This window comes from Pseudomonas sp. AC463 (assembly GCF_979253585.1).
Genome location: NZ_CEEDDZ010000009.1, coordinates 1 through 112,151, shown reverse-complemented (window position 1 = coordinate 112,151; position 112,151 = coordinate 1). Strand labels below are relative to the sequence as shown.

At 60.7% G+C, this 112,151-nt stretch carries 106 protein-coding genes, 1 tRNA gene and 1 pseudogene (1 of these 108 running past the window's edge); 58 read left to right on the top strand and 50 right to left on the bottom strand.

What is annotated here, in order from left to right:
• The 5 genes in view from AC0IYH_RS13370 to AC0IYH_RS13350 are tightly spaced (each overlapping or abutting the next) and all read right to left on the bottom strand, a layout consistent with a single transcriptional unit that may run on beyond the window.
• Window positions 1-359 carry the beginning of an AAA family ATPase gene (locus AC0IYH_RS13370; protein ID WP_471834719.1) on the bottom strand. 637 nt of this gene lie to the left of the window's left edge, so the window shows 359 of its 996 coding nt (coding positions 1-359); the start codon lies at window positions 357-359; the stop codon falls past the left edge of the window.
• Complete coding sequence (locus AC0IYH_RS13365) at window positions 356-1,525, bottom strand: DUF4350 domain-containing protein (protein WP_471834717.1); 1,170 nt, start codon at window positions 1,523-1,525, stop codon at window positions 356-358. Before AC0IYH_RS13365 ends, AC0IYH_RS13370 begins: the two co-directional genes overlap by 4 nt.
• Complete coding sequence (locus AC0IYH_RS13360) at window positions 1,522-3,051, bottom strand: DUF4129 domain-containing protein (protein WP_471834715.1); 1,530 nt, start codon at window positions 3,049-3,051, stop codon at window positions 1,522-1,524. The genes AC0IYH_RS13365 and AC0IYH_RS13360 overlap by 4 nt, the downstream gene beginning before the upstream one ends.
• Entirely contained in the window at window positions 3,038-4,012 is a 975-nt protein-coding gene (locus AC0IYH_RS13355) for a stage II sporulation protein M (protein ID WP_116628792.1), read from the bottom strand. The genes AC0IYH_RS13360 and AC0IYH_RS13355 overlap by 14 nt, the downstream gene beginning before the upstream one ends.
• Window positions 4,009-4,701, bottom strand: a complete 693-nt coding sequence (locus AC0IYH_RS13350) for an RDD family protein (protein WP_116628674.1) — start codon at window positions 4,699-4,701, stop codon at window positions 4,009-4,011. The genes AC0IYH_RS13355 and AC0IYH_RS13350 overlap by 4 nt, the downstream gene beginning before the upstream one ends.
• A gap of 167 nt (window positions 4,702-4,868) precedes the next feature.
• On the opposite strand from AC0IYH_RS13350, the gene sbcB reads away from it, so the two are divergent.
• Complete coding sequence (gene sbcB, locus AC0IYH_RS13345) at window positions 4,869-6,296, top strand: exodeoxyribonuclease I (protein WP_471834714.1); 1,428 nt, start codon at window positions 4,869-4,871, stop codon at window positions 6,294-6,296.
• Between the two features lie 89 nt (window positions 6,297-6,385).
• Here the strand turns inward: sbcB and mvaT are convergent, their stop codons facing one another.
• Entirely contained in the window at window positions 6,386-6,760 is a 375-nt protein-coding gene (gene mvaT, locus AC0IYH_RS13340) for a histone-like nucleoid-structuring protein MvaT (RefSeq protein ID WP_005790963.1), read from the bottom strand.
• A 349-nt stretch (window positions 6,761-7,109) separates the two neighbouring features.
• On the opposite strand from mvaT, the gene purU reads away from it, so the two are divergent.
• Both purU and AC0IYH_RS13330 read left to right on the top strand, forming a co-directional pair.
• Window positions 7,110-7,958: a formyltetrahydrofolate deformylase gene (gene purU, locus AC0IYH_RS13335; protein WP_015885632.1), complete on the top strand. Its 849-nt coding sequence runs from the start codon at window positions 7,110-7,112 to the stop codon at window positions 7,956-7,958.
• Between the two features lie 82 nt (window positions 7,959-8,040).
• Window positions 8,041-8,211 (top strand): hypothetical protein, encoded by a 171-nt coding sequence (locus AC0IYH_RS13330; protein WP_163821308.1) that lies wholly within the window; start codon window positions 8,041-8,043, stop codon window positions 8,209-8,211.
• Here AC0IYH_RS13330 and AC0IYH_RS13325 read toward each other — a convergent pair whose 3' ends face one another.
• Both AC0IYH_RS13325 and AC0IYH_RS13320 read right to left on the bottom strand, forming a co-directional pair.
• Entirely contained in the window at window positions 8,212-8,976 is a 765-nt protein-coding gene (locus tag AC0IYH_RS13325) for a methyl-accepting chemotaxis protein (RefSeq protein WP_471834809.1), read from the bottom strand.
• Between the two features lie 93 nt (window positions 8,977-9,069).
• Window positions 9,070-10,101 (bottom strand): annotated as a pseudogene (locus AC0IYH_RS13320) (HAMP domain-containing protein); the annotation flags it as partial.
• 203 nt (window positions 10,102-10,304) lie between these two features.
• Between AC0IYH_RS13320 and AC0IYH_RS13315 the strand changes: the two are divergent.
• Window positions 10,305-11,783 carry a helicase HerA-like domain-containing protein gene (locus AC0IYH_RS13315; protein WP_471834711.1) on the top strand — a complete coding sequence of 493 codons (1,479 nt, stop codon included), beginning with the start codon at window positions 10,305-10,307 and terminating at the stop codon, window positions 11,781-11,783.
• A 4-nt stretch (window positions 11,784-11,787) separates the two neighbouring features.
• Here AC0IYH_RS13315 and AC0IYH_RS13310 read toward each other — a convergent pair whose 3' ends face one another.
• A complete protein-coding gene (locus AC0IYH_RS13310) occupies window positions 11,788-12,243 on the bottom strand; it encodes a DciA family protein (protein ID WP_122772544.1) in 456 nt (151 codons plus the stop codon).
• 305 nt (window positions 12,244-12,548) lie between these two features.
• Here AC0IYH_RS13310 and secA point away from each other — a divergent pair, with 305 nt between their 5' ends.
• From secA to AC0IYH_RS13295, 3 genes are all read left to right on the top strand, one after another.
• Window positions 12,549-15,284 (top strand): preprotein translocase subunit SecA, encoded by a 2,736-nt coding sequence (secA, locus tag AC0IYH_RS13305; protein WP_116628670.1) that lies wholly within the window; start codon window positions 12,549-12,551, stop codon window positions 15,282-15,284.
• A 123-nt stretch (window positions 15,285-15,407) separates the two neighbouring features.
• Window positions 15,408-16,625 carry a bifunctional glutamate N-acetyltransferase/amino-acid acetyltransferase ArgJ gene (gene argJ / locus AC0IYH_RS13300; RefSeq protein WP_116628669.1) on the top strand — a complete coding sequence of 406 codons (1,218 nt, stop codon included), beginning with the start codon at window positions 15,408-15,410 and terminating at the stop codon, window positions 16,623-16,625.
• 19 nt (window positions 16,626-16,644) lie between these two features.
• Entirely contained in the window at window positions 16,645-17,589 is a 945-nt protein-coding gene (locus tag AC0IYH_RS13295) for a Nudix family hydrolase (protein WP_122772616.1), read from the top strand.
• A 117-nt stretch (window positions 17,590-17,706) separates the two neighbouring features.
• Here the strand turns inward: AC0IYH_RS13295 and AC0IYH_RS13290 are convergent, their stop codons facing one another.
• The 3 genes from AC0IYH_RS13290 to AC0IYH_RS13280 are packed head-to-tail and all read right to left on the bottom strand — an operon-like array spanning window position 17,707 to window position 21,288.
• Window positions 17,707-18,285 (bottom strand): cob(I)yrinic acid a,c-diamide adenosyltransferase, encoded by a 579-nt coding sequence (locus tag AC0IYH_RS13290; RefSeq protein WP_116628668.1) that lies wholly within the window; start codon window positions 18,283-18,285, stop codon window positions 17,707-17,709.
• 2 nt (window positions 18,286-18,287) lie between these two features.
• On the bottom strand, window positions 18,288-20,324 hold the full coding sequence (locus AC0IYH_RS13285) for an ATP-binding protein (RefSeq protein ID WP_122772543.1): 2,037 nt from the start codon (window positions 20,322-20,324) through the stop codon (window positions 18,288-18,290).
• 46 nt (window positions 20,325-20,370) lie between these two features.
• The gene (locus tag AC0IYH_RS13280) at window positions 20,371-21,288 is read right to left on the bottom strand and encodes a putative 2-dehydropantoate 2-reductase (RefSeq protein ID WP_471834709.1); all 918 of its coding nucleotides are present in this window, start codon (window positions 21,286-21,288) and stop codon (window positions 20,371-20,373) included.
• 123 nt (window positions 21,289-21,411) lie between these two features.
• Here AC0IYH_RS13280 and AC0IYH_RS13275 point away from each other — a divergent pair, with 123 nt between their 5' ends.
• Window positions 21,412-21,897, top strand: a complete 486-nt coding sequence (locus AC0IYH_RS13275; protein ID WP_116628665.1) for a YajQ family cyclic di-GMP-binding protein — start codon at window positions 21,412-21,414, stop codon at window positions 21,895-21,897.
• A gap of 136 nt (window positions 21,898-22,033) precedes the next feature.
• Window positions 22,034-22,876: a mechanosensitive ion channel family protein gene (locus AC0IYH_RS13270; protein WP_471834707.1), complete on the top strand. Its 843-nt coding sequence runs from the start codon at window positions 22,034-22,036 to the stop codon at window positions 22,874-22,876.
• Between the two features lie 181 nt (window positions 22,877-23,057).
• Here AC0IYH_RS13270 and AC0IYH_RS13265 read toward each other — a convergent pair whose 3' ends face one another.
• Window positions 23,058-24,359 carry an OprD family porin gene (locus AC0IYH_RS13265; RefSeq protein ID WP_471834705.1) on the bottom strand — a complete coding sequence of 434 codons (1,302 nt, stop codon included), beginning with the start codon at window positions 24,357-24,359 and terminating at the stop codon, window positions 23,058-23,060.
• Between the two features lie 745 nt (window positions 24,360-25,104).
• Between AC0IYH_RS13265 and AC0IYH_RS13260 the strand changes: the two genes are divergently transcribed.
• Together AC0IYH_RS13260 and AC0IYH_RS13255 are read left to right on the top strand one after the other, a co-directional pair.
• On the top strand, window positions 25,105-25,530 hold the full coding sequence (locus tag AC0IYH_RS13260; RefSeq protein ID WP_471834703.1) for an HIT domain-containing protein: 426 nt from the start codon (window positions 25,105-25,107) through the stop codon (window positions 25,528-25,530).
• A 3-nt stretch (window positions 25,531-25,533) separates the two neighbouring features.
• The gene (locus tag AC0IYH_RS13255) at window positions 25,534-25,740 is read left to right on the top strand and encodes a SlyX family protein (protein WP_027605535.1); all 207 of its coding nucleotides are present in this window, start codon (window positions 25,534-25,536) and stop codon (window positions 25,738-25,740) included.
• Between the two features lie 76 nt (window positions 25,741-25,816).
• Here AC0IYH_RS13255 and AC0IYH_RS13250 read toward each other — a convergent pair whose 3' ends face one another.
• Window positions 25,817-26,419, bottom strand: coding sequence for a cold-shock protein (locus AC0IYH_RS13250; protein ID WP_116628661.1), 603 nt, complete (start codon window positions 26,417-26,419; stop codon window positions 25,817-25,819).
• A 420-nt stretch (window positions 26,420-26,839) separates the two neighbouring features.
• Here AC0IYH_RS13250 and AC0IYH_RS13245 point away from each other — a divergent pair, with 420 nt between their 5' ends.
• The 21 genes from AC0IYH_RS13245 (at window position 26,840) to nadA (ending at window position 45,175) form a co-directional block, all read left to right on the top strand.
• Complete coding sequence (locus tag AC0IYH_RS13245; RefSeq protein ID WP_003193874.1) at window positions 26,840-27,313, top strand: Dps family protein; 474 nt, start codon at window positions 26,840-26,842, stop codon at window positions 27,311-27,313.
• 180 nt (window positions 27,314-27,493) lie between these two features.
• Window positions 27,494-27,835, top strand: a complete 342-nt coding sequence (locus tag AC0IYH_RS13240) for a ribbon-helix-helix domain-containing protein (RefSeq protein ID WP_122772540.1) — start codon at window positions 27,494-27,496, stop codon at window positions 27,833-27,835.
• Between the two features lie 145 nt (window positions 27,836-27,980).
• Window positions 27,981-28,202: an FmdB family zinc ribbon protein gene (locus AC0IYH_RS13235; protein ID WP_090400567.1), complete on the top strand. Its 222-nt coding sequence runs from the start codon at window positions 27,981-27,983 to the stop codon at window positions 28,200-28,202.
• A 107-nt stretch (window positions 28,203-28,309) separates the two neighbouring features.
• Complete coding sequence (aspS, locus tag AC0IYH_RS13230) at window positions 28,310-30,085, top strand: aspartate--tRNA ligase (protein WP_116628659.1); 1,776 nt, start codon at window positions 28,310-28,312, stop codon at window positions 30,083-30,085.
• A 136-nt stretch (window positions 30,086-30,221) separates the two neighbouring features.
• Window positions 30,222-30,968, top strand: coding sequence for a YebC/PmpR family DNA-binding transcriptional regulator (locus AC0IYH_RS13225; protein WP_122772539.1), 747 nt, complete (start codon window positions 30,222-30,224; stop codon window positions 30,966-30,968).
• Window positions 30,969-31,125: 157 nt separating this feature from the next.
• On the top strand, window positions 31,126-31,650 hold the full coding sequence (gene ruvC / locus AC0IYH_RS13220; RefSeq protein WP_005790910.1) for a crossover junction endodeoxyribonuclease RuvC: 525 nt from the start codon (window positions 31,126-31,128) through the stop codon (window positions 31,648-31,650).
• Window positions 31,651-31,717: 67 nt separating this feature from the next.
• Window positions 31,718-32,329, top strand: coding sequence for a Holliday junction branch migration protein RuvA (gene ruvA, locus AC0IYH_RS13215; protein ID WP_003175802.1), 612 nt, complete (start codon window positions 31,718-31,720; stop codon window positions 32,327-32,329).
• On the top strand, window positions 32,330-33,388 hold the full coding sequence (ruvB, locus tag AC0IYH_RS13210) for a Holliday junction branch migration DNA helicase RuvB (RefSeq protein ID WP_053257756.1): 1,059 nt from the start codon (window positions 32,330-32,332) through the stop codon (window positions 33,386-33,388). It begins immediately after the preceding gene.
• Window positions 33,389-33,527: 139 nt separating this feature from the next.
• Window positions 33,528-33,983 (top strand): tol-pal system-associated acyl-CoA thioesterase, encoded by a 456-nt coding sequence (ybgC, locus tag AC0IYH_RS13205; protein ID WP_471834699.1) that lies wholly within the window; start codon window positions 33,528-33,530, stop codon window positions 33,981-33,983.
• A gap of 1 nt (window position 33,984) precedes the next feature.
• Window positions 33,985-34,680 carry a protein TolQ gene (gene tolQ, locus AC0IYH_RS13200; RefSeq protein WP_015885609.1) on the top strand — a complete coding sequence of 232 codons (696 nt, stop codon included), beginning with the start codon at window positions 33,985-33,987 and terminating at the stop codon, window positions 34,678-34,680.
• 23 nt (window positions 34,681-34,703) lie between these two features.
• Window positions 34,704-35,156, top strand: coding sequence for a protein TolR (gene tolR, locus AC0IYH_RS13195; protein WP_161630238.1), 453 nt, complete (start codon window positions 34,704-34,706; stop codon window positions 35,154-35,156).
• Window positions 35,156-36,229: a cell envelope integrity protein TolA gene (gene tolA, locus AC0IYH_RS13190; RefSeq protein ID WP_116628656.1), complete on the top strand. Its 1,074-nt coding sequence runs from the start codon at window positions 35,156-35,158 to the stop codon at window positions 36,227-36,229. The genes tolR and tolA overlap by 1 nt, the downstream gene beginning before the upstream one ends.
• Window positions 36,230-36,246: 17 nt before the next feature.
• On the top strand, window positions 36,247-37,527 hold the full coding sequence (tolB, locus tag AC0IYH_RS13185) for a Tol-Pal system beta propeller repeat protein TolB (protein ID WP_043205819.1): 1,281 nt from the start codon (window positions 36,247-36,249) through the stop codon (window positions 37,525-37,527).
• A gap of 55 nt (window positions 37,528-37,582) precedes the next feature.
• Window positions 37,583-38,083, top strand: coding sequence for a peptidoglycan-associated lipoprotein Pal (gene pal / locus AC0IYH_RS13180; protein WP_003209827.1), 501 nt, complete (start codon window positions 37,583-37,585; stop codon window positions 38,081-38,083).
• A 6-nt stretch (window positions 38,084-38,089) separates the two neighbouring features.
• The gene (gene ybgF / locus AC0IYH_RS13175; protein WP_471834696.1) at window positions 38,090-38,917 is read left to right on the top strand and encodes a tol-pal system protein YbgF; all 828 of its coding nucleotides are present in this window, start codon (window positions 38,090-38,092) and stop codon (window positions 38,915-38,917) included.
• Between the two features lie 164 nt (window positions 38,918-39,081).
• Complete coding sequence (gene queE, locus AC0IYH_RS13170) at window positions 39,082-39,729, top strand: 7-carboxy-7-deazaguanine synthase QueE (protein WP_116628654.1); 648 nt, start codon at window positions 39,082-39,084, stop codon at window positions 39,727-39,729.
• Window positions 39,730-39,745: 16 nt separating this feature from the next.
• Window positions 39,746-40,420 (top strand): 7-cyano-7-deazaguanine synthase QueC, encoded by a 675-nt coding sequence (queC, locus tag AC0IYH_RS13165; RefSeq protein WP_163821346.1) that lies wholly within the window; start codon window positions 39,746-39,748, stop codon window positions 40,418-40,420.
• Between the two features lie 63 nt (window positions 40,421-40,483).
• Window positions 40,484-40,559: transfer RNA gene (locus tag AC0IYH_RS13160), tRNA-Lys, on the top strand.
• Window positions 40,560-40,912: 353 nt separating this feature from the next.
• Entirely contained in the window at window positions 40,913-42,199 is a 1,287-nt protein-coding gene (locus AC0IYH_RS13155; RefSeq protein WP_116628652.1) for an outer membrane protein transport protein, read from the top strand.
• A 117-nt stretch (window positions 42,200-42,316) separates the two neighbouring features.
• Entirely contained in the window at window positions 42,317-43,891 is a 1,575-nt protein-coding gene (locus AC0IYH_RS13150; protein ID WP_471834694.1) for a lactate dehydrogenase, read from the top strand.
• A gap of 225 nt (window positions 43,892-44,116) precedes the next feature.
• Complete coding sequence (gene nadA, locus AC0IYH_RS13145) at window positions 44,117-45,175, top strand: quinolinate synthase NadA (protein WP_122772536.1); 1,059 nt, start codon at window positions 44,117-44,119, stop codon at window positions 45,173-45,175.
• A gap of 76 nt (window positions 45,176-45,251) precedes the next feature.
• On the opposite strand, the gene AC0IYH_RS13140 is transcribed toward nadA, so the two are convergent.
• From AC0IYH_RS13140 to arcD (AC0IYH_RS13085), 12 genes are all read right to left on the bottom strand, one after another.
• A complete protein-coding gene (locus AC0IYH_RS13140; protein WP_471834692.1) occupies window positions 45,252-45,740 on the bottom strand; it encodes an RDD family protein in 489 nt (162 codons plus the stop codon).
• 93 nt (window positions 45,741-45,833) lie between these two features.
• Complete coding sequence (locus AC0IYH_RS13135) at window positions 45,834-46,046, bottom strand: cold-shock protein (protein ID WP_002552288.1); 213 nt, start codon at window positions 46,044-46,046, stop codon at window positions 45,834-45,836.
• Between the two features lie 388 nt (window positions 46,047-46,434).
• Window positions 46,435-47,559: a glycine cleavage system aminomethyltransferase GcvT gene (gene gcvT, locus AC0IYH_RS13130; RefSeq protein WP_471834690.1), complete on the bottom strand. Its 1,125-nt coding sequence runs from the start codon at window positions 47,557-47,559 to the stop codon at window positions 46,435-46,437.
• Between the two features lie 39 nt (window positions 47,560-47,598).
• The gene (locus tag AC0IYH_RS13125; protein ID WP_122772533.1) at window positions 47,599-48,975 is read right to left on the bottom strand and encodes an L-serine ammonia-lyase; all 1,377 of its coding nucleotides are present in this window, start codon (window positions 48,973-48,975) and stop codon (window positions 47,599-47,601) included.
• Between the two features lie 98 nt (window positions 48,976-49,073).
• Window positions 49,074-51,911, bottom strand: coding sequence for an aminomethyl-transferring glycine dehydrogenase (gene gcvP / locus AC0IYH_RS13120; protein WP_471834688.1), 2,838 nt, complete (start codon window positions 51,909-51,911; stop codon window positions 49,074-49,076).
• 10 nt (window positions 51,912-51,921) lie between these two features.
• Window positions 51,922-52,305 (bottom strand): glycine cleavage system protein GcvH, encoded by a 384-nt coding sequence (gcvH, locus tag AC0IYH_RS13115; RefSeq protein WP_005790845.1) that lies wholly within the window; start codon window positions 52,303-52,305, stop codon window positions 51,922-51,924.
• Window positions 52,306-52,745: 440 nt separating this feature from the next.
• Window positions 52,746-54,254 (bottom strand): sigma-54-dependent transcriptional regulator, encoded by a 1,509-nt coding sequence (locus AC0IYH_RS13110; protein WP_116628646.1) that lies wholly within the window; start codon window positions 54,252-54,254, stop codon window positions 52,746-52,748.
• Window positions 54,255-54,381: 127 nt separating this feature from the next.
• Window positions 54,382-54,744, bottom strand: coding sequence for a DUF5064 family protein (locus AC0IYH_RS13105; RefSeq protein WP_065873587.1), 363 nt, complete (start codon window positions 54,742-54,744; stop codon window positions 54,382-54,384).
• A gap of 18 nt (window positions 54,745-54,762) precedes the next feature.
• Window positions 54,763-55,692, bottom strand: a complete 930-nt coding sequence (gene arcC / locus AC0IYH_RS13100; protein WP_471834685.1) for a carbamate kinase — start codon at window positions 55,690-55,692, stop codon at window positions 54,763-54,765.
• Between the two features lie 92 nt (window positions 55,693-55,784).
• Window positions 55,785-56,795 carry an ornithine carbamoyltransferase gene (locus AC0IYH_RS13095; RefSeq protein ID WP_116628644.1) on the bottom strand — a complete coding sequence of 337 codons (1,011 nt, stop codon included), beginning with the start codon at window positions 56,793-56,795 and terminating at the stop codon, window positions 55,785-55,787.
• Window positions 56,796-56,807: 12 nt separating this feature from the next.
• Window positions 56,808-58,064, bottom strand: a complete 1,257-nt coding sequence (gene arcA, locus AC0IYH_RS13090; RefSeq protein ID WP_116628643.1) for an arginine deiminase — start codon at window positions 58,062-58,064, stop codon at window positions 56,808-56,810.
• A 24-nt stretch (window positions 58,065-58,088) separates the two neighbouring features.
• A complete protein-coding gene (arcD, locus tag AC0IYH_RS13085; RefSeq protein WP_471834683.1) occupies window positions 58,089-59,516 on the bottom strand; it encodes an arginine-ornithine antiporter in 1,428 nt (475 codons plus the stop codon).
• 446 nt (window positions 59,517-59,962) lie between these two features.
• On the opposite strand from arcD (AC0IYH_RS13085), the gene arcD (AC0IYH_RS13080) reads away from it, so the two are divergent.
• Window positions 59,963-61,390, top strand: coding sequence for an arginine-ornithine antiporter (gene arcD, locus AC0IYH_RS13080; protein ID WP_116628641.1), 1,428 nt, complete (start codon window positions 59,963-59,965; stop codon window positions 61,388-61,390).
• 114 nt (window positions 61,391-61,504) lie between these two features.
• On the opposite strand, the gene AC0IYH_RS13075 is transcribed toward arcD (AC0IYH_RS13080), so the two are convergent.
• From AC0IYH_RS13075 to AC0IYH_RS13045, 7 genes are all read right to left on the bottom strand, one after another.
• Window positions 61,505-62,854 carry a CoA transferase gene (locus AC0IYH_RS13075; protein ID WP_471834681.1) on the bottom strand — a complete coding sequence of 450 codons (1,350 nt, stop codon included), beginning with the start codon at window positions 62,852-62,854 and terminating at the stop codon, window positions 61,505-61,507.
• Between the two features lie 40 nt (window positions 62,855-62,894).
• Entirely contained in the window at window positions 62,895-64,238 is a 1,344-nt protein-coding gene (locus tag AC0IYH_RS13070; protein ID WP_116628639.1) for a sensor histidine kinase, read from the bottom strand.
• 68 nt (window positions 64,239-64,306) lie between these two features.
• The gene (locus AC0IYH_RS13065; RefSeq protein WP_471834679.1) at window positions 64,307-64,771 is read right to left on the bottom strand and encodes an LTXXQ domain protein; all 465 of its coding nucleotides are present in this window, start codon (window positions 64,769-64,771) and stop codon (window positions 64,307-64,309) included.
• Between the two features lie 147 nt (window positions 64,772-64,918).
• Complete coding sequence (locus tag AC0IYH_RS13060; protein WP_028617724.1) at window positions 64,919-65,596, bottom strand: response regulator transcription factor; 678 nt, start codon at window positions 65,594-65,596, stop codon at window positions 64,919-64,921.
• Between the two features lie 7 nt (window positions 65,597-65,603).
• On the bottom strand, window positions 65,604-66,011 hold the full coding sequence (locus AC0IYH_RS13055) for an SH3 domain-containing protein (protein ID WP_471834676.1): 408 nt from the start codon (window positions 66,009-66,011) through the stop codon (window positions 65,604-65,606).
• A gap of 108 nt (window positions 66,012-66,119) precedes the next feature.
• Complete coding sequence (locus AC0IYH_RS13050; RefSeq protein ID WP_116628636.1) at window positions 66,120-66,419, bottom strand: YciI family protein; 300 nt, start codon at window positions 66,417-66,419, stop codon at window positions 66,120-66,122.
• Window position 66,420: 1 nt separating this feature from the next.
• Window positions 66,421-67,017 carry a septation protein A gene (locus tag AC0IYH_RS13045; RefSeq protein ID WP_116628635.1) on the bottom strand — a complete coding sequence of 199 codons (597 nt, stop codon included), beginning with the start codon at window positions 67,015-67,017 and terminating at the stop codon, window positions 66,421-66,423.
• An 87-nt stretch (window positions 67,018-67,104) separates the two neighbouring features.
• Here AC0IYH_RS13045 and AC0IYH_RS13040 point away from each other — a divergent pair, with 87 nt between their 5' ends.
• The 6 genes from AC0IYH_RS13040 (at window position 67,105) to rluB (ending at window position 72,006) form a co-directional block, all read left to right on the top strand.
• Window positions 67,105-67,968: a PHP domain-containing protein gene (locus AC0IYH_RS13040; RefSeq protein WP_116628634.1), complete on the top strand. Its 864-nt coding sequence runs from the start codon at window positions 67,105-67,107 to the stop codon at window positions 67,966-67,968.
• A 13-nt stretch (window positions 67,969-67,981) separates the two neighbouring features.
• The gene (locus tag AC0IYH_RS13035) at window positions 67,982-68,611 is read left to right on the top strand and encodes an L-threonylcarbamoyladenylate synthase (protein ID WP_101272708.1); all 630 of its coding nucleotides are present in this window, start codon (window positions 67,982-67,984) and stop codon (window positions 68,609-68,611) included.
• Between the two features lie 120 nt (window positions 68,612-68,731).
• The gene (locus AC0IYH_RS13030; RefSeq protein WP_177411970.1) at window positions 68,732-69,430 is read left to right on the top strand and encodes a segregation and condensation protein A; all 699 of its coding nucleotides are present in this window, start codon (window positions 68,732-68,734) and stop codon (window positions 69,428-69,430) included.
• 12 nt (window positions 69,431-69,442) lie between these two features.
• Window positions 69,443-70,381: an SMC-Scp complex subunit ScpB gene (scpB, locus tag AC0IYH_RS13025; RefSeq protein WP_471834673.1), complete on the top strand. Its 939-nt coding sequence runs from the start codon at window positions 69,443-69,445 to the stop codon at window positions 70,379-70,381.
• A gap of 80 nt (window positions 70,382-70,461) precedes the next feature.
• On the top strand, window positions 70,462-70,653 hold the full coding sequence (locus AC0IYH_RS13020) for a DUF1289 domain-containing protein (RefSeq protein WP_044267786.1): 192 nt from the start codon (window positions 70,462-70,464) through the stop codon (window positions 70,651-70,653).
• Window positions 70,654-70,797: 144 nt separating this feature from the next.
• The gene (gene rluB, locus AC0IYH_RS13015) at window positions 70,798-72,006 is read left to right on the top strand and encodes a 23S rRNA pseudouridine(2605) synthase RluB (protein ID WP_122772528.1); all 1,209 of its coding nucleotides are present in this window, start codon (window positions 70,798-70,800) and stop codon (window positions 72,004-72,006) included.
• 133 nt (window positions 72,007-72,139) lie between these two features.
• Here rluB and AC0IYH_RS13010 read toward each other — a convergent pair whose 3' ends face one another.
• Window positions 72,140-73,099 carry a CgnE/CgnB domain-containing protein gene (locus AC0IYH_RS13010; protein ID WP_116628630.1) on the bottom strand — a complete coding sequence of 320 codons (960 nt, stop codon included), beginning with the start codon at window positions 73,097-73,099 and terminating at the stop codon, window positions 72,140-72,142.
• A gap of 73 nt (window positions 73,100-73,172) precedes the next feature.
• Window positions 73,173-73,310: a hypothetical protein gene (locus tag AC0IYH_RS13005; protein WP_003175756.1), complete on the bottom strand. Its 138-nt coding sequence runs from the start codon at window positions 73,308-73,310 to the stop codon at window positions 73,173-73,175.
• Window positions 73,311-73,948: 638 nt separating this feature from the next.
• Here AC0IYH_RS13005 and AC0IYH_RS13000 point away from each other — a divergent pair.
• Both AC0IYH_RS13000 and arfB read left to right on the top strand, forming a co-directional pair.
• Complete coding sequence (locus AC0IYH_RS13000) at window positions 73,949-75,367, top strand: amino acid permease (RefSeq protein ID WP_122772527.1); 1,419 nt, start codon at window positions 73,949-73,951, stop codon at window positions 75,365-75,367.
• Window positions 75,368-75,477: 110 nt separating this feature from the next.
• Window positions 75,478-75,891 (top strand): alternative ribosome rescue aminoacyl-tRNA hydrolase ArfB, encoded by a 414-nt coding sequence (arfB, locus tag AC0IYH_RS12995; RefSeq protein ID WP_065908949.1) that lies wholly within the window; start codon window positions 75,478-75,480, stop codon window positions 75,889-75,891.
• Here arfB and AC0IYH_RS12990 read toward each other — a convergent pair.
• The 3 genes from AC0IYH_RS12990 to AC0IYH_RS12980 all read right to left on the bottom strand — a co-directional run bounded on the left by AC0IYH_RS12990 (window position 75,888) and on the right by AC0IYH_RS12980 (window position 78,033).
• Window positions 75,888-77,084 carry an MFS transporter gene (locus AC0IYH_RS12990; protein WP_471834669.1) on the bottom strand — a complete coding sequence of 399 codons (1,197 nt, stop codon included), beginning with the start codon at window positions 77,082-77,084 and terminating at the stop codon, window positions 75,888-75,890. The two genes, arfB and AC0IYH_RS12990, sit on opposite strands and share 4 nt — an antisense overlap.
• Before the next feature lie 92 nt (window positions 77,085-77,176).
• Window positions 77,177-77,359, bottom strand: coding sequence for a hypothetical protein (locus AC0IYH_RS12985; protein WP_116628627.1), 183 nt, complete (start codon window positions 77,357-77,359; stop codon window positions 77,177-77,179).
• 362 nt (window positions 77,360-77,721) lie between these two features.
• Window positions 77,722-78,033: a DUF962 domain-containing protein gene (locus AC0IYH_RS12980; protein ID WP_116628626.1), complete on the bottom strand. Its 312-nt coding sequence runs from the start codon at window positions 78,031-78,033 to the stop codon at window positions 77,722-77,724.
• A gap of 160 nt (window positions 78,034-78,193) precedes the next feature.
• Here AC0IYH_RS12980 and AC0IYH_RS12975 point away from each other — a divergent pair, with 160 nt between their 5' ends.
• The gene (locus AC0IYH_RS12975; protein ID WP_116628625.1) at window positions 78,194-79,252 is read left to right on the top strand and encodes an AraC family transcriptional regulator; all 1,059 of its coding nucleotides are present in this window, start codon (window positions 78,194-78,196) and stop codon (window positions 79,250-79,252) included.
• Here the strand turns inward: AC0IYH_RS12975 and AC0IYH_RS12970 are convergent.
• On the bottom strand, window positions 79,209-80,663 hold the full coding sequence (locus AC0IYH_RS12970) for a TrkH family potassium uptake protein (RefSeq protein ID WP_122772525.1): 1,455 nt from the start codon (window positions 80,661-80,663) through the stop codon (window positions 79,209-79,211). The two genes, AC0IYH_RS12975 and AC0IYH_RS12970, sit on opposite strands and share 44 nt — an antisense overlap.
• Window positions 80,664-80,834: 171 nt before the next feature.
• Between AC0IYH_RS12970 and AC0IYH_RS12965 the strand changes: the two genes are divergently transcribed.
• Window positions 80,835-84,965, top strand: a complete 4,131-nt coding sequence (locus AC0IYH_RS12965; protein ID WP_471834666.1) for a dermonecrotic toxin domain-containing protein — start codon at window positions 80,835-80,837, stop codon at window positions 84,963-84,965.
• 68 nt (window positions 84,966-85,033) lie between these two features.
• On the opposite strand, the gene AC0IYH_RS12960 is transcribed toward AC0IYH_RS12965, so the two are convergent.
• The 6 genes from AC0IYH_RS12960 to AC0IYH_RS12935 all read right to left on the bottom strand — a co-directional run bounded on the left by AC0IYH_RS12960 (window position 85,034) and on the right by AC0IYH_RS12935 (window position 90,900).
• A complete protein-coding gene (locus tag AC0IYH_RS12960; RefSeq protein WP_471834665.1) occupies window positions 85,034-86,377 on the bottom strand; it encodes an imelysin family protein in 1,344 nt (447 codons plus the stop codon).
• A gap of 127 nt (window positions 86,378-86,504) precedes the next feature.
• The gene (locus tag AC0IYH_RS12955; protein ID WP_122772522.1) at window positions 86,505-88,556 is read right to left on the bottom strand and encodes a bifunctional diguanylate cyclase/phosphodiesterase; all 2,052 of its coding nucleotides are present in this window, start codon (window positions 88,554-88,556) and stop codon (window positions 86,505-86,507) included.
• A gap of 201 nt (window positions 88,557-88,757) precedes the next feature.
• The gene (locus tag AC0IYH_RS12950; RefSeq protein WP_163821306.1) at window positions 88,758-88,967 is read right to left on the bottom strand and encodes a hypothetical protein; all 210 of its coding nucleotides are present in this window, start codon (window positions 88,965-88,967) and stop codon (window positions 88,758-88,760) included.
• A gap of 149 nt (window positions 88,968-89,116) precedes the next feature.
• Window positions 89,117-89,713, bottom strand: a complete 597-nt coding sequence (locus AC0IYH_RS12945; RefSeq protein WP_116628620.1) for a Fe-Mn family superoxide dismutase — start codon at window positions 89,711-89,713, stop codon at window positions 89,117-89,119.
• 177 nt (window positions 89,714-89,890) lie between these two features.
• Window positions 89,891-90,493, bottom strand: a complete 603-nt coding sequence (locus AC0IYH_RS12940) for a LysE/ArgO family amino acid transporter (RefSeq protein ID WP_122772521.1) — start codon at window positions 90,491-90,493, stop codon at window positions 89,891-89,893.
• A gap of 5 nt (window positions 90,494-90,498) precedes the next feature.
• A complete protein-coding gene (locus AC0IYH_RS12935; RefSeq protein WP_122772520.1) occupies window positions 90,499-90,900 on the bottom strand; it encodes an ACT domain-containing protein in 402 nt (133 codons plus the stop codon).
• Window positions 90,901-90,998: 98 nt separating this feature from the next.
• Between AC0IYH_RS12935 and AC0IYH_RS12930 the strand changes: the two genes are divergently transcribed.
• The 10 genes from AC0IYH_RS12930 (at window position 90,999) to AC0IYH_RS12885 (ending at window position 102,125) form a co-directional block, all read left to right on the top strand.
• Complete coding sequence (locus AC0IYH_RS12930; RefSeq protein ID WP_116628617.1) at window positions 90,999-91,892, top strand: LysR family transcriptional regulator ArgP; 894 nt, start codon at window positions 90,999-91,001, stop codon at window positions 91,890-91,892.
• 52 nt (window positions 91,893-91,944) lie between these two features.
• Window positions 91,945-92,943: an NAD-dependent epimerase/dehydratase family protein gene (locus tag AC0IYH_RS12925; RefSeq protein ID WP_471834662.1), complete on the top strand. Its 999-nt coding sequence runs from the start codon at window positions 91,945-91,947 to the stop codon at window positions 92,941-92,943.
• Window positions 92,944-93,071: 128 nt separating this feature from the next.
• A complete protein-coding gene (locus tag AC0IYH_RS12920) occupies window positions 93,072-93,917 on the top strand; it encodes a coiled-coil domain-containing protein (protein ID WP_116628615.1) in 846 nt (281 codons plus the stop codon).
• A 188-nt stretch (window positions 93,918-94,105) separates the two neighbouring features.
• The gene (locus tag AC0IYH_RS12915) at window positions 94,106-95,365 is read left to right on the top strand and encodes a D-mannose isomerase (protein WP_116628614.1); all 1,260 of its coding nucleotides are present in this window, start codon (window positions 94,106-94,108) and stop codon (window positions 95,363-95,365) included.
• Window positions 95,366-95,469: 104 nt separating this feature from the next.
• Window positions 95,470-96,756 carry an ABC transporter substrate-binding protein gene (locus tag AC0IYH_RS12910; protein WP_116628613.1) on the top strand — a complete coding sequence of 429 codons (1,287 nt, stop codon included), beginning with the start codon at window positions 95,470-95,472 and terminating at the stop codon, window positions 96,754-96,756.
• A gap of 79 nt (window positions 96,757-96,835) precedes the next feature.
• Window positions 96,836-97,744: a carbohydrate ABC transporter permease gene (locus AC0IYH_RS12905; protein ID WP_017139183.1), complete on the top strand. Its 909-nt coding sequence runs from the start codon at window positions 96,836-96,838 to the stop codon at window positions 97,742-97,744.
• The gene (locus AC0IYH_RS12900; protein WP_122772517.1) at window positions 97,737-98,582 is read left to right on the top strand and encodes a carbohydrate ABC transporter permease; all 846 of its coding nucleotides are present in this window, start codon (window positions 97,737-97,739) and stop codon (window positions 98,580-98,582) included. The genes AC0IYH_RS12905 and AC0IYH_RS12900 overlap by 8 nt, the downstream gene beginning before the upstream one ends.
• Window positions 98,583-98,584: 2 nt before the next feature.
• Entirely contained in the window at window positions 98,585-99,745 is a 1,161-nt protein-coding gene (locus tag AC0IYH_RS12895; RefSeq protein WP_101272686.1) for an ABC transporter ATP-binding protein, read from the top strand.
• 85 nt (window positions 99,746-99,830) lie between these two features.
• Window positions 99,831-101,177, top strand: coding sequence for a carbohydrate porin (locus tag AC0IYH_RS12890; protein ID WP_471834659.1), 1,347 nt, complete (start codon window positions 99,831-99,833; stop codon window positions 101,175-101,177).
• A gap of 102 nt (window positions 101,178-101,279) precedes the next feature.
• Complete coding sequence (locus AC0IYH_RS12885) at window positions 101,280-102,125, top strand: D-hexose-6-phosphate mutarotase (RefSeq protein WP_471834657.1); 846 nt, start codon at window positions 101,280-101,282, stop codon at window positions 102,123-102,125.
• Between the two features lie 114 nt (window positions 102,126-102,239).
• On the opposite strand, the gene AC0IYH_RS12880 is transcribed toward AC0IYH_RS12885, so the two are convergent.
• Window positions 102,240-103,100: a MurR/RpiR family transcriptional regulator gene (locus AC0IYH_RS12880; RefSeq protein WP_170039859.1), complete on the bottom strand. Its 861-nt coding sequence runs from the start codon at window positions 103,098-103,100 to the stop codon at window positions 102,240-102,242.
• A 219-nt stretch (window positions 103,101-103,319) separates the two neighbouring features.
• Between AC0IYH_RS12880 and zwf the strand changes: the two genes are divergently transcribed.
• Genes zwf through AC0IYH_RS12865 form a run of 3 tightly spaced genes read left to right on the top strand, consistent with a single transcriptional unit; the run spans window position 103,320 to window position 106,169 of the window.
• A complete protein-coding gene (gene zwf, locus AC0IYH_RS12875) occupies window positions 103,320-104,786 on the top strand; it encodes a glucose-6-phosphate dehydrogenase (RefSeq protein WP_116628609.1) in 1,467 nt (488 codons plus the stop codon).
• The gene (gene pgl / locus AC0IYH_RS12870) at window positions 104,773-105,486 is read left to right on the top strand and encodes a 6-phosphogluconolactonase (RefSeq protein ID WP_116628608.1); all 714 of its coding nucleotides are present in this window, start codon (window positions 104,773-104,775) and stop codon (window positions 105,484-105,486) included. Before zwf ends, pgl begins: the two co-directional genes overlap by 14 nt.
• A 17-nt stretch (window positions 105,487-105,503) precedes the next feature.
• Window positions 105,504-106,169, top strand: a complete 666-nt coding sequence (locus AC0IYH_RS12865) for a bifunctional 4-hydroxy-2-oxoglutarate aldolase/2-dehydro-3-deoxy-phosphogluconate aldolase (RefSeq protein WP_026013852.1) — start codon at window positions 105,504-105,506, stop codon at window positions 106,167-106,169.
• Window positions 106,170-106,373: 204 nt separating this feature from the next.
• On the opposite strand, the gene AC0IYH_RS12860 is transcribed toward AC0IYH_RS12865, so the two are convergent.
• Both AC0IYH_RS12860 and AC0IYH_RS12855 read right to left on the bottom strand, forming a co-directional pair.
• Entirely contained in the window at window positions 106,374-107,549 is a 1,176-nt protein-coding gene (locus AC0IYH_RS12860; RefSeq protein WP_471834655.1) for an aminotransferase class V-fold PLP-dependent enzyme, read from the bottom strand.
• Window positions 107,550-107,560: 11 nt separating this feature from the next.
• Window positions 107,561-107,797 carry a DUF3820 family protein gene (locus AC0IYH_RS12855; protein WP_017735664.1) on the bottom strand — a complete coding sequence of 79 codons (237 nt, stop codon included), beginning with the start codon at window positions 107,795-107,797 and terminating at the stop codon, window positions 107,561-107,563.
• Between the two features lie 206 nt (window positions 107,798-108,003).
• Between AC0IYH_RS12855 and AC0IYH_RS12850 the strand changes: the two genes are divergently transcribed.
• Window positions 108,004-108,471, top strand: a complete 468-nt coding sequence (locus tag AC0IYH_RS12850) for a ferritin-like domain-containing protein (RefSeq protein WP_116628606.1) — start codon at window positions 108,004-108,006, stop codon at window positions 108,469-108,471.
• Between the two features lie 137 nt (window positions 108,472-108,608).
• Here the strand turns inward: AC0IYH_RS12850 and AC0IYH_RS12845 are convergent, their stop codons facing one another.
• Both AC0IYH_RS12845 and AC0IYH_RS12840 read right to left on the bottom strand, forming a co-directional pair.
• Window positions 108,609-109,079: a MaoC family dehydratase gene (locus AC0IYH_RS12845; RefSeq protein ID WP_010208208.1), complete on the bottom strand. Its 471-nt coding sequence runs from the start codon at window positions 109,077-109,079 to the stop codon at window positions 108,609-108,611.
• Window positions 109,080-109,137: 58 nt separating this feature from the next.
• Window positions 109,138-110,082, bottom strand: coding sequence for an alpha/beta hydrolase (locus tag AC0IYH_RS12840; RefSeq protein WP_116628605.1), 945 nt, complete (start codon window positions 110,080-110,082; stop codon window positions 109,138-109,140).
• Window positions 110,083-110,293: 211 nt separating this feature from the next.
• On the opposite strand from AC0IYH_RS12840, the gene fadD2 reads away from it, so the two are divergent.
• Entirely contained in the window at window positions 110,294-111,982 is a 1,689-nt protein-coding gene (fadD2, locus tag AC0IYH_RS12835; RefSeq protein ID WP_471834653.1) for a long-chain-fatty-acid--CoA ligase FadD2, read from the top strand.
• Window positions 111,983-112,151 lie beyond the last annotated feature (169 nt).

The window sequence follows — 112,151 nt, the reverse complement described above, 5'->3', positions numbered from 1 at the left end:
TCGGCGAGCAACAAATGGGTGAACACCGGCCCTTTGCGCAACTTGAACTGTTCGGTGTGCAGGTCGTACACGGCGTGCCCGGTGACGTCACTGGGCATCAGGTCGGGGGTGAACTGGATGCGCGCAAAGTCGCCGTCGAAACAACGCGCCAAGGCCCGTACCAGCAAGGTTTTGCCAAGGCCCGGTACGCCTTCGAGCAACACATGGCCGCCAGCGATCAGTGCGGTAAGGACATCGTCGATCACCTGGTCCTGGCCTATCACCGCCTTGCGCAGCTCGACGCGCAGGGCCTGTGCTTGCTGGCTGGCACGCTTCAGGGTTTCGCTGGTCAGGGCGGTGGCGGTTGGGATTTCGCTCATAAGGCATTCCTGAGTGTTTGCAGACATGCCACCTGACGGCTGAAATCGGCGCTGGAAAGCCGTTTTGCCGCAGGTGGGCCGAGGGCCTGGCTGATGACGTGGGAGGGTTGGCGCGTCAGGTGTTCAAGCACCTGCCACTGTTCTGCGTTGTCGAGGTGTTCAAAACCTGGATGGCGATGCCGGGCGGCGCGCAGGATATCGCGCTGCAAGGCGTGCAACAGCGTGCCCTGGCCACTGCGGCGTAGCAGGAAGTCGGCGCTGGCTTTCAGGTGTTCCTGCAACTGGCGGCGCGCCTTGGGCGCGGGCGCCTGGATCGGGCCCTGGCGCATGCCGGCGTGCCAAAGTGTCAGTGCGACCAAGGTCAGGAGTGCCACCAGGGCCTGGGGGAAATATCGCAGCAGCAGGGTAAACAGGTCGTCGAAGTCGCTGTTGAACAGCAAGGTCACGGCAGTGCCCTGGTTCAGGTACCACAGCAGCCAGGCATTGTCGTGTTTGCCGATGTCGGGGGTTTTCCACAGGTCACTGTCGGTGATCACCGTGACGCTGCCTTCGCCGAGGTCGAGCTGCATCAGGTGGCTCGACCTGGCGCTGTTGGCGGAAAACTGCGCCAGGTGCGTGGGGTCGGTGAGGTTGAAGTCGGTGTCGAAGCTGAAATAGGCCGGAGCGGTTTCATTGTCGACATACAGCTTGGTCAGGTCTGGCGCTTTGTTTTTTCGGGGCTTTTCAGGTGCGGTCTCGAGGTCTTCTGGATCGTCACTCAGGGCCTGGTGGATAGACAGGCGATCAAGTAACAGGTCGCCGCTTTTACCGGACTCTTCATCCCATAGCGCCTGCGCCACCACCAACAGATGGCCGCCGGATTTGGCCCAGCCCAGCAGTTGCTCTACCTGGCGTGGCGACATGTTGCTGCGTTCGCCGAGTATCAAGAGGCTGTTGCCCTTTGGTGACAGGGTAGCCAGCCGCTCCAGGCTATTGGCATGCGCCACGGCGAGGCCTTGTTGGCGCAGAAAGTGCTCGGCCGCCAGGTAAGGGTTGGCCAGGGCCTCCGGGGCAGGGCCACGATCCACCACTACCTCGTAGGGAATCGCTTTGCTCCAGGCGTAAAGGCCGCCGGCGCCAAGCAGGCACGCCAGTAGCAGCCCTGCCCACAATAATGCCCGGTTCATCGCACGCCTCCGGAATTGAACAGGGCGCGCCAATCGCTGCACAGCTTTTGCTGGGTTGAGAGCGCAGGGAGGTGATGACCGTAGGCGAGGTTTTGCCAATGGCGGGTCAACTCATCGCTGAAGGCCAGCAAATGCGGTTGCTGTAACTGGTGAATGTGTTCCAGCACCTGACCTTCGGTGTCGGCGCTTTTCAATGGCAGGTTGAAGTCATGCAGTAACCGGCTGAGCAGCCCGCGATACAGCAGGCCCAGAGCCTCCCGTGGTTGGGTGGCCCATAGCTGTTCGGCGGTGCTGGCGATGTCCTCGGGCAAGGTTTCGGCGCCCAGCTCCAGGCCGAACAATTGTGTGGGGGCAGGTGTGGCGGCTTTGGCCTTGCGTGGCTCGCGTCGGCCTGCAAAGGTGCGCGACCAGTCGCGATAACGCCACACCAACAAGGCCAGGCCACCGATCAGGAGGCTCCATAACAGCACTTCCAGTCCCTGGGCGATGTGCTTGAAGGTATTGCTGTTCAAGTTGTCCAGCAAGGCCTGCAGCCAGTCCGGGAGTTTGCCGTCGCTGTGTGCCTTGTTTTTAACCGTGGGTTTATCGTCGCCAAAACGGTAGCGGGTGACGGTTTCCGGGTTTTTGAAAGGCGGCTTTTCCAGCAGTGACTTGATGGATTGGCTGGCGCCTTGAGTGCTCAGTGGCTGTGTGGAAGTGGACGTGTCGGCCATGACGGGCGGGCTCAACGGTAGCAGCATCAGCCCGATCAACAGCAATAACACAGGCGCGACATTGCTCAGGCGTTGGCGAAGACGCCGGAATACCAGCTCCAGGTCCCAGGCTTCGAGGGTGGTACGGCGGTTGAGGTACAGGCTGAAACCGCAGGCGACATAAACAGGTTCCCAAAACACCAGGATCAGGGCGTAGAAGGCATTACCCAAGTGCTCCAGCCATAACCCTTGCGTACCCGTTGCCGTTGCCAGGCGCTGCCAGTCCCAATCCATTTCGAGCTGTTGGGGAATCAATAGATAGAACAGCGCCATGCAACCGAACCACAGGCCTATCTCCAGATGCACTCCGATGGTGGTCAACCAGCGCGCGGCACCGGCATTGCGTTGCTGCAACACGCCCAGGCGCTTTTGGCGCGCCTGGCCATCCAGGCCCTCCAGTTGGCTCACCGGCATGACAAAGCTGCGGCTCAGGCTGAACCGACGCCAGGTCAGGCTGGCCAGCAATTGGCCTTTGAGCAGGCGCGGCCATTGGCGCACGGCCTGTTTGAGGCTGGGCGTTTCGCCAAACAAGGCCTTGGACAGAATGTACAGCGGCAGTCGGTCGAATGCCGGCTTGAACCACCAGAACAGGAACATGGCGGTGGACGGGTATTTCCACAGTAACGCGCTGAGCAAGGCAAACACGGGCAGGGTCACCAGCGCCCAACTGCCCATTAATAGCAGGCGATGTTCCCGGGCCATTAGTACGCCAAGGTCCATGGCTTCCCAGGCAGTGCGCGGGCGTATCACCACACTGGCATCACTCAGGCGCATGGCGGTTCCTTCCTGCAAGGCCGAGGTAAGCGGCCACCGCCAGCCATAGGGCTGCGCCTACCGCGTATTTGACCCAGGGGCTTATTCCGGTGGTGGAGGACCAGTAAGCCTCGATAAACGCGGCGATCACCAGGAACACCATGACACCGCACAGCATTTGCACGCTTTTATGGGCGGCCAGCCGCAAGGATTCGCCACGGGTCAGATGCCCGGGGGCGATCAGCGCCCAGCCCAGTTGCAACCCGGCAGCACCGGCCAGGGCGATGGCAGTCAGTTCGAACGCGCCATGGCCGATGACGAAGGACCAGAAGGTTTGCCCATAGCCTATTTCGGTAAGGTGCCCGGAGACTGCGCCGATGACCAGGCCATTGAAGATCAGGAAGAACACACTGCCCAGGCCGAACAGCAAACCGGCGGCAAAGGTCTGGAACGCAATACCGATGTTGTGCATCACGTAGTAGCCGAACATCATCCAGTCTTCGCTGGAGGCGCGTTCTGCCGCGCGGCCCAGGCGACTGGCAGCGGGGTCATACATCCCCTGCATCTCGGCCACCTGCCGGGGGCTGACAATGCTGTAGATCAGGTCGGGGAACAGGTAGACCAGCAGGGCAATGCCAACCAGGCTGCCAAAGAACAGCAGGCTGGCGATCAGCACGAAACGCCACTGTTCCCGCACCAGGCGAGGAAAGCCGGCCAGCACAAACCCCAGGATGTTCGCCGCCAATTGACTGCGGTGACGATACAGCTGCTGGTGGCCGCGCAGGGCCAGTTGTTGCAAGGGGTCCACCAGGTAGCTGCTGTAGCCACGCTCCTGGGCCATCGCCAGGTGCTGGCACAGGCGCCGGTATTGGTGCGGGAAGTCGGCCACGTCCTTGGCCTTGCCTTGTTCCAATTGTTTCAGGTGTTCGGCAAAGGCTTGCCATTGGGGTTGGTGGCGACTTTCGAACTGACTCTGCTTCATGTTGGCCCCAGCAGGCCACGGGCCACGCCATTGAGTTGCTCGACGGCGCGGGCCGGGGAGACCTGCAAGGGCGAGGCCAGTATCGACGCCAATTCGTGAACGCGTTCGGTGGAGAGATCCGCCTGGCGCTCGGCGAAACCCAGGATGGCGCGCTGCTCGTTCAGGTCCAGGGCAAAGGGCAGGCGCAGTGCCGGCGCTTCAGGGACCTTGGGGCGTGCAAGCGGGAGTTCGCGGTAGATCACCAGTGTACCGGCGGCCACATCGCCCAGGCGTTTGAAGTGTGGATGCTGCAGGCAACTGATCGCGCCGAGGAAGTAGCCAAAAGGCAGCATGTCGACAAACCGCAGCAGGTTGCGGATCAGTGATGCAGACCAGCCGATCGGGGTGCCGTCATCCTGTACGACGCGCAGGCCCATCACCTGTTTGCCCGGTGAGCAGCCCTGGTTGAGTACTTCAAAGAGCACCATGTACCACCAACTGATCAGGAACAGCAGCAGCGAGCCAATGCCGATGCCTATATTGCCCAACAAGGCCAACGGCACCAGCAGCACGCCCATGACCACCCCGCGTACGCCCAGGTCGAAGGCAAAGGCCAGTACGCGCGGCACCAGGCCGGCGGGGCGCAGGGGCAGGTCGATGCCTTCCGGCGTCTCGATCTGGTAGCGGGTGTCCAATGGGGCTGATGGCATCGCGATCCTTGGCAGTGCAAAGCGGTTGGAAGACACGGATGCTAGCAGTGTCGGCGATGGAAGCAACCATCCAAGGTTTTGCTGGATATTTGTACAGGTTAATCGGTGCTGGCCTCGAAGGTTGTTCAGCGCCTAGACTTCGTCGATCTTCAGTACAGGAATAGCCCGTGACCTCCATTTTCTGGTACGACTATGAAACCACCGGCATCAACCCGCGCAGCGACCGCCCGCTCCAGGTAGCCGGCATTCGTACGGACCTCGAACTCAACGAGATCGGGGCTCCGGTCAACCTCTATTGCCAGCCCGGCGACGATATCCTGCCCCATCCCGCAGCCTGCGCGATTACTGGCATCACCCCTGCAATACTCGCGGAAAAAGGCCTGGCCGAGGCCGACTTCATGACCCGGGTGCATGCCGAACTGGCCGCGCCGGGTACTTGTGGCGCCGGCTATAACACCTTGCGGTTTGACGACGAAATGACGCGCTACAGCCTGTATCGCAATTTTTTCGACCCTTACGCGCGGGAGTGGCAGGGCGGCAATAGTCGCTGGGACCTGATCGACGTCGTGCGCACCGCTTACGCGCTACGCCCGGAGGGCATTGAGTGGCCGCAGCAGGACGGGCGCGTCACGCTCAAGCTGGAGCGCCTGACCGCCGCCAACGGTATCGACCATGGCCAGGCCCACGATGCGTTGTCGGATGTGCGTGCAACGATTGCCCTGGCACGCCTGGTTCGTGAGAAACAGCCCAAGTTGTACGACTGGCTGTTTCAGTTGCGCAGCAAACAAAAGGTGATGGATCAGGTGCGCCTGCTCCAGCCGATGGTGCATATTTCCGGGCGCTTTTCCGCCGAGCGTCATTACCTGGGGGTCGTACTGCCGCTGGCCTGGCACCCGCGTAATCGCAATGCGCTGATCGTCTGCGACCTTGGGCTCGATCCTCAGGGGCTGTTGGACCTCGACGCGGATGCCTTGCGCCAGCGCCTTTACACCCGCCGTGACGAGCTGGCCGAGGGGGAGCTGCCGGTACCTCTCAAGTTGGTGCATATCAACCGCTGCCCGGTGGTCGCGCCGCTGAATGTGCTGCGTGCCGAAGACCGTGAGCGTCTGCACTTGGATATGGATCTTTATCAGGCGCGGGCGCTGCGGCTAACTGACGCACAGGAACTTTGGCGTGATAAGTTGGCGGCCATTTACGCCGAGGAAGATTTTGCCCCGAATGCAGACCCGGAACAGCAGCTTTACGACGGTTTTATTGGGGACCGTGATCGACGTTTATGTGAACAAGTCCGGGCGGCTGAACCTGCACAATTAGCAAGGCAGCAGTGGCCTTTTGATGATGAACGTTTGCCTGAATTATTGTTTCGCTACCGCGCACGCAACTTTCCCGACACGTTGAACAGCGAGGAGCAACAACGCTGGGCATTGTTCTGCCAGCAACGTTTTTCGGACCCGCAATGGGGGGCGCCGAATACCCTTGAGGCATTTAACCGGGCCCGGCAGGAGTTGGCCTTAAGTGCTACGCCGTTTCAGTGTGGGGTACTGGAGCAGTGGCAGGAATATGCCGACTCTTTAGCGGCGCGGGTGAACCTGTAGTCGTTTTTTTACAAAACAACCTGCCAATAAAAAACGCCAGCAAGCTGGCGTTTTTTATTGTGTCGCGTATCCGGCGCAGGCCGTGGAGCTTAGCCCAGCAGGGTAGCCCAGCCTTCAACCACGTCGCCGCCCCACTTGGCTTTCCACTCTTTCAGAGTTTTGTGGTTGCCGCCTTTGGTTTCAATCACTTCGCCGTTGTGCGGGTTTTTGTATTGTTTGACCTTGCGCGCGCGCTTGGTGCCGGTAGTTTTCACAGCGCCACGCGGTGCTTTAACTTTCGACTCTGGATCCAGCAGCGCGATGATGTCACGCAGGGATTTGGAATATTCGCCCATCAGGGTGCGCAATTTGCCTTCGAATTCCAGCTCGGTTTGCAGTTTGTCGTCTTGGGACAGATTCTTCAAACGGGCTTGCAGCTCTTTGATAGCTTCTTCGGTGGCACGGTATTCGTTGATCAGGGACATGTGGACTACCTTATGTAGAGCGCTGATTGACAGAGCGAGTGGGCCAATAATAGTCAGGCGGTTTGCCCAAGTAAACATTTAAGCTCGCATTTATGTGAATTACTTTGAAAGTTTGTAGCCTGGCGATGCGTTCGAGTTAATTACTAGGTTGTAGACCATAAGATAATTCCGCAGACAGTCGAGAACAGCCGCAGTGTCGCGCAGTAGATTCATATTAAGGGGGTAAAACCTTAGGCTATTAAGGGGCATGGCGCGGGTCGTTGATCAGAATAAGCGTTAACGAATACTGCAGTTTTCCTGCGTAATCGCTAGAATGGCGGCCTTTGCGAAGTTCTGGAGTTTTCCCCTAATGCGCACTTTTCGGCTGGTGATTGCTTGCCCGGACCGGGTCGGCATCGTTGCCAAAGTCAGTAACTTTCTGGCTTCTCATAACGGCTGGATCACCGAGGCGAGCCATCACTCGGACAATCTCAGCGGTTGGTTTTTCATGCGTCACGAAATCCGTGCCGATACGCTGCCCTTCGGTCTGGAGGCATTTCGCGAGGCGTTTGCGCCAATCGCCGAAGAGTTTTCGATGACCTGGCACATCACCGACACCGAGCAGAAAAAACGCGTGGTGTTGATGGCCAGCCGCGAATCCCACTGCCTGGCCGACTTGCTGCACCGTTGGCACAGCGATGAGCTGGACTGCGAGATTGCCTGCGTGATTTCCAACCATGACGACCTGCGCAGCATGGTCGAATGGCATGGCATCCCGTACTACCACGTGCCGGTCAACCCGCAGGACAAGGAGCCGGCATTCGCCGAGGTGTCGCGGCTGGTCAAGCAGCACGAAGCTGACGTTGTGGTATTGGCGCGCTACATGCAGATCCTGCCGCCGGAACTGTGCCGCGAGTACGCCGGCAAGGTGATCAACATTCACCACAGTTTCCTGCCGTCGTTTGTCGGCGCCAAGCCGTATCACCAGGCTTCCCTGCGTGGCGTGAAGTTGATTGGCGCGACCTGCCACTATGTCACCGAAGAGCTGGACGCCGGTCCGATCATCGAGCAGGACGTGGTACGCGTCAGCCACAGCGACAGCATTGAAGACATGGTGCGTTTCGGCCGTGACGTCGAGAAGATGGTGCTGGCCCGTGGCTTGCGTTATCACCTGGAAGACCGCGTTCTGGTACACGGCAACAAGACCGTCGTGTTCTGATCAAGGCGATTGAAGAATAAAGGGCCTTGGCGTTAAATCGTCCCAGGCCCTTTTTCTTTGCCTGATGTTTAAGGAGTGAGTGATGAGCGACCCACTGGATAAAGCCACCTCCAAAGCCCCGGCGACACTGGGCGAGGGCTGTTTGAGTCGTTATGACCCGGATGAGCTGGGCAGTGAGGACGGCACCGAATTCCCCGGTGCCGCCGAGTTGTGGGAGCGGGAGCAACGCAAGCCCGAGCCCGAGCAAGAGTGATCAGATCCGGAAACTGCCCACCAATTGTTTCAGGCGCGCGGCCTGTTGTTCCAGGTCGGCGCAGGCGCGCAGGGTCGATTGCAGGTTTTCCACGCCTTCCTGGTTGAGGGTGTTGATCTCGGTAATGTCCATGTTGATCGACTCCACCACCGAGGTCTGTTCCTCGGTGGCGGTGGCCACCGACTGGTTCATGCCATCGATCTCGCCAATGCGCAGGGTCACGCTGTTCAAGCGTTCGCCGGCCAGGTTGGCGATTTCTACGCTGTCATGGCTGTGGCGCTGGCTTTCGCCCATGGTGCTGACCGAATCGCGCGCGCCGACTTGCAGCTCCTCGATCATGGTTTGCACTTGTTGCGCCGATTCCTGGGTGCGGTGAGCCAGGTTGCGCACTTCATCGGCAACCACCGCAAACCCGCGCCCGGCTTCGCCTGCGCGGGCCGCTTCGATGGCCGCGTTCAGGGCCAGCAGGTTGGTCTGCTGGGAAATGCTGGTGATCACCTCAAGAATCTGGCCGATATTCACGGTCTTGCTGTTGAGCGCTTCGATATTGCTGCTGGACGCGCTGATCATCGCCGACAACTGCGTCATGGCCTTGATATTGCGTTCAACCACCTGTTGACCGTCTTCGGCCAAGTGCTTCGCGTCGCTGGCCTGGCTGGAGGCTTGCGCTGCATTGCGGGCGATTTCCTGGGCGGCCGCACCCAGCTCGTTGATGGCGGCCGCGACACTGTTGGTACGGTTGGCTTGCTCGTCGGAGTTGACCATCGACGAGTTGGACGCGCTCACCACGCGCAATGCCACCTCATTGACCTGTTCGGTTGCCGAGGACACTTCGCGGATCGACGTATGAATCCGCTCCACGAACCGGTTGAAAGCGTTACCCAACGTGCCGAATTCATCGAGATTCTGGATGGCCAGGCGGCGGGTCAGGTCGCCCTCGCCCTCGGCGATGTCCTGCATGGCGCGGGTCATCACGTGCAGCGGTTGCAACAGGATGCGAATCAGCATGCCGAGCAGGGCGATGATGATCGCCACGGCAATCAGTGTGGCGATGACGGCTGAGGTGCGGAATTCGCTGAGCATGGCGAAGGATTTGTCTTTATCCACCGCAATCCCCAGGTACCAGTTTACGGAGGGCAGGCCCTTGATCGGAGTAAAGGTCACGATAGTGTCTTTGCCGTTGGCCTCGACCTCGCTGAAGCCACCACTGATTTTTGGCGTGTTCTTCGGGTACATGTCGGCCAGGGTTTTCATCACCAGGTTTTTGTCTGGATGCACCAGCACTTTGCCGTCGGCACTGATCAGGAAGGCATAGCCGCGGCCGCCGAATTTCAACGCGCCAATGTTATCCACCAGGGTTTGCAGGCTCAGGTCGCCGCCGACCACGCCGATGCTCTGGCTGCCTTTGCTGCTTGGGGTGGCAATGGAAATGATCAGCTTGCCGGTGGCGGCATCGATATAGGGTTCGGTGAGCGTTGAGCCGTTGCTGCTTTGGGCCCCTTGGTACCAGGGCCGCACACGCGGGTCGAAACCGTCTGGCATCTTGGTGTCGGGGCGGATGGTGAACGCGCCCTTGCTGTCGCCGACGTAGGTTGCCATGAACGAGGAGGTCAGGGTTTTCTGGTCCAGCAGGCTGGCGACTGCTGACGCCTCAGGGTTGATCGCGATGTTTTGTGCGGCGTTTTCTACCAGGGCAATGCGCCCGCTGAGCCAGGTTTGAATGCTGGTGGCGGTGACATCGCCCATTTCATTCAAGTAGCTGTTGAGATCGTCGCGAATGGCATTGCGTTGCAGGTAGTCGTTGTAGAGGGTAAATAACGCGAAGGCGGCGATGACGATAAGGGAGGCTGCAAGCAGGATTTTGTGGCTGAAACGCAGATTTTTGTTCATGGCTTGTAGGGTCCGCTAAGGTCTTGATATCCGAAGCGCGTCCTCGTGGGATGCGCAAAATGGCAGCGTCAAAAAAGGTGTGATATTTCTTGTGGTAGTTCTAGGGGTCCCTGTAGGAACTACCTGACCTATTTTTAGACTTTGTGGGTCTTACAATTACCTGTATCGACTGGCGACACTAAAGATTAACCATGGGTGACCAAATGCCTGATCCAACGCAACTCCTTATCGGCGCAGACCTTTCTGGCCAGCCCATTGCCCAGGCAATGCGCCTGGCCAACCGCCACGGGCTGATCGCCGGCGCGACCGGGACGGGCAAGACCGTCACGTTGCAGCGCCTGGCCGAAGCCTTCAGCGATGCCGGCGTGGCGGTGTTTGCCGCCGACATCAAGGGCGACCTGTGCGGCTTGGGCGCGGCGGCGAACCCGCAGGGCAAGGTCGCCGAACGTATCGCCGGCATGCCCTTCCTCAATTACACGGCCAAGGCTTATCCGGTCACGCTGTGGGATATCCACGGGCAGTCCGGTCATCCGTTGCGCACTACCATCAGCGAAATGGGCCCGTTGCTGCTCGGCAGCCTGCTGGAACTCACCGACAGCCAGCAGTCGGCGCTCTATGCGGCCTTCAAGGTGGCTGACCGTGAAGGCCTGTTGCTGCTGGACCTCAAGGACCTCAAGGCGCTGCTCAACCATCTGCGCTATCACCCGGAGTTGCTCGGCGAAGATGCAGCGCTGATGACCACCGGTTCCAGCCAGGCCCTGTTGCGACGCCTGGCGGTGCTGGAACAGCAGGGCGCCGAGGCCCTGTTCGGTGAACCGGCCCTGCAGCTTGAGGATATTTTGCAACCTGCCAGCGACGGGCGCGGGCGCATCCATCTGTTGGACGCCAGCCGCCTGGTGCATGAAGCGCCGAAGGTGTACGCAACCTTCCTGCTGTGGTTGTTGGCGGAACTCTTCGAGCAATTGCCGGAGCGCGGTGATGCGGACAAACCGCTGCTGGCGCTGTTCTTCGACGAAGCTCATTTGTTGTTTGCCGATACGCCCAAGGCGCTGCAGGAGCGCCTGGAGCAAGTGGTGCGGCTGATTCGCTCCAAAGGCGTCGGCGTGTATTTCGTCACGCAATCGCCGGGTGACTTGCCTGACACCGTATTGGCGCAACTGGGCCTGCGCATCCAGCATGGCCTGCGCGCATTCACCACTAAAGAGCAGAAGTCCCTGCGGGCCGTGGCGGACGGTTTCCGGCCGAACCCGGCGTTCGAAGCCTTGGCGGTCCTGACCGAGTTGGGCACCGGTGAGGCATTGGTGGGCACTTTGCAGGAAAAGGGCACACCGGAAGTCGTCCAGCGCGTGCTGGTGGCGCCGCCGCAATCGCGGATCGGGCCGTTGAGCGTGGCGGAGCGCGCTGCGCTGGTGGCCAGTTCACCGTTGTTGGGCAGGTATGACAAACCCGTCGACCGGGAGTCCGCCTATGAAGTACTGATGGCGCGCAAAGAGCTGGGGCCAACCGAGGACGCCAAACCGGCTGGCGAAGAACCGAGCTTCACCGACAAGGCCGGGGCGTTCCTGGGCACCACCGCCGGCAAGGCGCTGAAATCCGCCATGCAGCAAGCCGCCAATCAGATGGGGCGGCAACTGGTGCGGGGGTTGCTGGGGTCGTTGCTGGGTGGCAGCAAGCGCAAGTAGCGGCTCAGGCCTTTGGCTTGGCGTGGGCGGCCAGGCGCTCAAGTGCTGCGCGCAAGCCCGGGTCGCTGATGCCGTCGGCCGTCGCCTGGATAGTTTCGGCGGCAATCATTGACAAATCCATGGTGTGCCCCACCGCACCTTGCTGGACGGTGGGCGGTTGCACCTTGAACTGGATGCGCGTCAGGCTGGCGAACTCATCAAATACCATCAATTGACGCTGCAGGCGTTTTTGCTGGTAACGCAAACGGGTCGCCCAATGGCCGTCGGTGACAATTAATAGCAAATTACCTTCACGCCAAGAGGCCACGTGGCAGTGTTCACGTGCGGCGGGTTGCAGCTGGCTTTCGAGCAGGCGTTGCAAATGGCCCAAGCGTTGCGCATGGCCAAAGATGGCTTTCAACGGCTTGGCTTCGCGAAGCAACACGCTGGGCGCGCGGGCTGTAAGAGGGCGAAATGCCATGACTAGACACCTTAAGTAACAGAGCGGGCATCTTAGCAGAAAGCGCCTGTATGCCCCCAGGAGATGCATCCACGGGACTTTGCCCGCGAAATCAATAGGTAACTTCTGCGTTTCATGGGTTGAAGTTCCGGGAAAAGCCCTTATTTTAAACAAGCCCTCTCACAGCACCATGCCAGCATCGGGGAACAACGCCACTTTCCTCACCCACGAATCCGGGTAGAATGCGCGTTCGCATGCGGCCGTGAGGGCTGCTCGGGCCACTCACGGTGCGCCCTCCATCCCTATGTGTGGAAGAACCTGCCGATATGTTTGCGCCTTTGTTAAAGAAACTTTTTGGAAGCAAGAATGAGCGCGAAGTCAAACGCATGCTCAAGACGGTGCAGCTGGTCAATGCCTTCGAAGAGCAGATGGTTGCCCTTTCGGACGAGCAATTGCGCGCCAAGACCCAAGAGTTCAAGGCCCGCATAGCCAAAGGTGAAACCCTCGACAAACTGCTTCCCGAAGCCTTTGCGGTCGCCCGTGAAGCCGGTAAGCGTGTCATGGGCATGCGCCACTTCGACGTCCAGTTGATCGGCGGCATGACCTTGCATGAAGGCATGATTGCCGAAATGCGTACCGGTGAAGGCAAGACCCTCGTGGCAACCCTGGGCGTTTACCTCAACGCACTGTCCGGCAAGGGCGTGCACGTTGTGACGGTGAACGACTACCTGGCTCGCCGGGATGCCAACTGGATGCGCCCGCTGTATGAATTCCTCGGCCTGACCGTCGGCGTGGTAACACCGTTCCAGCCGCCGGAAGAAAAGCGCGCGGCCTACGCGTGTGACATCACCTACGGCACCAACAACGAATTCGGTTTCGACTACCTGCGCGACAACATGGCGTTCAGCATGGATGAAAAATTCCAGCGCGAACTCAACTTTGCCGTGATCGACGAAGTCGACTCCATCCTCATCGACGAAGCCCGTACCCCGCTGATCATCTCCGGCCAGGCCGAAGACAGCTCGCGCCTGTACACCGAGATCAACAAGTTGATCCCGCGTCTGGAGCAGCACATCGAGGAAGTGGAAGGCGTGGTGACCAAAGAAGGTCACTTCTCCATCGACGAGAAGACCCGCCAGGTCGAACTCAACGAAGCCGGTCACCAGTTCGTCGAAGAGATGCTGACCCAGATCGGCGAGCTGGCCGAAGGTGAAAGCCTTTACTCGGCGCACAACCTGGGCCTGTTGACCCACGTGTATGCCGGCCTGCGCGCCCACAAGCTGTTCCATCGCAACGTCGAATACATCGTCCAGGACGGCCAGGTCGTACTGGTTGACGAACACACCGGCCGTACCATGCCGGGTCGTCGTCTGTCCGAAGGCCTGCACCAGGCCATCGAAGCCAAGGAAATGCTCAACATCCAGGCCGAAAGCCAGACGTTGGCATCGACTACCTTCCAGAACTACTTCCGTCTGTACAACAAACTGTCCGGCATGACCGGTACGGCCGACACCGAAGCGTTCGAGTTCCACCAGATCTACAGCCTGGCCGTGATGGTGATTCCACCGAACAAGCCGCTGGCACGTAAAGACTTCAACGACCTGGTGTTCCTGACTGCCGAAGAGAAATACGCGGCAATCATCAACGACATCAAGGACGGCCTGGCCCAGGGTCGCCCGATCCTGGTGGGTACTGCCACCATCGAGACTTCCGAGCACGTGTCCAACCTGCTCAACAAGGAAGGCATCGAACACAAGGTCCTCAACGCCAAGTTTCACGAAAAAGAAGCCGAGATCATCGCCCAGGCCGGTCGCCCAGGCGCACTGACCATCGCCACCAACATGGCCGGTCGTGGTACCGACATCCTGTTGGGCGGCAACTGGGAAGTGGAAGTGGCTTCGCTTGAGAGCCCGACCCCTGAGCAGATCGCCCAGATCAAGGCTGACTGGCAGAAACGCCACCAGGCTGTGCTGGAATCCGGTGGCCTGCAGGTGATCGCGTCCGAACGTCACGAATCGCGCCGTATCGACAACCAGCTGCGTGGCCGTGCCGGTCGCCAGGGTGACGCCGGTTCGAGCCGTTTCTACCTGTCCCTGGAAGACAGCCTGATGCGCATCTTCGCCTCTGATCGGGTGAAGAACTTCATGAAGGCCCTTGGCATGCAGTCCGGTGAAGCGATCGAGCACCGCATGGTGACCAACGCCATCGAGAAGGCGCAGCGCAAGGTAGAAGGCCGCAACTTCGACATTCGTAAGCAACTGCTCGAGTTCGATGACGTCAACAACGAACAGCGTAAAGTGATCTATCACATGCGTAACACGTTGCTGGCCGCCGACAACATTGGCGAGACCATCGCCGATTTCCGTCAGGACGTACTCAACGCCACCGTCAGCGCACACATCCCGCCACAGTCCCTGCCTGAGCAGTGGGATGTTGCCGGCCTGGAAGCCGCGTTGAAGAGCGACTTCGGTGTCGACTTGCCGGTCCAGCAATGGCTCGACGACGACGACCACCTGTACGAAGAGACGCTGCGCGAGAAGCTGATGACCGAGCTTTTGGCCGCGTACAACGAGAAAGAAGAGCAGGCGAGTGCCGAAGCACTGCGCACCTTCGAGAAGCAAATCGTACTGCGCGTGCTGGACGACCTGTGGAAAGACCACCTGTCGACCATGGATCACCTGCGTCACGGTATCCACCTGCGTGGCTACGCCCAGAAGAACCCGAAGCAAGAGTACAAGCGCGAGTCGTTCACGCTGTTCTCCGAGCTGCTGGATTCGATCAAGCGCGATTCGATTCGCGTGCTGTCCCACGTTCAGGTGCGTCGCGAAGACCCGATCGAGGAAGAGGCTCGCCTGCGTCAGGAAGCCGAGGCACTGGCAGCGCGCATGCAGTTCCAGCACGACGAAGCGCCGGGCCTGGAAGCTCCTGAGGTGTTGGGCGAAGAGGTCGATGTGGCCCTGGCTCAAACCCCGGTTCGCAATGATCAGAAGCTGGGCCGCAACGAACTGTGCTGGTGTGGTTCGGGCAAGAAGTTCAAACACTGCCACGGCGAAATCAACTAAGATTTTTGCCTGACGCTGCTACACCCCGCGCCGCGACCGGCCTCTGCCGTCGCGGCGTTTTGCCATTAATTTCACCGTCGATCACGACGGCACAGACATCATCTATTTTTAAGGAGCGCATTCATGGCTGTTGGTCTTGGTCCTTTGCCCACATTGCACCCGGTTGCCGGTTTTGAACTCGGTATCGCTTCGGCCGGCATCAAGCGCCCGGGGCGCAAGGATGTGGTGGTGATGCGCTGTGCCGAAGGCTCGACCGTGGCGGGTGTGTTCACCCTCAACGCCTTTTGCGCCGCACCGGTGATCCTGGCCAAGCAACGCGTGGCCGGCACCATCCGTTACCTGCTGACCAACACCGGCAACGCCAACGCCGGTACCGGCGAGCCTGGCCTGGTAGCGGCTGCACGCACCTGCGCCAAACTGGCGCAGTTGACCGGCGTGGACGCCAGCCAGGTGCTGCCGTACTCCACGGGCGTGATCGGTGAGCCGCTGCCGGTGGAGAAAATCGAAGGCGCGCTGCAAGCTGCGCTGGATGACCTGTCTGTGGATAACTGGGCGGCCGCCGCCACCGGCATCATGACCACCGACACTCTGCCGAAGGGCGCGAGCCGCCAGTTCGTGCACGACGGCGTGACCGTGACCGTGACCGGCATCAGCAAAGGCGCGGGCATGATTCGTCCGAACATGGCCACCATGCTTGGCTACATCGCCACCGACGCCAAAGTTTCCCGCGAGGTGCTGCACCGCCTGATCCTGGACGGCGCCAACAAGTCGTTCAACCGCATCACCATCGATGGTGATACCTCGACCAACGACTGCTGCATGCTGATCGCCACCGGCCAGGCCAACCTGCCGGAAGTCACCGAGGCCAGCGGCCCGCTGTTCGCCGCGCTGAAGCAGGCGGTGTTTGAAGTGTGCATGGACGTGGCCCAGGCCATCGTACGTGACGGTGAAGGCGCGACCAAATTCGTTACCGTTGAAGTCAACGGCGGCGGCAACCACCAGGAATGCCTGGACGTGGGCTACACCGTGGCGCATTCGCCGCTGATCAAGACCGCGCTGTTCGCCTCCGACCCGAACTGGGGCCGTATCCTCGCCGCCGTCGGCCGTGCCGGCGTGCCGGACCTGGATGTGAGCAAGATCGATGTGTTCCTTGGTGACGTGTGCATCGCCAGCCGTGGCGCCCGCGCCGAAACCTACACCGAAGCCCAGGGCTCGGCGGTGATGCAGCAGGAAGAAATCACCATCCGTATCGAGTTGGGTCGCGGCGAATGCAGCGAAACCATCTGGACCACCGACCTGTCCCACGAATACGTGAAGATCAATGCGGAATACCGCACCTGACAGCAAAGAGGAACACGTGGTGAAACGAGTGCACGTAGCAGCAGCGGTGATCCGCGGTGTCGATGGCAGGATCCTGCTGGCGCGCCGTGCCGACACCCAGCATCAGGGCGGCCTCTGGGAGTTTCCCGGCGGCAAGGTGGAGGCCGACGAGTCGGTCGCCGCGGCCTTGTCCCGCGAATTGCAGGAAGAACTGGGTATCCAGGTCACCACGGCGCGGCCGCTGATCAAGGTGCAGCACGACTACCCCGACAAGCAGGTGTTGCTGGATGTCTGGGAAGTGTCGGCCTTTACCGGTGAGCCCCACGGTGTTGAAGGTCAACCGCTGGAGTGGGTGGCCCCTCGGGATTTGATCAACTATGAATTCCCGGCGGCCAACGCGCCGATTGTGGCGGCGGCACGTTTGCCGGCCGAGTACCTGATCACCCCTGGTGAACTGGAAGGCCCGGCGCTGTTGCGTGGGATTCAGAAGGCTATCGCCGGCGGCATCAAACTGGTGCAACTGCGTGCGCCCAATGGCTACGACCCCAAATACCGTGATCTGGCGGTGGACGCTGTGGGCCTGTGCGCCGGTAAAGCCCAACTGATGCTCAAGGGGCCGTTTGAGTGGCTGGGAGATTTCCCGGCGGCCGGCTGGCACATGACCTCGGCGCAATTGCGCAAATATGCCAGCAAGGGTCGGCCACTGCCGAAGGACCGCTGGCTGGCGGCTTCCTGCCACAACGCGGAAGAATTGGCATTGGCCGAGATGATGGACGTGGATTTTGTCACGCTGTCGCCGGTGCAACCGACTCAGACGCATCCGGATGCCCAGCCTTTGGGTTGGGAGCAGGCCGCGGAGTTGATCCGTGGGTTCAGCAAGCCGGTGTTTCTGTTGGGTGGGCTAGGGCCTGCCGAGCGGGAGCGGGCTTGGGAGGCTGGGGCTCAGGGTGTTGCCGGGATTCGGGCATTCTGGCCTGAGGGTTGATGTTGTCCTGACTGGCCCTATCGGGGGCAAGCTCCCTCCCACCTTTGATTTGTGAATACATTCAAGTGTGGGAGGGGGCTTGCCCCCGATAGGGCCCTGAAGGTCACCCAAAAAACCTCAGTGCGGCTTCGCTGCAGCCTGCCACAACACCTCAGCCACGCCCTGGCGCTTGGCAATCACCCTGGCCGCCACAAACAGCAAATCCGACAACCGATTGATATACGCCAACCCCACCCCTTCCAACGGCTCGACCGCATTCAACTGCTGACACCGCCGCTCCGCACTGCGCGCCAGGCTGCGGCACACATGAGCCTGGGCGATCAACGCTGAGCCGCCGGGCAGGATGAAGTTCTCCAGCGGCCCCACCTCTTCATTCCAGCGATCGATCGCCGCTTCCAGTCGATCCACTTCCGCCGCATTCAAGGCCTTGTACACCGGCATCGCCAGCTCACCGCCCAGGTCAAACAGGCGATGTTGGCACGGCGTCAATACCTCGATCACGTCCTGCAAGCCCGGATGCTGCCCACCGAGCGCTTCAAGATAAGCCAGCAGCAATCCCAAATGGCTGTTCAGCGTATCGACCTCGCCAATGGCCTCCACCCGCGGGTGGTCCTTGGGCACACGGCGGCCGTCGCCGAGGCCGGTTTCGCCCTGGTCACCGGTGCGGGTGTAAATCTTCGACAGGCGAAAGCCCATGGTCAGTGCTCCAGTTGGGTAAGTTCGTGAGGGGGCAGTTGGCTCCCGGCCAAGGGCAGGCGCAGGGTGAAGCACGTGCCCTGGCCGAGGGTGGAATGCACTTCCATCTGGCCCTTGTGGTTGTTGGTGATGATGAAGTACGACACCGACAGCCCAAGCCCGGTGCCCTGGCCGATTTCCTTGGTGGTGAAGAACGGCTCGAAGGTGCGTTTGCGCACGTTTTCACTCATGCCGATGCCGTTGTCTTCCACCTGGATTTCCGCCCACGGCGGGTTGAGGCGGGTGCGCAGGATGATGCGCCCCGGCTCGCTGTCGTCTTCACGCAGGTGAATGGCCTGGGCCGCGTTTTTCAGCAGGTTGAGCAGCACCTGTTCCAGCTCGTTGGCGGTGCCGGGCACCGGGCCCAGTTGCGGGTCGAACTGGCGGATGATCGCCTGGCCCTTGAAGTCGAAGCCGATGGCCAGGTCGAAATCATTGCCGGCAATTTCCACGGCCTGGTCGATCAGTGCTGGCAGGTCGCAGGGCGCCATCTGCCGGTTGCTGCGGCGGCTGAAGCTGAGCATGTGGGTGACGATTTTCGCCGCCCGTGCGCCGGCCTGCTGGATGCCGTCGAGCAGTTGCGGCACCTCGCGTCCTTCGAGGTAGCGGTTGACGGTTTCCAGCTCGATGCCCGCCTGTTCGGCGTGTTCCAGGTTCTTGGGCAGGTCGGGAGACAACCGGCGGCGAATGTTCTGCACGTTGTGCAGGATCGCCCCCAGCGGGTTATTGATTTCGTGGGCCATGCCGGCCGCGAGGCCACCGACCGAGAGCATTTTCTCCGACTGCACCATCATTTCTTCCAGGGACAGGCGCTGGGTGATGTCATCGATACGGATCACCACACCGCGCCCGGCGCCGCCGGTCAGCGGGTAGAAGGTCAGGGCGTAATGCTTGGGTTCATCGTCCTTGACCCAGGTGACGCGCTCGATGCGCTCTACCGTGTGTTGCTCGACCGTGGCCTTGATCTGCGGCAGGTACGGCTTGAGCGGCTGGAAGGCGAGGTAGATCGGCTGGTTCAGGGCTTCGTCCAGGCGCGTACCGGAAAGCGCGCTGGCTTCCTGGTTCCACTGGGTGACGTAGAGCTGTTCGTCCAGGGCGATCAGCGCCGAGGGCATCGAGTCGATGATGCTGTTCAGATAATTCTGAAAGCCTGTGAGTTTTTTCTCGATCTTGCTGCGAACCTGCACTTCCAGTTCCAGCTTGCGGTTGGTGTGACGGGTTTCTTCGGCCAGGCCCTGAGCCTGGTCGTAAGCGGCCTGGGAATCGTCCCGCGCGCGCTTGAGCTGCTGCTCGCGGGCTTCGATGCGCGAGAGCATGGTGTTGAACGCTTCGGCCAGGCTGCCGATTTCATCGTGGTTGCCACGGCCGGCGCGTAGGGCGTAGTTCTCTTCGCGGGTGACCTGGCGCGAGAGTTCTTCCAGTTCATGGATGGGTCGGGTGATCAGGCGTTTGATCTGCCGCGCGATGATCAGCCACAGCAGCACGCTGAAAATCAGGATGCCCAGGCTGGCCGTCAGCGTGCCGGTATAGAAGGCCACCGGCAGTTCACTGCTGGCCACCAGCAACAGGTGCCCGGACGGCTGGCCGGCGCGGGGCAGGGTGATGACCTGGTTGCTGCGAAATTCGGTGACGCGCCAGGCCTCGATATGCCGGTAGGTGTCCGGCAGGTGCAGGCGATCACCGTGCTGCATCTGCGCCAGGCGATTGCCTTCGCCGTCGTACAGGGCGGCGGCGCGCAGGGGCGAATAGCTGGTCAATTCGTTGAGTAGTGCGTTGGCCTTGGCCGGGGATTCGAGGGCGTCGGCGGCGAGGGCCGGGTTGGACACCAGGCGGCCGATGGCCTGCAAGGCCTGGGGCGCCATGCTTTCCTGGGAGATCCAGTAGGCGGCGCTGATAAACGTCAGGTTGGCCACCAGCAATACGGTGGTCAACAACACCAGCAGGGCGGCCAGCAGTTTCTGCCCTACCGGTAGATTTTCTAGACGCTGGCGCAGTGGCATCAGAGTTTTCCCAGGTGATAGACAGGTAGGCAGGGTAGCGCGTGCCTCAGTCGCTGGCCAATCCGTGTGCGCGTAAGTGCTCTACCAGACGCGTTCGCAGCTGTTGCAGATGTGGCAGCACCAATTGATGGCGCGCCGCCGCAAGACAGGCATAACCCAGCAGGTAGCTTATTTCGGTACGTCGGGCGTTGGCTACGTCCTGATACATGGAAGAGTAGTTGGCGGCCGTGGCCTGGATCACCCGTTCCACTTCGCTGTGCAGGTCCTCGGCGGCGGCAGGCTGGCCGCAGCGTTCAAGCAACTCAGTCAGCTCGCCGCACAAGGTCGCGACCTCACAGTGATGGGCTTGCAGGCCACCGTTGCGGCAGCTGTACAGCACCGTCAGCGGGTTGATCGCGCAATTGAGCGCCAGCTTGCGCCACAGGCGCGTAAGAATGGTGGTGCTCCATTCGTGGGGGATACCGGCGGCCCGCAGGTCGTCCAGCCACAGCGGCGGGGTAGGGTGGCCCGAATCCCCCAGCCAGGTGTAACCATGGCCGGCAAATACCACGCGCCAGTCGCCATCGCGGAATGCACCTTCGGTGCTGGAGGCAAAGATGCAGCGGGCCTGGGGCAGTTGCGCGGCTACGGCGTCCTGGCTGCCGAGGCCGTTCTGCAGCAGGATCAGTTCGGCGTCCGGTGCCAGTCGGTGCTGCAGTTGTGCGACGGCGCTTTGCGCGTCGTAGGCCTTGCACGCTACCAGCAGGCGCTGAATCGGCTCTGGGCTGTGGGGTGTTTCGCCGATCACCGGGTAGGTGTGTTCGACACCGTGCTCCACCAGGGTCAGGCCGTTGCCGGCTTGATAGCTGGCCAGGCGGGCGTCATCGCGCAGGATCAACCGCACGGGCAGGCCGGCGCGGGCCAGGCGTGTGGCCCACAGAGTGCCCAGGCTACCGGCGCCGAGAATATGCCAGGTGGTCGACATCAGTTTTTACTCCGTTGGGTCGCCCGCAGTGAACAGGACGAAAGAACCGCTATAATGCCCCGGCATTTTAGCTCGGGCGCGCTCCATCTCTACTGAGCCCGCCCCTTATATTGGAGAAATCACATGCCTTCGTTCGACGTGGTATCTGAACTGGACAAACACGAAGTCACCAACGCCGTCGAGAACGCCGTCAAGGAACTGGACCGTCGCTATGACCTGAAGGGCAAGGGCAGCTTCGAATTCAAGGAAAAGGAACTGACCGTCAACCTGACCGCTGAAGCCGATTTCCAGCTGGAAGCGATGATCGAGATCCTCAAGCTGGCCCTGGTCAAGCGCAAGATCGACGCCCAGTGCCTGGAAATCAAGGATGCCTACGCCTCCGGCAAGCTGATGAAGCAGGAAGCCGTACTTAAGGAAGGCATCGACAAGGAGCTGGCGAAGAAGATCGTGGCCCACGTCAAGGATGCCAAGCTCAAAGTCCAGGCCGCCATCCAGGGTGAGCAGGTGCGTATCACCGGCAAGAAACGTGACGACCTGCAAGAGGCCATCGCGGCCCTGCGCGCCAAGACGTTCGACATGCCGCTGCAGTTCAATAACTTCCGCGACTGATGGCCCGCTGGGGAACCTGGTGGCGTTTTTGACGTCCCACGCCCCAGAACCTGCGCCTGCAATTGAGCCCTACGGGGCTCAATTGCATTTATGGGCAACCCAATACGCCGAGCATCCGGTAACCAGGAGAAGATAGATGGATTTGAATGCTGAAGTGGATCACCTGATCAAGACCTCCGAGTCGTGGATCCCGATGATCATGGAGTACGGCAGCCGGTTTTTGCTGGCGGTGCTCACCCTGGCCATCGGCTGGTGGCTGATCAACGTGTTGACCAGCCGGGTAGGGCGTTTGCTGGCCCTGCGTAATGCTGACCTGGCGCTGCAACACTTCATCACCAGCCTGGCGAACATTGCGCTCAAAGTCATGCTGGTGGTCAACGTCGCCTCGATGATCGGCGTGGCAACCACCTCGTTCGTGGCCGCGATTGGTGCCGCCACCCTGGCCATCGGCCTGGCATTGCAGGGCAGCCTGGCGAACTTCGCCGGTGGCGTGCTGATTCTGTTGTTCCGCCCGTTCCGCATTGGTGACTGGATCGAAGCCCAGGGCACTTCCGGTACCGTCGACAGCATCCAGATTTTCCACACCGTGTTGCGCACCGGCGATAACAAGACCGTGATCATCCCCAACGGCAGCCTGTCCAACGGGCTGATCACCAACACCAACCGTCAGCCGACCCGCAAGGTGGTGTTTGATGTGGGTGTGGACTATGAGGCCGACCTGCAGAAAGCCCGTGAGGTGCTGCTGGAGCTGGCAAAAGATCCGCGTGTATTGGCTGATCCGGCTGCGGTGGCCGTGGTGTCGACCTTGGGTGATAGCTCGATCACCGTTTCGCTGCGTTGCTGGACCAAGACCGCGGATTATTGGGATGTGGTGTTTATGTTGAACGAACTTGCACGTGATCGTTTAAAGGCGGCGGGGATTGATATTCCGTTTCCGCAGCGTGTGATTCGAGTGATGCAGGAAACAGCAGCGAAGTAATCGTTTAACTTGGCTGAAAGGTCAGGTTAAACGTGTCAGCTTAAAGTTGTTAGTTAGCTTGCTAGTTATCTGCCTGCTGAAATAAAACTGCAATAAAAAAGCCGCTCCTCTGCAAAACAGGGGAGCGGCTTTTTTAGTTTAAGGCTGAAGCCTTAAGTCATCGTTGTAATTAAACCGACAATTACAGGATGTTCAGCGGGTATTGCGCGATCAGACGCAGTTCGTCGATCGATGGCGAGTTGTAGTACACCTGATCGCTGGAGCGGTAGGTCGCTTGACGCAGACGCAGGCTCAGGTCTTTCGCTGGGCCGCTTTGTACGACGTACTTGGCTTCGATGTCGCGTTCCCACTCTTTACCGTTGTTAGTGGTACCAGTGTTGGCGCCGCTACCGGTTACATAGCGAGTCATGAAGCTCAGGCCAGGAATGCCGAAGGTCGCCATGTTGATATCGTAACGAGCCTGGTAGGACTTCTCGCCTTCGGCGTTGAAGTCGGAACGAGCGATGGAGTTGGCCAGGAATACCGAGCCGCCGCCGTCTACACCGTAGCCGTAGTCGCCGTCGCCGGTAACCTTCTGGGCTGCCAGGGTGAAGGTGTGAGCACCGATGGTGTACGCACCCTGCAAGCTGAACGCGCGGTTGTCGAGCTTGGTAGTACCGTCTTTTTCTGCGCGTTGCAGGCCGGCACCTTCGCTCTTGGTGTCGTAGATGTTGAAGTCCAGTGCGAAAGACTGATCGTCGCTCAGCGCGTGAGTCCAGTTAAGGTTGCTGTAGTACTTGCGGAAGTAATCTTCGGTTTTCGCGTAGTACAGGCTACCGGTGAACTCTGGAGTGAAGGAGTAGACACCGCCGACGAAGTCGGTCTTGGTCAGGCCCAGGCTGTTATGGTCGGTCTGGTTTTGCGCGACGCTGGAAGTGAAGTGACCACCTTCCAGTTTCAGGCCCTTGATCTCGTTACTGGTGATCGAGATACCTTGTGGCAGCTCTGGTAGCAGACGGCTGTCGTCGGAAGCGAATACCGGCGCGGTAGTGTATTGGTCACCGATTTTCAGCACGGTATCGGAGATACGGAACTTAACGGCACCGCCGCCTTTGGAGTAATCGTCTTGCGAACGACCGTCAGAGCCGGTTGGGAACAGACCGGTACCGGCGCGGCCCTTGCCGCTGTCGAGCTTGACGCCCAACAGGCCGATTACGTCAACACCGACACCGATGGTGCCTTGGGTGAAGCCCGAGGAGTAGAGGGCATTGAAGCCCAGGCCGGACTCTTCTACACGGCTTTGTCGCTTGCCGTTGATGATGGTGTAGCCATCACCGCCCGGCTCGTTGCGGAAATCACGGCTGAAGTACAGCGCACGTGTATTGATGCCGAAAGTGCTGTCTTCAACAAAGCCCTTGGAGTCGTCCTGGGCGGACGCCATTGCGAACTGCGTAGTGCCTGCTGAAACAGCCAGGGCGATCATGCTCCACTTCATCACGCGCATCGTGATTTGCTCCTTTGGTTTTTAGAAGAGTACTGCCGTCCCACCTGTATTTTTATCTGGGCGGCTCTTTCTTTTTTGTGTCGGCGCAAAGTTATATCACGCAGACCCTATTGACGATACTTGCCAAACTTTCCTTTCAGCTTCTTTACGAGGCTGTCGTAAATTGCTAGGTCCATGTCGCAAATTCACAGCCCGAGTGCGACCGGGCTGACAACTTCAATACAGTTTTCAAACCCGTGTAAAAGTTTGAATCGATCCAGGGGCCGTATTGAAACGCTACTGTTTTTTATCGCGTAACACCCGCTTCCCAATGAGTGCCGTTGCCGACGATACAGGGGGTAATGCAACAAGCGCGCCCAACTCGGTAACCGAATGTCATTTTTTCGTGAAAAGTGTTTATGGCGTGTGAAAACCGCATAAGCACGGGCTTTTTACGTCGTTTGGTTTGGCCTTGACCCTCAGGTGCTACTCCTGTTCGCAGGTACAAAAAACCTGCTTTCGAGCAAAACGTTACCGGTTCACCCTTATGAGTGGGTAAACGGCGGATCCCTTTGAGGCACGGCTGAGTCATTTTGGTGCATCCCGTTGAGGCCCGACTTAGCGTAGCCCAGATATTCGCTTGCCTCTAAAGAGTGCGTATTTTTTCGTCGGCTCTTGCTGCAATGCCCGGGATTCGCCGTGAAGCCGGGCGCATTCGAAGGTATGCTGGGCGCCTGAACCTGACCTGCCGAACGGAGTGCCCGCGGTGTTCGCCTTAGATCAACGCCTGCAACAAGACACACTGGTCATCGGGGACTTCCCGCTGAGCCGCCTGCTGCTGTCCAACGACTCGAACTACCCCTGGTTCATCCTGGTGCCGCGTATAAACGCTATCAGCGAAGTGTTTCAGCTGGATGTCGCCGATCAGCAGCGGTTGTGGCAAGAGACGACCAGCCTGGCGCAGTTGCTGAACGAAGGCTTGGCGGCCGACAAGATGAACATTGGCGCGCTGGGCAACGTGGTTAGCCAGTTGCACGTGCATGTGATCGTGCGCAAACGCGATGACGCCGCCTGGCCGGCGCCGGTGTGGGGCAAGCAGCCGGCACAGCCGTACACCGAACCACAGGTAGCGGCTATTCGCGCGCGCATGCGTGAGTTGCTGCCTGCCGACTTTATCTTTGCGCAGGACTGAACCATGGATTTGCAAGACCGCGTGACGGACCTCGAAAGCCGCCTGGCCTTCCAGGACGACACCATCGAGACCCTCAATGACATCCTGGTGGCCCAGCAGCGCGCCGTCGAACGCCTGCAATTGCAGATGACCGCGTTGCTCAAGCGCCAGGAAGAAATGGGCGGCCAGTTCGAAACGTCCGAAGAAGAAGCGCCGCCGCCTCACTATTGACGGTTAACGGCAGGCAATAAAAAACCGCGAACCAGCCAGGCTGGATCGCGGTTTTTTTATGCTGCGAAGGCTGGAATCAGCGACGCGGCAGGGCAGCAATCACGTCTTCGGCCTGCAGGCCTTTGTCGCGATTCATCACGGAGAACTCCACGCGCTGGCCTTCCACCAGGACGCGATGGCCTTCGCCGCGAATGGCCCGGAAGTGGACGAAGATATCGTCGCCCGAATCGCGGGAAATAAAGCCGAAGCCTTTGGACGTGTTGAACCACTTGACGGTACCGGTATCCCGGTTGGTCATGTCGTAGTTTTGCGACGCGGCCGAGGGGGACGAACGGTAGAAGCTGATGGCCAGGTGAAGAACGATGGCGACCACAGCAATCACCAGGCTGAGCAGGATGGCCGGGTGGCCGCCCACTTCAGGCATTGGTGCCAGGAGGGTGAGGGTTTGAACGACAACGGTCAGTACCAGCAGCGCGCTGACCAGGTTTTGCAGTTGATGACGCGTGCCTTTGTTCCAGTAAGGGATCACCGGTGCCAGCGTCAGGTTAAGAAGGCCGAACAAGGCCAGGTACAGAGCGTCGTGTTGTTCCAGGTAGGGAGGGCTTCCCTGTTGCAAGCTCGGTATAAAGGACAGCAGCAAAGCTGCAACGCCCGTTAGCAGGTGGACGATTTTCAACATTTTGATTAACTCACGTTAAGACGGATCACGAGGAAGAGCTGACTGGCACGGTTCGCTTCTGAACAATGGGAGGCGTTGGGCACGTGCGCGGGGTATCAGCCTATGCCGCTGGCCGCGAAAATGAACGGCAGTGGCACGCCGCCTATTTAACAGCAAAGGCTGTGCCTACTCAAATCAAGCATTTCCACGTGTTGCAAGGCCTAGGGCATTTCTGCAGCAAACGCTTGTCCTAGACAGGTGCCGGGTTTTCTGTGGCGAGCGGGCTTGCCGCGTTGGACTGCGCAGCACTCCCTCGAACTGGCGCCATAGGGGCAATTTGCCGCACATCATCTGGGTGTGCCGGGCTGCACCTCACCCGCAGGCTTGCTAGAGTGGTCCTGCACCTGGTCAATGAATGCATGTCAATTGAAGGGGATAAACATGGCTATCGATATCGGTATCAGTGAAGAAGATCGCAAATCCATTGTCGACGGGCTTTCGCGGCTGCTTTCCGATACCTATGTGCTGTACCTGAAGACCCACAACTTCCATTGGAACGTCACGGGCCCGATGTTCCGTACGTTGCACTTGATGTTCGAAGAGCAGTACAACGAACTGGCCCTGGCGGTGGACTCCATTGCCGAGCGTATCCGCGCCCTGGGCTTCCCGGCACCGGGTGCGTATTCGATCTACGCCCGGCTTTCTTCCATCAAGGAAGAAGAAGGTGTGCCCAGCGCTGAAGAGATGATCAAGCAACTGGTGGCCGGCCAGGAAGCGGTGACTCGCACCGCGCGCGGCATCTTCCCCTTGCTCGACAAGGTCAGCGATGAGCCGACGGCTGACTTGCTGACCCAGCGTATGCAAGTGCACGAGAAAACCGCGTGGATGCTGCGTTCCCTGCTCGAAAATCAGTAAGCATCGCTCCTGAGTGGCGCCGCCCTGGCGCCACTCGCTTGTTTCCGCGCATTTCCTGGCGTTGTCCTACGCCTTTATACGTCCCGTCTTCTGGCCGCCTGCCTGCGCCTGCTGTTTTATAGGGCTATTGCCCAATGGGAGATCCCATGGGCGGCTGTTTGGCAATGGAGTGTCAGGTGTATGTCATGTGGAGTCGGTAATGGCGTGATGGAAACCGGTGGTTTTCATAAGATAAAAATCGATCCCTTTGCCAAGGGGTTCGATATGGGGCTGGCCAAGCCATTGTCCCGGTCGGTAAGGCTCAACGGGTTTTCCACGTGCCTGCGGCTGGAGCAGATCTATTGGAATATCCTCACGGAAATCGCCAGGATCAATGCCTGTTCGGTCAGTGCGTTGCTGTCCTATGTCGATCGGGAAGTACACTTGCGCCATGGCGGTGTGAAGAACTTCAGTGGGCTGGTCAGGGTGGTGTGTGTGGTTCACCTGTTAAAAGGTCGGGTTAGCGCGCCGAACCCTGGGTAATCGGCTGGCGCCGGGGCCTGCCTGCCGTCGAGGTGGGCAAGGCTGCGGGCAGAATGCCGGCTGCGCTGGCTCGATTTACCAGATATAATCCCGCGCTTTGCTGCGCATGCGCGTGGCGCAGTAACCTGATCGCCGAGACATCTCCATGCCCATGTACGACTATCAATGTGCTTCCTGTGGTCATCAGTTGGAAGCCATTCAGAAGATCAGCGCCGAGCCGCTGGTCGATTGCCCTGCTTGCCAGGCGCCTGAACTGAAGAAGATGTTGTCCATGCCGGGCTTCCGTCTGAGCGGTAGCGGCTGGTACGAGACCGATTTCAAGACCGGCTCCAAGAAGAACCTGGCGGGCGGCGACAAAGCAGACTGAGTTGAAACCCATGCGCAGGCTCCTGCATTATCCGTCCCCTGCTTAACTGTACGGTGACGAGGCGGGCCTCCACCGAATTTCGAATTACGAGAAGTGAAACCACTACCATGATGCGCAGCCACTATTGCGGCCAACTGAACGAGACCCTGGATGGTCAGGAAATCACCCTTTGCGGATGGGTTCACCGTCGCCGCGACCACGGCGGGGTGATCTTCCTCGATATCCGTGATCGTGATGGTCTGGCCCAGGTGGTATTCGACCCGGACCGCGCCGACAGCTTCGCCGCCGCTGACCGCGTGCGCAGCGAGTACGTCGTGAAAATCACCGGCAAGGTTCGCCTGCGTCCGGCCGGTGCCGTGAACGCGAACATGGCGTCCGGTGCCATCGAAGTGCTGGGCTACGAGCTGGAAGTGCTGAACGAGTCGGAAACCCCGCCGTTCCCACTCAACGAATACTCCGACGTGGGCGAAGAAACCCGCCTGCGCTACCGCTTCCTGGATCTGCGTCGTCCGGAAATGGCCGAGAAGCTGCGTCTGCGTTCGCGCATGACCACCAGCATCCGCCGCTTCCTCGACGAGAACGGCTTCCTCGACGTTGAAACGCCGATCCTGACCCGGGCCACCCCGGAAGGCGCGCGTGACTACCTGGTGCCTAGCCGTACCCACGCCGGTTCCTTCTTCGCGCTGCCGCAATCGCCGCAGCTGTTCAAGCAACTGCTGATGGTGGCCGGCTTCGACCGTTACTACCAGATCGCCAAGTGCTTCCGTGACGAAGACCTGCGCGCCGACCGCCAGCCGGAATTCACCCAGATCGACATCGAGACCAGCTTCCTCGATGAAAAAGAGATCATGGGCCTCACCGAACAAATGATCCGCAACCTGTTCAAGGAAGTGCTGGATCTGGAATTCGGCGAATTCCCGCACATGACCTTCGAAGAAGCCATGCGCCGCTACGGTTCCGACAAGCCAGACCTGCGTAACCCGCTGGAACTGGTGGACGTGGCCGACCAGCTCAAGGAAGTCGACTTCAAGGTGTTCAGCGGCCCGGCCAACGACCCGAAATGCCGCATCGCCGCCCTGCGCGTGCCTGGCGGCGCGAGCATGCCGCGCAAGCAGATCGACGATTACACCAAGTTCGTCGGCATCTACGGTGCCAAGGGCCTGGCGTACATCAAGGTCAACGAGCGCGCCAACGGTGTGGACGGCCTGCAATCGCCGATCGTTAAAAACATCCCGTTGGAGAACCTCAACGCGATCCTCGATCGCGTCGGTGCAGTCGATGGCGACATCGTGTTCTTCGGCGCCGACAAGGCCAAGATCGTCAGCGAAGCCCTGGGCGCACTGCGCATCAAGCTTGGCCACGACCTCGACCTGCTGACCTGCAAGTGGGCACCGATGTGGGTGGTCGACTTCCCGATGTTCGAAGAGAACGACGACGGCAGCTTCAGTGCCTTGCACCACCCGTTCACCGCGCCGAAGTGCTCGCCTGCCGAGCTGGAAGCCAACCCGGCTGGCGCGCTGTCCCGCGCGTACGACATGGTGCTCAACGGTACCGAGCTGGGTGGCGGTTCGATCCGTATCCACCGCAAAGAGATGCAACAAGCGGTGTTCCGCCTGTTGGGCATCAACGAAGCGGAACAGGAAGAGAAATTCGGCTTCCTGCTCGACGCCCTGAAATACGGCGCACCGCCGCACGGTGGCCTGGCCTTCGGCCTCGACCGCCTGGTGATGCTGATGACCGGCGCCCAGTCGATCCGTGAAGTGATCGCCTTCCCGAAAACCCAGAGTGCTGCGGACGTCATGACCCAGGCTCCGGGCGTGGTGGATGCCAAGGCGCTGCGCGAGCTGCACATCCGTCTGCGCGAGACGCCAAAGGCTGAGTAAGGCTGCGGCGTGAAAGCGCAATAAAGTTGTACGCAGTCAAAAAGGCGCATCTTCGGATGCGCCTTTGCGTTTAAAAGAGGGAATTCCTGCCTGGGGCAGGATTGATAAGGTTTCTAGAGAATTTCGGAGTTGTGTTATGGCTGGCCATTCCAAGTGGGCGAACATCAAGCACCGCAAAGAGCGTCAGGATGCCAAGAAAGGCAAGATCTTCACCAAGTGGATCCGCGAACTGACCGTCGCTGCCCGTCAGGGCGGCGGTGACCCGGGCTCCAACCCGCGCCTGCGCCTGGCGCTGGACAAGGCCCTCGGCGCGAACATGAGCCGCGACATCATCGACCGCGCCGTGGCCCGTGGTGCCGGCGCTGCCGACACCGACGACATGGTTGAGCTGACCTACGAAGGCTACGGCCCGGGCGGCGTGGCGGTGATGGTCGAGTGCATGACCGACAACCGCAACCGCACCGCGGCGGCCGTGCGCCATGCATTCAGCAAATGTGGCGGCAACCTCGGCACCGACGGTTCGGTGGCCTACCTGTTTGAGCGCAAGGGGCAAATCACCTTCGCACCGGGCGTGGACGAAGACGCGCTGATGGAAGCGGCGATGGAGGCGGATGCCGACGACGTGGTGACCAACGAAGACGGCTCCATCGACGTGTTCACCTCCTTCGCCGGTTTCTATGCCGTGCGTAACGCGCTGGAAGCGGCTGGTTTCAAAGGCACCGACGCGGAAATCGTGATGCTGCCGACCACCAGTGCCGAGCTGGACCTGGACGGCGCACAGAAAGTGCTGAAGATGCTGGATATGCTTGAAGACCTGGATGATGTGCAGAACGTGTACTCCAACGCCGACATCCCCGAATCCGTGGCTGAACAGCTAGGCTAAAGGACGATGTAGATCCAAATGTGGGAGGGGGCTTGCCCCCGATGGCGGTGTGTCAGTTACTTATAAATCGACTGAACCACCGCTATCGGGGGCAAGCCCCCTCCCACATTGAAACGACGGTGTGTCAGAAATTGTTTTTACCCAACCCGCAGGCGTTATGACTTTAATCCTAGGTATCGACCCCGGTTCGCGCATCACCGGTTTTGGCGTGGTGCAACAGACCCCGCGCGGCTGCATCTACGTCGCCTCGGGTTGCATCCGCACCGGCGCGGGCGAGTTGGCCGAGCGCCTGCAGATTGTCTATCGCGGCGTGCGTGAAGTGATCCAGACCTATGGCCCGGTAACCATGGGCATCGAAAAAGTCTTTATGGCCAAAAACGCGGACTCGGCGCTCAAACTCGGCCAGGCGCGGGGCGCCGCCATTGTGGCCGGCGCGGAGGAGGGCATGGAAATCGCCGAATACACCGCCACCCAGGTCAAGCAGGCCGTGGTCGGCACCGGTGCGGCGAATAAAGAGCAGGTGCAGATGATGGTCATGCACATGCTCAAGCTCACCTCCAAGCCGCAGATCGACGCCTCCGACGCCCTGGCTATCGCGATTTGCCACGCGCACACGCGTTCCAGCTTGCTGCCCCATGGTCTTGGCACGGCACGCAGTCGTGGCGGGCGCCTGCGTCTCTGATAGCATCAGCGCAATCGTTATTTCCGGTCGGGCCATGTTCTGACCTCAAGCTTTAAGGATCTGAATCGTGATTGGACGCTTGCGCGGCACCCTGGCTGAGAAACAGCCGCCGCACCTGATTCTGGATGTAAACGGGCTGGGGTATGAGCTGGAAGTGCCCATGACCACCCTGTACCGCCTACCGTCGGTCGGCGAGCCGATAACCTTGCACACACACTTGGTGGTGCGCGAAGACGCGCAATTGCTCTATGGTTTCATCGGCAAGCGTGACCGCGACTTCTTCCGCGAGCTGATTCGCCTCAACGGCGTGGGCCCCAAGCTTGCGCTGGCGTTGATGTCGAGCCTGGAAGTGGATGAGCTGGTACGTGCGGTTTCGGCCCAGGACACCTCGGCGTTGACCAAGGTACCTGGCGTGGGCAAGAAAACCGCCGAGCGCCTGTTGGTCGAACTCAAGGACCGATTCAAGGCCTGGGAAGTCGTACCGAGCATGTTTGCCCTGGTACCGAACCAGCCGGATATGCCGGCGGGCCAGGTCGCCAGCGCCGAAAGCGATGCGGTCAGCGCGCTGATTTCCCTGGGCTACAAGCCGCAGGAAGCCAGCAAGGCGGTATCGGCCATCAAGGACAAGAACCTGAGCAGCGAAGACATGATCCGCCGAGCCCTGAAGGGAATGATTTAAGTGATTGAAGCAGATCGTCTGATCGCGGCCACCGGCCCGCGCGACCGTGAAGAAGTCCAGGACCGCGCCATCCGCCCCCTGAGCCTGGCCGAATACATCGGCCAGCCCACCGTGCGCGAGCAGATGGAGCTGTTTATCCAGGCTGCGCGCGGGCGCAACGAATCGCTGGATCACACGCTGATCTTTGGCCCGCCGGGACTGGGTAAAACCACGCTGGCCAATATCATTGCCCAGGAAATGGGCGTGTCGATCAAGTCCACCTCCGGCCCGGTGCTGGAGCGGCCGGGCGACCTGGCAGCGCTGTTGACCAATCTTGAGCCCCATGACGTACTGTTCATCGACGAGATCCACCGGCTGTCGCCGATCGTCGAGGAAGTGCTGTACCCGGCCATGGAAGACTTCCAGCTCGACATCATGATCGGCGAAGGCCCGGCGGCCCGCTCGATCAAACTCGACCTGCCGCCTTTTACCCTGGTCGGCGCGACAACCCGCGCGGGCATGTTGACCAACCCGCTGCGAGACCGTTTCGGCATTGTTCAACGTCTAGAGTTCTATAGCACCGCTGACCTTGCGACCATCGTCAGCCGTTCGGCGAGCATTCTTGGCTTGCCCTTGGACCCTGAAGGCGCGTTTGAAATCGCCCGTCGGGCGCGTGGCACGCCACGAATCGCCAACCGTCTGCTGCGCCGCGTGCGCGACTTTGCCGAAGTGCGGGCCAAGGGGCATATCACCAAGGCCGTGGCCGACCTGGCGCTGAACCTGCTGGATGTCGACGAGCACGGCTTCGATCACCAGGACCGGCGACTCCTGTTGACCATGATCGAGAAGTTTGACGGCGGCCCGGTGGGCGTCGACAGCCTGGCGGCGGCCATCAGCGAGGAGCGCCATACCATTGAGGATGTACTGGAGCCGTACCTGATCCAGCAGGGCTACATCATGCGTACGCCAAGGGGGCGGGTGGTGACGCGCCATGCCTACTTGCACTTCGGGTTAAACATTCCGTCACGATTGGGGGAGATGCCTGTGGTAGACGAATTCCTCGATGCAGTGGACGATTAAAAGCACCACGCAAGTCGATTTATTCGAGGTTTGTGCTGTCCTAGTGGCTGGCGTCGTCATTCAGTCAGATGAAATGTTTCATTGAATGAAAAAACAGTTGCCCAGCCCGATTGGCAACCTGAGGAGTAAGCACTAGAGTATGCGCGCGCAAAATGGGGATCCGTCGTTCGCACATCGCTGTCGCGTTTATTACGAAGACACCGATGCGGGCGGCATCGTGTATTACGTCAATTACCTCAAGTTCATGGAGCGGGCTCGAACCGAGCGGCTACGGGAGCTGGGCTTTGCCCAATCCGAGTTGGCAGGGGAGGACCTGTTGTTTGTCGTGCATTCCAGCGAGGCGCGGTATCACGCGCCGGCGCGATTGGACGACGAGCTGCTGGTCAGCGCTGAAGTAATCGAATTGAACCGTGTCAGCCTGCGTTTCAAGCAGCAGGTCAGGCGGGCAACGGATGCAACGCTGCTCTGTGAGGGGCAGTTCCTGGTGGCCTGTGTGCGCACCAATAGTTTGAAACCCCGGGCCATTCCCGAAGCTCTACGCGCGGCCTTTGCCGACGTAAGCGGCGCGGGTAAACAATCAAAGCAGGAGATTTAGCGTGGAACCTACCGTCGTCGACCATTCCTCCATGTGGAGCCTGGTCAGCAATGCCAGTGTTGTGGTTCAACTGGTCATGCTGACCCTGGTAGCCGCATCGGTTACCTCTTGGGTCATGATTTTTCAGCGCAGCAACCTGCTGCGTGCCGGTCGACGTGCCCTGGAGAGCTTTGAAGAGCGCTTCTGGTCGGGTATCGACCTGTCCAAGCTGTACCGTCAGGCCGGCAGCAACCCGGACCCGGATTCGGGCGTAGAGCAGATCTTCCGCGCCGGCTTCAAGGAATTCTCCCGCCTGCGCCAGCAGCCGGGCGTTGACCCGGAAGCGGTGATGGAAGGCGTGGCCCGTGCCATGCGCGTCGCCATCTCCCGCGAAGAAGAGAAACTGGAGCAGAGCCTGCCGTTCCTCGCCACCGTAGGTTCGGTCAGCCCGTACATCGGCCTGTTCGGTACCGTGTGGGGGATCATGAACTCCTTCCGTGGCCTGGCTCAGGCGCAGCAAGCGACCCTGGCCACCGTGGCCCCGGGTATCGCCGAAGCCCTGATCGCCACCGCGATCGGCCTGTTTGCCGCTATCCCCGCAGTAATCGCCTACAACCGTTTTGCTGCAACCAGCGAAACGCTGATCGGCCGTTACTACACCTTCGCCGATGAATTCCAGGCGATCCTGCACCGTAAAGTGCACACCAGCGAAGAATAAGCAGGTAATTCCCAATGGCTTTAATCGCTCGAGCTCGCAAAAAGCGCAAGCCGGTCGCCGAGATGAACGTAGTGCCCTACATCGACGTGATGTTGGTGCTGCTGGTCATCTTCATGGTGACCGCGCCGATGCTCAACCAGGGCGTGAAGGTTGATCTGCCCAAGGTTTCCAGTGAAGCCTTGCCGCAAGACAACAATACGCAGGTCCTGACCATTTCGATCAAGGCTGACAAGACCTATTACTGGAACCTTGGCAGCGAAGTCGACACTCAGAAACAGCAAGACAAGGCCATGACCTTGCCGCAGATGACCGACGCCGTGACCAAGATCATCCGGTCCGGCAACGAAGGCGGCAAGCACACCCAGGTGTTCATTCGCGGCGACAAAGTCGTCGACTACGGCTCCGTCATGGGTGCCATGGGCGGGCTGCAGAAGGCCGGCGTCGGTAACGTTGGCTTGATTACCGAGGCGCCCTGATGCAGCAACAGCGAGAGCCGTCCGCCTCGGAAAGCTTCTTCTGGCCTAGCGTCTGGGCAATTGCCCTGCACGTCCTGGTATTTGGCATGCTGTTCGTCAGCTTTGCCATGACCCCGGACCTGCCGCCAGCCAAGCCGATCGTGCAGGCGACCCTGTATCAGCTGAAATCGAAAAGCCAGGCCACCACCCAGACCAATCAGAAGATTGCGGGTGAGGCCCAGAAGTCGGCTGCGCGCCAGACTGAAGTCGAGCAGATGGAACAGAAGAAGGTCGAGCAGGAAGCGGTGAAGGCTGCTGCGGAACAAAAGAAAGAAGAGGCGGCTCAAAAGGCCGAGGAATCGAAAAAGGCTGACGAAGCCAAGAAAGCTGACGAGGCGAAAAAGGCTGATGAAGCCAAGAAAGCCGACAAAGCTGCCGAAGCCAAAAAAGCCGAAGAGAAACAATTGGCTGATATAGCCAAGAAGAAGTCTGAAGAAGAAGCCAAAAAAGCTGCCGAAGAAGAGGCCAAGAAACAGGCCGCTGAAGACGCCAAGAAAAAGATAGTCGAAGACGCGAAGAAGAAAGCCGCCGAAGACGCCAAGAAAAAAGCTGAAGCAGACGAGGCGAAGAAGAAAATCGCCGACGACGCGAAGAAGAAAGCTGCCGCCGACGCCACCAAGAAAAAGGCCCAGGAAGCAGCGCGTAAATCCGCCGAAGAGAAAAAGGCCCAGGCCTTGGCAGATTTGCTTTCCGACACGCCGCAGCGTCAGCAAGCCTTGGCCGATGAGCGTGGTGATGAAGTCGCGGGCAGTTTCGACGACCTGATTCGGGCACGGGCAGCAGAAGGCTGGACACGTCCACCTTCGGCACGCAAAGGCATGACAGTCGTATTGCAGATCGGCATGTTGCCGGACGGCACGGTGACTTCGGTCAGCGTGGCCAAGGGCAGTGGCGATGCTTCGTTTGACAGTTCAGCGGTTGCAGCGGTCAAGAACATTGGCCGGTTGACCGAGATGCAGGGAATGAAACCAAGCGACTTCGCTCCCTATCGTTCATTCAAGATGACATTCACACCTGAGGATCTAGCCTTGTGAGAAACCTTCTTCGAGGAATGCTTGTCGTTATTTGCTGTATGGCAGGGATAGCGGCGGCAGATGAAAAGAACATCCTGGTCACCAGCGGTAGCGATCGGGCCACCCCGATTGCGGTAGTACCGTTCGGCTGGCAGGGCGGTAGCGTGCTGCCGGACGACATGGCCCAGATCGTCAGCGATGACCTGCGCAACTCCGGTTACTACGCGCCGATTCCGAAAGGCAACATGATCAGCCAGCCAAACCAGGCCAGCGAAGTTGTGTTCCGCGACTGGAAAGCCGTTGGCGCCCAGTACCTGATGGTCGGCAATATCACGCCGGCCGGCGGTCGCCTGCAGATCCAGTACACGTTGTTCAACGTGGCCACCGAGCAGCAGGTTCTGACCGGCAGCGTATCGGGCACTGCCGAGCAACTGCGCGACATGGCCCACTACATCTCGGACCAGTCGTTTGAAAAGCTCACCGGTATCAAGGGTGCGTTCTCGACTCGCCTGCTGTACGTAACGGCTGAGCGTTTCTCCGTAGACAACACTCGTTACACTTTGCAGCGCTCGGACTACGACGGTGCTCGCGCCGTGACCCTGCTGCAATCCCGTGAGCCAATCCTGTCGCCGCGCTTCGCGCCGGACGGCAAGCGTATTGCCTACGTGTCTTTCGAGCAGCGTCGTCCGCGCATCTTCGTACAGCACATCGATACTGGCCGTCGTGAGCAGATCACCAACTTCGAAGGCCTCAACGGTGCACCGGCCTGGTCGCCGGATGGTTCGCGCCTGGCGTTCGTGCTGTCCAAGGACGGCAACCCGGATATCTACGTGATGAACATGGCTTCGCGCCAGATCTCTCGCGTAACCAGCGGCCCGGGCATCAACACCGAACCGTTCTGGGGTAAGGATGGTTCGACCATCTACTTCACCTCCGACCGTGGCGGCAAGCCACAGGTCTACAAGGCAAACGTAAACGGCGGCGGCGCGGAACGAGTGACCTTTATCGGTAACTACAACGCAAATCCGAAGCTTTCGGCTGATGAAAAGACGTTGGTGATGATTCACCGTCAGGATGGTTTCACTAATTTCCGGGTTGCGGCCCAGGATTTGCAGCGTGGAACGGTAAAAATCCTCACAGATACCAACCTTGATGAGTCAGCTACTGTTGCGCCCAACGGCACCATGGTAATCTACGCCACCCGCCAGCAGGGCCGGGGAGTCTTGATGCTCGTGTCCATTAATGGACGCGTAAGGCTCCCGCTTCCTACCGCTCAAGGCGAAGTCAGAGAACCGTCCTGGTCCCCTTACCTGAACTGACGCGGCGCTACAAAAAGAAGTACTTAACACACTGGGGTTCATTAGGAGTTTCACGATGGAAATGCTGAAGTTTGGTAAGTTTGCTGCTCTGGCTCTGGCTCTGTCCGTAGCCGTTGGTTGCTCGTCTAAAGGCGGCGACAATGCCGGTGAAGGCGCAGCTGTTGATCCAAACGCTGGTTACGGCGCTAACACTGGTGCAGTTGACGGCTCCCTGAGCGAAGAAGCTGCTCTGCGCGCTATCACCACTTTCTACTTCGAATACGACAGTTCGGACCTGAAGCCAGAAGCCATGCGCGCTCTGGACGTTCACGCGAAGGACCTGAAAGCTAACGGCGCTCGCGTTGTTCTGGAAGGTAACACTGACGAACGTGGTACTCGTGAGTACAACATGGCACTGGGCGAGCGTCGTGCGAAAGCCGTTCAGCGCTACCTGGTACTGCAAGGTGTTGCTCCAGGCCAACTGGAACTGGTTTCCTACGGTAAAGAGCGTCCAGTTGCTACTGGCCACGACGAGCAGTCCTGGGCTCAAAACCGTCGCGTCGAACTGCGTAAGTAATTCGTCATGCGAACGTGCCGTCGTGCTCTAACTGTATTGGCTCTCAGCCTCGCACCGCTTGCGGTGTGGGCTGCGGTTCCTGTGGAAGATAGCAACTCTGGCTATAACAATAGCGGGAGCAGCTATCCGCCACCAGGTTATGGCACGAACGGCGCCTATGCTGGGGGGGCGGCAACTGCCGCCCCTTCGGCACAGGGCGAACTGTTCAACCAGCTGCAACGCATGCAGGATCAATTGGCGCAGCAACAAGGCACCATTGAAGTTCTGCAGAACCAAGTGAACCAGCTGAAGCAAGAAGGCCTGGAGCGATACCAGGATCTTGATCGACGCATTGGAGCCGGTGTTACACCTGCCGCAACTCCTGATAATTCTTCTACTGGTGGCGCGCCTGGTGCGGCCGTCGGTGGTGCAGCAGCAGGGGCCGCAGCGGCCCCTGCCGCCAGCAGTGAGCCGGGTGATCCGGCCAAAGAGAAGCTGTATTACGATGCAGCCTTTGACCTGATCAAAGCCAAGGATTTCGATAAAGCCAGCCAGGCATTTACCGCATTCCTGCGCAAATACCCGAACAGCCAGTACGCGGGCAATGCCCAGTACTGGTTGGGTGAGGTCAACCTGGCCAAGGGTGACTTGCAGGGCGCCGGCCAGGCATTTGCCAAGGTCAGCCAGCTGTACCCCAAGCACGCCAAGGTGCCTGACTCGCTGTACAAACTTGCTGACGTAGAACGCCGCCTGGGTCATACCGACAAGGTAAAAGGCATTCTGCAGCAGGTTGTGGCCCAATATCCGGGGACTTCCGCAGCCCAGTTGGCTCAACGGGATCTGCAGCGCTTGTAAGCGATGCAGCCCGTTTAGAAGAAACCCGCGCCTGGCGCGGGTTTTTTCGTTAGAATCCACGCCCTTTTATGAAACACGCTTCTTGGGGCCTACGCGTTGGCGGGGTTGCTTGAAGTGCCTGACGGAGGCGGACAGCCTGTTTAGCTGTTACGCCCGTGGCGACTATGCAAGACACATTACGCATCACCGAAGTTTTTTACTCGTTGCAGGGTGAAACGCGAACCGCTGGCCTGCCCACAGTCTTTGTGCGCCTGACCGGCTGCCCTTTGCGTTGCCAATACTGTGACAGCGCCTACGCCTTCAGTGGCGGCACGGTGCGCACCCTCGAAGACATTCTGGAACAAGTTGCCGGTTACCGGCCGCGCTACGTCTGTGTGACGGGCGGCGAGCCCCTCGCGCAGCCCAATGCCATCCCTTTGCTTAAACAGTTGTGCGATGCCGGTTACGAGGTGTCCCTGGAAACCAGTGGCGCCCTGGATATCTCCGCGGTAGACCCGCGCGTGAGTCGAGTGGTCGACCTCAAGACTCCAGGCTCCAAGGAAGCGCATCGCAACCGCTACGAGAACATGGACCTGCTGACGGCCAACGACCAGGTCAAGTTCGTCATCTGTTCTCGCGATGATTACGACTGGGCCAATTCCAAGCTGATTCAATATGGCCTGGACCGTCGCGCGGGCGAGGTGCTGTACTCCCCAAGCCACCACGACCTGAACGCCCGCGACCTGGCCGACTGGGTGGTGGCGGATAACCTGCCCGTACGCCTGCAGTTGCAGTTGCATAAATACCTTTGGAATGACGAGCCGGGACGCTGAAATGACCGAACAGACGATTGACCAGAAACGCGCCGTAATCCTGCTGTCCGGTGGCCTGGACTCCGCCACCGTGGTAGCGATGGCGCAGGCTGAAGGCTACACCTGCTACACCATGAGTTTCGACTACGGCCAACGTCATCGCGCCGAGTTGAACGCCGCTGCCCGCGTCGCACGGGACATGGGCGTCGCCGAACACAAGGTGATCGGCCTGAACCTCAACGGTATCGGCGGCTCGGCCCTGACCGACAGCAGCATCGATGTGCCGGAAGCCCCGAGTGAAGGCATCCCGATCACTTATGTGCCGGCGCGCAACACCGTGTTCCTGTCCCTGGCTCTCGGCTGGGCAGAAGTGCTGAATGCCCGCGACATTTTTATCGGCGTCAATGCAGTGGATTATTCCGGCTACCCGGACTGCCGCCCGGAGTTCGTCGAGTCGTTCGAGCGCATGGCCAACCTGGCGACCAAGGCTGGTGTAGAAGGGCAGGGCTTCCGCATCCTGGCACCGCTGCAGAATCTCAGCAAAGCCGACATCGTGAAGGCTGGCGTAGGACTTGGCGTGGATTATTCGCTGACTGTTTCCTGCTATCAGGCAGACGATGACGGCCGTGCTTGTGGGAAATGCGACAGCTGCAGACTGCGTGCAGAAGGCTTCCAAGCGGCCGGAATTACTGACCCAACGCGTTATTTCTGATTTATTTCAAATAAGGTGTTGAATAATCCTTAGAAATCAGTATTATACGCGCCACCACACAGCGGGTCGTTAGCTCAGTTGGTAGAGCAGTTGGCTTTTAACCAATTGGTCGTAGGTTCGAATCCCACACGACCCACCATTTTTGGCGGTTTAGAAAATCCGGAAGGCCCACGCAAGTGAGGATTTCCGGGTTTTTTTTTGCCCAATACAAACACGCAAGGCCCCGGGCTGATTAACAGCTTGGGGCCTTTTTGTTTTGGCAGGGCGCAGCCTCAAGCCTCCTGCCAATCCTCGCCGGTATGAACGCAAAGCCGGGATAAAACCCTTTGGTCACAATCGGGCCAAAAGGTCGGAAAAGGATGTTTGAAAACCATCGAAGTCTTTGAAATACAAAAGATTGTCCGACAATCCCCGGATGAAAAACTCTTCATAAACACCCACCTCGAACGTTGGTAGCTTCCTCACCGCTGCCCAATAATTCGAGTCCTAATAATGAATAACAAAACTCTTAAAGGCGCCTTGGCGCTCGCTGTTTCACTGGCCTCCACACAGCTGTTCGCCGGTGGCTTCGCACTTAATGAACAAAGCATCAGTTCAATGGGTACGGGCTATGCCGGGCGATCGTCCTCTGCCGATGACGCCAGCACGGTGTTCGGCAACCCGGCGGGCATGTCCCGGCTCAAGCAGAATGAGGTGAGCCTCGGGGCGACCTACCTCGATGCCAAAACCAATATCAAAGATGCCAGCTCCACGCAGTTCGGCGCCGAGAACCCGGGGACCGACAAGGGTGACATGGTGCCGGGCATCGCCGTGCCGATGGGTTACCTGGTCACGCCGATTGATGAGCACTGGGCCTTCGGCCTGGGGATATACGCGCCGTTCGGACTGGTGACCGACTACGAGCACAGCTTCCAGGGCAATGGCTTTGGCAACAAAAGCAAGGTTCAGGTCATCACCGTGCAGCCGACGGTCAGCTACGCGTTCAACGACAAAATCTCGGTGGGTTTTGGCCCGACCTTCAACCGCATCAATGGCGAGCTGGATTCCAACGTCCCGCTGGGCGGCGGCAGCGGCGAAAGCGTCAAGGTCAAAGGCGACGACAACGCGACCGGGTTCAACGCCGGTATCCTCGTACAGCCCCTTGAGAGCACGCGCATTGGCGTGACCTACCACTCGCAAGTGGTCTACCACCTCAGCGGCAAGACCCACGCTTCCGGCGTGATTACCGATGCGTTTGACGGCGGTGACCAGCGCTATGACGCCAGCCTGAATGTGACCACACCTTCGTCGGTGGATTTTTCGGTCACCCATCAACTCAATGACGACTGGACCCTCTACCTCGGTAGCACTTACACCCGTTGGAGCCAGTTGAAAAAGATCACCATCAACAACGATGGCGTCTCGGACCTCACCGCCCAGTTCGGTGGCCTGGGTTCGATCACCGAGCAACAGCACTGGCATGACACCTGGTCCCATGCGATTGGCGCCGCGTATCGCGTCAACAAGCAACTGGTGCTGCGTACCGGGTTCTCGGTGGACCAGACACCTACCAACAACACCGACCGGTCTGTACGGATTCCTACCGGGGATCGTACGGTTTTCAGCCTGGGTGCCGGCTGGACCCCAGTGGACAACCTGACCTTCGACGTGGCGTATTCCTACCTGAAGGAGGAGCCGATCAAGGTGCACCAGAACCTGTCCCAAGTAGGCCTTACCTACGACGCCAAGTATGAAAACAGTGCCAACGGCTTTGGTGGTTCAGTGACTTACCGCTTTTAAACTTCGCTGCACGGCAAAGAGCCAGATTAACGTCATGGCTCTTTGCTGGTTTTTCCCTGTTAATCCAAATGTACCTTGGGTAAGTTAGGCGTTGTTCATTTGAAGACAGGGATTGTCATGACCACGCTTTCGCCTATCAGCACTGCCATTACACTTGGCATTCGACCTGCTGAAACGTCGCCCGTTACCCTCGCGCACAACACCGATGTCACGGTTGCCCGACCCTCTTCGGTGGTCAGCCTGGGCAATGTGGTGTCCGATACCCTTTCCGATACCTATTCGCGCCGTGGGCAGTTACCCGGCCAGGACATCGTGCGTGCCTGGGAAAGTGACAGCCAGAACGCACTCAGCCGGGCAATCAACACCAACTTCAATTCGCCGTCCACGGCCAACCGCTTTAATGGCCTGGGCGCCAGCCTGGTGGAGCAGTTCGCCAAGGGCGGCGCGAACATTTCCCAGTCGGTGCTCTACGCCAGCGCCGACCGCGCGCAAAACGCCGGCGAGATCAAGACCGACCAAAGCCTGTTGCACAGCAAGGCCGACAACCTGGTCAGCCTGAATATCAAGACTGCCAGCGGCAAGACCGTGACCTTCAGCCTGTCCAGCCAGAACGACGGCCTGGGTGTACAGGCCACAGTGGACGGCGGCGCGCTGACCGATGACGAACTCAAGGCCGTCGGCCAGTTGGGCAATGCCTTCCAGGCCGCGGTGGATGGGCTGACCGCCGTACCGCCGAAACTCGACCTGGGCAACCTGACTAAATTCGACAGCAAGGTCTTGGCCTCGGTCGACCTCAACGCCAAGCTCAAGACCCTCGAAGGGCCTGACCTTACGCTGGCCTACCATGCCGACAGCCAGAGCCGCACCACCCGCATGAGTGGCCCCAGCGGCGAGCTGAACCTGGCCGTCGACCTGAAAAACGCCGCGATCCTGGGCAATGCCCAGCAACAGGCCAAGGCCCTTAAAACTTACCTGGCGCAGTTTGACCGGGTGCAGGAACGCGGCAACGCCAAGCCCGACCTGATGGCCATGTTCAAGGACGCCTTCAGCGCCATGAACAGCAATTACCCACAGGGCGTCAGCGTGCCTGAGGCGTTGACCCGTAACTCCACGGACCAGGGCTTGTTCACCGGCCTGGCGGACTTCAAGGCATCGATCAAACAGGCGGGCGAGTCGTCCAACCCGATGCGTCCGTCCGAGGTCGACGGCTTTGCCTACAACGTGTCGCAAAAGACCCGCGTCGGTGGCAACAGCACATTGGACCGCAGCGTGACCCAGGACCAGCAGTCGAGCCTGTCGGCGAGTTTTCACAAGAGCCTCAACGGCGCTAAAAACCCGGCCTTGGGCCGTGATGTGGAATCGCAGAACTATCTCTACGTGCAAGTGGACGACAAGGCCAGCAGCTCGGCCAACCTGGCCTACAAGGATGGCCTGCTGACCCACGCCTCGGTCTCCCAGGAAGCCAGCCAGAACACCCGCACGCAGAAGTACGTGATGGGCAAGCGGGTGGACGAGACCTTCGTGCCCAAGGAAGCCTCGGCCAAGCGCGATTACCTGGTACTGCTGGAGTACGCGGCCAAGGAAAGCAAGAAGTCCAAGGACGCGCTGGAGGAATCCACCGTGAAGGACGGCCTGGCCAACATGCACGCCTCGGTGCTGCTGCAGGAAGACCCAGCCGCGCTGTCACGCTGACAGCGGGTGTAAAAAACGGGAAACCCCCGCGCTGGGGTTTCCCGTTTTTTTTGCCCGGCTCTCCAGCCGCCAGATTGGGCTTTTGCATCCAATCGATATTCTGTAGCCTTGCGCAGCTTCACCGTGCTTGATGAACACAATCACTTCGTCCGGCGGCGCCCGAAGGGCTCCAGAGCCGGTGGTACACTCGACTTTCGCGCAACTGCGCCTGCAGGTCTTGCGAACATGACGCAAATTTCCGAACGCCTACTGGTTCAAGCCCACCTCGACGCCAAGCAGCCCAAGGCACTGAGCGCCGATGAAGAGGCGAGCCTGCGTGCCGCCATCGCAGCCGAGCTCAAAGCCCAGGATGCGGTGCTGGTCGCCCACTTCTACTGCGACCCGGTGATTCAGGCCTTGGCCGAAGAAACCGGCGGCTGTGTTTCCGATTCCCTGGAAATGGCCCGCTTCGGCGCCGCCCACCCGGCCAAGACCGTACTGGTTGCCGGCGTGCGTTTCATGGGCGAAACCGCAAAAATCCTCACGCCTGAAAAACGCATCCTCATGCCCACCCTGGAAGCCACGTGCTCCCTGGACCTGGGCTGCCCGGTAGAGGAGTTTTCGGCGTTCTGCGACCAGCATCCCGAGCGCACTGTGGTGGTTTATGCCAACACCTCGGCGGCGGTCAAAGCCCGCGCCGATTGGGTGGTGACCTCCAGCTGCGCGCTGGAAATCGTCGAAAGCCTGATGGACAACGGCGAGACCATTATCTGGGGCCCTGACAAACACCTGGGCACTTACATCCAGCGCCAGACCGGTGCCGACATGCTCCTGTGGGACGGTGCCTGCATTGTCCACGAAGAGTTCAAGTCCAAGCAGCTTGAAGACATGAAGGCGCTGTACCCGGACGCCGCGATCCTGGTGCACCCGGAATCGCCGACGGCGGTGATCGAGCTGGCGGACGCCGTGGGCTCCACCAGCCAGTTGATTGCTGCGGCGCAGCGTTTGCCGAATAAGACCTTTATCGTCGCCACCGACCGCGGCATCTTCTACAAGATGCAGCAGCTGTGCCCGGACAAGGTCTTTGTCGAGGCGCCTACCGCCGGTAACGGCGCGGCCTGTCGCAGTTGCGCGCATTGCCCGTGGATGGCGATGAATACGCTGGAGCGCACGCTGCAGTGCCTGCGTGAGGGCAGCAACGAGATCTTCGTCGAGCCCTCGGTGATTCCGCATGCTGTGCGGCCGCTCAAGCGGATGCTGGATTTCACCCAGGCTGCGCGGCTCAAGTTGGCCGGTAACGCCTGATCCAGCTGTGAATACAGTCCAAATGTGGGAGGGGGCTTGCCCCCTCCCACATTTTTAATCTCCACTAGGCTAGGAATTACTTTTTCTGCTTCGGAATCCGCACCAATTGCGTGTCCGAATAGATGTCATGCCAGCTGCGTTTGCGCTTATCAAACACCGACCAGATAAACCCCAGCCCCACGCACAACCACGACGCAATCGACACCACAAACCGTAAGAGCGCCTGCCACAGGCTGATGCGCGAGCCGTCGGCGTTCTGCACACGTACCCCCCACACCTGCATGCCCAGGGTCTGGCCCGAATGGGTCCAGAACTTGGCGAAAAAACCAAACAGCACAAACAGCAGAATCGTCGACAGCAACGGGTCGCCATCCAGCGCGCCGGATTCGGTGAGGGTGCGCATTTTGGCTTCGCCCACGAACGCGATCCACACCAGTTTGTAGATAAACGCGGTGACGATCAGCAGCGCGGTGCACAGCAGAAAGTCATAGAACATTGCTGCCAGGCGGCGGCCCAGGCCAACGGCGGGAAAATCGCCCTGTGGGCTCAGCAAAGGTTTGGACATGGCAGGGCTCTCTGGAGAAAACACGCAGTTTACGCAGTAGCGCCCATAAAAAAGCCCCTGATGTCATGTCAGGGGCTTTTTGTCGCAGGAAAATCAGGCTTCTGCTTGTACTTCGTCAGCCTGCATGCCTTTCTGGCCTTGCACAGCAACGAACGTCACTTTCTGGCCTTCTTTGAGGCTCTTGAAGCCGTTGCCCTGAATAGCGCGGAAATGCACGAACAGATCCGGACCGCTTTCTGGCGTGATAAAACCAAACCCTTTCTCGTCGTTAAACCATTTGACGGTACCGCTCTGACGATCAGCCATTTTCTTATTTCCTTGACGCTAAAAATTAATGACAGCCCCTTTCACATGAAAGAGTACTGGGCTGGGTTGCAGGAAAGTAAGAGACGTCGAACGGGTTGTAGCACAACTAGCTACTGCCCAGGTCCAGGTTCAAAGCGACCCATGCAAACACAGTGGGCAAACTCTACGCCAACTAATAGAGAAAAAACAAGCCCTGGGAAAGTCCCAGTGTTTGCTCGGCTTTATGGCACTTCGGTCAGGAAAATGCATCCGGCTTATTCGATAGAGTTGGTCACTTGTTATAGGTTAAACGTTTAAACAATGACTATCGTCAATGCACTGTTTTATGGCGGTTGCGTTACAGATTAGTGCACGTTAACGCAACCGCGTTACTTATAGAAACAGTCAATCAGCCACGATAGTAACGCTGTGGAACAAATGGCATTTTGCTTACACGCAGTGGCACTTTTTTCCCACGCACTAACGCAGACACTTCGCTGTCCAGCGCGGTGAATGCGCTGTCCAGGTAACCCATGGCCAACGGAGCGCCCAGGGTTGGGCCAAAACCACCGCTGCACACAGTGCCGATCACGCTGCCATGTTCATCGACTATTTCGGCGCCTTCACGCACCGGCGTGCGTTCCTGGGGCAGCAGGCCCACGCGTTTGCGGCTCACGCCGGTTTGCTGTTGGGTGAAGATGCGGTCGGCACCGGGGAAGCCGCCGGCACGGGCGCCGTCGGCACGCCGGGCCTTGGAGATCGCCCACAACAGGCTGGCTTCAATCGGTGTGGTCTCGGTGTTCATGTCGTGGCCGTACAGGCACAGGCCGGCTTCCAGGCGCAGCGAGTCGCGGGCGCCGAGGCCGATGGGCTGCACTTCGGTTTCGGCCAGCAGGCTGCGCGCCAGAGCCTCGGCGTTGGCAGCGGGTACGGAGATTTCAAAACCGTCTTCACCGGTGTAGCCCGAACGGCTGACATAGCAGTCCACACCCAGCAGGCGCAGGGTGGCGAATTGCATAAAGGTCATCCTGGTCACTTCCGGCGCCAGGCGTGCCAGCACTTTCACTGCCGCCGGGCCTTGCAGGGCCAGCAGAGCGCGTTCTTCGAACAGCGGCTCGATGCTGCACTGGTCGCCGATATGCGCGCGCAGGTGCGCCAGGTCCTGGTCCTTGCAGGCGGCGTTGACCACCAGGAACAGCTCGTCGTTACCCAGGTTGGCCACCATCAGGTCGTCGAGAATACCGCCCTGCTCGTTGGTGAACATGGCGTAGCGCTGCATGCCCACGGGCAGGTCGATGATGTCGACCGGCACCAGGGTTTCCAGGGCCTTGGCGGCATTGGCGCCGGTGAGGCGGATCTGGCCCATGTGGGACACGTCGAACAGCCCGGCCTGATCACGGGTGTGCAGGTGTTCTTTCATCACGCCCAGTGGGTATTGCACCGGCATGTCGTAGCCGGCGAAGGGCACCATGCGCGCGCCGAGCTCGATGTGCAGGGCGTGCAGCGGGGTTTTCAACAGGGTTTCGGTGGACATGTTCAGCTCCTGAAAAACGTGCGGACGCGCTTGTGGGCGTCAGCACTCGATAATGTTGACCGCCAAACCGCCACGGGCGGTTTCCTTGTATTTGCTTTTCATATCGGCGCCGGTCTGGCGCATGGTGCGGATCACCTTGTCGAGGGACACAAAGTGCTGCCCGTCGCCGCGCAAGGCCATGCGCACCGCATTGATTGCCTTCACCGAGCCCATGGCGTTGCGTTCGATGCACGGCACCTGCACCAGCCCGCCAATCGGGTCGCAGGTGAGGCCGAGGTTGTGTTCCATGCCGATTTCGGCGGCGTTTTCCACTTGGGAAACCGTACCGCCCAGCACCTCGCAAAGCGCGCCGGCGGCCATGGAACAGGCCACGCCGACCTCGCCCTGGCAGCCGACTTCGGCGCCGGAGATCGAGGCGTTTTCCTTGTACAGAATGCCGATGGCGGCGGCGGTGAGCAGGAAGCGCACCACGCCGTCCTCGTTCGCGCCCGGGATGAAGCGCATGTAGTAATGCAACACCGCCGGCACAATCCCGGCCGCACCGTTGGTGGGCGCGGTGACCACGCGCCCACCATTGGCGTTTTCTTCGTTGACCGCCAGCGCGTACAGGTTGACCCAATCGAGTACCGACAACGGGTCACGCAGGGCCGACTCGGGGTTCTTGCACAGCTGGCGGTGCAGGGCGGCGGCGCGGCGCTTGACCTTCAAGCCGCCAGGCAAAATCCCTTCATTGCGACAGCCGGCGTCCACGCAGTCCTGCATCACTTGCCAGATCTTCAGCAAGCCGGCACGGGTTTCCGCCTCCGGGCGCCAAGCGCTTTCATTGGTCAGCATCACCTGGCTGATGGACAGCCCGTAGGTGGTGCAATGGCCGAGCAAGTCCTTGGCGTGCTTGAAGGGAAAGGTCAGGGGCGTGGCGTCTTCGACGATCCGGTCGGCGCCGGCGGCGTCTTCGTCGACCACAAAACCACCGCCGACCGAGTAGTACTCGCGGCTGCGGATCTGAATATGGGCGGCGTCGAAGGCGCGAAAAATCATGCCGTTGGGATGGTAGGCCAGCGGTTTGCGAATCATCGCCAGGTGTTCTTTCTCGTTGAACGCAATGCTGTGTTCACCGAGCAGATTCAAGCGGCCGTCCTTGCGCATCTGCGCCAGTCGTGTGGCCACGGTTTCGGTATTCACGGTGTCCGGGTGTTCGCCTTCCAGGCCCAGCAGCACGGCCTTGTCGCTGCCGTGGCCTTTACCGGTGGCGCCCAGCGAGCCATAGAGTTCGACCTTGATGCCGGTGGTGGCGCCGAGCAGGTTGTCACGCTTGAGCCCTTCGACAAACCGGGCGGCGGCGCGCATCGGGCCGACGGTGTGGGAGCTGGAGGGGCCGATGCCAATCTTGAACAGGTCGAACACGCTTAAAGACATGAGTTGTTCTCCGGTTTCTTATTATTGATCGGGTGTACTGGGTTTAAGTGTGGGAGGGGGCTTGCCCCCTCCCACATTTGACCCAGTTGACCCTTAGGTTACGCGTAGCTCTCGATCGACGGGCAGGCGCACACCAGGTTGCGATCGCCAAACACGTTGTCGACCCGGCCTACCGGCGGCCAGTACTTGCCTTCGATCAGCGACGCAACCGGGTACACCGCCTGTTCACGGCTGTACGGGTGGCTCCATTCGCCGACGATTTCAGCGGCGGTGTGCGGCGCGTTTTTCAGTGGGTTGTCGTCCTTGTCCAACGTGCCGTTTTCCACCGCGCGGATCTCAAAGCGGATGGCGATCATGGCGTCGCAGAAGCGGTCCAGTTCTTCTTTGGATTCACTCTCGGTCGGCTCGATCATCAGCGTGCCGGCCACCGGGAACGACATGGTCGGGGCGTGGAAACCGAAGTCGATCAGGCGCTTGGCCACGTCATCCACGCTGATGCCGCTGCTGTCTTTGAGCGGGCGCAGATCGAGGATGCATTCGTGCGCCACCAGGCCGTTGCTGCCGGTGTAGAGCACGGGGTAGTGCTCTTCAAGGCGACGGGAAATGTAGTTGGCATTCAGGATCGCCAACTGCGAAGCGCGTTTGAGGCCCGCGCCGCCCATCATGCTGATGTACATCCAGGTGATCGGCAGGATGCTCGCGCTGCCGAACGGCGCCGCGCACACCGCGCCTTCCTTGCGCTCCATGGCCGCGTGGCCCGGCAGGAATGGCGTGAGGTGCGACTTGACGCCAATCGGGCCAACGCCCGGGCCGCCGCCGCCGTGGGGGATGCAGAAGGTCTTGTGCAGGTTCAGGTGGGACACGTCGCCGCCGAACTTGCCCGGTGCGCACAGGCCGACCATGGCGTTCATGTTGGCGCCGTCGATGTACACCTGGCCGCCGTTGTCGTGAATGATCCCGCAGATTTCGCGGATGCCTTCTTCGAACACGCCGTGGGTGGACGGGTAGGTGATCATCAGCGCGGCGAGGTGCTCGCGGTGCTCGATTGCCTTGGCGCGCAGGTCTTCGATGTCGACGTTGCCACGTGCGTCGCAGGCGGTCACGACCACGCGCATGCCGGCCATGTTGGCGGTGGCCGGGTTGGTGCCGTGGGCCGACGAGGGAATCAGGCAGATGTCGCGGCGTTCTTCGCCACGGCTCTGGTGATAGGCGCGGATGGCCAACAGGCCGGCGTATTCACCCTGGGAACCGGCGTTCGGCTGCAGGGAAATCGCGTCGTAACCGGTGGCGGCGCAGAGCATGGCTTCGAGGTCGGAGGTCAGCTCCAGGTAGCCGGCGCTTTGCGCGGCCGGGGCGAACGGGTGCAGGGCGCCGAACTCGGCCCAGGTCACCGGGATCATTTCGCTGGCGGCGTTGAGCTTCATGGTGCACGAGCCCAGCGGGATCATGGTGCGGTCCAGCGCCAGGTCCTTGTCGGCCAGCTTGCGCAGGTAGCGCATCAGCTCGGTTTCCGAGTGATAACGGTTGAACACCGGGTGGCTGAGGATCGGCGACTGGCGCAGCAGGGCGGCCGGCAGGGTGCTCTCGGTTGCAGCAAAGGCCGGCAGCGCCTTGCCGTCGGCGAAGATCGCCCACAGGGCTTCGATATCGGCCTGGCTGGTGGTTTCGTCAACCGACAGGCCAACGCGCTCGGCATCCACCACACGCAGGTTGATGCGCTGGGCGCGGGCCTTGTCGTGCAGGGCGGCGGTGTTGGCGCCGGTGTTGAGGGTGATCGTGTCGAAGAAGTTCGCTTGTTCGACCTTGAAGCCCAGGGCGCTCAGGCCCTTGGCCAGGATCGCGGTCAGCTGGTGAACGCGGTTGGCGATCTGGGTCAGGCCTTTAGGCCCGTGGTACACGGCGTACATGCTGGCGATGTTGGCCAGCAGCACTTGGGCGGTGCAGATGTTGCTGGTGGCTTTCTCGCGGCGGATATGTTGCTCGCGGGTCTGCATGGCCAGGCGCAAGGCTGGCTTGCCGAAACGGTCCACGGAGACGCCGACCAGACGGCCGGGCATGTCGCGCTTGAACGCGTCCTTGGTGGAGAAGTACGCCGCGTGCGGGCCACCAAAACCCAGCGGCACGCCGAAGCGTTGCGCGCTGCCGATGGCGACGTCGGCGCCGAACTCACCCGGTGGGGTCAGCAGGGTCAGGGCCAGCAGGTCGGCGGCCACGGCCACCAGGGCGTTGGCGGCGTGGAAGCGTTCGGTCAGTTCGCGGTAGTCGAACACATCACCGTTGCTGGCCGGGTATTGCAGCAGGGCGCCGAAGAACGCGCTGACGTCGGTCAGTTCGCGTTCGTCGCCGACCACTACGTCGATCCCCAGCGGCTCGGCACGGGTGCGCAGCACGTCGAGGGTCTGCGGGTGGCTGTGGATCGAGGCGAAGAAGGCGTTGCTGCTTTTGTTCTTGCTCAGGCGCTTGCAGAAGGTCATGGCTTCGGCGGCGGCAGTGGCTTCATCGAGCAGCGAGGCGTTGGCGATCGGCAGGCCGGTGAGGTCGCTGATCAGGGTCTGGAAGTTCAGCAGCGCTTCCAGGCGGCCCTGGGAAATCTCGGGCTGGTACGGGGTGTAGGCGGTGTACCAGGCCGGGTTTTCCAGCAGGTTGCGCAGGATCGGCGACGGCGTGTGGCAGTTGTAGTAGCCCTGGCCGATGTAGGTCTTGAACAGTTGGTTCTTGCCGGCGATGGTCTTGATCTTGGCCAGCGCTTCGGCTTCGCTCAGGCCGTCTTCCAGGCCGAGCACGCTGGTGCCTTTGATGCTTTCCGGGATCACGCTGGCGCTGAGGGCTTCGAGGGAATCAAAACCCAGGCTGGCGAGCATTTGCTGCTCGTCGTCCGCGCGCGGGCCGATGTGGCGGGCGATGAATTCGTTGGCGGTGCTCAAATTAACAGTCATGGCGCGCTCCTCAGGCTTCAGCGTTGGCTTTGATCAGGCGGTCGTACGCATCCTGATCCAGCAGTTTAGCTACCGCGTCGGCATCGGCCGGTTTAAAGCGGAAGAACCAGCCTTCGCCCATCGGGTCTTCGTTGACCAGCTCCGGGCTGCCATCGAGCTTGTCGTTCACTTCCAGCACTTCACCGTCCAACGGCATGTACACGCCGCTGGCGGCTTTTACCGACTCCACGGTGGACGCTTCGGCGCCCTTGTCGTAGGCCTGCAACTCCGGCAGTTGCACGAAAACCACATCACCCAGCGCGTTCTGCGCGAAAGCGGTGATACCCACGGTGACGCTGCCATCGGCTTCGGCGCGCAGCCATTCGTGATCTTCAGTGAAACGCAACTCGCTCATGGAAACTCCTCAGGGCCAGATTCGTCTGGAGGACGGGATTGGAAATATGGGGAGTTGCTTAGCAATATCGCGGCCAATGTTATTAAATCGTTATAAATCAATGGCTTGATAAAAATGGTTATGAGGATATGGCATTCGGGTGTAGCGATTTCGATACAGGTAGACGCGCGAAAAAAAGCCTATGTGGATCAAAGCCTTGCATGGCGCGCGAAAAGCAGGGTTGTAGCGATATCGTTACGCTGTAGCGATTTCAGGACAGCGGATGTCGTTCTCAGACCAAAACCTGGAATGGGTTTCAAATGTGGGAGGGGCGGTGAGACGATTCGACTTGCCCCCGATGGCAGTGGGTCAGTCAGCTTATCTGTAGCTGATACACCGCAATCGGGGGCAAGTCGAATCGTCGCACCGCCCCTCCCACATTGATTGCATTTCAAATTGGGTCAGGGTTTTGTGGGGATGCCGTATTTGCGCAGGCGATGGGCAATGGCGGTGTGCGAAGTTTGCAGGCGGCTGGCCAACTGCCGGGTCGAGGGGTAGCTGGTGTAGAGCTTTTCCAGCAGGCCGCGCTCGAACTCTTCCACGGCCTGCTCCAGGCTGTCCACGTCGCCGTCGCTCTGGCGCGCGACCGAGGTGCCGGCGATGTCGAGGTCGCCGATGTCCACCAGGCTGCTTTCGCAGATGGCGGCGGCGCGGAAGATCACGTTCTGCAACTGGCGCACATTGCCCGGCCAGCGGTTGCCCAGCAGCGCGGGGTAGGTGCCGGGCGCCAGGCGGCACACCGGGCGCTGGATCTGTGCGCAGGCCTGCTGCATGAAGTAGCGCGCGAGCAGCAGGATGTCCTGGCCGCGTTCGCGCAGGGGCGGTACTTCGACGTTGAGCACGTTGAGGCGGTAGAACAGGTCTTCGCGGAAGGTGCCTTCGCTGACCATTTTTTCCAGGTCGCGATGGGTGGCGCTGAGGATGCGCACATTGACCTTCACTTCGCGGTCGCCGCCTACCCGGCGAAAGCTGCCGTCGTTGAGAAACCGCAGCAGCTTGGCCTGCAGATACGGCGACATTTCGCCGATCTCATCGAGGAACACCGTGCCCTGGTTGGCTAACTCCATCAGCCCCGGTTTGCCGCCGCGCGCCGCGCCGGTAAAGGCGCCCGGGGCGTAGCCGAACAACTCGCTTTCGGCGAGGTTCTCCGGCAAGGCCGCGCAGTTCAATGCCAGGAACGGCGCGCTGTGACGCGCGCTGATGGCGTGGCAGGCGCGGGCTACCAGCTCCTTGCCGGTGCCCGTTTCGCCCTGGATCAACAAGGGTGCATCCAGCGCCGCCACCCGCTGCGCGCGCGCCTTGAGGGTGCGGATCACCGGGGACTCGCCCAGCAGCGCATCAAAACCTTCGGCATGGTCGTGGTGCAGCGCCGATAACTGTTCGCCGATGCGGTTGGGCTGGTAGAGGGTCAGCAGGGCGCCGGCGTCGGTGATCGGCGTGGCGTCCAGCAACAGGGTCTGGCCGTTGACGCTGATCTCGCGCAGGGGCAGGCGGAAGCCTTGTTCGAGCAAGGTGGTCAGCAGCGCCGGGTCATTGAACAACTCGGCGATGCTTTCCCCGGCCGGCTCGCGGCCGTAAAGGGCCACCAGGGCCGGGTTGGCCAGCAGGATCTTGCCCGCGCTGTCGAGGGCCAACACCGGGTCGGTCATCGCCGCCAGCAGGGCGTCGAGCTGCAGATGACGGCGCTGGCCGGGGAGGATGTCCACCACCGTCACCGCCTGCACGCCGTGCACGCTGAACAGGGCGTCGCGCAGTTCTTCGAGCACCTCGGCGCTCAGCGTCGGCGCGTCGATATACACGTTGGGCGGCACCATCTCCACCGCATCCAGGTTGAGATTACGCCCACCGAGCAAGGCCAGGACTTCCTGGGTAATGCCGACGCGGTCGATGAAGCTGACGTGGATACGCATGGGTGCTGGCGATTCTGCAAAGCGAGAGGCGGCAAGTATGCCTTGGAGCGGGGCGCAGGTGAAATCTGACAGGTGATGGAGGTCCAAATGTGGGAGTGGGCAAGCCCCCTCCCACATTTGGACCGAGTTATTCCAGATGTTCAGGTTTTACCGGGTCTCCGGATTTCACATCCAGTTGATGGCGCACATCCTCGAACATCAAGTCGTACTGCTTGTGCATCGAGCCATTCAACACGGCAACCTTGGGCATGCCATATTTCTGCGCGATGTTCATCGCATGCCGGGCGAAGTCGAACGCCTGGTCCTTGGGCAGGAAAAACTCTTCCTTGAGGTCCTTGCCTTGCACCGAGCCATGCAGCTTGAACAGCATCCCCTTGCCTTCCTTGGGGTCCTGGCTGACTTCATAGTCGATGCACAGGTTGTAGCTGTAGTCCTGGGCATTCAGCGCGTGACGTTCAACGTGCAAGTGACCGGGTTCAAAGGTGGCCATAGGCGTTTCTCCTCTACTTCACAGGTAGGTGATGCCAGGTTTTGCCGTGCTGATGCGTGTACCGGCGTTGCCCTGGACGATGGCTTCGATGTCCGAGAGTGAACCGATGACCGCGGTTTTTCCAGTCTGGCGGGCGAACTCGCAGGCGGCTTGCACCTTGGGCCCCATGGAGCCGGCGGCGAAGCCGAGTTTTTCCATGTCATCGGGGTGGGCCTGGCCGATGGCTTTCTGGGTCGGCTTGCCGAAGTCGATAAAGGCCGCGTTGACGTCGGTGGCAATCACCAGCAGGTCGGCGTCCAGTTGCGCGGCCAGCAGGGATGAGCAGAGGTCTTTGTCGATAACGGCTTCGATGCCGCGCAGCTTGCCGTCTTCACCATACATCGTCGGGATGCCGCCACCGCCGGCGCAGATCACGATGGCGCTTTTTTCCAGCAGCCACTTGATCGGGCGAATTTCAAAGATGCGTTTGGGCCGTGGGCTGGCGACCACGCGGCGGTATTTGTCGCCATCCGGGGCAATCGCCCAGCCTTTTTCGGCGGCGAGTTTCTCCGCTTCGGCCTTGGAATACACCGGGCCGATGGGCTTGGTGGGGTTTTGGAAGGCCGGGTCCTTGGCGTCGACTTCGACCTGGGTGAGCAGGGTGGCGAACGGCACTTCGAAGTCCAGCAGGTTGCCCAATTCCTGTTCGATGATGTAGCCGATCATGCCTTCGGTCTCGGCGCCCAGCACGTCCAGCGGGTACGGCGAAACGCTGGTGTAGGCCGCCGCCTGCAACGACAACAGGCCGACTTGCGGGCCATTGCCGTGGGCAATCACCAGCTCGTTGCCGGGGTGGATCTTGGCGATCTGTTCGGTGGCGATGCGGATATTGGCGCGTTGGTTGTCCGCGGTCATGGGTTCACCACGGCGGAGCAGGGCGTTGCCGCCCAGGGCTACGACGATGCGCATAATGCAATCCTTCAATAGGTGTGAACACAGAGGTCAGTGTGGGAGGAGGCTTGCCCCCTCCCACATTTTGTCCTGTGTTCCGACAGTGAGAGTTAGATATCTGCGAGCGCCGACACCAGAATCGCCTTGATGGTATGCATGCGGTTTTCCGCTTGCTCAAACGCGATGTTGGCCGGCGACTCGAACACTTCCTCAGTCACTTCCACGCCATTGGCCAGGTTCGGATAACGCGCGGCGATGTCCTTGCCGACCTTGGTTTCGCTGTTGTGGAACGCCGGCAGGCAGTGCATGAACTTCACGCGCGGGTTGCCCGAGGCTTTCATCATCTTGGCGTTGACCTGGTACGGCAGCAGTTGCTCGATACGCTCGTCCCACGCTTCCACCGGCTCGCCCATGGACACCCAGATATCGGTGTGGATGAAGTCCACGCCCTTCACGGCTTCTTTCGGGTCTTCGGTGATGGTGATGCGTGCGCCGCTTTCGTCGGCAAACGCCTGGCACTGCTTGATGAAATCTTCATGGGGCCACAGGGCTTTTGGCGCGCCGATGCGCACGTCCATGCCCAGCTTGGCGCCGATCATCAGCAACGAGTTGCCCATGTTGTAGCGCGCGTCGCCCAGGTAGGCGTAGCTGATGTCATGCAGCGGCTTGTCGCTGTGCTCGCGCATGGTCAGGGTGTCGGCGATCATTTGCGTCGGGTGGAATTCGGCGGTAAGGCCGTTGAACACCGGCACGCCGGCGAACTTGGCCAGCTCTTCGACGATTTCCTGTTCAAAGCCACGGTACTCGATGGCGTCGAACATGCGGCCGAGCACGCGGGCGGTGTCTTTCATGCTTTCTTTGTGGCCGATCTGCGATGACACCGGGTCGATATAAGTGACGTGCGCGCCCTGGTCATGGGCCGCCACTTCGAACGCGCAGCGGGTGCGGGTCGAGGTTTTTTCGAAGATCAGCGCGATGTTCTTGCCTTTCAGGTGCGGACGCTCGGTGCCGGTGTATTTGGCGCGCTTGAGGTCGCGGGACAGGTCCAGCAGGTAGTGCAGCTCGCGGGTGGTGTGGTGCATCAGCGACAGCAGGCTGCGGTTGCGCATGTTGAAAGCCATGATGGAATCTCCTTAATAGTCGATAGGGTCGCGGATGATCGGGCAGGTCATGCAGTGGCCGCCGCCACGCCCCCGGCCAAGTTCACCGGCGCTGATGGTGATGACTTCCACCCCGGCCTTGCGCAGCAGGGTGTTGGTGTAGGTGTTGCGGTCGTAACCGATCACCACGCCAGGCTCCACGGCCACCACGTTGTTGCCGTCGTCCCACTGCTCGCGTTCGGCGGCGAAGCTGTTGCCGCCGGTTTCCACCACGCGCAGGGCCTTGAGCTTGAGGGCGGTGGCCACCACATCGAGGAAGCTCGCGTCTTCACGGCGCACGTCGATGCCACCGGGCTTGGTTTCGTCAGGGCGCAGGCTGAAGGCGACGATCTGGTTCACCACTTCCGGGAAGATCGTCACCAGGTCGCGGTCGCAGAAGCTGAACACCGTGTCCAGGTGCATGGCCGCGCGGGATTTGGGCAGGCCGGCGACGATCACGCGCTCCACGGCCTTGTGCTTGAACAGGTTCAGCGCGAGCTGGCCGATGGCCTGGCGCGAGGAACGCTCGCCCATGCCGATCAACACCACACCGTTGCCGATCGGCATTACGTCGCCGCCTTCGAGGGTGGCGTTGCCGTGTTCCTGGTCGGGGTCGCCGTACCAGACCTGGAAGTCGGCGTTGACGAACTCGGGGTGGAATTTATAGATGGCGCTGGCCAGCAGGGTTTCCTGGCGGCGTGCCGGCCAGTACATCGGGTTGAGCGTCACGCCGCCGTAGATCCAGCAGGTGGTGTCGCGGGTGAACTGGGTGTTGGGCAGCGGCGGCAGAATGAAACTCGAGTGCCCGAGGAAGTCGCGGAACATCTCGATGGTCTTGCCACCGAAGCTGTCGGGCAGGTCATCGGCCGACACGCCGCCGATCAGGAACTCGGCGACCTTGCGCGGCTCCAGGCTGCGCAGCCACGAACCGACTTCATTGACCAGGCCGAGGCCGACCTGGTTGGCAGTGATCTTGCGTTCCAGAATCCAGTCCAGCGCTTCGGGAATGGCGACGATATCGGTCAGCAGGTTGTGCATTTCCAGCACATCAATATCCCGCTCGCGCATTTTGGTGACGAAGTCGAAATGGTCGCGCTTGGCCTGGGCCACCCACAGCACGTCATCGAACAGCAGTTCATCGCAGTTGTTGGGCGTCAGCCGCTGATGGGCCAGGCCTGGAGAGCACACCATGACTTTGCGCAGTTTGCCGGCTTCGGAATGTACGCCGTACTTCACTTTTTCCGTGGTCATTTCAGATCCTCCGTTGCATCAAAATTACAAGGTCAGGAAACCGTCGTAGAGCCCATAGGCCGCCACCAGGGCGCCAATGACCACTGCGGCGAAAATCAGCTTCTCGACGTTGGTGAAAATCGGTTTGCCCAATTCACGCTTGGCCTTGGCGAGCAGGATCGCGCCGGGGGCGTAGAGCAGGGCGGACAACAGCAGGTATTTGGTGCCGCCGGCATACAGCAGCCACACCGCGTAGATCAGCGCGACGGCGCCGATGAACAGGTCTTTCTTGCGTTCTTTGAGGGCGTTTTCGTAAGTCTCACCGCGTACCGCCAGCAACAGTGCGTAGGCCGCCGACCACAGGTAAGGCACCAGGATCATCGAGGTGGCGAGGTAGATCAGCGACAGGTAGGTGCTGGCGGAAAACAGCGTGATCACCAGGAACACCTGAACCATGGCGTTGGTCAGCCACAGGGCGTTGACCGGCACATGGTTGGCGTTTTCCTTGCGCAGGAACTCCGGCATGGTGTGGTCCTTGGCGGCGGCGAACATGATCTCCGCACACAGCAGCACCCACGACAGCAGCGCCCCCAGCAACGAAATGATCAAGCCGACGCTGATCAGCACCGCGCCCCAGTGGCCCACCACATGCTCCAGCACGGCGGCCATCGACGGGTTTTGCAGCTTGGCCAGTTCCGGCTGGGTCATGATCCCCAGGGACAGCACGTTCACCAGCATCAGAAACAGCAGCACGGTGATAAAGCCGATCACGGTGGCCTTGCCGACGTCGGAGCGTTTTTCCGCACGGGACGAGAAGATGCTCGCGCCTTCGATGCCGATAAACACCCACACGGTGACCAGCATCATGTTGCGCACCTGGTTCATCACGCTGCCCAGGTCGGGGTTTTTCACGCCCCAGATGTCAGCGGTGAAAATCTCCAGCTTGAACGCGAACAGCGCGATCAACACAAACAGCACGAGCGGCACCACCTTGGCGACGGTGGTCACCAGGTTGATGAACGCCGCTTCCTTGATCCCGCGCAGCACCAAAAAGTGCACGGCCCACAGCAGCACCGAGGCGCCAATCACCGCCGCCGGGGTATTGCCTTCGCCAAAGACCGGGAAGAAGTAACCCAGGGTGCTGAACAGCAGGACGAAATAGCCGACGTTGCCCAGCCAGGCGCTGATCCAGTAACCCCAGGCCGACGAGAAACCCATGTAGTCGCCGAAACCTGCCTTGGCGTAGGCATACACGCCGCCGTCGAGGTCGGGCTTGCGATTGGCGAGGGTCTGGAACACGAACGCCAGGGTCAACATACCGATGGCGGTAATCACCCAACCGATCAGCACCGCGCCCACATCGGCGCTGGCCGCCATGTTTTGCGGAAGTGAGAAGATCCCGCCGCCAATCATTGAACCCACGACCAGTGCAACCAGTGCGCCTAATCGAAGTTTTCCGGGAGATTCAGACATTGCATGACTCCAATGCAGGAGAAGAGAGACCACAGAATAATTCCGTGCGCTAATCAAACAGCTGACTCAGATCACTTCATTGGCACATTCCATTGTGAATTAATGACTTAGGGGAAAACCCTCGGGCAATACGATTCCTCGGAAAGGCGCTGCCCAGAGCGGTCTCTCCGTTTTGGTTAATCATTTAGTCGGGTATATGGACGTTTGAAACTAGACCGTTTTCCTGAATGTGCAAACTTTTTCAGGCTGGGCCGCCAAGTAGCAGGAGAAGGGTTAAATGCCCACGGTATTTAAATTCTAAATACGCCTAAACTTTATTAATTGTCATGCCGTTGCGTTATGAACGTGGCGTTTTTATCGCCGTCTCTAATAAACGCTACACTCGCTGAGTTAATTAGTTGAGTGCACGGTTGTCAGCTCAAACTGTTATTTGTTCAGGAGTCTTCATGCCCCAACCGACCCAGAAACTTCGCCTCAGCGCCTTGATCGCCTTGGTGGTGGGTTCAATGATCGGCGGCGGGATTTTTTCCCTGCCACAGAACATGGCCGCGCGTGCCGAGGTCGGCGCGGTGTTGATCGGTTGGGCGATCACCGCCGTCGGCATGCTGACCCTGGCTTTTGTATTCCAGACCCTGGCCAACCGCAAACCCGAGCTGGATTCCGGGGTGTACGCCTATGCCAAGGCCGGGTTTGGCGACTACATGGGTTTCTCCTCGGCCTGGGGTTACTGGATCAGCGCGTGGATGGGCAATGTCGGTTACTTCGTGTTGCTGTTCAGCACCCTTGGCTATTTCTTTCCGGCGTTCGGACAGGGCAATACGCCGCTGGCCATCGGCTGCGCGTCGTTGCTGCTGTGGGCCGTGCATTTTCTGGTGCTGCGCGGGATCAAGGAGGCGGCGTTCATCAACCAGGTCACCACCGTGGCCAAGATTGTGCCGCTGCTGATGTTTATCGTGATAGCCGCCGTGGCCTTCAAGGCCGATATCTTCACCCGCGATATCTGGGGCCTGGGCAACCCGCAAATGGGCAGCGTGGTCGAGCAGGTGCGCCACATGATGCTGGTCACGGTGTTTGTGTTTATCGGCATCGAGGGCGCCAGCGTGTATTCGGCGCGGGCCGAAAAACGCTCGGACGTCGGCCGCGCCACGGTGATCGGCTTTCTGGGCGTGCTGGCGTTGCTGGTGCTGGTGAATGTGTTGTCGCTGGGGATCATGAGCCAGCCGGAGCTGGCGCAACTGCAGAACCCGTCGCTGGCCGGCGTGCTGGAGCATATCGTCGGGCCGTGGGGTGCGCTGCTGATCAGCATCGGCCTGGCCGTGTCGCTGCTGGGCGCCTTGCTCTCATGGGCGCTGCTCTGCGCGGAAATCCTCTACGCCACCGCCCAGGACAAAACCATGCCGGCCTTCCTGAAAAAGGAAAACGCCAACCAGGTGCCGGTCAACGCGCTGTGGCTGACCAACGTGATGATCCAGGCGTTTCTGGTGATTACGCTGTTTTCCCAAAGCACCTACACCACGCTGATTTACCTCGCGTCGTCGATGATTCTGGTGCCCTACCTGTGGTCGGCGGCGTATGCCGTGCTGTTGAGCGGGCGCGGCGAAACCTATGCAGGCGCCCAGGGCCAGCGCTGCAAGGATCTGCTGGTGGGGCTGATTGCCCTCGTCTACGCCCTATGGCTGCTGTACGCCGGCGGCTTGAAGTACCTGCTGCTCTCGGCGCTGCTGTATGCGCCCGGTGTGATCCTGTTTGCGCTGGCCAAACGCGAGCAGGGCCAGCCGTTGTTTACCCATTGGGAAAAAGGCATTTTCAGCTGTGTGATCGCCGGCGCGGGGCTGGCGGCGTACGGCTTGTACAGTGGGGTGTTGTCGTTGTGAGACTGGCTGGGCGGGCCTCATCGGGGCCCCTCCCACACTTTGACCTGTGAACACGGTAAAAATGTGGGAGGGGCGGTGCGACGATTCGACTTGCCCCCGATGGCGGCCTGAAGGTCACCATTGAGCCCGATGCGAGCCCAATTCCCCCGCCGGCAAATCCCACTGCAACGGCGTCCCGCTGATGGTCAGTGGCGCCAGCAAACGATGCGCCTGCCCCCACGCCGTCTGTTCTACCACCAACCCTTGATCACTGGGCTCTTCAGCGCGCAACGCCGGCTGCTCCGGCACCTGCCCTGCATCCACCAACAACTTGGCCGTACGCGCCAATGACAACCGCGCCGAGCCGCCACGCCCGGATTTCAACCGTTCGCTCAACGCCTGAATCGCACTGGCGGCCATCAGGTATCCGGTTGCATGGTCCAGCGCCTGCAACGGCAGCGGCAGCGGTTTGTCCGCCTGTTTCCAGGCCATGCCCGCGTCGGCAATCCCGCTGCTCATCTGCACCAGGCTGTCGAACCCGCGGCGGTTGCGCCACGGGCCGCTCCAGCCGTAGGCGTTGAGGCTCACGTCGATCAGGCCAGGGGCAAGCTGTTGCAGTTCATCAGCGGTGTAGCCCAGTTGCTCCAGCGCATCGGCGCGGTAGCCGTGGAACAGAATGTCGGCGCCCTTGAGCAAGCTTTCGAACACCTGGCGGTCTTCCGGCGTTTTCAGGTCCAGGCGCGCGCAGCGTTTGCCCAGGGTCATTTCCGGCACCACGCCTGGCTCGTTCCAGGTGGGTGAGTCGATGCGCAGTACATCGGCGCCCAAACCCGCGAGAAAGCGACTGGCGACCGGGCCGGCCAATACGCGGGTCAGGTCCAGCACCTTGATACCGGCCAGGGGGCGCGCCACCGAGCCGAGCCAGGGTTGGTCGACGGTATTTTCAAAGGTCTGGCGCTGCACCAGTGCCTCGGCATTCACCGCCAGCCCTTGGGGATGCTGTTGCCAGGCCTGCCACGTACGCATCTGCGCGGCACAGCCGCCGGCCTCGACAATCGCCTGTTCCAGTTCAGCGGCGTTCCAGGCGGCGACCTTGGCCGCCATTTCAGTGCGGTCGGCGACTTTGCCCAGCACCCGCTCGGCGGCTGCACGGTGGTGGGGCGCGTTGGTGTGCAAGCGGATCCAGCCGTCGGCGCTGGCGTAGTCGCCGGCCACCGGGTCCCACAGCGGCGGCACTTGCCAGTCCACCGGGCGAATTGAGGACGAGAACCAGAAGGAGGCGAGGCGCCGGTCCACGCTTACGTTGGGCAAGCGCCCGGTCTGTTGCTGGATCAATTGGGCTACGGCCTGGCCGGCAGCGCCGATGCTGGCGGCCGCCAGGTCGGTGACGGCAAAGGTCGAGGGCAGGGCGCCGGCCTCGGTAAAGGTCGGCGGGGTGTGCGGCAGATCGAGTGCGGCTTGGATGGGAGTCAGCAGGTCAGTCATCAAAGGCCCTCCGTAAGAGAAGGGCCACTATAGAAGATCATCAGGCCGGTGTGGCAACCCCGGGTTCCAGCGGCAGGTCGATGCTGGCGATAAAACCGCCCTGGGCATGGTTGGCCAGGAACAGGCTGCCGCCATGGCGTTCGGCTGCGCGCCGCGCAATCGCCAGGCCCAGGCCGTGGCCTTGGGCGGTCTGGCCGGGGGCGCGGTAGAACGGCTCGCCCAATTGGCTGAGGTGCTCGGCGTCGACGCCGGGGCCGTGGTCGCGCACGCTGATGATGATGTGCTCGCCGTGCAGATGGGCTTGCATCTCGATCGGCTGGCCCGGCGGGTTGAAGCGCTGGGCATTGCGCAGCAGGTTATCCACCGCGCGTTCGATCATGGTCGGCCAGCCCTTGAGGCGCAGGCCGGGGTCGGCGGTGAGCTGCACCACTTGCTCCGGCGCGCTGAGCTGGGCGTCTTTTTGCAGGGTCTTGAGCAGCGGCGTGAGGTCGACGTCTTCGGCGCTGGCGTTGTCGGCATCGACGCGGGCCAGCACCAGGATTTCGCTGATCAGCGCTTCGAGGCGGTCGCACTCGCGGGTCAGGCGCGGCCAGAGTTTTTCCCGTTCTTCAGGGCTGGCGCGCTCGGCCAGGGCCAGGGCGATGCGCAGCCGGGCCAGGGGTGAACGCAGTTCGTGGGACACATCGCGCAGCAATTGGCGCTGGCTGGCGATCAGGCTTTGCAGGCGCGCGCCCATGCGGTTGAAGTCGGTGGCGAGTACGCCGAACTCATCACGCCGATTGGCCAGGCGCGCCAGGCTGTTTTGCTGGTAGGTGGCCTGGCCGAGGTCATGCACCGCGCCGCGCAAACGGCTGAGCGGGCGGGTGATGGACAGCGTCACCAGCAGGCTGAACAGGGTCAGTACCACCAGCGCAATTGCCAGCGCACTCAACGGCCACAGCAGGCTATTGCGGTGCCAGGCGTCGAGTTCCGGGTGCGGGATGCGGTAGATCAGCAGGTAGGTGTCGCCGGTTTTTTCACTGGTGTACTCGGCGGTCAGGCGCCGCCAGGGCAGGTGGCCGTCCTGGCTGTCATTCTGCCGGGCTTCAAACGCAGCGGCACGTTTCGGGAAGGTGCCGCGCACCACCGGCTCGCCGCTTTCGTTGAGCACTTGCACGTCGATGTGGTACTGGCGCTTGCGCTGTTGCAGCAAGTCCTGGGCTGCGTCCTCGCCCTGGGCTTCATAGAGTTGGGTCCACTCTTCAGCCAGGTTGTTGAGGCCGGGGTGACGGCTGAGAATCCAGGCATCCTGATTGAGCATGTGCCCAAGCAGGATCGACAACCCGGCAACCAAGGCGATGGCCAGCCAGAAGCTGGCCAGGATGCGCCAGAACAATGAACGCACAGGAAACCCTCAAACAGGAAAAGCCCAGCGGCGGGGGCCACTGGGCTGGGAGCGTTAACGCGGGGGCATTATTGCGCTTTTTGCGGCTGTTGCGCTTTCCAGGCCTGGAATTCCTTCCATTCGGCACGACGCTGCTCTTGCTTCTTGACGATCTCGTCGAACTTCTTCTGCTGGTCAGGCTTGAGCACCGCGCGGATATCCGCCTGGGTTTTCTGCTTGCCGGCGGCGATCTCGTCCTGCATGGCCTTCTGGTCAGCGGCCGGGAGTTTGTCCAGATACTTCTTGGTCAGGTCCTTGCGAGCGTGCCATTGGTCGCCCATCAGCTTGCCGATCTGCTGGCGCTGTTCGTGGCTCAGGTCCAGTTGGCTGAACGGGCCGCCTTTGCCACGCGGACCGTGTTCACCGCCGTGACCCGGGCCACCCATCATGTGACCGGAAGGTTCGCCCATCGGGCCTGGGCCTTCTGGCATTGCGGCCATGGCGACGGTGGGCAGGGCAGCGGCGAGCATCAAAGCGATAAGGGTCTTGCGCATGGTGATTCTCCTGTCTCTATTCCGGTGAGTCCGGATGTGAGTAGATTACCCAGATCAAGGTCAGCGGCCGTCAGGTGTGCGTAAAGCTTGGGTAAAGAGGATTTTGCTGTGAACTGACAAAACCGGGAGCCCTTGGGCTCCCGTGTTTTAGAGGCTGTAGTAATAGCCGCGGCTGCGCAGCGCCACGATGCGTGGCCGGCCATCCGGGTGGGGGCCGATCTTTTTGCGCAGGTTGCTCACGTGCATGTCGAGGCTGCGATCGTAAAGGGTCAGCTTGCGGCCCAGGGCAATTTGCGCCAGTTCCTGCTTGTCCAGTGGCTCGCCGGGCTGGCGCAGCAGGGCTTCGAGCAGGCGGCTTTCGGAGACGGTGAGGGTGAATTCCTGTTCATCGATGCTGACCACGCCGCGCACCGGGCTGAAGCACAGGTCGCCGAGTTCCAGCTGGGTGGACACGGCGGCCGGGTGGCTGCGGCGCAATACCGCGCGCAGGCGGGCGGTCAGCTCGCGTGGGTCGCAGGGTTTGGCCAGGTAATCGTCGGCGCCGAGTTCCAGGCCGAGGATGCGGTCCAGTGGTTCGCCACGCGCCGAGAGCATCAGCACCGGCAGCTCCGGGTGGTCGTTGCGCAATTGCTTGAGCAGCTCCAGGCCACTGCCGTCGGGCAGCATCACGTCGAGCACCACGGCGGCAGGGGCGCTGTCGGCCAAGGCCTTGCGCGCGCTCAAGCCATCGTGGCAGGCGCGCACCTGGAAACCTTCCTGGCTCAACCAACTGGTCAGCAGCTCGCAGAGCTCCTGGTCATCATCTATCAGTAACAGCTCGCTCATGACTCACTCAATTTAGCCATTGTCGACGGCGACGGTGCCCACCGCTGGCGAAGATCCCGCACAGCAAGGCGATCAGTGCGACGGCCCCGCCGGTGACAAACCATTGCTGTTGCTCGGTCAGCCATCGGGTCAAGGCGCCGCCCTGTGTTTCTTTGAGCTGCTGGGCCAGGCGTTGGTTCTCTTGGCGAAGGCGGCTCAGTTGAGCGCTTTCGCGGGCAGCATCCGCGCTTTGCAGTTGCTTGCTCAGTTCTTCACGCTGGCGTTCGCTTTCTTTCAAACGTTGCTGCAACTCGGTGATCTGGCTGCCGGCACTCAAGGACAGGGGCGTGGAACTGCCGTTGTTCGAGGTTTCTTCAGCGTGGGCCGTAGCCCCGATCATTAACACTGCCAACAGACACAACTGACGTAAGCGCATCGGAACTCCTGATTCCACACGAATATTCAGAACGTTGTCGGCAGGTTACCGAGAATAATGAGAGATTAGGAGTGTGCCGAAGGTATTAGGTTCGACACAGGGCTCGGGCTAAGGCAGGACTTGCTTGAACGGCTTGATCACCACGTCGGCGTAGACGCCCGCCGCCACATAGGGATCAGCCTTGGCCCAGGCCTGGGCATCGGCCAGGGAGGCGAACTCGGCGACTACCAGGCTGCCGGTGAAACCGGCGGCGCCCGGGTCATTGCTGTCCACGGCCGGGTGCGGGCCGGCGAGCACCAGGCGGCCTTCGGCTTGCAGCACGTGCAGGCGCTCAAGGTGGGCCGGGCGCACGGAGAGGCGTTTTTCCAGCGAGTTGGCAACGTCGGTAGCAATGATGGCGTAGAGCATGTCAGTCCTCGGTTTTCGGCGTGGTGGGAGCGGTGTCATGCAGGTGGCGCGACAGGTAGATACCCTGGCCGATCAGGAACAATACGGTCATGCCCAGGCTGCCGAAGACCTTGAAGTCGACCCAGTAGTCCTGGAACGTAAAGGCCACGAACAGGTTGGCGGCGCCGCAGAACAGGAAAAACACGATCCAGGCCACGTTCAAACGCGTCCATACCGGCTCCGGCAGGGTCAATGCATGGCCCATGATCCGCTTGATCAACAGGCGGTCACCGACAAAGTGGCTGCCGATGAAAACCAGGGCGAACAGCCAGTTGACCACCGGGGCTTTCCATTTAAGGAAGGTTTCACTGTGGAAGGCCAGGGTCAGGCCACCGAACACCAGGCAGGCAACCAGGGTCAGCCACTGGCTTTTTTCGAGCTTGCGCTGGGAGATGAAGATGGCGCCGTAGACCACGATGGAGCTGATGATCAGTACCGCGGTAGCACTGTAGATGCCCCCGAACGATAGCTCGTGGCCGGCGATATCGATGACCCTGGGGTCGAGTTTGGTAACGATGAAAAACAGCAACAGCGGGATGAAGTCGATGAATTGTTTCACAGTAAGAGCCAGAAGCTGGATGTGGCGGCATAATAACAAACATCCTTGGTAGCGAAAGCGCCAGCTGACTTGAGGTTACACACTCCCGTGAATGTTGATTTGCACTGCCACAGCACGGCCTCCGACGGCGCCCTGGCGCCCGCGGTACTGGTTGCGCGTGCGTTTGAAAAAGGCGTGCGAGTCCTGGCGTTGACCGACCACGACACCCTCGAAGGCCTCGACGAAGCCCGCGAAGCCGCGCAGGCGCTGGGTATGCAACTGGTCAACGGGGTGGAATTGTCCTGCACCTGGGGCGGCGCCACCATTCATGTGCTCGGTTATGGTTTCGATCAAACCGCCGCGCCGCTGGTGGCGGCCATTGCGCAATTGCACGATGGGCGCTGGCTGCGGTCCGAAGAAATAAGCCGAAAACTCAGCCTCAAAGGCATGCCGAATGCCCTTGAAGGCGCCCGTGCCATCCAGCAGGAGCTGGGCGACAGCGGCAACGCACCGGCCCGGCCGCACTTTGCCGACTGGATGGTGCGTGAAGGTTTTGTTAAAGACCGTGCTGAGGCCTTTCGCAAATGGCTGGGCGCCGGCAAGTTGGGCGATGTGAAGCAACACTGGCCGACCCTGGAAGACACCGTCGAGACCCTGCGGGCCTCCGGGGCATGGGTCAGCCTGGCGCATCCCTGGCATTACGATTTCACCCGCAGCAAGCGTCGCAAGCTGATCAGCGACTATATTGGAGCGGGCGGCCACGCAATCGAAGTGGTCAACGGGCATCAACCCGCCGATCAGGTGGGCAGCCTGGCGATTCTTGCCCGCGAATTTGGTCTGCTGGTCAGTGCCGGCAGTGACTTTCATGGCCCAGGCGGCTGGTCCGAGATCGGCGAGTACCGTGCGGTCCCGGAAGATTTGCCGCTCTTGTGGGGGCGATTCAAGCATGACCCCATTATTGCCACCGTCTGAACAGGTAGAACACGTGAGTCAATTCTTCCAGATTCATCCGGAAAACCCCCAGGCGCGCCTGATCAAACAGGCCGTGGAGATCATTCGCGCCGGTGGCGTGGTGATCTACCCCACCGATTCGTCCTACGCCATTGGTTGCCAGATCGGCGACAAGGGTGCGGTCGAACGTGTAAGACGCCTGCGTCAGCTGGATGACAAGCATAACTTCGCCCTCATCTGCAGCGACTTGTCCCAGCTCGGGCTGTTCGCCAAGGTCGACACTGGCACCTTCCGCCTGCTCAAGGCCCACACGCCGGGGCCCTACACCTTTATTCTCAATGCCACGCGTGAGGTGCCGCGCCTGTTGCTGCACCCCAAGAAACGCACCATCGGCCTGCGCGTGCCCGAGCACCCGATTGCGCTGGCGTTGCTCGAAGAGCTGGGTGAGCCCCTGATGAGCGTGTCGCTGATCATGCCGGGTGAAACCGAGCCGTTGTACGACCCTTACGAAATGCGGCGCCTGCTGGAAAAGCATGTCGACCTGATCATCGACGGCGGCTACGGCGGCAACAAGGCCTCCACCGTGATCAACCTGGCCGACGGCGAGCCGGAAGTGGTGCGTGTGGGCTGCGGCGATCCGACCCCGTTCATGGTCGAGGCCTGAATGTCGGCCGTGGAAACCGTCGACCCCCAGGCGGGCGCCCAGCAGGAATTGCCGTTTGCCATGGTGTATGGCCAGGCGGTGATGGAAATGCCGCTGGACCTGTACATCCCGCCCGACGCCCTGGAAGTCTTCCTGGAAGCCTTCGAAGGCCCGCTGGACTTGCTGCTGTACCTGATCCGCAAGCAGAACATCAACATCCTCGACATCCCGGTGGCGGAAATCACTCGCCAGTACATGGGCTATGTCGAGTTGATGCAGTCGGTGCGCCTGGAGCTGGCCGCCGAGTACCTGGTGATGGCCGCTATGCTAGCCGAGATCAAGTCACGCATGCTCTTGCCACGCGCGGAGACCATCGAGGCCGAAGAGGACGACCCGCGCGCCGAACTGATCCGCCGCCTGCAGGAGTACGAACGCTTCAAGGCTGCCGCCGAAGGCATCGACGGCTTGAGCCGTGTAGGCCGCGACGTGGTGGTGCCCAAGCTGGATGCCCCCGAGGCACGGGCGCGCAAGCTGTTGCCGGATGTGAGCCTGGAAGAATTGCTGATGTCCATGGCCGAAGTGCTGCGCCGTGGCGATATGTTTGAACACCACCAGGTCAGCCGCGAGGCGCTGTCGACCCGCGAGCGTATGAGCGACGTGCTCGAGCGCCTCAAGGGCGGCGGGTTTGTGCCGTTTGTCGAGCTGTTCACCGCAGAGGAAGGGCGGCTGGGGGTGGTGGTGACCTTTATGGCGATCCTTGAACTGGTCAAGGAGTCCCTGGTCGAGCTGGTCCAGAATGAGCCTTTTGCGGCTATCCACGTGCGGGCGCGAGCCGAATAAAGAGCTGAATCGATGAATCTGACTGAACCCCGCGAACTGGCGCCGCTACTGGAAGCCTTTCTCCTGGCCTCGGGTAAACCGCAATCCCTGGAACGCCTGTTCGAGCTGTTTGAAGAAGCCGAGCGCCCCGAGCCGCCGGTGTTCAAGAAGGCGCTGGAGATTTTGCGCAAGTCCTGCGACGGCCGCGCCTTTGAGCTGCGCGAAGTGGCGTCGGGTTATCGCCTGCAGATTCGTGAGAAGTTTTCCCCGTGGGTCGGCCGTTTGTGGGAAGAGCGCCCGCAGCGTTATTCACGGGCGATGCTGGAAACCATGGCGCTGATCGCCTATCGCCAGCCGATCACCCGGGGCGAAATCGAGGACGTGCGGGGTGTGGCGGTCAACAGCCATATCGTCAAGACGTTGCTGGAGCGCGAGTGGATCCGCATCGTTGGTTACCGCGACGTGCCGGGCAAACCGGCGATGTTTGCCACGACCAAGGTGTTTCTCGACCACTTCAACCTGAAGAATCTCGACGACCTGCCGCCACTGGCAGAGCTGCGCGAGATGGAAGCCGAGCCGGTGCTGGACTTCGATGACGCACCGGTGCCTGCGAGCTTGCAGGAGCTGGCCGATGCCACGGCAGAGCCGGAAGAACCGAAGGATGAAACCAGTTTCCATACCTTGTTGTTGGAACTGGATGACATGGAGCAGGGCATCAAGACTGACTTTGATGATTTGTTGCGTGATGGTGTGGCTGAGCCAGAGCCAGAGCCAGAGCCAGAGCCAGAGCCAGAGCCAGAGCCAGAGCCCGAGCCTGATCCTGAGGAAGATATTCTCGGTGTGGCCGAAGCCCGGGAAAAACTCCTGGCCGCCGTCGCCGCCCTCGAACAACCGCCGCTGAGCGATGAAGAAGACGAAGCCCGCGCATTGGCCGAAGCCATCGAGGCCGAACGCCGCGAATTCGAAGACTGATGAGGTCAATGTGGGAGGGGGAAAGCCCCCTCCCACATTTGATCTCCTACATTTTTGATCTCCATTGTCTGGGAGAATGTATGAGTTCTACCAAAGACCCCTGCATCAGCATCTGCAAATTCAACGACGATATCTGCGTCGGCTGCGGTCGCAGCAAGCGCGAAATCCGTGCCTGGAAGAAACTCGACAAGGCCGACAAACGCACCGTACTGGCCGAAGCCGAGTTACGGTTGCTGGCTCTGGGCGCCACCGGTCGGCGGAAAAGCAAATGACTTGGGCCTTATCGACTAGTCTCTGATGCGCAATGCGCGTCATGCGCGTATGATTCGCGACCCCTTGGCGACGTATTCGCCCAAGGCCCCGCTTTCAACACTCTTCAGGCCACGCCTGAATCGACCCACCGGGAGGTGCTTACGATGATTGACCAAGACCAGAAAGACCAGGAAATCGGCCCTGCAGGCGAAAAGCTGCAGAAAGTGCTGGCGCGTATCGGCGTGGGCTCGCGCCGCGACGTCGAAGCCTGGATCACCCAGAAGCGCATCAAGGTAAACGGCGTCGAGGCTACCCTCGGCCAGCGTGTCGACCTGCACGATGCAATCACCATTGATGGCAAGGTCATCAAGCGTGAAGAGGCCGCCGAATCGGTGCGCCGCGTGATCATGTACAACAAGCCCGATGGCGAGATCTGCACCCGTGACGACCCGGAAGGCCGTCCGACCGTGTTCGACAAGATGCCCAAGCCCAAAGAAGGCCGCTGGATCAACATCGGACGTCTTGACATCAACACCACCGGCTTGCTGATGTTCACCACCGACGGTGAACTGGCCAACCGCCTGATGCACCCGTCCTACGAAATGGACCGTGAATACGCCGTGCGCGTACGCGGTGAAGTCGATGACGAGATGATCGAGCGCTTGAAAGCGGGCGTCGTCCTCGAAGACGGCCCGGCCAAGTTTACCGACATCAAGCAGGCTCCCGGCGGCGAAGGTTTCAACCACTGGTACCACTGCGTGGTGATGGAAGGCCGTAACCGTGAAGTCCGCCGCCTGTGGGAATCCCAGGGCCTGGTGGTCAGCCGCCTGAAGCGCGTGCGCTTTGGCCCGGTGTTCCTCAACTCCGACCTGCCGATGGGCCGCTGGCGCGAAATGAGCCAGTACGAAGTCGACATCCTCAGCGCCGAAGTCGGCCTGACGCCGGTGGCCATGCCGCAAATGAACGCCAAGAGCAAAGACAAGCTTGAGCGTATGCAGCGTAAGTCGTCGCGCCCTGTGGCCCGTACCGAGCGCGTTGCCCGCACTTTGCGCCCGGCGTTGAATGCACCTGCAACCGGCGGTCGTATCTCCCGCGAGCCGCACATCGAAGGCGAGCGCCGCCCAACCGCGCCATCGCGCCAGGAAGGCGAGCGTGCACCACGCACTCCGCGCCCTGCGCCGGCCGGTGGTCGCAGCAACCGGGGTGAAGCGGATCGCCCGGCCGACAACGCCAGCACCAAGCGTCCAGCCAAGCCGGCGGCGAACAAGCGCCCCGGCCCGAAACTGGTCGCGGACGAGCCGTCGGGCAAGCGCCGTGGCGCTCCGGCGGGTTCGGGTCAGCGTCCGGGGTTTGGTCGCAAGAAGCCGCAGTGATGTAAGTGCTGCATAAAAAAACGCCAACCCTCGGGTTGGCGTTTTTTTTGGATCTGAAGTTGAAATGCATTCAAGTGTGGGAGGGGGCTTGCCCCCTCCCGCAGTTGATCTCCATTGTTCCGGAAAACTGTACTCAGAACGCGAATCTGCCATCAAACACCGGCTTGTCATCCAGGGCCAACACCCCACTGGCAAAGATCAGATCCAGGTGATGGCTGCCTTTCTGCCCGCCGCCCAAGCCCAAGTGCAAGCCACAGTGGCGCTCCTCAAACCCGGCATTACGCGCATACAAATCCTTGACGCCTTCATTGGTGCCAATCCCCAACTCCTCCACACGGCGGTTGGATGGGTTGGCATTCAGGTATTTGTTGAAGTCATCCGCCAGCCCCGGTACGTCGCTGGCCACGCTGCAGATCGTTGAATTCTCTATCCACAGCTCCAGCGGCGATTGCAGCACGCCATATTTGCGCGCGAACGGGATGGTGCTGAGAAAGGTCCCGACAAACCGCACCTGGCCATTGATCGCCTCGCTGTGGGTGGCGATTTCGCCGGGCGCCAGGTCGTGGTTGCCGACTCCGTTGATATTGGTCCACTTCTTGATGCTGCTCAGGGGCGCTTGCAGGCGTGAGCCGTGCTTGTCGGTAAAGCTCAGCACGCTGGCCTGGCTCATGCGCCGGATCAGTGTGGCGTTGAGGTCGGCGATGCGCTGCGGTTCGACGCTGAAGGTGTCGTAGAAGTAGTCGCCGTAATCCTTGAACAACAGGGATTTCCTCCAGTGCTCGGCCATCACGCCGTGCAGGGCGCGGATAAAGTCCGGGCCGTCTGCGCGTGGGTTGGGCAGGGTGGAGGAATCATAGAGAAACAGATACAGGTCGCAGGTCTCTATGGCTTGGGCCAGCGTCTCGCTGGCAGCCAGGTCGAGGCGCTGCCTCTGGATGTTGAAACGGGCGGCGCTGGCATGGGTAATCGCCTGGGCGATGGCGTCGTAGCGTTCGGTATGGCCCAGCAGCACGGTGGGGCAGCTCAGGCCTTGAAGGGCCGGGTGATGCGCAAGGTAGTAAAGAAAGTGTTCGACGGCGCGGGCCTTGTCCATGACGTAATTCCTTGTGTGCCTTGGGAAAGGAAGCAGGTGCCGTGCACAGCACCCGCCCAATGCCTGCCGGGGGTTAGAAAGGCCACATCGCGGTGCCAAACGGCACCACGGCATCAGCTTGCATCATTTCAACGGCGGCCTCATGGGTCGGCGCTTCAAACCAATCGTCGAGTTGCAGTTCGGTTTCCAGGTCGTTTTCCAGTGCTTGCATGGTGTATCTCCTAGAGGACGTTGTTTGAGAACGGCTTGCCAGCGGGCTTCGCCGGGCAAGTGGGATGAACCTAGGAGAGAGTGTTTCAGAATGCAAAAAATTTATTGACACGGTTTCATTTGGATTTTTTGTTCTGAATTTCTCATGGGGTTTTTTATCGAGAAAAAACAATGCGCTGGCGAAGGTGTTTTGTAGGATTTGTCTCGATGACATTTTTCCGTGTGTTGGCAGCTGTAACGCACATTTTCCACGCTGTAACGATTAATTTACGTAAAAGTCGCCAAATTGCTGGGAGTCGTCAGGCTGTAAGGAATAGCTGCCAGATCGTCGCATGCACCATTGGCGGTCATCCCCAAGCTTGCGAGCGGTGTACAATGCGCCGCGTTTTACTGTGACCCCCTTGCGTAACCACGCAAAAGGCCAAGACCCAGGGTTTACCCACCCTGATCACTCCGCCCGGCCACGAGCCAGGCGGGTTCGATTTCGTCACAGATAAAAACAAACAGGTGACGCATGACCGTTAGAAAGACGCTGTACTCCTGGTGCCTGCGCTGGGGTTTGAGCGGCGCTGCTTGAGTCGGTAATTCAAGGCAGCAACCTGCATTCAACATCCTCAAACCTTGCGTGAGACCCTTTTCATGAGTGAACCCCATTCCTCTTCAGGCGAGCTGAAACGCGGCCTGAAAAACCGGCATATCCAGTTGATCGCCCTCGGTGGCGCCATCGGCACCGGCTTGTTCCTGGGCTCGGCCGGCGTGCTCAAGTCCGCCGGCCCGTCGATGATCCTGGGCTATGCGATCTGCGGCTTTATCGCCTTCATGATCATGCGCCAGCTCGGCGAAATGATCGTCGAAGAACCCGTCGCCGGCTCCTTCAGCCATTTTGCCCACAAGTACTGGGGCGGTTTCGCCGGCTTCCTGTCGGGTTGGAACTGCTGGATCCTGTACATCCTGGTGGGCATGTCGGAGCTGACGGCCGTCGGCAAATATGTGCACTACTGGTGGCCGGAGATCCCGACCTGGGTGTCGGCGGCGGCGTTCTTCGTGCTGATCAACCTGATCAACCTGGCCAACGTCAAAGTCTTTGGTGAGGCCGAGTTCTGGTTTGCCATCATCAAGGTGGTGGCGATTGTCGGCATGATCGCCCTGGGCAGCTATTTGCTGGTCAGCGGCAGCGGCGGCCCGCAGGCCTCGGTGAGCAACCTGTGGGAACACGGCGGCTTCTTCCCCCATGGCGTCGGCGGGTTGGTGATGGCCATGGCGATCATCATGTTCTCCTTCGGCGGCCTGGAAATGCTCGGTTTTACCGCCGCCGAAGCTGACCAGCCACGCACCGTGATCCCCAAGGCGATCAACCAGGTGATCTACCGCATCCTGATTTTCTACATCGGCGCACTGGTGGTGCTGTTGTCGCTCACGCCATGGGACAGCCTGCTGGCGACCCTCAACGCGTCCGGCGATGCCTACAGCGGGAGCCCGTTCGTGCAAGTGTTCTCGATGCTGGGCAGCAACACCGCCGCGCACATCCTCAACTTCGTGGTGCTGACCGCCGCGCTGTCGGTGTACAACAGCGGCACCTACTGCAACAGCCGCATGCTGCTGGGCATGGCCGAGCAGGGCGATGCGCCCAAGGCGTTGGCGAAGATCGACAAGCGGGGCGTGCCGGTGCGGTCGATCCTCGCCTCGGCGGCGGTGACCCTGGTGGCGGTGTTGATGAACTACTTCATCCCGCAACATGCGCTGGAACTGCTGATGTCCCTGGTGGTGGCCACGTTGGTAATCAACTGGGCGATGATCAGCTACTCCCACTTCAAGTTCCGCCAACACATGAACCGCACCGGCCAGGTGCCGCTGTTCAAGGCGTTGTGGTACCCGTATGGCAACTACATCTGCCTGGCGTTTGTGGTGTTTATCCTGGTGATCATGTTGATGATCCCGGGGATCCAGATGTCGGTGTACGCGATCCCTGTGTGGGTGGCGTTTATGGCGGTGTGTTATTGGGTGAAGAACAAGCGCAGTGCGCAAGCGACGCTGACTGCGGCAAGTGCGTTGAAGTAAACCTTCTGGCGTAAACAGGAAACCCGGCGCCATGCCGGGTTTTTTGTGGCCGTCGACGGGTTAGACTTGCGCCTTGTTTCAACGTACCCGTTACCTAAGGTTTTTGATTGATGCTGGTAATTTCCAACAACGTGCACTTGCCCGATGCCGAGATCGAGCTGACCGCCATTCGCGCCCAGGGCGCCGGTGGGCAGAACGTCAACAAGGTGTCGAGTGCGGTGCACCTGCGGTTTGATATTCCGGCATCGTCGCTGCCGGAGTTTTACAAGGAACGGCTGCTGGCGCTGCGCGACAGCCGCATCACCAGCGAAGGTGTGTTGATTCTCAAGGCCCAGCAATACCGGACCCAGGAGCAGAACCGTGCCGATGCGCTGGAGCGCCTGGTGGAGTTGATCCTCAGTGCCACCAAGGTCGAGAAGAAACGCCGCCCGACCAAACCCACCCTGGGTTCAAAGAAACGTCGCCTGGAATCCAAGACCAAGCGCGGCAGCATCAAGGCTGGGCGCGGCAAGGTCGACTTCTAGTTGTCGCGCGCTTCGCGGGCCTTGGGCGCTTGCCGGTACAGGTAAACACTCAGCAACAAACCACCGAGGGCGGCGAGGGCGGCGAACAGGAAGATCGACGCAAAGCCGAAACCTGCCGCGACGGCCCCTGCCAACGGCCCGGTGATGCCCAGCGACAGGTCGATAAACAGCGAATAGGCGCCCACCGCCGAACCTCGGCTGGAGGCCGGCACCAGGTTGACCGCCTCCACACCCAGCGCCGGAAACACCAGGGAAAAGCCAAACCCGCTCAACGCCGCGCCGGCCAGGGCCAGGTTGGCGTCCGGTGCCAGCCACAGCAGCAGCAGGCCAAGAATCTCCACCGACAAACAGGCAATCGCCACGCGAAAGCCGCCAATGCGGTTGATCAAATTGCCGAACAACAGCCGCGCGCCAATAAAGCTGGCGCCGAACAGGCTCAGGGCCCACACCGCGTTGTCCCAGTGTTGGGTGGTGTAATACAGGGTGATAAAGGTGGCGATGGTGCCAAAGCCAATCGAGCCCAGCGCCAGCGCGCAACCGTGTGGCAACACCCGGCCCAGCACGTTCATGAAGGGCAGGCGCACGCCAGCCACAATCGGCGCGGCGACTTTGTTCCAGGCCAGCAACAGGCCCACGATGGCCAGCAGGATAATGCTGACACCCATGCTCCACAGCCCGAACTGCTTCACCAGCACCACGCCCAACGGTGCACCGACCGCCAGCGCGCCATAGCTGGCGATGCCGTTCCAGGAAATGACCTTGGCGGTATTCGCCGCGCCCACCCGGCCGATGCCCCAGCCGATGGCGCCCGAACCCACCAGGCTTTCCGCGCTGCCGAGCACCAGGCGGCCGATCAGCAGGCTCACCAGGCTCACGGCCGGCAGGCTGGAAAACCACGCCGCCAGCAGCATGAACACACCGCTGAGGCCACAGCCCGCCAGGCCGATCAGCACGGCGCGCTTGCTGCCCAGGTTGTCGATGATTTTGCCGGCATACGGGCGGCTCAGCAGGGTGGCCAGGTATTGCACGCTGATTACCAGCCCGGCGATCACCGCGCCGTAGCCCAGCTCACTGTGGACATAGCCCGGCAACACGGCCAGGGGAATGCCGATATTCAGGTAGCCGATAAAGGTAAACAGCACGATGGAAACAACTTGCAGCGTGACCGCCATGGGGCGCTGGGTATCTGGCATGGGAGGGGTCCACTGTCGCAGCAGGTAAAGATAGGCTGCTAATGATACCGGGGCTTTGGCCGGTGCAGGGCGCTAAAACGCAAAAACCTCAATCAGGCTTGGGAGGGTGTGAGCAATTGGGTGGTGACCAGGGCGGCCAGCGCGTTTTCCTGGGTGCCGAAGCGCTTGAGCAGCAGGGCTTGCTTGTCCGCACTGAGGCGGTTCCAGACCTCGACCATCTGCAAGGCAGCATCGAGTACGGCGGTGTCGGGGTTGTGGGGGAGGGTGTCGGTCATGGCGGGTACCTCGGGTGATTCAGGCAGTGTGGAAAGCGCTCTAAAGCTGCGCTTTCCACACGGTCTGGTACGGCGTCAGTCCTGGCGTTTGCTGTCGACTGGTTTTGCTTGTTTGGCCTCAGGCTGCTTGGTGCCGGCCTGCTGCGGGGTTGGCTGCTGTGTAGGGTGCAGGCTTGGGAAGGGGAGATTAGGTATCTCGTGCATCGTCGTCGCTCCTCGCAAGGTCTGTTTTTTCAATCGCAGTGTGATTGCGCGCTCTCAAAAAGCCTTGGCAGGATACAGCACTGAAAATGACAAAAAGAATTTTATGTCGACGAATGCAGGAATTTTCATTTTTTACACAAGTGACAAGAGGTCACACCTCAAAATGGCACCTTGCCCAGGATCATGTCGCGGTACATCACAAAGTCACCCAGCAAGCTGTAGAACGGGTGCTGAAAGGTCGCCGGCCGGTTCTTTTCGAAGAAGAAGTGCCCGATCCAGGCAAAGCTGTAACCGGCAATCGGCACGGCCAGCAGCAAGCCCAATGAGCCTCTGCCGATGGCGTACGCCAGAATGCCGATCACCAGCGTGGTGCCGATAAAATGCAGGCGGCGGCAGGTGCTGTTGGCGTGTTCCGCCAGGTAGAAAGGGTAGAACTCGGCGAAGCTGTTGAATCGCTTGATATTTTCCACGACGACCGGCCCTTTGCTTGTTGTGCCGCCCAACAGATGTTCGGCGGGGAGCTTATTTGAGTCTAGAGTGATCAGTGGTAACAGCCAGTGACAATAGATGCCACTTTAGTATCCTTGGCTTCCTGGCTGCCGTTTGAGCCTGCTTTATTAAGAAGACGCCATGAGCGAACGAACAACTTCTGCAAGCTGGGCAATGGGTATCGTCAAGGCATTGGAAATGGACGGCCTGGATTGCCGCGCCCTGTTCAAGCAGCTTGGCCTGGACTACGCGGCGTTGAACGACCCCGACGCACGCTTCCCGCAGGATTCCATGACCCGGCTGTGGCAGCGGGCGGTGGAGTTGTCGGGCAACCCGGCGATTGGCCTGAACATGGGCAAGGTGGTGCGCCCGGCGTCGTTTCATGTGGCCGGTTATGCGCTGATGTCCAGCAACACCCTGGCCGAAGGCTTCATGCGGCTGGTGCGCTACCAGCGCATCATTGCCGAAAGCGCCGACCTGAGTTTTCGCCTGTTACCCGAAGGCTATGCGCTGATTCTGACGGTGCATGGCGACTATCTCCCACCCACCCGGCAAAGCGCCGAGGCCTCCCTGGCCAGCGCCTTGGCGCTGTGCGGCTGGCTGACCGGGCGCACTCTGCACCCGCGCAAAGTGTTGTTGCAAGGTGAGCAGCCGACAGACCTGGCGCCCTACAAACAAGCCTTCCATGCGCCCCTGGAATTCAATGCGCCCTATGACGCGCTGATTTTCGAACGCGCCGACATGGACGCGCCGTTGCCCACCGCCAACGAGGCCATGGCGCTGCTGCATGATCGGTTTGCCGGCGAATACCTGGCGCGGTTTTCTGAAAGCCGAGTGACCCACAAGGCGCGCCAAGTGTTGTGCCGCCTGTTGCCCCAGGGCGAGCCCAAGCGCGAAGTGGTGGCCCAGACCCTGCACCTGTCTCAGCGCACCTTGCAGCGGCGTTTGCAGGAGGAGGGCACCAGTTTCCAGACCCTTCTGGACGACACCCGCCGCGAGCTGGCCGAGCAATACCTGGCCCAGCCGAGCATGACCCTGCTGGAGATTGCCTACCTGTTGGGGTTTGCCGACCCGAGCAATTTCTTCCGCGCGTTTCGCCGCTGGTTCGATGCCACGCCCGGCGAATACCGGGCGCGGCTGCTCGAAGCCTCGGCGGTCAGTGACGCCAAAACGCCGGAATGCACAGAACAAAGACTGTAATGATCTCCAGCCGGCCCAGCAGCATGCCCAGCGACAGAATCCACTTGGCGGCGTCTGGCAACGTGGAGAAGTTGCCCGCCGGGCCGATGGTTTCGCCCAGGCCCGGGCCGACGCCGGACACGGTGCTGGCAGCGCCGGTCAGCGCGGTCATCCAGTCCAGGCCCAGCAGCGACAGGGCCAGGGCGATCGCGCAGATGGTGATCGCAAAGAAAAACGAGAAGGTCAGGATCGACCGCACGATCTCTTCGTCGAGGCGGTGGCCGTTGTACTTCTGCTTGATCACCGCGCGCGGGTGAATCAGCTGGTTCAAGTTGGCCTTGAGCAGGATATAGGCGACCTGGAAGCGGAAGATCTTGATCCCGCCGGCCGTCGACCCCGAGCAGCCGCCGATAAAGCCCAGGTAGAAAAACAGCATCAGTGAGAAGTTGCCCCACAGGCTGTAGTCCCCCAGCGCAAAACCGGTGGTGGTGACCACCGACGTCACGTTCAACGCCACATGGCGCAAGGCGTCCAGCCAGTGCAGGTTGGTGGTCCACCAGTACCAGGTGCCGAGCACCAGCCAGGTCACCAGCAGCAAACCGAGCAGGCCCTGCACCTGCTGATCCCGCAGCAAGGCCCGGCGGTTGCCGCGCAAGGTCGCCACATACAGGGTGAACGGCAGGCTGCCGAGGATCATCACCACCACCGCCACCCAGTGCACCGCCGGTTGTTTCCAGTGGGCCAGGGATTCATCGGAGGTGGAGAACCCGCCGGTGGAAATCGCCGACATCGCATGGTTGATCGCATCGAACAGGCCCATGCCGGCCCACCAGAACGCCAGGCTGCCGAGGATGGTGATGCCCACATAGGCAGCCACGATCAGCCGCGCCACCATGTGCGAGCGCGGCATGACCTTCTCCGAGCGGTCCGAGGATTCGGTCTGGAACAGGCGCATGCCACCAATGCGCAGCAGCGGCAGGATCGCCACCGCCATGCCGATAAAGCCGATGCCACCGAGCCAGTGCAGCAGCGAGCGCCACATCAGAATGCCCGGCGACATGGTGTCCAGCCCGCTCAACACCGTGGAGCCGGTGGCGGTGATGCCGGACATGCTTTCAAAAAACGAGTCGGTGTAGCTGATGTGCTGGGTCAGCAAAAACGGCAGCGCGGCGAACACGCACACCACCACCCAACTGGTGACGGTCAGCAGGTACATGTCGCGCGGGCGCAGATGCACGTGCTCGGGGCGGCCGGGAATCACCAGGGCCAGGCCGGCGATAAAGGTGATCAGGCTGGCCCACAGGAACGACGGCAAATCGCTGGTGCGTTCGAAGATCACCAGGGTGGCCATGGGCACGACCATGGCGATCGCGAGGGTGATCAGGAAGATGCCGATGATGAAACCGATTATGCGTAGGGTCGGCAACGCCATGAAGTTCGCTCGAGATAGGGCAGAGGCGCCATTCTACCCGGGGTGTGGGGCATGTAAACCGGTGTGGCGTGTGCCTGCGGATTCTGGCGGTGTGTGCCCACATATGTATAAAGCACGCGCAGTCGTTCGGTTCTTCAGCATGGGGCTTCTGACTTGTTCTAGAGAACCACCATGCCGTTTGAATATATAACCGATACGCCGCTGATCCGGCGTCTGGTCGCCCATGACCGCCCCTCACAAATAGCCCTGACCCAGAAACTGTGGAGGCTCAATCTCCAGGTCATGGAATTGCTGGCCCAGCAGCCCGGGTTCGAGGCCTTTGTACAGGCCCAGTTCGATCAGCATTTCAGCGCGCTGACGCCTCGGCTACCGGTTCGCAAGAGCTACGTTCAGTCCCGCGAACGGCTGCCGGCAACCACGGCTGAGATGCCCTTGCCGCCGACGCTGCTGGACGCCGTGGTGCAGCGCATCGTGGCCGGCGAGGCGGCGACCTACGCCAGCCGCGACACCTTGTTCTTGCGCGCGCCCGACCAAGGCGGCGATCCGCAGCCCGTGCCCGCGCTGACCGCCCAGGCGTTCGATGGGTTTGTCGATCGCCTGGCCACGCACCTGTCCTCGCACTATGAGGCCTTTTTGCACGCGTATTGGCAGCAGCCGCCGCAGCGGTTGAACGGTGCGCGCACCCGCAGGCAGGCGCTGGTTGATACACGCATCAAACAACTGCACGCCGAAGTGGCCTTGCTCAGGAACGACGAAGTGCTCACGGCTGCGGGTGAAGCGCTGTTCAAGAAAGTCTCGCGCTATCCCAGTGCACCGTCACGCCGGGCCTTCGAGAGCTATAAACCCTGTGTCTATGGCCTGGCGCTCAAAGGCGCGGCACTGTACGGGGCGTTTATCTTGACCGCCCGCGATCCCGAGGACGCGCAGGTGCGCTTTGTGGCCGAGGTGCCTGCCGAACCCCAGGTGCGCCCGGTTGACGCGACCACCCACCTGGGGGTCGTGCTGCTGTTCACCCCCGAAGGCGGCCTGGAGGAGTTCGACGCCCTGGCCAGCCTTGACCGGGAACTGCACCGCCGCTTGAACCATCCCGTGGAGTTCACCCGCCTCCTGGCGTTGATGGCAGACAAACACCAGCCACAGGGGCTGGCCCTGCACCGAGAAGGCCGGTCGAGCGAACAGTTCAGCTACCTGGAGTGGCTGGACTCGCCGTTCAGCCACTCCATTGAAGACCAATGCGCCAAGCTGCAAGAGGATTTCATCGCGACCGTCGCCCGCTACCAGGCGCTGCCCGTGCAGGCGGACCGTTCGGGGTTGCCCCACAGTCTGGATCGGGTCACCGACCTGGAGCGGGTGTTCGATGCCAGCTCTATCCTGTCGGCACGTTTCAGAAAACGTGGGCAGGCTCAGCTCAAGGTCTTTCTTGAGAACGCCAGCAACACCGACCGACTGGCCTGGCAAGCGGCGATCCGAACGTACTGCGACGAACTGGCAAATCTGAGCGAGTGCGAGGGGCTGCCGTCCTTCGCTCAGTTCAGTGATAGAAGCGTGTTGCTTGCCTACAGTCATGAGCAACTGCGCGTGCTGCTTGAGACGCAATTTGGCTTGCACGCCGATCCGGACACCATCGTGATCCACACAAAAGAGCCGCGTGTGCCGACCGCGCCGTTCGTGCCGGGCGCTCCCGGGCCTGGCATTCGTGAGTCGGGTGCACCGCTCTACCATCAGCGCAAACGCAGCCTGACCGAGCTGGCCCTTGAAAATGTCGGAGGGCTGGACCTCAACTTCACCCACTTCTCGCGGCTGACCGACCCCGCAGGGGCGCCCTATACGGCCCTGAACGCTGGGCAGGTAAAAGACCTGGTGCGTACCGCCAATGTCGGTAACAGCTATGAAACTCTGTTGAAGGATCGCTTGGTCACCTCGGCCGATGCACTGGCCCTGCGGAGTAACTTCAGCCGCTACCTGGCACAGCAAGTGCGGCTGGATGCGCTTGAAGCGAAAATCGCCGGGGACTTTCAACCGGACCGGGCGCACCGGGGGTTCAATTGGGTGCGGGTAGTGCTCGACCAGCCTGAGGACACCGACCAGCGTGAGACCGTCGAAGGGCACCGGATTCTGGTGCAAGGCCTGAAGCTGCGAGGGGAGCGGGTGCGCGGTGTATGGCTGTTTCGCACGGCGTCTGCAGGCGTCCAGTCGACCGTGGTGTACGCGCCGCAAGCGCCTGGGGGGCGGGTGTTTCATGAGTTTTCCGGTGATCAACTGTTCAGTGGTTTCATTTTCAACAGTTCCTGGCGCGACTACCTGGTGGGCCGCGTAGAGCTGGCGCAGCAAAAACGCATCCGCTCGATTTTGCATGGGCGTGGCGCCTACACCATGGCGCAGATGCCCAGGATCGCCGATAACCTTTTCGAGGAGGCCTATGAGGTGGAGGCCAACTTCGCGATCAACAATGCGGCGGCCCAGTCCACTACCACCGGCGAAACGGACATCGAAACCGCCACCACGCTGGCTACTGTCGCCCTGGATATTGCGACCCTGGTGCTGCCGGTGTGGGTCATGCTTCCCATTGGCCTGGCCAGGAGCCTGTTCTCGGTATTTTCCGCCGTCGACGCCGCCAGCCTGGGGGACCGCGACGAAGCGGCGCATTATCTGGTACGCGCCTTGGGTGAGTTCACCGGTGCGCTGGTCGATGGTGTGATTGGCGTTCACGCCGGTGCGCCGCGCCCTGGCCTGCCGTTCCGTGGGTTGAACCCGCAGATGGGCCTGAAAAAAATGCCCGACGGGCTGCTGGAGTTGCCTGGCTGGAAGGGCAAGGGCATTTATTACAAACCTTCCGGCACCGGTGGGCCTCGCCAGTATTTTCTGAACGAAAGGAACCACTGGTTCTCGATCCTCGATGATGGCGGCGAGCAGGCCTGGCGCATCCGCGACGTGCGTAAACCGCATCGCTATCACCATGACCCGATCCGCCAGGACCCGCAAGGGCGTTGGGAGGTCGGCTCCCATCCCGGCAGGGGGTTGAGGGGTGGCGTGTCACCCAACGACGAGTTGATGACGCTCTATCCTTTTCTTGACGAGAGCCAGGCAAGACGGGTGTTCGATTCGTTCAACTTTCCACGCGGGCGCGAACTGGAATTCGAGTTGAGCCTGGTTCACGCCCTGAGGGCGGACGTGCCGCTTGATGGGTTCCATCCCTACCTGATGGTGTTGCCCGAACGTTTGTTGGCGCGTATCCGTGGCGGCGACTTACCCGGCCAGGCCCTGCTACCGATTGACCCGGCGCCCGGCCCCCACCAGGCCGCACGCGTGCGGGCGCCGCTGGAGCGATTCGCCGATTGGGGGCAAACCATTGATCCCGCCCAACTGCGGCTCCAGCACGCCGATCAGGGCCTTTATCAGCGCATCGCCGGGCCGGCAGAGCTGATCGGCAGCGAATACATCCTTATCGATCAGCAGTATTTTCCGGTCCTGGCTTCGGGTGTGCGTTCGCGTCCCGATCCCAATGTGGTGTTCATGCGCGACGCCTCTCAGTCGCTCGCCACCTATGAGCAATTCGAGCTGATGCTCAGGCGGGACCTGTTTGACCAGCCGCGCAGGGCGACCTTCGCCGGGGGGGATGCGCGCTGGGTCAATAGCGTCGAGATGCCGTTCCAAAAGCCTCTGTCTTCCTCGATTGCCGAAGCTTTCCCCATGGTGACGGCGGCCAGCGTGGTCGACATCGCGCGGGCGCTGTTCAATCGAGCTAACCCGAACGGGCTCACTGCCCGGGGCATTGATGTGATGCAGCAGACCTTGCGGCAGTGGCGCCAGGCGTCGGCACCGGGCCTGGATAGCCTGGGCGAGCCGCTGACGTTGCTGCGCACGCCGCCGAGTGCGATCGGTGGCGGCTGGTGGCTGGACAACGGGCCAGGGCAGTTCACGCAAATGACCTATCGCACAGAGCGCATCTGGCTGCCGTTGCAGCATGCGGTAGATTCCGGCAGCAGGGCATCGCTCAAGACCCTGATGAGCACGGTATTGACCCGTGATGGCTATGAAGTCATCGCCAGCTATGCCATGCCGAGCGAATTGCTGTTCCGGCGGCCGGCAGGTGAGGCGTTGTACTGGCTGCAGTTGCAGAGAGCCAGCGGCAGTGTGGTCAGGCGAAGCGAGGCCCATGCACCCAGTGCGTTACTCATGGATGCCCCATTGCGTGCCCAGGTGGGCGCGGCGCGGGCGAGCAATAACTTGGTCCCGTTGGTAGGGGGCATTAACCGCACGCTTGCGGGGGGCACCCCGAGCATCTTCATCATCCGTGTGTGAAAAAGACGGACAGACAGGCAAAAAAATGCCCCGACCAGGCGGGGCATTTTCACGCATGGCGCTACGGATCAGAACTCGTGATCAGCGTTATCCGGGTTCAGGTCGCTGATACCCAGTTTGCCGGCAGCCGCTTCGATCGAACCGGTCTGCTTGACCAGCGAGGCGATGGCGTCACGCACGATCTGGTTGCCCGCATCGTTACCGGCGGCGATCAGCTGGTCGTAGTGCTCACCCTTGTTGGCGTGGTCAACCATGACCTGGATCTTCGCTTCGGTCGCAGCCAGGTCGGCTTTCAACGCGGTGTCGGCAGCCGGGTCGGCCTTGGCCACCAGGGACGACAGGCTGGCGCCGGTCATTTTGGTGCCGTCGACGCGGGTGTATTCGCCCAGGTAGACGTTACGGATGCCCTTGGCGTCGTAGAAGTGCGAGTTGTGGGTGTTGTCGCTGAAGCAGTCCTGCTCGTCTTCCGGCGAGTTGGCTTCCAGGGACACCTTCATGCGCTCACCGGCCAGCTCGCCGAGGGACAGGCTGCCCATGCCGAACAACATTTTGCGCAGGCCGTCGGTGGCAGGTTCTGCCTCCAGGGTGGCGCGGTAGTTGTCTTCGACGTTGGGTTTCCAGTTGCCGACCATTTCCTGCAGGTCGCTGACCAGCAGCTGGGTCACGGCGCTCAGGTAGGCGCGGCGACGCTCGTTGTGGCCGCCAGTGGCGCCGTCGCCGGTCAGGTAGTCCGACGCAGGGCGGTTGCCGGCGCCTGGGCCGGTACCGTTCAGGTCCTGGCCCCAGAGCAGGAATTCGATGGCGTGGTAGCCGGTGGCGACGTTGGCCTCGGAACCGCCCAGCTCATTGAGGCTGGCGAGTTTTTCCGGGGTGATGTCTTTGACGTCGACCTTGTCTTCGCCGACCTGGACTTCGGTGTTGGCGATGATGTTGGCGGTTGCGCCCGGGTTACCCAAGGCGTGTTCGTAGGACTTGTCGACGTAGTCGATCAGGCCTTCGTCCAGCGGCCATGCGTTCACCTGGCCTTCCCAGTCATCAATGATGGTGTTGCCGAAGCGGAACACTTCACTTTGCAGGTACGGCACGCGCGCGGCGATCCAGGCGGTACGGGCGGCTTTCAGGGTGTCGTCGTTCGGCTTGGCGAGGAAGGCGTCGATGGCGGTTTGCAGGGTTTTTGCGGTGGTTTCGGCATCGCTGTAGACCGCGAACACCATGTCTGCGTAATGCGCGACCACGGCCTTGGCGGCTGTTTCGTCGACCTGGCCGGCAGGGGTGGCAGCCGCTGGTGCGGTAGTGCTGGCGGCCGGGGTCGGCGCCTGGGGCGCTGCGGCCTTGTCTTTACCTTCGCCGCAACCGGCGAGAGAAATGGCAATGGCCAGCAGACTGGCGGTGGCCAGGGGCATACGAATCATGGCGAACATCCTGCTTCGGTTGTTGATAGGGCGCGCGGGGGAGCGCAAAAACTGCGACATAATGCGAAAGATTTGCATTTTGTGTAAAGGTTTAAACGAGGGAAATATTTAGTATTGTTTCGCCCGATCACAGAATCGCGGCGTTATTGCGCTCGGCCTGCTTCAAAAAGGCCGCCAGCTCCCGCGCCGGCAGGGGTTTGCTGTAGTGATAGCCCTGGCCTTCATGGCAGCCCTCGGAAATGATGTAGGCCTCTTGTTCCGGGGTTTCCACGCCTTCGGCAATCACCTGCATGCCCAGGCTTTTGCCCAGTTGGATGATGGCGCGCACGATGGTCGCGTCGTCGTCATCGTCGAGCAGGTCCTGGACGAAGCTCTTGTCGATCTTGATCTTGTCCAGCGGCAGGCTTTTCAGGTAGCTCAGGGATGAATAGCCGGTGCCGAAGTCATCAATGGCGATCAACGCCCCGGAACGGCGCAGGCTCAGCAAATGTTGGGCGGCGGTGCTGATGTCTTCCATCAGGCCGGTTTCGGTGACTTCCAGCTCCAGGCTGCGCGGCGGCAGGCGGTAGATCTGCATCAGGTTGTTGACCACCCGTGGCAACTCGGTGTGGTGCAACTGCACGGTGGACAGGTTGACCGCCATGCGCAGGTCGCTGAAGCCCAGGTCGTGCCATTCGCGCAACTGGCGGCAGGCCTGGTCCAGCACCCATTCGCCAATCGGAATAATGGTGCCGTTCTGCTCCGCCAAGGGGATGAACAGGTCCGGCGGCACCAGGCCGTGCTCCGGGTGCTGCCAGCGGAGCAATGCTTCCACGCCGACCACGCGATGGTCGCGGTAGCTGATCTGCGGCTGGTACACCAGGTGAAATTGGTTGCGGCTGAGGGCCTCGCGCAGGTCTTTTTCCAGTTCGCGGCGGCGGCGCATCTCGCTGTCGACGCTGGCGATATAGAACTGATAGCGGTTGCGCGAGCGGCTCTTGGCCAGGGTCATGGTCTGTTCGGCTTTTTGCAGCAGCTTCTCGGTGCTGTCGCCGTCTTCCGGGAACAGGGTGATGCCGATGGTGGCGCGCAGGCGGATTTCCTCATGGTCGAGGGCGAATTCCGCTTCCAGGTCATCGAGGATGCTTTGCGCCAGCTCGGCCGCTTCGTAGGGCTGGTCAATATCGGCTTGCACCAGCGCGAACTGGTCGCCACCCAAACGGGCCAGGGCGCCGAGACGGCCACTGTGGGCGCGCAGACGGTCGGCCAGGGCCAGCAGCAATTTGTCGCCGGCCTGGTAGGTGAATTGCTCGTTGACGCTTTTGAAGTCATCCAGCCCGACGCACAACACCGCCACGCGCCGTTGCCGGCGGCCGGCGTCGATCAGGATCTTGTCCAGTTGCTCCTGCAGTTTCTGGCGGTTGGGCAGGCCGGTCAGGAAGTCGTACTGGGCCATGCGCAGCAGGCTGCTTTCGGCTTCGTGGCGCAGGTGTGTATTGCGCTCGATGGATTCGAGCAACTGGTTGGCGGTGTTGATCCACAGCCCCAGCTCGTTGCGTTCATGACCCTTGAGCTGCGGGATCTTGTGTTCGCTGGGCCGGTCGGGGTTGATCGAGGTCAGGTGCTCGATGATTCGCGACAGCGGCTTGGTCAGCAGCCAGTGATAGACCAGGTACAGCACCAGGCCCATGGCCAGCGCGCGTAACACCCCGGAAATGAAGATGATCACCGAGTTGACGATAAACCCCTGGCCATAGGTGGCCGTGTCGAGGGTGATGCTCAGGTCGCCGTAGTACTCGCTGTAGGGGCCTTTGCCGACCAGGGGCGTGGTGAAGGTGCGTTCCTGGCCAAGAATCAGGTCGGTCAGCCAACGGCTGGGGGCTTGCTGCAAGGCGCGGCTTTTTTCCGCGAGCATGGTTTCGTTGGGATGGCCGATGGAGGCCATGCGCACGGCATCGTCCTGGAACAGCCCCTCGATGACTTGCATGCCCATCTCGCGGTCTAGGCTGTAGACAGCCTGGGTCGAGGGGTCGCGAAACATGTCGAGGATGCGCTGGGCATCACCGGCCACGGCCTGGCGCGTCTTGTAGGCATCGAAGACGATTTGCGCCACGCTCAGCGCAACACCCACGATCAATGCCGACAGCAGCACAACCCGGAGCAACTTCACCGACAAGCTGTTCTTGAGTTCCAGCTTCAAAGGGTCATTCCTTGTTCCATGCGGGTAGCCTCAATATGCCATGAGTATTGGCAATCTGGTGATGGCAGTCAAAGGAACATTAGGGCATCGGCCGGGTTGGCCAGGAACTTTAGGGCGGGAGAGGTGGCGAGGCGGATAGGTATCCGCCTGCCTGAGACAAATCCTCGTGCGCTGCGGATGCGCCGGGGACTGGCTTGGTCTTTACGACGAAATATTGATGTTCATATTGTTGTTGGTCGAATCATGGCTGGCGAAGTCCACGCGATTTTTGTTGTGCATTTCTTCGCTGGCGATCTTTTTTTGATCACCCTCGCCATTTTTGTTATCCATTTGCTTGCTGGCCATTTTGACGAGCTCGGTGGCGAGTTGCATCGCGCCCTGGATTATTGGGGCTATTGCGCCAATTGTCATAGTAGTTTCTCCGACAGGTACGAGAGGTGAATTCCTCACGCTGACTACGTGGCAAACTCCGTGCATTGAGTTCCCCTGGATGTAACTACTATTTACCGCCCACAAAAAAGCCCGGCAATCGCCGGGCTCTTTTTTACTGCAAGCCGTGCTTAGGCAGTGAAGGTCTTGCCTTCGAACTGCTCAGCCACGAACTTCCAGTTGACCAGGTTCCAGAACGCTTCCACATACTTTGGACGCACGTTGCGGTAGTCGATGTAGTAGGCGTGTTCCCAGACGTCGCAGGTCAGCAGCGGGGTGTCGCCGTTGGTCAGCGGGTTGCCGGCGCCGATGGTGCTGGCCAGGGCCAGGGAACCGTCAGCCTTTTTCACCAGCCAGCCCCAACCGGAACCGAAGGTGCCGACGGACGTCTTGGTGAACTCTTCCTTGAACTTGTCGAACGAACCGAACGAAGCGTTGATCGCCTCAGCCAGTGCGCCGGTCGGTTGACCGCCGGCGTTTGGCGCCAGGCAGTTCCAGTAGAAGGTGTGGTTCCAGACCTGAGCGGCGTTGTTGAAGATGCCGCCCGAAGAGGACTTGACGATCTCTTCCAGGGTCTTGCCTTCGAACTCGGTGCCTGGCACCAGGTTGTTCAGGTTCACGACATAGGTGTTGTGGTGCTTGTCGTGGTGATATTCCAAGGTTTCCTTGGAGATGTGCGGCTGCAGGGCATCGTGTGCGTAGGGCAGCGGCGGCAATTCGAAAGCCATGATGATTCTCCTAATCAGGTCAGTTGCGGTGAGCGCAAGGCCGATCACGGGCGGCCAAACAAGCGCCGGGGAGTTTGTACTCTTTGCGGCGCAGGGGCAGGATCATAGCACCGGGGGTGCGGCAAAACCACGCAACAACTGTGTGGGATAGAGGTTCCAGAGCCTTTTGGAATAAGTTCACGGCGCGCTTATTAATTGGTAGGCCACGCTGAACATCATTACCGCCACCAACAGATCCAACAGGCGCCATGTGGCCGGGCGTGCCAGCCACGGCGCCAGCCATGCCGCCCCCAGCGCCAGGGTAGAAAACCACAGCAGTGATGCGCTGGCGGCGCCGGCCACATAGGCGCCGGGTTCGGTCTGTTGCGCGCCCAGCGAGCCAATCAGCAACACCGTGTCCAGGTACACGTGGGGGTTGAGCAGCGTGACCGCCAAAGCGCTGAGCAACACGGCGCGCAACGAACGCACCTTGAGGTTGCCGCCTTGCTCCAGGCTCTGTTTCGAACACGCCCGACGCAATGCCAGGGTGCCGTACCACAGCAGGAACGCCGCGCCGCCCCAACGCGCAACCGCCAGCAGCAGCGGGTTCTGCGCCAGCACCGTGGCCAGGCCGAATACCCCGGCCGCCACCAGCAAGGCATCACACACCACACACAGCGCCGCCACCGGCAGGTGGTGCTCGCGGCGCAGGCTTTGTGCCAGGACAAAAGCGTTTTGGGTGCCGATTGCCATGATCAGGCCCAGGGCCACCAACAGGCCATTCAGGTAGCTTTGCCACATAGGTTTTACTCCGCGTTGGCCGCCAAGTGGCGCAGCACATCCATGGCGCGCTCGGCATCTGCGCGGCCGACAAACAGGTGGTCGTGGTAATAACCGGCAATCACGTTGCAACTGATACCGGCCTGGCCCAGCGCACTGGCGAAGGCGGCGGTCAGGCCCACGGCTTCCAGGGCCGAATGCACGTTCAAGGTGATCCATGCGGCCACATAGTCGAAGGCCAGGCCCGCCTGCTCTGCCTGTTGGCGCTCGACAATCAGCGTCAGGCCTTCCTGTTCACGAAAGCTGCCGATCACCTCGCAGCCCGGCGGGATGCGGTTGTCGGGCAGGGTGCAGAACACGTAGTCACCGTCGTTGAGCTGCGGGCTCATGCTGCGCAGCAGGGTTGCCAGGGCGGTTTCGCCAGCCATGTGAGGTTCCTTATAAAGAGAGACGCGATGCTGGCTATTCTCATGGGACAGGTTGTATAAGAAAAACCAATATTGCTGATCGCTCATTAGAGAAACTGATGTTCGACTATAAATTGCTCTCCGCCCTCGCGGCGGTGGTGGAACAGGCCGGCTTCGAGCGCGGCGCCCAGGTGCTGGGGCTGTCGCAGTCGGCGATTTCCCAGCGGATCAAACTGCTTGAGGCGCGCATCGGCCAGCCGGTGCTGGTGCGGGCTACACCGCCGACGCCGACGGATATCGGCCGGCGCCTGCTCAACCATGTCCAGCAGGTGCGCTTGCTCGAGCGCGACCTGCAAAGCCAGGTGCCGGCGCTGGACGCTGAAGGCATGCCCGAACGCCTGCGCATCGCGCTGAATGCCGACAGCCTGGCCACTTGGTGGGCCGAGGCGGTCAGCGGGTTTTGTGCCGAGCAGCATTTGCTCCTCGACCTGGTGGTGGAAGACCAGACCGTAGGCCTCAAACGCATGCGCGCCGGTGAAGTCGCCGCCTGCATCTGCGCCAGCGAACGCCCGGTGGCCGGTGCACGCAGCTTGTTGCTCGGCGCCATGCGCTATCGGGCGCTGGCAAGCCCGGCATTTATTGCGCGGCATTTTCCCCAGGGCGTGCGCGCCGACCAACTGGCGCGCACACCCGCGCTGGTGTTCGGCCCGGACGACTTCCTACAGCATCGCTACCTGGCATCGCTGGGTGTGGACGGCGGTTTCGAACACCATTTATGCCCATCGTCCGAAGGCTTTATCCGCCTCACCGAAGCCGGGCTCGGCTGGGGCCTGGTGCCCGAATTGCAGGTGCGCGACCAACTGGAACGCGGCGTACTGGTGGAGTTATTGCCAGATAAGCCCATCGATGTGCCGTTGTACTGGCATCATTGGCGCAGTGGCGGGCAACTGTTGAGCCTGTTGACCGACCACCTGGCCCAGGCGTGCGGCCAATGGTTGGTGCCGTTGGAGTGATGGCGGGCGTCAAGGCAACAGCGATGAAAAACGAAAGTACACGGGGTAATACATGAAAATTCTGGTCACCGGCGCAAGCGGCTTCATCGGCGGGCGCTTTGCGCGTTTCGCCCTGGAGCAAGGCCTCGACGTGCGGGTCAACGGGCGGCGCGCCGAAGGTGTGGAACACCTGGTAAGGCGCGGCGCCGAGTTTATCCAGGGTGATTTGAATGACGCCGACCTGGTGCGCACCCTGTGCCGCGACGTCGAAGCCGTGGTGCATTGCGCTGGCGCCGTGGGGTTGTGGGGCAAGTATCAGGACTTTCACCAGGGCAATGTGCTGGTCACCGAAAACGTCGTCGAAGCCTGCCTCAAGCAGCGGGTCGGGCGCCTGGTGCATTTGTCGTCGCCGTCGATCTACTTCGACGGGCGCGACCACCTGGGGCTGAGCGAAGAGCAAGTGCCCAAGCGCTTCAAGCACCCCTACGCCGCCACCAAGTACCTGGCTGAGCAGAAAGTGTTCGGCGCCCAGGAGTTCGGCCTCGAAGTGCTGGCCCTGCGCCCGCGGTTTGTGACCGGCGCCGGTGACATGAGCATCTTCCCGCGCCTGCTGAAAATGCAGCGCAAGAACCGCCTGGCGATCGTCGGCGATGGCCTCAACAAGGTCGACTTCACCAGTGTGCACAACCTCAACGAAGCCCTGCTGAGCAGTTTGCTCGCCACCGGCTCGGCGTTGGGCAAGGCCTACAACATCAGCAACGGCACGCCGGTGCCGGTGTGGGATGTGGTGAACTATGTGATGCGCCAGATGGAGTTGCCCCAGGTTACGCGGTATCGCTCCTACGGTTTGTCCTACAGCGTGGCTGCGCTGAACGAGGCATTCTGCGCGCTGTGGCCCGGGCGCCCGGAGCCGGCCTTGTCGCGCTTGGGCATGCAGGTGATGAACAAAGATTTCACCCTCGACATCAGCCGGGCCAGGCATTATCTGGACTACGAGCCCAAAGTCAGCCTGTGGACCGCCCTCGACGAGTTCTGCAGTTGGTGGAAGGCCCAGGATCCAGGGCGTCATTAAGCTCACAAGCAGCAACACATCGGGAACCGAATTCAGGGTTCCGGGTCGATCAGTGCGGCGGGGCTGCGGTTTATACTCCCGTCGCTCGGCCTTACAGGTAGCCATCTCACCGATTCAGGGTTTGATTCATGCGTAACGATGCCAACGACGACTTCGACAATGTTCCCAGCCTGCGGGCCGACCAGGGGGACGACGATGATTTCGAGCCGAGCCCTGCCACGTCCGTGCGCTCGCGCACAACCCCGGTGGTCAAGGTCAAGAGCGCCAGTACCGGCCCGTTGTGGGCCTTGGTCGGCGCACTGCTGATCGCCTTCGCCGGCCTGGCCTGGTGGAGTTTCCAGCAGATTTCCCTGATGGGCCAGCAACTGGTCGCCACCCAGGAAAGCTTTGCGCGCATCAGCGAAGAAGCGGCGGGGCGGCTGCAGGACATTTCCGGCAAGGTGGTGGCCAGCCAAGCCAGTGTGAACAACGGCAGCGAAGCGCTGAAGTTGCAGATCAAGCAGTTGGAAACCCAACTGCAGGAGCAGGGCAAGCAGCAAGTCGGCGTGGCCGGCCAGGCCACCGAACTGGACAAGCGCCTGGCGCAGATGACCGCCAGCACCACCGACCTGTCCAACGCCAATACCAAGCTGCAAGGCCAGGTGCAGGCGCTGACCGACGCGGTGGCGACCCTCAAGGCGGCGCAAGGCGATGCCGGCAAGCGCGATAGCGAGATCAAGGAACTGGTTGCCGATGTCGCCGCGCTGAAGAAACAGGGCAACCCGAGCGCGGCCATCGCCCGTATCGAGCAGGACCTGGTGGTGCTCAAGAGCGCCCAGGACAACCAGCCGGCCAACAGCGATGCGCCGACCAATAAAGAGTTCGACGTGTTCCGTATCCAGACCACGCGCAACATCACCACCTTGCAGAGCCAGGTGCAGAGCTTGAGCCAGCAGGTGAATGCGCCGGCCCGGGTTACACCGCTGACTCAATAGTCGGCCCTGGGATCAAATGTGGGAGGGGGCAAGCCCCCTCCCACATTTAAGCTGCGAACAATAGTTAAGAAGGCTGGGTTGCAAAGATTGTCACCACCTTGTGACACTTCCCATCCCCTTCGTTACTTGCCCCTTCCGTGCCCTTGTTTAGACTCCGGTCATCCCACAAAAAATAATAAGGGCCACCCATGACCACGCAACCACTGCCTGCCAGCAGTTGGCTGAATGCACCTGCCCACCACGCCTGGCTTGCCGCCGAAGGCCAGCGCCTGCTGGCATTTGCCAAGGCCTCGCGACTGCCCGATGGCTTTGGCAACCTGGACGATAAAGGCCAGCTACCAACCAATGCCCACGCCGAAACCATGAACACCGCCCGCATGACCCACAGCTTCGCCATGGCTCACGCCCTCGGCCTGCCGGGCTATGCCGATCTGGTCGCGCATGGCGTTGCGGCCCTGAGTAGCCCGCTGCGAGACAGCGAACACGGTGGCTGGTTTGCCGCGCCCCAGGCCGTCGACGGCAATCGTGGCAAGGCCGCTTACCTGCATGCCTTTGTCGCCCTGGCCGCCAGCTCGGCCGTGGTGGCCGGCGCACCGGGCGCGCAAAACCTGTTGAACGACGCCATCCATATCATCGAGCAGTTTTTCTGGAGCGAAGAGGAGGGCGTGATGCTCGAGTCCTTTGCCCAGGACTGGAGCAGCGTCGAAGCCTATCGCGGCGCCAACAGCAATATGCACGCCACCGAAGCCTTCCTCGCGCTGGCGGATGTCACCGGCGATACGCGCTGGCTCGACCGCGCGTTGCGCATTGTCGAGCGCGTGATCCACACCCATGCCGCTGGCAACCAGTTCATGGTGATCGAGCATTTCGACGCCCAGTGGCAACCGCGGCTCGGCTACAACGAAGACAACCCCGCCGACGGCTTCCGCCCGTATGGCATCACCCCCGGCCATGGTTTCGAGTGGGCCCGGCTGGTGCTGCACCTGGAGGCTGCGCGCCTGGAGGCCGGGCTGGTCACGCCGGATTGGCTGCTGATCGACGCCAAGGGCTTGTTCGCCAGCGCCTGCGAATACGCCTGGGCCGTGGATGGCGCCCCCGGCATCGTCTACACCCTGGACTGGAACCACCGCCCGGTGGTGCGCGAGCGCCTGCACTGGACCCATTGCGAAGCCAGCGCGGCGGCCCAGGCCCTGCTCAAACGCACGGGCGAGTTGCATTACGAAACCTGGTACCGGCGCGTCTGGGAGTTCTGCGAAACCCATTTTATCGACCGTACTCACGGCAGCTGGCACCACGAACTCAACCCGCACAACCAACCCAGCAGCACCATCTGGGGTGGCAAGCCGGACCTGTACCATGCCTGGCAAGCGGTATTGCTGCCTGCGCTGCCGTTAGCGCCAAGCATGGCCAGTGCCATCGGGGCTGGGCGCTATGTCACCAAGTGGTGACATTTGTGCATCCCTTTGTTACCTGCGTTTAAAAAATCCATGTTTAAACTCCGTGCAGCGCAAGCTCTAGACTTGCATGCATAACAACAAGAAAAGGTATTCAGATGAACGCGATTAATCGCCTCGCCGTTGCTATTTCCATTGCCTCTTTGTTTCCCCTCAGTGCATTTGCCGCCGACTCGAAAGGTTCGGTTGAAGTTGTGCATTGGTGGACTTCGGGCGGTGAAAAGGCGGCTGTAGATGTACTGAAGGCCCAAGTTGAGAAAGACGGTTTTACCTGGAAAGACGGTGCCGTCGCAGGTGGCGGTGGCGCCACGGCCATGACCGTGCTGAAAAGCCGCGCAGTCGCCGGCAACCCGCCAGGCGTTGCCCAGATCAAAGGCCCGGACATCCAGGAATGGGCTTCCACCGGCCTGCTCGACACCGACGTGCTGAAAGACGTCGCCAAGCAGGAAAAGTGGGATTCCCTCCTCGACAAAAAAGTCTCCGATACCGTGAAGTACGACGGTGATTACGTGGCCGTACCGGTGAACATCCACCGCGTTAACTGGCTGTGGATCAACCCGGAAGTCTTCAAGAAAGCCGGTATCACCAAGAACCCAACTACCCTTGAAGAATTCTACGCCGCCGGCGACAAGCTGAAAAAAGCTGGCTTCATCGCGCTCGCCCACGGTGGCCAGCCTTGGCAGGACAGCACCGTATTCGAAGCCGTGGTTCTGTCGGTGATGGGTGCCGATGGCTACAAGAAAGCCCTGGTCGATCTGGACAACGGCGCGCTGACCGGCCCTGAAATGGTCAAGGCCCTCACCGAGCTGAAGAAAGTCGCGACCTACATGGACGTCGACGGCAAAGGCCAGGACTGGAACCTCGAAGCGGGCAAGGTCATCAACGGCAAGGCCGGCATGCAGATCATGGGTGACTGGGCCAAGTCCGAATGGACTGCCGCCAAGAAAGTCGCCGGCAAGGACTACGAGTGCGTAGCTTTCCCGGGCACCGACAAAGCCTTCACCTACAACATCGACTCCCTGGCGGTGTTCAAGCAGAAAGACGCAGGCACTGCCGCTGGCCAGCAGGACATCGCGAAAATCGTGCTGGGTGAAAACTTCCAGAAAGTCTTCAGCATCAACAAGGGTTCGATCCCTGTGCGTAACGACATGCTGAACAAAATGGACTCGTACGGCTTCGACTCCTGCGCCCAGACCGCCGCCAAGGACTTCCTGGCAGACGCCAAGACCGGCGGCCTGCAGCCAAGCATGGCGCACAACATGGCCACTACGCTGGCGGTGCAAGGCGCGTTCTTTGACGTCGTGACCAACTACATCAACGACCCGAAAGCCGACCCGGCCGACACCGCCAAGAAACTTGGCGCTGCGATCAAGTCTGCCAAGTAACGGTTGACCTTGTGAGGGGGACCCCTAACCCCTCACAAGGCTGTTTCCTGTAGTCCTTTTCCCTGTATTGGATTTCCCCATGAGTTCTGTTGCTGTGTTCAGCAAAGCCTCGCCGTTCGATGCACTGCAGCGCTGGCTACCCAAACTGGTGCTGGCGCCCAGCATGTTCATCGTGTTGGTGGGCTTCTACGGCTACATCCTGTGGACGTTTGTACTCTCGTTCACCACCTCTACGTTCCTGCCGAGCTACAAATGGGCGGGCCTTGCGCAATACGCGCGGTTGTTCGACAACGACCGCTGGTGGGTAGCGAGCAAGAACCTGGCGCTTTTCGGCGGGATGTTTATCGGCATCACGTTGGTTATCGGCGTAACCCTGGCGATCTTCCTCGATCAGAAAATCCGCCGCGAAGGTTTTATCCGCACCATTTACCTGTACCCGATGGCGCTTTCGATGATCGTCACCGGTACCGCCTGGAAATGGCTGCTCAACCCGGGCATGGGCCTGGACAAACTCCTGCGTGACTGGGGCTGGGAAGGTTTCCGCCTGGACTGGCTGATCGACCCGGACCGCGTCGTGTACTGCCTGGTGATCGCCGCTGTATGGCAAGCCTCGGGTTTCATCATGGCAATGTTCCTGGCCGGCCTGCGTGGCGTTGATCAATCGATCGTGCGTGCCGCGCAGATCGATGGCGCCAGCCTGCCGCGTATTTACTGGAGCGTAGTGCTGCCAAGCCTGCGCCCGGTGTTCTTCAGTGCGGTGATGATCCTGGCGCACATTGCGATCAAGAGCTTCGACCTGGTCGCGGCCATGACCGCCGGCGGCCCGGGCTACTCGTCCGACCTGCCCGCGATGTTCATGTACTCGTTCACCTTCAGCCGTGGCCAGATGGGCATGGGTTCGGCCAGTGCAATCCTGATGCTCGGTGCGATCCTCGCGATCATCGTGCCTTACCTCTACTCCGAGCTGAGGACCAAACGTAATGACTAGTCTCGCTAACAAACCGGCGATCAGCCTGAGCCGCATCGCGATCTACGCGGTGCTGATTCTCGCCGTGCTGCTGTACCTGGTGCCGCTGGTGGTGATGCTGCTCACCAGCTTCAAGACCCCGGAAGACATCAGCAACGGCAACCTGCTGAGCTGGCCCACCGTGGTCACCGGCATCGGCTGGGTCAAGGCCTGGGCGACTGTGGACGGCTACTTCTGGAACTCGATCAAGATCACCGTGCCTGCCGTGCTGATCTCCACTGCCATTGGTGCGTTGAACGGCTATGTGCTGTCGTTCTGGCGCTTCAAAGGCTCGCAGCTGTTCTTTGGTTTGCTGCTGTTCGGCTGCTTCCTGCCGTTCCAGACCGTGCTGCTGCCGGCGTCGTTCACCCTCGGCAAGATGGGCCTGGCCAGCACCACCACCGGCCTGGTGTTTGTGCACGTGGTCTACGGCCTGGCCTTCACCACGCTGTTCTTCCGTAACTACTACGTGAGCATTCCGGACGCGCTGATCAAGGCGGCACGCCTGGACGGTGCAGGTTTCTTCACCATCTTCCGTCAGATCATTCTGCCGATGTCGACGCCGATCATCATGGTCTGCCTGATCTGGCAGTTCACCCAGATCTGGAACGACTTCCTGTTTGGTGTGGTGTTCTCCAGCGGCGACTCGCAGCCCATCACGGTGGCGCTGAACAACCTGGTCAACACCAGCACCGGGGCCAAGGAATATAACGTGGATATGGCGGCGGCGATGATCGCCGGGCTGCCGACCCTGCTGGTCTATGTGATCGCAGGCAAGTATTTCGTGCGCGGCCTCACGGCCGGCGCGGTCAAGGGGTAATCATGGCTACGCTTGAACTTCGCAATGTAAACAAGACTTACGGTGCCGGCCTGCCTGACACCTTGAAGAATATCGAGCTGTCGATCAAAGAGGGTGAGTTCCTGATCCTGGTCGGCCCTTCGGGCTGCGGTAAATCTACCTTGATGAACTGCATCGCCGGCCTGGAAACCATCACCGGCGGCGCGATCATGATCGGTGATCAAGACGTGAGCGGCATGAGCCCCAAGGACCGTGACATCGCCATGGTGTTCCAGTCCTACGCGCTGTACCCGACCATGAGCGTGCGCGAGAACATCGAGTTCGGCCTCAAGATCCGCAAGATGCCCCAAGCCGACATCGACGCCGAAGTAGCGCGCGTGGCCAAGCTGCTGCAGATCGAACACCTGCTTAACCGCAAGCCTGGCCAGCTGTCTGGTGGCCAGCAACAGCGTGTGGCCATGGGCCGCGCCCTGGCGCGTCGGCCGAAGATCTACCTGTTCGACGAACCGCTGTCCAACCTCGACGCCAAGCTGCGTGTCGAGATGCGCACCGAAATGAAACTGATGCACCAGCGCCTCAAGACCACCACGGTTTACGTGACCCACGACCAGATCGAAGCGATGACCCTGGGCGACAAAGTGGCGGTGATGAAGGACGGCATTATTCAACAATTCGGTACGCCGAAAGAAATTTACAACAACCCCGCCAACCAGTTTGTGGCAAGCTTTATCGGTTCACCTCCAATGAACTTCGTGCCTCTGCGCCTGCAGCGCAAGGACGGCCGCCTGGTCGCCTTGCTCGACAGCGGCCAGGCCCGTTGTGAGCTGGCGCTGAACGTGAGCGACGCCGGCCTCGAAGACCGCGACGTGATCCTGGGCCTGCGCCCGGAGCAGATCATGTTGGCGACGGGCGAGGGCGACAGTGCATCGAGTATTCGTGCCGAGGTGCAGGTTACCGAACCGACCGGCCCGGACACCCTGGTGTTCGTGCAGCTCAATGACACCAAGGTCTGCTGCCGCCTGGCGCCGGATGTTGCGCCGCAAGTGGGCGAGACCCTGACCCTGCAATTTGATCCAGCCAAGGTATTGCTGTTCGACGCCAAAACCGGCGAGCGCTTGGGCACTGCTGCTTCACTGCCATCACAAGGGCATGCCGATAACGTGGCCCAATTCAAAGGCCGCTGAAGCAGATAAGTTGTTGTTTTAGATAAAAAAAGTAAACCGCGTTAAATAAAAACAGTTTAATAACAATAAAGACGAGGATGTAGGGATGAAAAAGCAACACAACAACACTCGGTTGATCTGCCAACTGTCAGCAGCAGCAGCCCTGGTATTGTCCGCCAATGCGATGGCAGACGATGCATTCAGCTCCAGCTCCAAGTGGATGACTGGCGATTGGGGTGGAGAGCGTACCAAGCTGATCGAGCAAGGTATCGATATCAAGGCTGACTACGTTGGGGAAATGGGCGCCAACCTGCATGGCGGCTACAACGATGACAAAACCGGCCGTTACTCCGACCAGTTCGGGTTGGGCGTAGCACTGGACCTGCAAAAGCTGTGGGGCTGGGACAACACCCAGGCCAAGATCCAGTTGACCAACCGTAATGGCCAGAACATCTCCAACGACCGCATTGGCGACCCGCGTGCCGGCACGCTGAGTTCGTCCATGGAAGTCTACGGCCGTGGCCACATGGTGCGTCTGACCCAGTTCTGGATCCAGCACCAGATGTTCGACAACAAGTTGGACGTCAAACTCGGTTACTTCGGCGAAGGCGAAGACTTCAACACCTTCCCGTGCGACTTCCAGAACCTGTCGTTCTGCGGCTCGCAAGTGGGTAACTACGTAAACACCTGGTACAACTGGCCGGTCAGCCAGGCGGCCATCCGCGTGAAGTACAACATCACGCCTGAGTTGTACGCGCAGATCGGTGCCTACAACCAGAACCCATCGCAGCTGGAGCACGGCAACGGCTTCAAGCTCAGCGGCAGCGGCACCAAGGGCACCGTGATTCCGGTGGAGTTGGTCTGGTCGCCTAAGGTCAATAGCCTGCCGGGCGAATACCGTGTGGGTTACTACAAAAGTGCCGCCGATGCTTCCGACGTACGTGAAGACATCAACGGCAACGACGCGGCCACCACTGGCGCGGCTTACCGCACCCGCAGCAGCAAGAAAGGCTACTGGTTCGTTGCGCAACAGCAACTCACCAGCCACAACGGCGACGCGTCGCGCGGCCTGAACATCGCCGCCAACGCCACCTTCCACGACAAGGAAACCAACCTGGTCGACAACTATCAGTCGCTCATGCTGGTGTACAAAGGCCCATTCGACGCGCGTCCAAAAGACGACATCGGTATCGGTGTGGCGCGCCTGCACGTCAACGATGACGTGAAGAAAAACGCCGAGCTGCTCAACGTCGCCAATGGTGTGAACGACTACGACAACCCGCTGTACACGCCGATCCGTGAGACCGAATACAACGTCGAACTCAACTACGGCATCAAGGTGACCAACTGGCTGACCGTGCGTCCGAACCTGCAATACGTCGTGCAACCTGGCGGCGTGGATAAAGTCGACAACGCATTCGTAGCCGGTTTGAAAATCCAGTCTACGTTCTAACGCTGTTGCGATAAGCTCCTTCTCTCTGTGCGCATTTTGCGGGTAGCCATGGCTACCCGCTTTTTTTGGGGCGCGCTGTGATGATATTCAGGACCGTGGCACATGCATGAGCATCCGCTGCAACGCTTTTTCAAATCCCTGCGCGAACGACCGGTGTTCGCCTGGGAGCGTTTTCAACTGCGCGACGTGTTGGTGATCGACCATCCGCTGTGCCAGGCGGTGTTCAGCCGCCAGGGCGCGCAACTCTTGCATTTCCAGCCCCGTGGCCAGAAACCCTGGCTGTGGTGCGCGGCCAAGTGGCCGCAAGTCGGCGCCATCCGTGGCGGCGTGCCGGTGTGCTGGCCGTGGTATGGCCGTCATCCGAGCGAAAACGCGTGGCCGTCCCATGGCTGGGCGCGGTTGATCGACTGGAAGCTGCTCGACAGCAGCACCGACGACGACGGCGTGCGCCTGCATTGGCAATTGCAGCTGTGCGACTGGCAGGTCGACCTCCACGCCCACCTGGGCGAAACCCTGGAACTGCGCCTGAGCACCGAGCATCAGGACGAGTTGCCGTGCCAGTTGAGCCATGCTTTGCACGCTTACTGGCGTATTGGTCACGTTGACGAGATAGCGCTGTCTGGGCTCGATGGCGCGCAAGGTTATGACCAGCTCAGTCGCCAGGTTTGCCAGCAGGAAGGCGAGCTACGCGTAGATGGCGGCTGCCAGCGGGTGTTCCAGCATGAAGGCGAATTACAGCTCAAGGACCATGCCTGGCAGCGCGAACTGTGCATCGACACTGGTGACAGCGCCGACACCGTGGTGTGGCACCCGGGCAGCCGGCCGTTGCTGGGGGTGAGCTTTAACGAGGCGTCGGGGTTTGTGTGTGTGGAGTCGGCGATGGCGGGGGCGAGTCTGGCGCCGGGGGAGAGGGCGCATTTGAGTTTGCAGGCTCGGGCTGCGGTTTAGCGGTGGGGCTTATGGCCTCATCGGGGGCAAGCCCCCTCCCACAGGGGAATGCATTCCAAATGTGGGAGGGGGCTTGCCCCCGATGAGGCCAGTGAAGCCAACCGACAACCTGGCCTAGTTGAATTCATCCCCCACCGGATACCGGCTGTCATTCAAGCTCTCTTTGATCTTGCGCAAATGCGGCTGGAAATCCACCCCACGGCGCAAGGTCATGCCGGTGGCGAGCACATCCAGCACCGTCAGTTGAATGATCCGCGAGGTCATCGGCATATAGATGTCAGTGTCTTCCGGCAGCGGAATATTCAGGCTCACCGTGCTGGCCTTGGCCAGCGGCGAGTTCTCGGCCGTAACGCCCAGCACCGAGGCACCGTTTTCCCGGGCGATACGCGCCACTTCCACCAGTTCACGGGTACGCCCGGTGTAGGAAATGATCACAAACAGCTCGCCCGTGTGCGCCACCGACGCGATCATGCGTTGCATCAGCACGTCGGCGTGGGCGGTGACCGCCAGGTTGAAGCGGAAAAACTTATGCAGCGCATCCATGGCCACCGGTGCCGAAGCGCCGAGGCCGAAGAAGTGGATCTGCCGCGCCTGGATCAACAAATCCACGGCCTTGCTGATCAGGGCCGGGTCCAGGGCCTGGCAGGCGCTGTCGAGCGACGCGATGGCGCTGCCAAAGATCTTCTGGGTGTAGGCCTCAGGGTTATCATCGGCCTCCACGGCGCGGCTGACGTACGCGGCGCCACTGGCCAGACTTTGCGCCAGCTGCAATTTGAGTTCAGGGTAACCACTGACGCCGAACGAGCGGCAGAAGCGGTTGACCGTCGGTTCACTGACCGAAGCGGCCTGGGCGAGGGCGGCGATGGAGAAGCGGGTCGCCTGCTGCGGGTTGAGCAGGATGACCTCGGCGACTTTTTTCTCGGCCTTGTTCAATTCTTCGAGGCGGTTCCGGATCTGTTCCAGAAGATTTCGCACGCGGTCCATTCAGTCTTTCCTTCGGGCGACGATGCAAATTAAGGGCGGTAGCCAATCGACGAGTGGCGTTTCGCGGTGGCCTATCCTACTGAGGGTAGCTGAACACCACCACTCGGAATGCGTATTTCGGGAAAATGTTGTGGTTATTACTACATTTTTCCTTGAGTGATGCCTTGAAAAAAGGTATTTGTAGCTTAACTTGATAAAAGAACAAACATCATGCCTTCGATAACCGTAGAACCCTGCACCTTTGCCCTGTTTGGCGCCTTGGGTGATCTGGCGCTGCGCAAGTTATTTCCTGCCCTCTATCAACTCGATGGCGCCGGCCTGCTGCACGAAGACACGCGCATCCTGGCCCTGGCCCGTGAAGCCGGTTCCGAGCAACAGCACCTGGCCCATATCGAAAAAGAACTGCGTAAATACGTTGGCAAGGAACTGGACGAAACCATCGCCCAGCGTTTCCTCGCGCGCCTGACCTACGTACACGTCGACTTCATGAAGGCCGACGACTACGTGGCCCTGGCGGAAATCGCCGGCACCGAACAACGCCTGATCGCCTACTTCGCCACCCCGGCGGCGGTGTACGGCGCGATCTGCGAGAACCTGTCCAAGGTCGGCCTGGCGGAAAACACCCGCGTGGTCCTGGAAAAACCCATCGGCTCGGACCTGGAATCCTCGCGCAAGGTCAATGACGCCGTGGCGCAGTTTTTCCCGGAAAACCGCACCTACCGCATCGACCACTACCTGGGCAAAGAAACCGTCCAGAACCTGATTGCGCTGCGTTTCGCCAACAGCCTGTTCGAAACCCAGTGGAACCAGCATTACATCTCCCACGTGGAAATCACCGTGGCCGAGCAGGTCGGCATCGAAGGCCGTTGGGGTTACTTCGACAAGGCCGGCCAGCTACGGGACATGATCCAGAACCACCTGCTGCAACTGCTTTGCCTGATCGCCATGGACCCGCCGGCCGACTTGTCGGCCGACAGCATTCGTGACGAAAAGGTAAAAGTGCTCAAGGCCCTGGCGCCGATCAGCCCGGACGGCCTGACCACCCAGGTAGTGCGCGGCCAGTACATCGCCGGCTACAGCGCGGGCAAAGCGGTGCCGGGTTACCTGGAAGAAGAGAATTCCAACACCCAGAGCGACACCGAAACCTTCGTCGCGCTGCGGGCCGATATCCGCAACTGGCGTTGGGCCGGGGTGCCGTTCTACCTGCGCACCGGCAAGCGCATGCCGCAAAAGCTGTCGCAGATCGTGATCCACTTCAAGGAACCGTCCCACTACATCTTCGCCCCCGAGCAGCGCCTGCAGATCAGCAACAAACTGATCATCCGCCTGCAGCCGGACGAAGGTATTTCCTTGCGCGTGATGACCAAGGAGCAGGGCCTGGACAAGGGCATGCAACTGCGCAGCGGGCCACTGCAACTGAATTTTTCCGACACCTACCGCAGCGCACGCATCCCGGATGCCTACGAGCGGTTGTTGCTGGAAGTGATGCGCGGCAATCAGAACCTGTTTGTTCGCAAAGATGAAATCGAAGCTGCGTGGAAGTGGTGTGACCAGTTGATCGCCGGGTGGAAAAAATCCGGTGATGCGCCCAAGCCGTATGCGGCGGGGTCCTGGGGGCCGATGAGCTCGATTGCACTGATCACGCGGGATGGGAGGTCGTGGTATGGCGATATCTGAATTGAAACTGCCTCAGGGTGTAACCGCCCATGAGTACCGCACCCCGGTGCTGCTGGCCGAAGGCCTGGCGCTGGACGTGGCCGAACAATTGCGCGCGGCCATCAGTGCGCGTGGCGAGGCGACGCTGGTGGTGTCCGGTGGCCGCAGCCCGGTGGCGTTTTTCCAGCACCTGGCCAAGCAGGGGCTGGACTGGTCCAAAGTCACCATCACCCTCGCCGACGAGCGCTGGGTGCCGGTGGAACACGCCGACAGCAATGCCGGCCTGTTGAAGCAGCACCTGTTGCAGGGCCCGGCCGCCAAGGCGAAATTCTTGAGCCTCTACAGCGCCGCCGCCAACCTTGAAGACGCTGCCGAGCAGGCCGATCGCCTGCTGGGCGAACTGCCAGGCATTGATGTGCTGGTATTGGGCATGGGCGATGACGGCCACACCGCGTCGCTGTTCCCCAACAGCCCGAACCTTGCTGAAGCCCTGCAGGCCGACGGTACCCGCCGTTGCTGGCCGATGCTGGCGCCGACCGTGCCGCACCAGCGCCTGACAATGAGTCGCGCGTTGCTGGCCACGGCCACCTACACCGTGCTGTCGATTTCCGGCAGTTCGAAATTGACCACCTTGAGCGCCGCGCTGGCCAGTGACGACGTTGCTGCCATGCCGATTCGCGCGTTTTTGCAACCTACATTAGAGATTTACTGGTGCCCATGAGCCAAGGATCAGCCGCTATGAAAAGCCCTCAACCGACCGTGTCCATGGCGGATAAAGTTGCCCTGATCGACAGCCTCTGTGCCAAGGCGCGGATCCTGCCGGTGATCACCATCGCCCGCGAACAGGACATCCTGCCGCTGGCGGATGCCCTGGCAGCCGGTGGTTTGACCGCCTTGGAAGTGACCCTGCGTTCGGAGTTCGGCCTCAAGGCCATTCAGGTACTGCGCGAGCAACGCCCTGAACTGTGCACCGGTGCCGGCACCGTGCTCGACCGCCATATGCTCGAAGCCGCCGAAGTGGCCGGCTCGCAGTTCATCGTCACCCCGGGCATTACCCGCGACCTGCTGGAAGCCTCGGTGCACAGCCCGATCCCGCTGCTGCCGGGCATCAGCAATGCCTCGGGCATCATGGAAGGCTATGGCCTGGGGTACCGGCGCTTCAAGCTGTTCCCGGCTGAAGTCAGCGGCGGCGTGGCGGCCATCAAGGCATTGGGCGGCCCGTTCGGCGAAGTGAAATTCTGCCCGACCGGCGGCGTTGGCCCGGCCAACATCAAAAACTACATGGCGTTGAAAAACGTGATGTGCGTGGGCGGTAGCTGGATGCTCGACCCGGAGTGGGTCAAGAACGGCGACTGGGCGCGCATCCAGGAAGTCACTGCACAGGCGCTGGCGCTGCTGGATTGATCTGATTTACCGAATCGTTGTTGCTGTGCTTAACGGCATTTTTGCGGTGCACTTGGTCGGTGTACCGCTTTTTTTTGCCTGCAAAAAACCTCGAAACCAACATGGGGGCAAATGTGGGAGGGGGCTTGCCCCCGATGAGGGAGTGTCAGTGTATGAATCTGTAGCTGACCCACCGATATCGGGGGCAAGCCCCCTCCCACATTTTTAATCGGTGCTCAGTTCGGTAATGGCGTTGACCAGTACATTGATGTCTTCGGCCGACGTCACCAACCCCGGCGTCACCCGAATGCACGTGCCAAACGCCGCCCCGGTGCGCGTGGTGGCAAACAGGTCGTAGTCCTTGAGCAACCGATCCACCATCACCTGCTGGTCCCGCCCGACAAACTTGAACGCGGTAATCCCGCAATACAAACGCGGATCATCCGGCGTCAGCACCTCGATCCCCGGCAACGGCCGCACCTGGCTTACCCACAGGTCCCGCAGGTAATTGACCCGCGCGCCCTTGGCCGCCGCGCCCCCCAGTGCCTGGTGTTCTTGCAGCACCAGCGGCAAGGTCATCAAGGCTGGAAAATTCGGTGTGCTGTAGGGCGTACGCGCGCGCACGTCGGTGGCGGGGTAGTGGAACTCGCCCATGTCCGGGTCGATGTCGGCCAGGCGCTCCGGGGCGATGTACAGAAAGCCCAGGGTCAGCGGCGCGCCGATCCATTTGTGCAGGTTGAAGCCGGCGAACGGGATGCCCAGCTCGGCGAGGTTGAACTCGATCTGGCCCAGGGCATGGGCGCCGTCGAGGATCACGTCCACGCCATGCTCACGCGCGGCCTTGGCGATGGCTTCCACCGGCATCACCAGGCCGGTGCGATGGGTCACGTGGGTGAGCGCCATCAGCTTGAGGCGCGGGTGCTGTGTGAACGCATCGCGATAGGTCTGCAGCAGGCTGTCGAAACTGGCCGGGTGGGCGTGGGAGATTTCGACGACTTCAACGCCACGGTAGCTCGCCAGCCAGCGCATCGCGCCTTTGACCGTGTCGTACTCCAGGTCGCTGATCAGCACCTGGTCGCCCGGTTGCAGGCGGTTGTAGTTGCGGATCAGCGATTGCAAGGCTTCGGTGGCGTTGCGGGTGAAGGCCACAGCCTCGGCCGATGCGTCGACCAGCCCAGCGAGTTGACTGCGGATCTGGTCATTCTCACCACGCTCGAAACGCTGGCGCACATGCAACGCGTTGCTGCGGTTGATAAACGCCACGTGCTCCAGGTACTGCGCCTGCACCTCGCGGCTCATGCGCCCGAAGTAGCCGTTTTCCAGGTTGATCGGGCCAGGCTCCAGGTCATAGCGTTGGGCGATGGCGTGCCAGTGATGTTCGTTGTTCGCATTCCGTGGCATGGCGAGGCTCTTTAATGGCGTGGGGCAGGTTTGCCGTGTTTGGCGCGCAACGGTTCCAGCAGTTCGGCCAGGCCGTTGCTGTCGATCTCCTGCATCAGGGCCAGCAAACCGCCCAACTCGCCGTGGGGGAAACCTTCGCGGGCGAACCAGTTCAGGTACGGGCCGGGCAGGTCGGCGATGATCCGACCCTTGTATTTGCCGAAGGGCATTTGCCGGGTGATCAGCAGTTCGAGTTTTTCGGGGTTCATGGGCTTCTGGGGTTTGAGTCGAGACCTTGGAAAATACAGGCATTCTGCATGAAGGCCAAATGACAGATCATGCAAATAACGTACATACAGATGGTTCAATACTTTTCAAGTTATTGAAATATAAGGGAAAAGTAATTTTCAGAAACCTGGCACGGCGGCTGCAATCATTAAGACAACCTTCTTAAACCCGCACAAGGAATCAGAAAATGACTGACATCAATAAAGAATCGATCTCCGTACTGAACGACCTGATCGAGACCAGCAAAGACGGCCAGAAAGGTTTTGCTACTTGTGCTGAAGACATCAAGCACCCTGAGCTGAAAGCGCTGTTCGTCAAACGCTCCGCTGACTGCGCTTCTGCCGCCGCCGAGCTGCAAACCGCCGTGCGTGCCCTGGGTGGCGATCCGGAAGAGTCCGGCAGCGTTGCCGGCGCACTGCACCGTGGCTGGGTCGACGTGAAGTCGCTGGTCACCGGTAAAGACGAAGAGGCCGTGCTGAACGAAGCCGAGCGCGGTGAAGACCACGCACTGAAGGCTTACAAAGAAGCGATCGAGAAGATCAACAAGCACAACCTGCTGGGCATTCGTGACCTGGTTGAGCGTCAGTACCACGGCGCCCAACGCAACCACGATCAGGTGAAAGCCCTGCGTAACCAGGCTCGCGCGCAGTCGTAAGACTCGCTGAGTAACAAATGTGGGAGGGGGCTTGCCCCCGATTGCGGAGTGTCAGTCACTGTATTGGGTGACTGGCACACTGCTATCGGGGGCAAGCCCCCTCCCACATTTGTATGGTGTTGAACCTGGAAGTGCGGTCAGCCGATGCTGATCGGCGGCAATTCGGTCAGGGTCACGACCTGCTGCTTGCGCGGTGCGAGGATTTCCGCTTCGCCGTCCACCACCAGCTCATCGCGCTGGTTGAACACACGGGTGGCGATGCGCACGCGAAACTTAGGCAGCTTCTCGAGAATTTCCAGGCGTACGGTCAGGGTGTCGCCGATCTTCACCGGCTTCTGGAAGCTCATCTGCTGGCCGATATAGATGGTGCCCGGCCCAGGCAGCTCGCAGGCCACGGCGGCACTGATCAACGCGCCGCTGAACATGCCGTGGGCGATACGCTCCTTGAACATGGTTGCCTTGGCATATTCGGCGTCCAGGTGCACCGGGTTGTGGTCGCCGGACATGGCGGCGAACAGCTGGATATCGCGCTCTTCTACAAGCTTGCTGTAGCTGGCGGTCTGGCCGACTTCGAGGGCTTCGTACGGGGTGTTGGTTACCTGGGTCATCTAAAGGTGCATCCTGTGGCTAATCGGTAATTTTAAACGGCTGACTTTAAAACAACAGCTATTCGCAGCGAGCCGGTCTGCGCAAGGTCAGGGCCTGGTCGAGCCACTTCAGCACATCGGCTGTGACTTCTTCGCGATTGGTTTCATTGAACACTTCATGACGCGCCTGCGGGTAGATATTCAGTTGCAGGTGCTGGCAGCCGGCTTCACGCAGGGCGTGGGCCAGGCTGTTGAGACGCTTGCCCTCACTCACCGGATCACATTCGCCGCCGATCACCAGGATCGGCAGGCCCGGGTCGATCTGCGCGAGATTGGACGCTTTGCTGATTTGCTGCAAGCCGCCGAGCAGGTCGACCCACAGCTGGTTGGTGCAGCGAAAGCCGCAGAGCGGGTCGTTGATGTACTGGTCGACCTCGACCGGGTCGCGGCTGAGCCAGTCGAACGCCGTGCGGTTGGGCTTGAACGCCTTGTTGAACGAGCCAAACGAAAGAAAGTCGATCAGCGCACTGCGCCCGCGCACGCCCTGGCGCGCTCGCTCGATACGCGCAATCACCCGCGCCGCGCGGTACAGCGCCACCGGCTGGAAATTCGAACCGCTGAGAATCGCCGCATCCAGGCTGGCGCTGTGGTGCAGCAGGTAGGCCTGGGCAATATAGCTGCCCATGCTGTGGCCCAGCAGGATGATCGGCAGCCCCGGCTGCTGCTGGCCGATGTGCTGGTTGAGGCTGGCCAGGTCGCCGACCACTTTGTTCCAGCCATCTTTTTCGGCGAACAGACCCAAAGTGCCCTCGTCGGCGGTGCGGCCATGGCCCCGCTGGTCCAGCGCATATAAGGCGTAGCCGGCGTCGCACAGGGCCTGGGCCAGGCGCGCGTAGCGACCGCTGTGCTCGGCCATGCCATGGGACAGCATCACCACGGCCCTGGGCGCGGCGTCGGGCAACCATTGGTTGACGTGCAGGCGGCTGCGGTCATTCGCGGTCAGCCAGAAGGTGCGGTGGTTCATGGCGGTTCCTTTGCTCAAATGCTGCTCGGAGTCGTTGCAGTGTATCGCTCATCGGTCGAGAGGCGGGGTATCTGCCTACACGTTAGCCGCAAGATTCATACAATCAATGACACGATTTAGCGTATTTGCCTGTTTGGCCATAGCTGCTAACGTCCCCAAAGCTCCGCTTTTTATCGGCGGCCGGACACACTCAGGTAAGAGGACAAGAATAATGCAACCTGATTTCTGGAATGACAAACGCGCGGCGGGCGTTCCCAATGACATCGATCTTGCGGCCTACAAGTCGGTGATCGAGGTCTTCGAGCGTTCCTGCAAGGCTTTTGCCGACCGTCCGGCATTCAGCAACATGGGCATCACCCTGACCTACGCCGAGCTTGAGCGCCAAAGTGCGGCGTTCGCCGGCTACCTGCAACAGCACACCGACCTCAAGCCCGGCGAACGCATCGCCGTGCAGATGCCCAACGTGCTGCATTACCCGATTGCCGTGTTCGGCGCATTGCGCGCCGGGCTGATCGTGGTCAACACCAACCCGCTGTACACCCCGCGCGAGATGCGCCACCAGTTCAAGGACGCCGGTGTGCGGGCGCTGGTCTACCTCAACCTGTTCGGTTCGCGGGTGCAGGAAGTGTGCACCGACACCGAAATCGACTACTTGATCGAAGCCAAGATGGGCGACTTCATGCCCGCCGCCAAGGGCTGGCTGGTCAACACCCTGGTCGACAAGGTGAAGAAGATGGTCCCGGCCTACAACCTGCCGCGCGCGGTATCGTTCAAGCGCGCCCTGCGCATGGGCGCGGGCCTGGGCGTGACGCGCCACCCGGTGAGCCTGGACGACATCGCCGTGCTGCAATACACCGGCGGCACCACCGGCCTGGCCAAGGGCGCGATGCTCACCCACGGCAACCTGGTGGCCAACATGCAACAGGTGCGCGCCTGCATGTCCCAGATCGGCGAGGACGGCCACCCGCTGATCAAGGAAGGGCAGGAGGTGATGATTGCGCCGCTGCCGCTTTACCACATCTATGCCTTCACCGCGAATTGCATGTGCATGATGGTCTCCGGCAACCACAACGTGCTGATTACTAACCCACGGGACATCGGTGGGTTTATCAAGGAACTGAAAAAGTGGCGCTTTACCGGGCTGCTGGGGCTTAACACGCTGTTTGTGGCGCTGATGGACCACCCCGATTTCAAGAGCCTGGATTTCTCCCACCTGAAACTCACCAACTCCGGCGGCACGGCGCTGATCAAGGCCACCGCCGAACGCTGGGAGCAGCTCACCGGCTGCGCGATCGGCGAGGGCTATGGCCTGACGGAAACCTCACCGGTGGCCAGCACCAACCCCTACGGCAACAAATCGCGCCTGGGCACCGTGGGCATCCCGGTACCCGCCACCGCCATGAAGGTGATTGATGACGAAGGCGTCGAACTGCCCTTGGGCGAGCGCGGCGAACTGTGCATCAAGGGCCCGCAGGTGATGAAGGGTTACTGGCAGCAACCGGCCGCTACCGCCGAGGCGCTGGACGCTGAAGGGTGGCTGAAGACCGGTGACATCGCAGTGATAGACGAGGATGGCTTTGTGCGCATCGTGGATCGCAAGAAGGATCTGATCATCGTCTCGGGCTTCAACGTGTACCCCAACGAAATCGAAGACGTGGTGATGGCGCACCCGGCGGTGGCCAACTGCGCCGTGATCGGCGTGCCGGACGAGCGCACGGGGGAGGCGGTGAAGCTATTTGTGGTGGCACGTGCCGAGGGCGTCAGCCTTGAGGAGTTGAAGAGCTACTGCAAGGCCAACTTCACCGGCTACAAGGTGCCCAAGCAGATCGTGTTGCGCGATTCGCTGCCGATGACGCCAGTGGGCAAGATCCTGCGGCGGGAGCTGCGCGACATCGCTTGAATTGAAATGCAGTAAAAAATGTGGGAGGGGGCTTGCCCCCGATTGCAGTGGGTCAGTCAACACATACAGTGACTGATACACCGCCATCGGGGTGTAGAACCGTAGACATCGTTTACATCTGAAACCGGGGACATCGTTTACACATTTGAGGCCTGGACGCGGGTCATAC

What these genes read in the sequence shown, in the direction of transcription:
- AC0IYH_RS13365 (WP_471834717.1), bottom strand. Translation starts at nt 1,525, where the DNA reads ATGAACCGGGCATTATTGTGGGCAGGGCTGCTACTGGCGTGCCTGCTT.
- AC0IYH_RS13360 (WP_471834715.1), bottom strand. Translation starts at nt 3,051, where the DNA reads ATGCGCCTGAGTGATGCCAGTGTGGTGATACGCCCGCGCACTGCCTGG.
- AC0IYH_RS13355 (WP_116628792.1), bottom strand. Translation starts at nt 4,012, where the DNA reads ATGAAGCAGAGTCAGTTCGAAAGTCGCCACCAACCCCAATGGCAAGCC.
- AC0IYH_RS13350 (WP_116628674.1), bottom strand. Translation starts at nt 4,701, where the DNA reads ATGCCATCAGCCCCATTGGACACCCGCTACCAGATCGAGACGCCGGAA.
- mvaT (WP_005790963.1), bottom strand. Translation starts at nt 6,760, where the DNA reads ATGTCCCTGATCAACGAATACCGTGCCACCGAAGAAGCTATCAAAGAG.
- purU (WP_015885632.1), top strand. Translation starts at nt 7,110, where the DNA reads ATGCGCACTTTTCGGCTGGTGATTGCTTGCCCGGACCGGGTCGGCATC.
- AC0IYH_RS13330 (WP_163821308.1), top strand. Translation starts at nt 8,041, where the DNA reads ATGAGCGACCCACTGGATAAAGCCACCTCCAAAGCCCCGGCGACACTG.
- AC0IYH_RS13325 (WP_471834809.1), bottom strand. Translation starts at nt 8,976, where the DNA reads ATGGTCAACTCCGACGAGCAAGCCAACCGTACCAACAGTGTCGCGGCC.
- AC0IYH_RS13315 (WP_471834711.1), top strand. Translation starts at nt 10,305, where the DNA reads ATGCCTGATCCAACGCAACTCCTTATCGGCGCAGACCTTTCTGGCCAG.
- AC0IYH_RS13310 (WP_122772544.1), bottom strand. Translation starts at nt 12,243, where the DNA reads ATGGCATTTCGCCCTCTTACAGCCCGCGCGCCCAGCGTGTTGCTTCGC.
- secA (WP_116628670.1), top strand. Translation starts at nt 12,549, where the DNA reads ATGTTTGCGCCTTTGTTAAAGAAACTTTTTGGAAGCAAGAATGAGCGC.
- argJ (WP_116628669.1), top strand. Translation starts at nt 15,408, where the DNA reads ATGGCTGTTGGTCTTGGTCCTTTGCCCACATTGCACCCGGTTGCCGGT.
- AC0IYH_RS13290 (WP_116628668.1), bottom strand. Translation starts at nt 18,285, where the DNA reads ATGGGCTTTCGCCTGTCGAAGATTTACACCCGCACCGGTGACCAGGGC.
- AC0IYH_RS13285 (WP_122772543.1), bottom strand. Translation starts at nt 20,324, where the DNA reads ATGCCACTGCGCCAGCGTCTAGAAAATCTACCGGTAGGGCAGAAACTG.
- AC0IYH_RS13280 (WP_471834709.1), bottom strand. Translation starts at nt 21,288, where the DNA reads ATGTCGACCACCTGGCATATTCTCGGCGCCGGTAGCCTGGGCACTCTG.
- AC0IYH_RS13275 (WP_116628665.1), top strand. Translation starts at nt 21,412, where the DNA reads ATGCCTTCGTTCGACGTGGTATCTGAACTGGACAAACACGAAGTCACC.
- AC0IYH_RS13270 (WP_471834707.1), top strand. Translation starts at nt 22,034, where the DNA reads ATGGATTTGAATGCTGAAGTGGATCACCTGATCAAGACCTCCGAGTCG.
- AC0IYH_RS13265 (WP_471834705.1), bottom strand. Translation starts at nt 24,359, where the DNA reads ATGCGCGTGATGAAGTGGAGCATGATCGCCCTGGCTGTTTCAGCAGGC.
- AC0IYH_RS13255 (WP_027605535.1), top strand. Translation starts at nt 25,534, where the DNA reads ATGGATTTGCAAGACCGCGTGACGGACCTCGAAAGCCGCCTGGCCTTC.
- AC0IYH_RS13250 (WP_116628661.1), bottom strand. Translation starts at nt 26,419, where the DNA reads ATGTTGAAAATCGTCCACCTGCTAACGGGCGTTGCAGCTTTGCTGCTG.
- AC0IYH_RS13245 (WP_003193874.1), top strand. Translation starts at nt 26,840, where the DNA reads ATGGCTATCGATATCGGTATCAGTGAAGAAGATCGCAAATCCATTGTC.
- AC0IYH_RS13240 (WP_122772540.1), top strand. Translation starts at nt 27,494, where the DNA reads ATGTCATGTGGAGTCGGTAATGGCGTGATGGAAACCGGTGGTTTTCAT.
- AC0IYH_RS13235 (WP_090400567.1), top strand. Translation starts at nt 27,981, where the DNA reads ATGCCCATGTACGACTATCAATGTGCTTCCTGTGGTCATCAGTTGGAA.
- aspS (WP_116628659.1), top strand. Translation starts at nt 28,310, where the DNA reads ATGATGCGCAGCCACTATTGCGGCCAACTGAACGAGACCCTGGATGGT.
- AC0IYH_RS13225 (WP_122772539.1), top strand. Translation starts at nt 30,222, where the DNA reads ATGGCTGGCCATTCCAAGTGGGCGAACATCAAGCACCGCAAAGAGCGT.
- ruvC (WP_005790910.1), top strand. Translation starts at nt 31,126, where the DNA reads ATGACTTTAATCCTAGGTATCGACCCCGGTTCGCGCATCACCGGTTTT.
- ybgC (WP_471834699.1), top strand. Translation starts at nt 33,528, where the DNA reads ATGCGCGCGCAAAATGGGGATCCGTCGTTCGCACATCGCTGTCGCGTT.
- tolA (WP_116628656.1), top strand. Translation starts at nt 35,156, where the DNA reads ATGCAGCAACAGCGAGAGCCGTCCGCCTCGGAAAGCTTCTTCTGGCCT.
- tolB (WP_043205819.1), top strand. Translation starts at nt 36,247, where the DNA reads ATGCTTGTCGTTATTTGCTGTATGGCAGGGATAGCGGCGGCAGATGAA.
- pal (WP_003209827.1), top strand. Translation starts at nt 37,583, where the DNA reads ATGGAAATGCTGAAGTTTGGTAAGTTTGCTGCTCTGGCTCTGGCTCTG.
- ybgF (WP_471834696.1), top strand. Translation starts at nt 38,090, where the DNA reads ATGCGAACGTGCCGTCGTGCTCTAACTGTATTGGCTCTCAGCCTCGCA.
- queE (WP_116628654.1), top strand. Translation starts at nt 39,082, where the DNA reads ATGCAAGACACATTACGCATCACCGAAGTTTTTTACTCGTTGCAGGGT.
- AC0IYH_RS13155 (WP_116628652.1), top strand. Translation starts at nt 40,913, where the DNA reads ATGAATAACAAAACTCTTAAAGGCGCCTTGGCGCTCGCTGTTTCACTG.
- AC0IYH_RS13150 (WP_471834694.1), top strand. Translation starts at nt 42,317, where the DNA reads ATGACCACGCTTTCGCCTATCAGCACTGCCATTACACTTGGCATTCGA.
- nadA (WP_122772536.1), top strand. Translation starts at nt 44,117, where the DNA reads ATGACGCAAATTTCCGAACGCCTACTGGTTCAAGCCCACCTCGACGCC.
- AC0IYH_RS13140 (WP_471834692.1), bottom strand. Translation starts at nt 45,740, where the DNA reads ATGTCCAAACCTTTGCTGAGCCCACAGGGCGATTTTCCCGCCGTTGGC.
- AC0IYH_RS13135 (WP_002552288.1), bottom strand. Translation starts at nt 46,046, where the DNA reads ATGGCTGATCGTCAGAGCGGTACCGTCAAATGGTTTAACGACGAGAAA.
- gcvT (WP_471834690.1), bottom strand. Translation starts at nt 47,559, where the DNA reads ATGTCCACCGAAACCCTGTTGAAAACCCCGCTGCACGCCCTGCACATC.
- AC0IYH_RS13125 (WP_122772533.1), bottom strand. Translation starts at nt 48,975, where the DNA reads ATGTCTTTAAGCGTGTTCGACCTGTTCAAGATTGGCATCGGCCCCTCC.
- gcvP (WP_471834688.1), bottom strand. Translation starts at nt 51,911, where the DNA reads ATGACTGTTAATTTGAGCACCGCCAACGAATTCATCGCCCGCCACATC.
- gcvH (WP_005790845.1), bottom strand. Translation starts at nt 52,305, where the DNA reads ATGAGCGAGTTGCGTTTCACTGAAGATCACGAATGGCTGCGCGCCGAA.
- AC0IYH_RS13110 (WP_116628646.1), bottom strand. Translation starts at nt 54,254, where the DNA reads ATGCGTATCCACGTCAGCTTCATCGACCGCGTCGGCATTACCCAGGAA.
- AC0IYH_RS13105 (WP_065873587.1), bottom strand. Translation starts at nt 54,744, where the DNA reads ATGGCCACCTTTGAACCCGGTCACTTGCACGTTGAACGTCACGCGCTG.
- arcC (WP_471834685.1), bottom strand. Translation starts at nt 55,692, where the DNA reads ATGCGCATCGTCGTAGCCCTGGGCGGCAACGCCCTGCTCCGCCGTGGT.
- AC0IYH_RS13095 (WP_116628644.1), bottom strand. Translation starts at nt 56,795, where the DNA reads ATGGCTTTCAACATGCGCAACCGCAGCCTGCTGTCGCTGATGCACCAC.
- arcA (WP_116628643.1), bottom strand. Translation starts at nt 58,064, where the DNA reads ATGACCACGGAAAAAGTGAAGTACGGCGTACATTCCGAAGCCGGCAAA.
- arcD (WP_471834683.1), bottom strand. Translation starts at nt 59,516, where the DNA reads ATGTCTGAATCTCCCGGAAAACTTCGATTAGGCGCACTGGTTGCACTG.
- arcD (WP_116628641.1), top strand. Translation starts at nt 59,963, where the DNA reads ATGCCCCAACCGACCCAGAAACTTCGCCTCAGCGCCTTGATCGCCTTG.
- AC0IYH_RS13075 (WP_471834681.1), bottom strand. Translation starts at nt 62,854, where the DNA reads ATGACTGACCTGCTGACTCCCATCCAAGCCGCACTCGATCTGCCGCAC.
- AC0IYH_RS13065 (WP_471834679.1), bottom strand. Translation starts at nt 64,771, where the DNA reads ATGCGCAAGACCCTTATCGCTTTGATGCTCGCCGCTGCCCTGCCCACC.
- AC0IYH_RS13060 (WP_028617724.1), bottom strand. Translation starts at nt 65,596, where the DNA reads ATGAGCGAGCTGTTACTGATAGATGATGACCAGGAGCTCTGCGAGCTG.
- AC0IYH_RS13055 (WP_471834676.1), bottom strand. Translation starts at nt 66,011, where the DNA reads ATGCGCTTACGTCAGTTGTGTCTGTTGGCAGTGTTAATGATCGGGGCT.
- AC0IYH_RS13050 (WP_116628636.1), bottom strand. Translation starts at nt 66,419, where the DNA reads ATGCTCTACGCCATCATTGCTACCGACGTTGCCAACTCGCTGGAAAAA.
- scpB (WP_471834673.1), top strand. Translation starts at nt 69,443, where the DNA reads ATGAATCTGACTGAACCCCGCGAACTGGCGCCGCTACTGGAAGCCTTT.
- AC0IYH_RS13020 (WP_044267786.1), top strand. Translation starts at nt 70,462, where the DNA reads ATGAGTTCTACCAAAGACCCCTGCATCAGCATCTGCAAATTCAACGAC.
- rluB (WP_122772528.1), top strand. Translation starts at nt 70,798, where the DNA reads ATGATTGACCAAGACCAGAAAGACCAGGAAATCGGCCCTGCAGGCGAA.
- AC0IYH_RS13010 (WP_116628630.1), bottom strand. Translation starts at nt 73,099, where the DNA reads ATGGACAAGGCCCGCGCCGTCGAACACTTTCTTTACTACCTTGCGCAT.
- AC0IYH_RS13005 (WP_003175756.1), bottom strand. Translation starts at nt 73,310, where the DNA reads ATGCAAGCACTGGAAAACGACCTGGAAACCGAACTGCAACTCGACGAT.
- AC0IYH_RS13000 (WP_122772527.1), top strand. Translation starts at nt 73,949, where the DNA reads ATGAGTGAACCCCATTCCTCTTCAGGCGAGCTGAAACGCGGCCTGAAA.
- arfB (WP_065908949.1), top strand. Translation starts at nt 75,478, where the DNA reads ATGCTGGTAATTTCCAACAACGTGCACTTGCCCGATGCCGAGATCGAG.
- AC0IYH_RS12990 (WP_471834669.1), bottom strand. Translation starts at nt 77,084, where the DNA reads ATGCCAGATACCCAGCGCCCCATGGCGGTCACGCTGCAAGTTGTTTCC.
- AC0IYH_RS12985 (WP_116628627.1), bottom strand. Translation starts at nt 77,359, where the DNA reads ATGACCGACACCCTCCCCCACAACCCCGACACCGCCGTACTCGATGCT.
- AC0IYH_RS12975 (WP_116628625.1), top strand. Translation starts at nt 78,194, where the DNA reads ATGAGCGAACGAACAACTTCTGCAAGCTGGGCAATGGGTATCGTCAAG.
- AC0IYH_RS12970 (WP_122772525.1), bottom strand. Translation starts at nt 80,663, where the DNA reads ATGGCGTTGCCGACCCTACGCATAATCGGTTTCATCATCGGCATCTTC.
- AC0IYH_RS12965 (WP_471834666.1), top strand. Translation starts at nt 80,835, where the DNA reads ATGCCGTTTGAATATATAACCGATACGCCGCTGATCCGGCGTCTGGTC.
- AC0IYH_RS12960 (WP_471834665.1), bottom strand. Translation starts at nt 86,377, where the DNA reads ATGATTCGTATGCCCCTGGCCACCGCCAGTCTGCTGGCCATTGCCATT.
- AC0IYH_RS12950 (WP_163821306.1), bottom strand. Translation starts at nt 88,967, where the DNA reads ATGACAATTGGCGCAATAGCCCCAATAATCCAGGGCGCGATGCAACTC.
- AC0IYH_RS12945 (WP_116628620.1), bottom strand. Translation starts at nt 89,713, where the DNA reads ATGGCTTTCGAATTGCCGCCGCTGCCCTACGCACACGATGCCCTGCAG.
- AC0IYH_RS12940 (WP_122772521.1), bottom strand. Translation starts at nt 90,493, where the DNA reads ATGTGGCAAAGCTACCTGAATGGCCTGTTGGTGGCCCTGGGCCTGATC.
- AC0IYH_RS12935 (WP_122772520.1), bottom strand. Translation starts at nt 90,900, where the DNA reads ATGGCTGGCGAAACCGCCCTGGCAACCCTGCTGCGCAGCATGAGCCCG.
- AC0IYH_RS12930 (WP_116628617.1), top strand. Translation starts at nt 90,999, where the DNA reads ATGTTCGACTATAAATTGCTCTCCGCCCTCGCGGCGGTGGTGGAACAG.
- AC0IYH_RS12925 (WP_471834662.1), top strand. Translation starts at nt 91,945, where the DNA reads ATGAAAATTCTGGTCACCGGCGCAAGCGGCTTCATCGGCGGGCGCTTT.
- AC0IYH_RS12920 (WP_116628615.1), top strand. Translation starts at nt 93,072, where the DNA reads ATGCGTAACGATGCCAACGACGACTTCGACAATGTTCCCAGCCTGCGG.
- AC0IYH_RS12915 (WP_116628614.1), top strand. Translation starts at nt 94,106, where the DNA reads ATGACCACGCAACCACTGCCTGCCAGCAGTTGGCTGAATGCACCTGCC.
- AC0IYH_RS12910 (WP_116628613.1), top strand. Translation starts at nt 95,470, where the DNA reads ATGAACGCGATTAATCGCCTCGCCGTTGCTATTTCCATTGCCTCTTTG.
- AC0IYH_RS12905 (WP_017139183.1), top strand. Translation starts at nt 96,836, where the DNA reads ATGAGTTCTGTTGCTGTGTTCAGCAAAGCCTCGCCGTTCGATGCACTG.
- AC0IYH_RS12900 (WP_122772517.1), top strand. Translation starts at nt 97,737, where the DNA reads ATGACTAGTCTCGCTAACAAACCGGCGATCAGCCTGAGCCGCATCGCG.
- AC0IYH_RS12895 (WP_101272686.1), top strand. Translation starts at nt 98,585, where the DNA reads ATGGCTACGCTTGAACTTCGCAATGTAAACAAGACTTACGGTGCCGGC.
- AC0IYH_RS12890 (WP_471834659.1), top strand. Translation starts at nt 99,831, where the DNA reads ATGAAAAAGCAACACAACAACACTCGGTTGATCTGCCAACTGTCAGCA.
- AC0IYH_RS12885 (WP_471834657.1), top strand. Translation starts at nt 101,280, where the DNA reads ATGCATGAGCATCCGCTGCAACGCTTTTTCAAATCCCTGCGCGAACGA.
- zwf (WP_116628609.1), top strand. Translation starts at nt 103,320, where the DNA reads ATGCCTTCGATAACCGTAGAACCCTGCACCTTTGCCCTGTTTGGCGCC.
- pgl (WP_116628608.1), top strand. Translation starts at nt 104,773, where the DNA reads ATGGCGATATCTGAATTGAAACTGCCTCAGGGTGTAACCGCCCATGAG.
- AC0IYH_RS12865 (WP_026013852.1), top strand. Translation starts at nt 105,504, where the DNA reads ATGAAAAGCCCTCAACCGACCGTGTCCATGGCGGATAAAGTTGCCCTG.
- AC0IYH_RS12860 (WP_471834655.1), bottom strand. Translation starts at nt 107,549, where the DNA reads ATGCCACGGAATGCGAACAACGAACATCACTGGCACGCCATCGCCCAA.
- AC0IYH_RS12855 (WP_017735664.1), bottom strand. Translation starts at nt 107,797, where the DNA reads ATGAACCCCGAAAAACTCGAACTGCTGATCACCCGGCAAATGCCCTTC.
- AC0IYH_RS12850 (WP_116628606.1), top strand. Translation starts at nt 108,004, where the DNA reads ATGACTGACATCAATAAAGAATCGATCTCCGTACTGAACGACCTGATC.
- AC0IYH_RS12845 (WP_010208208.1), bottom strand. Translation starts at nt 109,079, where the DNA reads ATGACCCAGGTAACCAACACCCCGTACGAAGCCCTCGAAGTCGGCCAG.
- AC0IYH_RS12840 (WP_116628605.1), bottom strand. Translation starts at nt 110,082, where the DNA reads ATGAACCACCGCACCTTCTGGCTGACCGCGAATGACCGCAGCCGCCTG.
- fadD2 (WP_471834653.1), top strand. Translation starts at nt 110,294, where the DNA reads ATGCAACCTGATTTCTGGAATGACAAACGCGCGGCGGGCGTTCCCAAT.